We start from the raw sequence: 115,343 nt of genomic DNA on the forward strand, positions 1-115,343 counted from the left end.
ATAAGAGCAAATAAAATTCGGTGTCAACCGGCCAAGATAATTGACGCGGAACCGGCCAAGTTAATTGACGCTAGATACTTTTTATCATAATCAAATTTTCTTAATATCTTTCCTTCAATTATTGGGCTAAGAGCACTTTGAAATGGTACATGAGATACTTTTCCTGGAACGGAAGTAGTTGCAGAAGTTTTACCATATAAAGGGGAGTCAATTTCTTCACCAAGTTCTTTGAAAAGTCGAATTAAAACTGCCTCTGGTGATTCTGGTTCGGATAAGAATTTTAAAAGCTCTATACGCAAGGTTTTTGGTACGCCTTTTTGATTGGAATTAATATCCAAAAAGTACTGAACTTCTTGCTTAAGCTCTAGACCTGCGAAAATACATACGGGTAGAAGAATATCTGATTCGCACAAACTTGCTCCGTATAAACGATGCTGCCCGTCTATTACAAATAAGTTTGCTTTTGTATTATCAAGTGTAATTTTTTTACTAGCAGCATCATATTCAATATGACAGCCTGCTTGAGCACTTAATATTATCGAGCCAGGGATGATATTTCCATCATCTAAATATTGAGCAATATCTGAAGCTCTTTTTTGACTTAATAATCGTTGATAACCATCTTTAGGGTTAGAGTCTACTCGCGACACTTCTGATATTTCGAAGATATCTTTTGCTTTCATAACTGTAACATAGCATTGAGTTTCTTCTGTGCCTATATTCCAACCGAACAAATCCATTTTATAACCCTTTATGAACATCTAGTTTCTGATAACTGATTGTTTAGCAAAATACAAAGCAAGTTTTTACTTTAAAATAACTTCTTTGTGGTAACGTACATTTACACTTACTTTAAAGTAAAAGTGCTTCTAAAAACAAATTTTTTATTACACACATACTCCGAGTAATGTAGAAGGTGTTTTTTCGTAAACCATCTAACCACATTTATTTTTTCTTCAACAACTGACTAATCGGCATTCGGTCAGTAAACTTGGTCGCTATAAACGGGTCTTCGTCTTGGGCGCTTTCAGGTTTATATAGTGAATAGCGCTCGACTTCACTTGCTGTAATTTTTGCAACTGGCAAAGTAAATAGGTTTGGTATATCAGGGAAGAGCACATCAAATGCTTTGACCAAGTGTTTAGTCGTGAGGGTTTTTGTGTTGTCTATTAATGCGTAAAGTACGGCATCATCTAAAAAGTATTTTAATGTTCTAAAACAACCTTTTGATAAGGAGAACAAAGCAAACACTGTTGCTTGCTCACTTAAATTTGGCTTTTCGGTGAATGGCATACGGTTGGCTAGGCCAATTATTAACTGCACAAAATGCTTTGGGTTTTCTGATAATTTAAAATATGGCAGCTGCCGCCTTACTAATAAACGCGATGACCATTGAGGTTCGTCTGCTATTTTTTCTGCCCACGGCATACCTACCAATACAATTGATACACCCGCTTCGTCGTTAATATACTTTAATCGGTTAGCAATCTCGCGGCGCTTTTTACCTTGGTTGTGCTCAATTAGCTCTTGGAACTCATCAATAATTATAAGCTCAGTACCACACGTTTTTAAATTTTCAATTAATGATGTCGTTAACCGAGTACCGTTTATTCGTAGCTTACGCTCTGTGCTGCCTACTTGCCCTAAGTCTTTAAGAAGCTCGGCTAAAGTAGATTCTAATGTCGGATTGCTCGGTATGCGGCTGACTAATACAGGGTGATTCATCACTCCATTAATAAATTGCGGTAAGTGACGTTCTTTATACTGTTTTATTAGTGCTGTTTTACCTGTGCCTGTATCGCCATTTAACAGCATGCAAGGCTTTTCACCTGTTAGCCCTTTACCAAGTCTTAATCTGTCAAAGTCGTTAAATACCGTGCTTATTATTGGGTATTCAATAAATACATCGCGAAATTCATTAAGCTTTTCTTTTTGTTTGTCGGTCAGCATAATTAAAATCCATCTAGGTCTGAGATAAAGTCATCCCAGCTATCAGCTGGTTGCTCTTTAGGTGTAACCTTTTTAACCTCTACGTGTTTGCTCTGCGTGATTGATTTTTGTGAGTCACTATTTACATTTTGATGCTTAGCTAATGCTTTACCCCCTTTTACTTTTGAGTGTTTTGGCGCATTTTTTAAACCTTCAAACTCGCTTTGAATTTTGTTATGAATAAACATACGCGCTTTTGCTAAGCCTACATTATCGATAGAGCCCGAAATAAAATCGCGATGAATGCGTATATTTATTTTATGCTGATTCAAACTTAAATTTTGGGTATAACCGTTTGGATCTATGCATGGCACTTTTATGTAATGCTCTAGCTTATCGAGGTAAACGTATATATAAGAAATATCATCGGGGTTTAATTTAATTAAAACTTCTTGAGATACCTTGTGGCTAAATTGCTTTCTATAATTGGCCAGTTCAGTACTGTCGTAGCTTAAGTTTTCTAGCCGTATCCCACCTTTACGAAGCACCCTATGATTTGAAATACTGAGCACAACATCCAGTTGTTGAAGATCATCATTACTCAGCACTGTTGGTGGTAACGTATTAAAGCCTTGATCCCATTGTTGGCTTGGTATGTACTTAAATCGGCTGTCGGCATCTTGATGGTAAACGTCTACTACCCATTTATGAAATAACTGCATAAAGGTCGTAAAGCGCATGATTGCATCTTTTTTGGGATTGTATTCATGCTTTTGTAAAATGTTAGAAAAGGTTTTACCGGGAACAGGGTCTAATAATTCAGTGTTAATTGTGCCGAACATGCGTTCTACAAATGGTTTTAACCAAGGCTTTGCGACAGGGTTATATTGAGTATTAATGCCTATCTCTTCACAAGCAAGTTCAAGGCTGTTACTCCAAAATTCAGCGCCATTATCAACAACGAGAGTTTCAATTTTGCCAGCACACTTCCACTCATTTAGCGTATCTGGGTATAGTTTTGCCACTTCACTTTTAGGTTTCATCGCATTTAGCATTGCTCGCCTTACTGCATCATAGCTGGGTTCGCTGAAACTAAAGTAATAGCCAACAATACAATGGCTATACACATCTACTAACATAGTGAGTGTTGGCCGACCAAGTGGGATATGCAGCTCATCATCTAATAGAATAAGATCAAGCGGTGTATGGTCAATTTCAACTTTTTCGAGTACTCGGGTAGGCCGTGTATGCCCTTCTACTTTATTAAAAGCAATATCAGCAAGGCGCTTACCATAACGAGCAATCATTACTTCGTATTGTGGTAAGTTATCTATTCTGTTTTTAAACGCTTTGTATGTTAAAGGCTTTAAAACACTGCCCACAACACTGTCGTTTTCAATAATAACTAAATCTGCATAATACTTATAAGCAGAAGCCACTGATGGTTTTTCTTTTACTAAGTAACGCTCAAGCGCTTTTTCAAAAAACTTATCGGTGGCTGTATCGCGCTCCCTGTTACCCTTTTTTTGATGGCTTGGAATTAGCGCCATGATATTTTTATCTGCATTGGTATAAGCGCTATACCATCGTGCAGCGGTTCTCCAGCTAGGCTTCTTTTCTCCCTCAACTTCGGGCATTACTTTTAATAAAGGCTCAAGGTTTTTTTGTGTCCAACCGCCTTGAATATTAGCCTCAAGCCATTGAATATATTTAAGCTTAGCAAATGTTGTAGTTTTAATTTTTTCAGGAAGGGCTTGTAAATCTTTGGCGTAATTTTGAGGTAGTTTGGTTTCTGCTTTTGGTAATGGCTGGTTAAATTCATCATCAAACAAACCGTCATTAAACATTGTTAGACCAAATTGCTGTTTCTATTGATATTTCATTTGTAGTTAAGTCGGCAAATAACTGCCCTAGTGATAATAAGCGTAGCACCGTAGCAAGTAGCTCACCGGCAGTTACTTTTAAAAAGTTAACTAACTGGCCCACTTTAATAGAGCCGTATTGCTTAACAAGTTCTAGCACCGATGCTTGCAGCTCTGTTAAAGACTGAAAACCAGAGTAGCGATGCAAAAGCTTTAAGTTATTGAGTGTTGGGTATACACGGATTTGCTTATCAGTAACCAGTATTAAATCGCGTCCATCTTGCTTAGCGATGGCTTGCTTTTCAATAAAACGTGCACGAAAGTCTTCATCGGCAATTTTGCTTTGTGGTTTTACTTCGATAAATTTTTGCGTGCCGTCTGTGTGGATAAGTAAAAAGTCAGGCGTGTAACGACAAATACGGTTATCAAACTGATATTCGTAACCGAGTGGTTGTGCTTCAAATGCGGCTATTGATGGTGAAAATTCAAAATGGAAACAAGCATCAAACTCTAAAGAGGATTCAACTAAACAGGTAGATTTATTTTTTTGACTAGCAAATTTATGGAGGTTTTTAACACGGGAGTGTTTGAGTTTTCTTCTGTACATGTGAGTCAACCATCTAACCATTTGGTTAAATACTAGACTATGCCACCTTATACTTCCAATTTATGCCATCTTTTAGTACAAATATGTCAACTTATACTTCAAACAACACCCAAATGAGGAATTTGGGTGGCAGTCTTACCAGCCACATCTCGGCACACACGTCACAAACTGTGGCTGCTCCCTTCCGGGCCTGACCAGGTTCGCCTGCTAGTGTTGCGAGAGGACCAATAAGACTACCATTGAGGGCCTTGGTTGGCGCGGGAAGGATTATCTCTACTTTTGCTACGTTATTCAAGGGATAATCGAAAAAGAAAGTGCGATTGCATACTTCATATACAATCGCGGCCTTTTAAACTGTTTTATGTTTACTATTTGCTCTCTAACTGCGCTTTAATATTTCGCAGTGCCGCTTTTACTTTTTTCATGTTCTCTGGGCCCATACGTAAAAGCTGTTTTTGTGCAGCGGGTAATTGCTCCCACTCTGCAAATGCATATTGGTAGGTTACTGAATCGCGCAGTAATGGTAAGTTACCTTCTGGCTCTGGTGTATCGAGTAATAAGTCGATTGCATCTTCAAGCGTTTGAGTAAACTCATTATCGCCGTAACCAATTTCTGTATAGGCATTATTAATAAGCGGTTTATATTCTTCAAATAAACGCACGGCTTGGGCGGCGCTCATACTAGTAAATATTTTTACATACGGGGTGTAACGTTCATAACTATTAGGATCGATAGTTAAAATATCACCTTCTGTGACACTAAATTTTTCTTCTGGCTTTATTACTGGTGTATGTTTTGTAGCAACTTTGCCCTTTGCTAAATTATCAACAAACACGACACCACGGCGAATAACATCATCGGTAATCATTAGCTCCATTACCGAATCACTTAAGTATTCATCCATTTTTGCCACAACGACTGCATCACTTTCATCAAGTGGTGGTAATTGCACGGCTGCTGGCTCGGCATCACGCTGCGCTGGCATTTCATAATCTTGCGGTTTATCTGGCAATACTGATGGAACATCTAAAACAGGATCATTCTCTGGCTTTAACTCCATCATAGGCTGCTCTACTGGTGCTGGCTCAACCTCAGTAAGCACTTCTGCCTCGTTGCTTGGCTTAAGCAATACAAATGCAGCGGCGCATACGAGTACCACTAAAATAATAATGGCAAAAAGTAGATTGTTATTAGGTGGACGTTTTTGAACATCTGACGCTGATGGTTTATCTGACATACGAACTCCATTAAAATTAAAATGCAATATCACTTAGAGTATTCTAAATGAGTTTAATTCATAGCTTACAGTAAATAATATTAAAAGCAGCTAAGGTATCCTTTGATTCTTCTAGCTTAAAGACTTAAAGTAAATAAATAAAGTAAAGACGTAGAACAGTTTAGTCCCTTATATGAAAATCAAGCAAGTTGATCCTAACAAACCCAAAGTTGCCCTTCTATTAACAGGGGGTGGCGCACGCGCTGCTTATCAAGTAGGCGTACTTAAAGCATTAGCTCATAGCATGCCTAGAACAGCGCCTCTGCCATTTAGAGTAATAAATGGTACATCTGCTGGGGCTATAAACTCTGCGGCGCTAGCTTGCTATGCCTCCTGCGCGCACTTAGCAGTTAGAAAGCTCGAGTCTGTATGGAAGAACTTTTCTACTTCTATGGTGTATAAAAGTGATTTTTTAAGTGTATTTGGTCATATTACTCGTAATATTTTAACCAGTTTTCAGTCAGAACATATAAATCATCCGCCTGCGAGTTTATTAAACAATCGGCCACTGCGTAAATTATTAAACGAAATATTAGATTTACATCGCATTGAACGCAACTTACATCACAATTACTTAGAAGCGCTTTCGATTACCGCCTCTAGTTATACTACTGGTGATTCGGTGGCGTTTTATCAATCTAATACACGCCTACCATGGCAACGCGCTAAACGTGAGGGCCGCGCTACGCGTATTAATGTTGAGCATTTAATGGCTTCGAGCGCCATTCCTATGGTGTTTCCTAGTGTAAATATTTATAACCATTACTTTGGTGATGGCTCTATACATCAGTTATCGCCTCTAAGCCCATCAATACATTTAGGCGCTGAAAAAATATTCATTATTGGTGTTGAGCAGCCTAAAGAGTTACATCCTGTGGGTTACTCAGCTCATTACCCTGGGCTGTCTTCGGTTGCAGGGCATTTACTCGACAGCGTGTTTACCGACACTATGCAATCTGACTTAGAACGGCTAGAGCGAATTAACCGCACCTTAGGCTTGCTGCCAGCTCGCGATAAACACCAAGAACTTAAGCGCATAGAAACCTGCGTGATCAACCCATCACAAAACTTTAATGCTATTGCCGCGCAGTACTACGACGATATGCCATGGGCAATTAAAGTGTTGCTTAGGATCATAGGGGTTAAAAAACATTCGCAATCGAGTTTAACCAGCTATTTATTATTTGAAAAACGTTATACCCAACATTTAATACAAATTGGTTATGAGGATGGCATGAAAAAGCTGCCTGAAATACGTAAGTTTTTAGAGCTAGATTAGGGCGCTGATGCATGCTCGCCCTGCATCATCTAAGTAACTTACTCAATACCATCAAATAAGTAATGCTCTACTCGCTCTACGCGCCTTGGTTTACCTTGCAGTATTAAAATATCGTTGGCTAGTAATATAGTGTGATCTGATGGGTTCTCTATTTCATTATTTTGTCGGCGCAGTGCTTTTATAGACACTTTTCGTTTTGCTAAATTAAGCGCCGCAATACTTTTATTAACCGCAAAAGCTTTATCGGGTAGCGCTATTACATGCAAGTATTCAAGGCGTTCATGCGCGTCTTCGTCTACATCCAGGTACTCACCGGTAAAAAAGCGTTGCAATAATTGATAACGGTTATGCCTTTCGGTGCTAACACGGCGAATAATACGGCTCATTGGTACCCCCGACATAGACAAAACATGCGAAACCAACATTAAGCTAGCTTCAAGGGTTTCTGGCACAACTTCGGTAACCCCCAGTTCTTTTAAACGCTCCAGCTGACTGTCGTCTTTGGTTCTTATTAGTATTTTTACCTCTGGGGCAACTTGCTTGATTGCATCTATTACTATTTGCGTTTGCTCAAACTCAGTAAAGGTAATAATGACTAAACGTGCTCGCTCTACTCCCGCACATTTTAAAATATCTTTTTGTTTAACATGGCCAAATAATATAGGCTCACCAGCCGCTTTACCTTCTTGAACTAAAATCGGATTACTTTCTATTGCTATATAATCAATGGCTTCTGGTTTTAAAAAACGTGCAACCGTTTGCCCCACCCGTGAAAAGCCACAAATAATGACATGATCACTATACAGTGTGCTGCTTTTAGGTTCACTTTCCCACGCTTGGCTTGCACGATCTAGCACGCCAATACGCTTTAAAATAAAAGGTGTTTTATCAATTAAAAAGGGCGTAAGCGCCATAGAAAGCACCCCTAAAGCAATTAAAAACGATACTTGCTGATTAGTTAGTAACTGATGCTGAGCGCCTAGCGCTATAAGTACAAAACCAAACTCCCCCATTTGCCATAGCATAAATGCACATGCTAGCGCGTCTTGTTTTCGCTCGCCCATTAGCTGAGCACTTATTGCCATTACCGCTATTTTTAATACTAATAACCCTACTAATGCGCCAATAATAAGTAAGCTATTATTAAGCACATACATTACATTGAGCTGCATGCCGACAGTGACAAAAAACAACCCCATTAAAATATCTCTAAATGGCCTAATATCTGCCTCAAGCTGATGCCGATAATGGCTTTCTCCTAGCATCATGCCTGCTAAAAAAGCGCCCAGTGCCATAGATAAACCAAATGAGTAGGTGAGTAAGGCAGCAAATAAAGCTACCAGCAAAGTGGTAAGCATAAATAGCTCGTCGGTACGTACTAACGCAATTTCATTAAATACTTTAGGCAAAATCCATTTACCTATAGCCCAAAGTAGTAAACAAACAAACGCCCCTTTCGTGAGTGCTACTGCTAACGCCCAGCTAATACTTTGCGATCCGGTAGCGGCTAATAAAGGTAAAATAATCAGTAAAGGCACAACCGCAATGTCTTGCAATAAAAGCACTCCAATGGCGAGCTGCCCACGGCGTTTATTTAACTCTCCGTTTTCTTTTAATAGCTTAACAACCACAGCAGTTGAGGACAGCATCATAATAACGCCAATTGTAAAACTGGTGAGCAAACTAAAGTTTAAGCAATATAAAATCACAATAAGCACTGTACTGGTTACTACAACTTGCAATGATCCTAAGCCAAATACTATATTGCGCATTGCCATTAGGCGCGAAATAGAAAACTCGAGCCCCAAACTAAATAATAAAAATACTATACCTAGTTCAGCTACTAAATCCATTTCGTGAGTTTGCGTCATCCAGCCAACACTGTGACTACCCGCTAAAACCCCTGTTGCTAAATAAGCCAATATAGGAGGTAGCCCTACGCGCTTAAAAATCCATACAAATAAGACAGCAGCGACTAATAAAGTAAAAATTTGAGTATTAATATTTTGCAAATATTACCTCGTTACTTATAAAAACAGCCATGCTTAACTATAGCAATCACCAATTTATCGGCCAGTTTTTAAATGTGGCATAAAATTCGCTTAGTATTATAAGATCATATACTCGGGGGAAATAAATCAATGGAAAATGTGCATATATTGACACAACGTATTGCTGGACGCGGAGAGTTTTTGCCGTTTTCGGCTGAGCATTATCGTAAAAATGAACCGGCAGCAACGCAAGAGCTAGCTGCAAAATTACAAACCAGTTTAATACTCGAAGATATATTAGCTATTTATGCAAAATTTGCAAAACAACTGCTAAATTTTTCAGGTATACAGTTCAAGTCTGCGCTAGGTACAGTGCAAACACCTGATTGCGATATTGATACGCTTTCTTATACCTTTGATTTAAATGTAGAGAACAGTAATTTAGGGCAACTAATATACTTTAGTAAATATCCTCTGAGTGTTGCCATAGAACAAAAACTACAATATTTTCATAGTGCGCTGCTCTACCCTTTACGTAATGCGATAATGTATAACAGGGTATTAAAACTTGCCACAAAAGATGCATTAACGGGACTAAGCAATAGAAGTCAATTTAATGACACCTTACTGCAAAAGCTTGAAAACTGCCGCCGTTACCAGCGCCCATTTAGTTTAATGTTGCTTGATTTAGACAGTTTTAAACAAGTAAACGATAACTTTGGTCATAAAGTGGGTGACGATGTACTTAAAGAGTTTGCCTTAGTACTTAATGGCTCTATTCGAGGCACTGACTCTGTATTTAGATTTGGTGGCGATGAATTTGCAATACTAATTGAAGATCCTGAGTTTACTACTAATAAAGTAATAGCTGAGCGCATTATGCAACGCGTTAAAAACTCAAAGATAATGGCGCAGTACTTAGTTACTACCAGTATTGGCTTTACTTTAGCGAGTAGCCAAGACACCGAAAACGATGTTTTTTCGCGAGCTGATAAAGGTTTATATAAAGCCAAAGCAGCGGGACGAAATTGCGCCAAAGCATATTAAGTACAGCAATTAATATTGTTGTAAATAAAAAAGCCTAGCTTCCCCCGCTAGGCTTTTTTATTGCTGCCTAAGTAGTTTTAATAAGTCTACCTACTTAGGGAGCCACTTTGCCGATAAAAACTTATACATAACCAACGCAATGCAAAAACCAAAAAAGAAACCACTGAGTAAATTAAGTAATGCAGCAATGCTAGCAAGTGGCGTAAATAACACTAACAACAGCGGTACACTCACTCCTAAAATAAAAAACAACCCACCTTTACCTAACCAATAAGCCAGTAAAATACTAGCGCACACTATTCCACCCGCTATAGCGCAGCCTAATGTCACTATATCAAGCGTTAAAAAATAATTAGCAAGCACAGCAATAACCGCTGTAATTAGCATACCTTGTGGTGCTTTATTTACTAACGATAAGCCTACATGCGGCTCCTTACTCATTATTTACACTCCCAATAAATACCGTTTTCATCACTATGGTTAGCACTTATAAAATAGCCTACCACTTGTACTAGGTCATCATTATAAAAAATTAACGGCACATTAGCACGCAGCCAAGGAGCCACTTTTGCATCTTTAAACCAATGCTTGAGCGTATTACTTCCTGGTTTTTTTAAAGGTTTGATGCGCGCACTATTACAATTAAAACGCACGCTTACTTGCTCATCTGCAGTTGGCGCTCTGACTCCTACGCCACTGTGTTTTTTTAGTAAGCGACCATCGGCAAGCTTTAGCTCACTGCGAGTAATTAGTGTGTTGTTTAATATTTGCGTACTTGGTACAACAAAATATAAATGCCCTTGATGGCGGCGTATTTGTCCATCACTAAGCTCAATAAGCATTTGTGCATCGCTTTTAGCTGCAATAGCCTGATTAATTATTTGCTCCAGCTGCTTTTGCGATGGTAATACATGAGTAAATAGCTCTAGCCATGCACGTACTACATTGGCTGTTCTAATCGGAGTAAATTTGGCAATAGCACTTATATTTAACGCCTGCTGAGAATTAACGCATTGCGTTAAATCAATGTGAGTATATTCGTTGAGTAAAGCGTGTTGCTGCTGCAGTAAACTAATACTGCGAGCGGTACATTGTTCAAAACCATTAAAGCGCGCTGCTAATATTGGCACAACTTGCTGGCGCATAAAGTTACGCTCAAAGCGCTCATCAGTATTAGAATCATCGGTAACATGGTTAAGTGCATATTGCGCCGCAAAGGCTTCTATATCACTGCGTTTTACCGCTAACAGCGGCCTGAAACATAATCGGCCGCTGGTTAAAGTGCGCTCGCGCTGCATTGCACCTAAACCTTTTAAACCCGAGCCACGTTTTAAGCGCAGTAAAAAGGTTTCTATTTGGTCGTTTAAATGTTGCCCAAGTAAAATAATGCTGCCATGTGGACTTAGCTCATCTAATGCTTGGTAACGAGCATCGCGCGCTTGCGCCTCTAGGCTCGTGCGTGACTGCTGCTCTATATTTACTTTAGCCGTTTGAAATGGCACATTTAGCTCATTGCACAGGGTTTGACAAAAAACCTGCCAGTCGTCGGCATACTGGCTCAAACCATGGTGTATATAAATAGCAGAAACTTGCAGTGCAGGATCCTGCACTCGTAAAGCATGCATTAAATGCAGTAACACCACAGAATCAACGCCACCAGAAAGTGCCACATTAAACACCCTATGACCTTGCTCAATATATTGACCCAATGATTGTTTTACTTGTTGATAAATAAGCGATGTGTGCATTAATTTAACCTGAGCTCCAGATAATTTAGCCAATAATTTTAAAATACTAGGGTCTGTTGACCTTTGCGGATTAAAATTTATTCAAACTAGGGGCGATTTAATCACGGCGCGAGGTTTGTAACCTAGTGGGCTAAGTAAAAACCGAGCAACAAAGAGTCAATCGCCCCTAGGTAGAACCCTTCGGGCAGCGCATGTTTGGCATTGATCCTACGTTATCGCCTATTTATGGGGAATAACCACACCACATAGGCTCTGCCTTGCCTAAATACCAAACACACTGCTGTAAATTTAACCTTGAAAGATAAACAGACCCTAAGTTTTAGGTACTTGATTTTAGCCATTTTAAAACAAAAAAACCGCATAAGCGGCTTTTTTAAATATTTATTGCTAATTATTAAAAGAATTTAAGAGCAATAACCAAACGACATTAAGCGTTTGTAGCGCTGATCAAGCATCTCTTCAAGCGAAAGTGCTTGTAGGTCGGCTAAGTCACGCTTTAATCGCACTTTTAAATTACGTGCCATAGCATCATAATTACGGTGCGCTCCACCTAATGGCTCATCTACTAAGTTGTTAATTAGGTCTAACTCTTTAACTCGCTTAGCAGTTACACCCATAGCTTCAGCTGCAAGTGGGGCTTTATCGGCGCTTTTCCATAAAATAGACGCACACCCTTCAGGAGAAATTACTGAGTAAGTACTGTATTGCAACATGTTAACACGATCGCCAACACCAATTGCTAACGCACCACCCGATCCACCTTCACCAATAACCGTACAAATAGTTGGCACTTTTAAAGAGGCCATTACTTTAAGGTTACGGGCGATAGCTTCTGACTGGCCACGCTCTTCAGCACCCACACCAGGATAAGCTCCAGGGGTGTCGATAAAGGTCATAATTGGCATTTTAAAACGCTCAGCCATTTCCATTAAGCGCAATGCTTTACGGTATCCTTCAGGCTTTGGCATACCAAAGTTACGTTTAATTTTTTCAGCGGTACCACGGCCTTTTTGTTGGCCAATAACCATTACTGGTTCGCCATCTAAACGCGCTATACCACCTAAAATTGCCGGATCATTAGCAAAAGTACGATCACCTGCAAACTCGTCAAACTCCGTAAAAATACGCTCGATATAATCTCGAGTATAAGGACGCAACGGATGACGTGCCAGCTGTGATACTTGCCAAGCGCCAAGTTCAGAGAATATTTTCTCTTTTAATCGGTCGCTTTTCTCTTTTAGCTTGCTGACTTCCTCTTCTAATTCAAGGTCTAATTCGCCAGCGCGGCTTACATTTTGTAATTCTTCAATTTTCACTTCTAATTCTGCAATCGGAAGCTCAAAATCAAGATAATTGAGGCTCATGCTCTAAACTACCTAATTAGTTAAATTCTAGTTCTACATCTTGCGCTGCCATTAGCGATAACTTATGAATTAAGTCGTCACTTGGCGTAACACACCATTCGATCCCTAGGGTTAATTGCGCCAATGCATCTGGGCGTTGGTAATAAACCTTGATCGGACACGTTCCCATTTTATATGGTTCGAGTACTTTTTGTAATTTATCGAAGAAACCTGCCTCGACTTGCACCATGTTCAGCGTCATTTTAATCGCTTTAATACGTTTTTCACGCGCTTGAGCAATGGTGTTTATTTCTCTGGCGGTCATTGTAATACCACCAGAGAAGTTATCAAAGCTGACCTGTCCAGATATCACCAAAATATTATTAACTTGGAGCATATCTTGGTATTTTTCAAACTCATCTGAATATAAGCGTACATCAATGCGGGCGCTCTTGTCATCTAAAGTTATTAATGCCCACCTATTTCCTTTTTTATTAATTAGCACTCTGGCCGAAATTACAAGCCCTGCAGCTGTAGATACTACATCGCGATTAGTAGGCTGTAAATCGACCAATTTACCACTGGTATAATATTTTAGCTCGCGGCGATATTGATTTATTGGATGACCGGTTAAATAAAGACCAAGAGTTTCTTTTTCGCCATCGAGCCATTCGTTATCGGTGAGTCCTGTGGCTTTAATAAAGGCTTGCTCTACTTCATCGGGTTCAGTGGCTAATAAGCCAAATAAATCACTTTGCCCTAATAACTCTGCTTTATTGTGCTGATCGGCGGCGCGCATGGCACTTTTTAAGCTTGCCAATAACGTGGCGCGCCCTGATTGAGTTTTTTCAGGGCCTAGCTGATCAAGTGCCCCTGAATAAATAAGTTTTTCGGTTACACGTTTATTTAAGCGTTTTAAATCAACACGGGCACAAAAATCAAATAAATCTTTAAATGGTCCGCCCTTAGCGCGTGCTTCTAAAATAGCCTCTACAGGTGCTTCACCTACTCCTTTAATAGCACCAATACCGTAAACAATTTCGCCTTGCAGGTTTACAGTAAATTTGAACTCGCCAGCATTCACATCAGGCGGGAGCAAGGTGAGTTTCATGTTTTCACATTCATCCACCAAAATAACTATTTTGTCGGTATTATCCATATCGGCCGACATTACCGCAGCCATAAACTCTGCTGGATGATGGGTTTTCATCCACAGTGTTTGATACGACACTAATGCATACGCAGCGGAGTGCGATTTATTAAAACCATAACCTGCGAACTTTTCTACCAGATCGAAGATCTTAATTGCTAGTTCGCCGTCAATGCCGTTATTTCGCGCACCATCTTCAAATGTTGAACGCTGTTTTGCCATTTCTTCGGGCTTTTTCTTACCCATAGCACGGCGCAGCATATCGGCGCCGCCTAGTGTATAGCCAGCTAATACTTGGGCTATTTGCATTACTTGTTCTTGATACAAAATAATGCCGTAGGTTGGCTCTAAAATAGGTTTTAAGCTTTCGTGCTGATACTGCGCATCGGGGTATGAGATTTCTTCGCGGCCTAATTTTCGGTCGATAAAGTTATCTACCATGCCCGATTGCAGCGGACCGGGTCGAAACAAGGCTACTAAAGCAATCATATCTTCAAAGCTGTCGGGCTTTAAGCGCCTTACTAAGTCTTTCATGCCCCTTGATTCTAGCTGAAACACCGCAGTCGTTTCGGCGCGCAGTAGTAACTCAATACTCTTTTTATCATCCAACGGAATAGTATTAATATCTACCGGCTCTTTACCGGTGCGCGCTAAGCGCTCGTTGGTCATGTCGAGCGCCCACTGCAATATAGTCAGCGTTCGTAAGCCTAAAAAGTCAAACTTAACTAAACCGGCAGTTTCTACATCGTTTTTATCAAACTGAGTAACCGGAAACTTACCTTCGTCATCGCAATAAAGAGCAGCAAAGTCGGTAATTGTGGTGGGCGATATTACTACCCCACCCGCATGTTTACCGGCGTTACGTGTACACCCTTCGAGAATGCGACACATATCGATTAAATCTTTTACTTCATTGTCGCCATCGTAGGCTTCTTGCAAGCGTGGCTCTATATCAAATGCCTTGGCAAGTGTCATCCCAGGATCGCCTGGGATCATTTTTGAAATACGATCAACAAAACCGTACGGGTGACCTAATACTCGGCCAACATCGCGTATTACCGCTTTTGCCGCCATGGTTCCAAAGGTAATAATTTGCGATACCGCGTTACGCCCATACAAGGCCGATACATGATCAATCACCTCATCGCGCCTATCCATACAAAAATCGACGTCGAAATCGGGCATTGAAATACGTTCTGGGTTCAAAAACCGCTCAAACAGCAAGTCAAATTCCAATGGATCAAGGTCGGTAATTTTAAGCGCGTAGGCTACCAGTGATCCTGCACCTGACCCACGCCCAGGGCCAACTGGAATATTGTTATCTTTGCTCCACTGAATAAATTCCATTACGATTAAGAAATAACCTGGGAATCCCATTTCGTTAATTACACCAAGCTCTATATCTAGGCGCTCATCGTATTCAACGCGTTTTTCTTTACGCTCTTGCTCATTAGGAAATAAAAACTGTAATCGCTCTTCAAGACCGTCTTGTGACACCTTAACTAAAAAGTCTTCAATTTTAAGTGAGCCGGTCGGATAATCTGGTAAAAAGTAAGTACCAAGTTGCACCGTTACATTACAGCGTTTGGCTATTTCTACGGTGTTTTGTAATGCCTCTGGAATGTCGCTAAATAACTCAGCCATTTGCTCTGGCGTTTTTAAGTATTGCTCTTCTGAAAATCGTTTAGGGCGGCGTTTATCATCCAGTGTATAACCATCAAAAATAGCCACGCGAATTTCGTGTGCTTCAAAGTTTTCTGGTTTTAAAAACACCACTTCGTTAGTGGCCACAACGGGTAATTGCTCTTTAGCAGCAAGCTCTACCGCCATGTGTAAATAATCTTCTTCAAGCGGTCGATTAGTTCGAACCAGCTCAAGGTAGTAGTTATCACTAAAATGCTGTTTATAAAAACTAACAACCGATTCAATAACACTCGGATTATTTTTTAATAACGCTTTACCTAAATCACCGTCTTTTGCACCAGAGAGTATTATTAACCCGGCTTTAAGTTCTATTAGCCAATCACGATCAATCACCGGGCGATGAAATACATGCCCGCGCTGATATGCTTTAGATATTAATAAAGTGAGGTTTTTATAACCTTGATTGTCTTTTGCTAAAATAGTAATGCGGCTTGGCTCGTTTTCAAACTCAGGGCTGCGTAGCCAAAAGTCAGCACCCACTATAGGTTTTATACCTGTGCTGTGGGCTGTTTCGTAAAAGCGCACTAAGCCACATAAGTTCATTTGGTCGGTAATAGCAATTGCCGGCATTTGTAGTTCTTGTGCTTTGGCTACAATTGGCTTGGTTTTGGCAAGGCCATCAACCATCGAAAAATCAGAGTGAACTCTTAAGTGAACAAAATCTGGAGCTGCCATGTTTACGCCTCACCCTTGGCTTGCGCTAATACACGTTGCACTGGTTTAAAGCTTTTACGATGCTCCTTTATTGCGCCATATTGCTCAAGTGCTGTAAAATGCGCTTTGGTTGGATAGCCTTTATGCCCTGCAAAACCATATTCTGGGTGGCGTTTATCTAGCTCTACCATTTCGTTGTCGCGCGCTACTTTAGCTAAAATAGAAGCGGCTGAAATTTCGGCTACTAAGCTGTCGCCTTTTACTATTGCTTGCGCTGGCATGGTTAACTTAGGTAGGCGGTTGCCATCTATAAATACAAATTCAGGTTGCGTGCTTAGCCCCTCTACTGCGCGAGTCATGGCAAGCATAGTGGCGTGCAGAATATTTAGCTCATCAATCTCTGTTGGGCTGCAACGACCATACGCGTAACACAATGCTTTTTCTTGAATTTCAATGGCAAGCGCTTGGCGTTTTTTATCCGTTAATTTTTTTGAATCTGCTAAACCTGCAATAGGCTTTGAGGGATCTAAAATAACGGCAGCAGTAACTACGTCGCCAACAAGGGGGCCACGCCCTACTTCGTCAACACCGGCAATAAGGGCTACATTGGGTCGTTCAATTTGCATTTATTAACTCCGCTACAGCATTGGCTGCTTGTTCGCTGGCATTTAACCTAATTTTTTTGTGGATCGCTAAAAAGCGTGCTTTTAATGCTTGGTTATCGGTATTTAGCATAGGCGTAAGTGCTTGCGTTAAATTAGCTACATTGCACTCACTTTGCAAAAACTCGGGTACGAGTTCTTCATCGGCCAATAAATTCGGCAATGAAAAATACTTTATATTAAAGGTAAATAAGGTTTTAAAAATCCAATAGCTCAGTGGTTTAATTTTATAACCCACTACCATGGGCTTTTTATACAGCATGCCCTCAAGCGTGGCAGTACCCGACGCTAATAAAATAGCATCGGCTGCTTGCATAGCTTGTTTTGATTGTCCATCCAGCAAACTAATTTTAAGCGTTGGCGCAGTAGCATTTAAAATTTCAGTAAACTGCGCTTTGCGTTTGGCGTTAACCAATGGCACCACAATTTTAAGTGCTGGGTTTTGCGCTTGTAACTGCACGGCTGTTTTAATATAGGTTTCGCTTAATAAGCCTACTTCTGAGCCGCGACTACCAGGTAGCAGGGCAAGTACTTTATCATCTGGGCTTAAACCTAGCTCTTTGCGGGCTTTGCTATCGTCGTGCTCAAGCGCTATATCGTCTGCTAATGTGTGCCCTACAAATGTACAAGGTACTTGGTGCTTATCGTAAAATTCTTTTTCAAACGGTAATAATGCAAGCACTAAGTTAGTAGCAGCACTTATGGTATGAATGCGCTTTTCTCGCCATGCCCAAACCGAGGGGCTTACGTATTGTACTGTTTTAATTCCGGCGTCTTTAAGGGGTTTTTCTACGCGCAAGTTAAAATCGGGCGCATCTATGCCAATAAATACATCAGGTGGGTTATCAATAAAATGTTGCACCAGTTGTTTACGTATTTTAAGTAAGCGTGGTAGGCGCCCTAATACTTCAACCAACCCCATTACCGACAATTCATCCATGTCGTAAAGCGTGTTACAGCCTTGCGCCTGCATTTTAGGGCCCGCTATACCTTCAAAAATCGCATCGGGAAAATGCTTTTTAAGTGCTTTAATTAAGCCTTCACCTAAAATATCGCCCGACAGTTCACCTGCCACAATACCAATTCGTAGTTGTTTTTGATCTTTATTCATTTGATTTTTTCACACGTAAACTAGGGCCTGTTTGCCTTTATGGGTTAACAGGCTCTGGGCGTTAATTGAACCTAGTTTACCGCGTTTTCGTATTGGATTAAATGCTTAAAACTAAGTGCTTAAATTTGCTAAAAATAGCCCAGGTACTGTATGCTTTTGATACTGATTAAGCACTAACCGCTTATATTGAGTTTTACTAATATAAATATTGACTTCAAATGGTCAAAAGTAAATACTAACGAAACTTTCAGTAATTACTGAAACCTTATAAAACCAACGCACCCGTCAAATTATTGCTTTGTGCTGTAACTACATCACATATTTAGGAGCTAAACATGATAGATGAAACCTTTGTGGATCTATCGCGATTGCAGTTCGCTGTTACCGCCCTCTTTCACTTCTTATTTGTACCTTTAACTATAGGTATGACTTGGATCTTAGTTATTATGGAATCGGTTTATGTTATGACCGGTCGTGAAATTTATCGCGATATGACTAAGTTTTGGGGGAAATTGTTTGGTATTAACTTTGCAATTGGTGTGGCTACGGGTCTTACCATGGAGTTTGAGTTTGGTACCAACTGGTCTTATTACTCCCATTACGTAGGTGATGTTTTTGGTGCTCCCCTTGCTATTGAAGGGTTAATGGCATTCTTTTTAGAATCGACCTTTGTGGGTATGTTCTTTTTAGGTTGGGACCGGCTCTCTAAACGCCAACACTTAGGTGCTACCTTTTTAATGGCAATTGGTACTAACATGTCGGCGTTATGGATTTTAATTGCCAACGGCTGGATGCAAAACCCAGTAGGTGCCGAGTTTAATTACCAAACCATGCGCATGGAAATGACCAGCTTTGCAGAGCTGGTATTTAACCCTGTAGCACAGGTTAAATTTATTCATACCGTATCTGCAGGTTATGTTGCTGCATCTATGTTTGTGCTCGGTATTAGTGGTTATTATATTTTAAAAGGACGCGACTTAGCCTTTGCTAAACGCTCGTTTTCAGTCGCCTCTGGCTTTGGTTTAGCCTCTATTTTTTGTGTTATTTTGCTCGGCGATGAATCGGGTTATGAAGTAGGCGAAGTGCAAAAAGTAAAACTGGCCACCATTGAAGCAGAATGGCATACCGAAGAAGCCCCAGCAGCGTTTACACTTATAGGTTTCCCAGATTCAGAAAAGCAGGTAACTCACGGCGCTGTAAAAATCCCGTATGCATTAGGGCTTATTGCAACTCGCTCGCTCGATGAGCAAGTGACCGGTATTAACGATCTAGAAAAACAACACGAAGTGCGAATTCGTAACGGTATGATTGCGTACGAATACCTAGTAAAACTGCGCGCTGGTGATGACACGCCTGAAAACGTCGCTAAATTTAACACCCTAAAAGACGATTTAGGCTACGGCCTATTACTAAAGCGTTATACATCTGATGTAGTAGATGCCACAGAAGAGCAAATTCAAAAAACAGTTAAAGACTCTTTTCCTAAAGTGGGCCCAATGTTTTGGTCTTTTCGTATTATGGTTGGCTGTGGCGTATTAATGCTGGGTGTGTTTATTCTTGCTTTTTACTATAACGCGCAGCGAGTTATTGAGCAAAAACGTTGGCTATTATGGGCTACTGTTTTAAGTATTCCACTGCCGTGGATAGCCATTGAATTTGGTTGGATTGTGGCTGAATATGGTCGCCAGCCTTGGGCTATTTCTGAAATATTACCAACCTTTTTAGCAACTTCTACGCTAACGGTAAACGATATTTTAATTAGCTTAACTGGGTTTATTGTATTTTATACCGGCTTAGCCATTGTTGAAGGTTGGTTAATGCTACGCTTTATTAAGCAAGGCCCAAGCTCACTACATACCGGTAAGTATCACTTTGAACTACCTAATAACACCACTGAAGGTAGAGGAGAGCAATCATGATTTTTGATTATGAAACATTAAAAATGCTGTGGTGGTTGATCATAGGCATACTGCTAATTGGCTTTGCAATTACCGACGGCATGGATATGGGCGTTGCTATGCTGCTGCGCCTAGTGGGTAAAACTGATTCAGAGCGCCGCACCGTTATTAATACTATTGGCCCGCATTGGGATGGCAACCAAGTATGGTTTATTACCGCCGGTGGTGCACTATTTGCCGCGTGGCCTATGGTATATGCAGCGGCTTTTTCAGGCTTTTATTTTGCTATGATGCTGGTATTGTTTGCATTATTTTTTAGACCACTTGGGTTTGATTACCGCAGTAAAGTAGATTCAAAACGCTGGCGTAATAACTGGGACTGGGGCCTATTTGCTGGCAGTGCCATTCCTGCATTAGTATTTGGTGTGGCCTTTGGTAACCTCTTTTTAGGTGTGCCTTTTAGCATTGATAATTTTTTACGAGTAAGTTACCAAGGTTCGTTTTTTGCACTACTTAACCCATTTGCACTGTTAGTAGGTGTAATTAGTATTACTATGTTAATAGCTCATGCAGGTATGTGGCTACAACTGCGTACTGCTAGCTTAGTTGCAGAGCGCTCAGGGCAATATGGTCGTTATGCACTTATTCTATTTATTGTGCTATTTGCAGCAGCTGGTTTTTGGGTTGCTAATTTAACGGGTTATCAAATTGTATCTATGCCGGATACACAAAGCCATGCCGACCCACTGGCAAAAGTAGTTACAACTGCGCAAGGGGCTTGGCTAACTAATTACAGTGAGCGCCCTTGGACTATGACCTTCCCTATTTTAGCGTTTGCAATGGCACTCAGTGCATTGTTGTTCTCTAAATTAAATAAGCCCGCATTAGGGCTTGCTTCAACTAGCTTAATGTTAATAGGCATTATTATGACGGCAGGCGTATCACTGTTCCCCTTTATTATGCCATCGAGTAATAACCCAAATATTAGTTTAACTATTTGGGATGCGGTGTCGAGCCATATGACGCTTAACGTTATGTTTGTTGCCGTAGTTATTTTTGTGCCAATTATTTTATCTTACACCACCTGGTGTTACGTAAAAATGTGGCGCCGCGTTACGGTAGAAGAAATAGAAAACAACCCTCACGGTAGCTACTAAGGAGACTAAACTATGTGGTATTTCGCTTGGATTTTAGGTGTACTTTTAGCCTGTACCTTAGGTGTAATAAATGTAATGTGGTATGAGTTTCAGCAAAATAAAGACAGTATTGCTGATGACGAGCAAGTAATGCATGATTTATTAAAAGAGACTAACACAACTAAAAATGACGACTAACACCCGCCCTGATCGCGCGCAACAGCAGTCTTTGCGCGCTTTTTTAAAGCGTCAAAGTAAACCCGCTGCAATGCTATTAAAGCTAAGCATTGCACTGGGTACTGTTAACGCATTACTCATGATTGCAGGTGCTTATTTACTTGCTCAAGCTATTCATAATGTAATTTTTGAACAGTATAGTTTGGCTGAAATCACCTACTTATTATGGCCTTTGGCCGGTATTATTTTACTGCGCGCGGTATTTTTAACACTAAGTGAACGCTTTAGCGCTTATGCTGCACTTAAAATAAAGTCGGCAATGCGCCAAACCCTACTTAATAAGCTCAGCCTGCTTGGGCCAAGCTATGTAGAGCAACATGGCCAAGGTGCTACCCTCAATACATTGCACAATGGTGTAGAAGCGCTACACGATTATTATGCTAAGTACCTACCTGGCGTTGCCTACAGTGCGCTTATTCCGCTGGCTATATTAATCGTTATTTTTCCGACAGATTACAAAGCTGGGCTAATATTTTTATTAACTGCGCCGCTTATTCCTTTTTTTATGATTTTAGTTGGCTCAAAAGCCGAAGCGCTTAATCAACAACGTTGGCAACAACTGGCGGTATTAGGGAATTACTTTTTTGATCGCGTACAAGGGCTTACCCAACTTAAACTATTTAACGCCACTCGCTTAGAGCTAAAACAAATTGCTAAAATATCTGATGACTTTAGACACGCAACACTTAGCGTATTAAAAATTGCTTTTTTATCATCATTTGCATTGGAATTTTTGGCAACCATTAGTGTGGCATTAGTAGCGGTTATTATTGGTTTTAGATTGTTTTTTGGCACACTTGATTTTGCCACTGGTTTTGTGGTTTTACTGTTAGCGCCTGAATTTTATTTGCCGCTGCGTCAATTAGGCAGCCACTATCATGCGCGCTTGCAAGGTATAAGTGCCGCAGCCGACATGCTAATAATTTTAAATGCCCCATTGCCTGAGCAACAAAGCGAACACACCACAGACAAAATTAGCGCTACTATTAGCTCAATTACAGTTAATAACCTTAGCTTTACCTACCCAAATAGTGACGAAGGAATAAAAAATATAAACTTATCTCTACCCAACAAAGGGTTAATTGCCGTTGTTGGTGCCAGTGGCTCGGGTAAAAGTACTCTGTTTGATTGTTTATTGGGGTTTCACCCCGAGGTCATTAAGCATATAAGTATTAATCAGCAAATTTTAAGTACTGCACATATTGGGCAATTACAAAGCCACATTGCGTGGATACCGCAATCAGCCACGTTATTTTACGACACTATTGCTGCCAATATTAAATTAGCAAAGCCTAATGCAACGCAACAAGAGCTTGAGCATGCAGCAAAGCAAGCAGGCGCTTTGGGCTTTATAAAGGCACTGCCTGATGGTTTTAATACTTTAATTGGCGAGCAAGGTGAGGGACTTTCTGGTGGTCAAAAGCAACGCATTGCCCTTGCGCGTGCTTTTATAAAACAAGCACCTATATTGGTACTTGACGAACCTACTGCGCACCTTGATAGCGAAACCGAACAAGTTATTCAACATGCTATAGCTGATTATGCAAAAAATAATTTAGTGCTAGTTATTGCCCATCGGCTCAATACAGTCAAAAATGCTGAGCAACTTATTGTAATGCACAATGGCAAAATAGCTCAGCAAGGTTGCTTTAATAGCTTAGCGGCTGAAGATGGTGAGTTTGCCACTTTACTGCAAACAGCACAGCAAGGAGCAGTTCATGCATAATTTTATTCGCTTACTAAAACTGTGCCGTCCTCACTACAAAGCTATGTTGTTGGGTACCTTTTTAGCCACAATTACAGTACTTGCTAATGTGGGGTTACTGGCTATATCGGGCTGGTTTTTAGCCTCAATGGCGGCAGCCGGTATTGCCGGTACACAAATGAATTACTTTACTCCAGCAGGTACTATTCGCTTTTTAGCAATTGTACGCACCGCATCACGGTATGGGGAACGCTTAGTAACTCACAATGCTACGTTTTTAATGCTAAGTGAAATTCGCGTTAGTGTGTTCTCTACCCTCAGTAAACTCAATAATGTTGACTTAGCAATGAGCCGCAGCGCCGATTTAGTTAATCGGCTCCAAAACGATGTAGACGCGCTAGATAAGTTTTACTTAAACGTATTATTACCTATGTTAGTTGCGCTATTAAGCGTGCCGATTATTATGCTGTTTATGTCGGCATACAACGCCGATGTCGCACTTATTTGTTTTACTGGCATTGTTCTGATTGGCGTCGTTTTACCTGCTTTTCTTAGCGCTAAATTAAATAAAAACAGCCACAAAGAAACACAGTTAAGTGCACAGCTGCGCTCTGAGCTTTCCGATACTTTAACCGGCCTTAGAGAACTAAGTATTTACCAAGCTCGGGAGCAGCAAATTGCTAAGTGCGATGATTTAAGCGAGCAGTATAATCAGCAACTGTTTATTCGCCACAAGGCGCTGGCTAATACCGATGGTTTAAGCTTATTAGTTGTACAACTGGCCATGATCGCAAGTATTGTGACCATAGCGCCCCTGGTTTACAGTAATGCCATGGTTAATGTTGAGCTGGCAATGCTAAGCCTATTTGTGCTCGCCAGCTTTGAAAGTGTGTTACTCCTGCCAAATGCGTTTATTGAATTACCAAATGTGTTAAAAGCAGCTGAACGTTTATTTACGCTTGAAGATAAAGCCGCAAATGCTAATACGCAATATGATGCCGCTATAAATAATAATTTGGCTTTGCAAAATCCCTCACTAACACTTAAGAACATTAGTTATTGTTACGATAAACACCCAGCATTAAATGACGTGAGTTTTGAGCTAAAGCCGCAGCAAAAAGTGGCCATTGTTGGTAGAAGTGGTAGCGGTAAAACAACCTTAGTTAACTTACTCACCGGTTTATGGCCACTGCAACAAGGCAATATTACCTTGAGTGAGCAAGGCAACTGCGTTGATTTGCATTTATTAAGTAATGATAACCGAGCAAGGTTAATTAATATTTTGGCTCAACAGCATCATATTTTTGATGGCACTTTAAAAGAAAACCTATGCTATGCAGCGCCTAATGCAACTAAAGCGCAAATGCTAGATGCACTAGCGCATGCACAACTTAGCCCGTGGTTTACTGAGTTAAAATCGGGGTTAAATACTCGCTTAGGTACCGGCGGGCGTAATGTGTCACAAGGTCAGTCGAGGCGGATTGCGATTGCGCAGGCTTTATTGCAAAACCCCGCTATTTTAGTGCTTGATGAGCCAACAGAAGGGCTAGATAATCAATCTAAACAAAGTGTAATGCATGCCATTATGCAAGTTATGAGTAACGCCAGTGTACTTACTATTACCCATGATCCAGCCCTGCTTGAGCATATGGATAATATTATTTGGTTAGAGGATGGGCGCGTAATAGCACAAGGCACCCATCAGCAATTACTTAGCGATCCTGCTTACACGTCACTTACTATCCGTTTTTAATTCGCTTTATCTATTACGGTAACTTGCACATCAATAACGCCGACTTTAGGGTCGGCTATCTTTTTAAACATACTGCTCGATAAATCTATAATACGCCCGCGTATATAAGGACCTCGGTCGTTAATTCTCACTATTACCGACTTATTATTTGCTAGGTTTGTTACTTTCACTTTAGTACCAAAGGCCAGCTTAAGATGCGCTGCCGTTGCTGCTTGCTGATCAAAGCGTTCGCCATTTGCGGTGGTTCTTCCTTGGTATTTATTGGCATAAAATGATGCTTTGCCAAGCTGTGTCAGCTCCCCTGAGCTTGATTTTACAAGTGGTTGACTACTGCAACCTGCAAGGATAATAGCAATAAAAGTAACAGTGAGTTTTTTAAGTATCATTAAATAGCTTATGTAATTGATATAATTAGCAACTAGCCTACAGCTACTTGCCTGAGCTGATCCTGAATTACTCACTAGTAATTATAAATAATAAGCAATAAAAAACCACCATCGATTACTCTTAGGTGGTTTTTTATATAAGCTAAAAGGCGTTTATCGTACGATACCGCGCTCTGAGCTTTTAACAAAATCTATCATTAACTGTACTGCTGGATACTTTTGCGCATCTTCGCTAAGTGACTCAATTGCTTCATCTACACCTAGGCTTTTACGATAAAATACTTTATAAGCACGGCGTACAGCCATTATCTCATCGCTTTGAAAACCACGGCGTTTCATGCCCTCAGTATTAATTGCAACTGGACCTGCAGGTATACCTATAGTGGTAACAAATGGTGGTACATCTTTATTAATAGCTGAATACATGCCTACAAATGCATGTGCGCCTACCTTACAAAACTGATGTATACCTGAGTTGCCCGCAAGAATAACCCAGTCACCAATATGTACATGCCCTGCTACACTGGCGTTATTAGCAAATATAACATTATCGCCAATCACTGCATCGTGAGCAACATGGGTATAGGCCATAAACAGGTTATTACTACCTATAATGGTTACGCCCTGATCTTGAATTGTGCCACGGTGAATTGTAACGCATTCACGAATAATATTATTGTCACCAATAGTGAGCGATGTTGGTTCGTTGTTGTACTTTTTGTCTTGGCATGCTTCACCAACCGACGCAAACTGAAAAATATGATTTCCAGAACCGATAGTTGATGGGCCTTTAACTACAACATGAGACTCAATAATACAGTTATCACCAATGACAACATCATTGCCAATATAACTATATGGTCCCACTGAAACATTGCTGCCTAGTGTCGCGCCTGGTTCGATTATTGCCGTTGGATGAATCACAATTAAAACTCTCTTCTCGCACACATAATTTCGGCGCTACATACTAGCTTGCCATCGACTTTTGCTTCTGCTGCAAACTTCCATAAATTACGACGTTCTTTTAAAAACTCAACATGTAAATGCATAGTATCACCAGGAAGTACTGGTTTTTTAAAACGTGCATTATCTACAGCTGCAAACAAATACAATTCATTTTCGCTACGGTTTTCAACCGTTTTAAAGCCAAGTAACCCAGTTGCTTGAGCCATGGCTTCTAATATTAATACACCCGGAAAAATTGGCTGATTTGGGAAATGCCCGGTAAAAATGGGTTCGTTTATAGTCACATTTTTAATAGCATGCAAAGATTTGCCAGGTGTAAAGTCAATTACTCTATCAACTAATAACATCGGGTAGCGATGCGGTAATAAACTTAAAATTTCTTGAATATCAAGGCTATTTAATTCGTTTGCCAAAATAGCATCCTCATTAGTGTTCAACGTTTATGGCTTATTTAATTGCTCAAGTGCTTTAATACGGCTTTTCATTTCAGAAAGGTTACGCAAGTGAGCGATTGATTTACGCCATTCTTTGTTTGTAGTATGAGGTATACCAGATGAATAGATACCTGGCTCGGTGATTGATTTTGTCACCATACTCATACCCGTAATTATAACACCATCACAGACGCTCATGTGACCATTAATTGCTGTCATGCCGCCAATTTGGCAGTTTTTACCTATGGTGACGCTACCAGCAAGTACAGTACAACCAGCAATAGCTGTGCCTGAGTTAACTTCAACGTTATGTGCTATTTGGCATTGGTTATCAATAATTACATTACTATGGATAATAGTATCGTCAAGTGCACCACGATCAATTGTAGTACTTGCGCCAATTTCAACTTTATCACCAATAATAACAGAGCCAAGCTGAGGAATTTTAATCCATTGCCCACGCTCATTAGCATAACCAAAACCATCACTACCTATAACGCTATTGGCTTGCAACAAACAATCTGAGCCAATTTCAACATTATGATAAATAGTTACATTCGACCAAAGCTTAGTGCCTGAGCCTATTTTAACACCTTCACCAATAAAACTGTTCGGACCAATTTGTACGTTATCGTTAATTATCGCATTGCTTTCAATTACCGTATTAGCGCCAATAGCGGCACTTTTACTTACTGTCGCATTTGGGTGAACAACCGCGCTTGGATGAATGCCTGTTGCGGCAGAGCGTGGCGTCGTATCCATTAATTGCGCAAGCTTGGCGTAACTTACATACGGATTTGCAACTATTAGTTTATTGCCGTTAAAGTAAGGAGCATCTGCTTCACTAACAATGACAGCACTGGCTTGAGTCACTTCAAGTTGCGAGCGATATTTCTTATTCGCTAAAAATGCAATATGCCCTGAGCGGGCATGTGCAAGTGTTGCTATTTTTGTTATTTCTAAAGCGCCATCACCTTGCAGCTCGGCGCTTAGAAGTTCCGCTATTTGCGAAAGCGTATAATTTTGCATAACTTAATTATTTCTTACTCACTGCAGCAACTACTTTATTAGAAAGATCAGTTACTTTTTTAGGGTTAAAGTAAATAGTTGTATCTTTAACTTTAACTTCATCAAAGTCGCCATCTTTAGCAATGTCTTCAATTGTTTTGATAATTAAACCCTGCACTTTTGCAAGCTCTTGGTTTTGGCGTGCTTTAATTTCTTGCTCAAGAGGACGACCTACTTCAGCAAGGTTTTTTTGCATACCCTGAATTTTGTCACGCAGTTTATCTTTTTGCGCTTGGCTCATAGTGGTACTTTCACGCTTGAACTTTTCAGCTTCAAAGCGAATATCGCCTTGTAGCTTTTCTAACTCTTGACGGCGCTCTGCAAACTCAGTTTGTAGAGATTGCTCAATTTTAGCCATTTGTGGTATTTGCTTGTAGATTTCTTGCATGTCTACAATACCTACTTTATGTGCAAATGCACTTACCGAGGTGCCCATCATAAGTGTTGCTAAAACAGCTACTGCCGTTGATTTAAATAATTTATTCACAAAAAACTCCTTTAAAAGCTGTTACTAATATTAAAACTGATGGTCTTCGTATCGTCATCTTCTTCTTTTTGCAATGGATACGCAAAACTAATCAGCATTGGACCCATTGGAGAGATCCACTGTAATGATAAACCGGTTGAAACCCTAAAACGCATTGGATCAGAGTAATCATCTAATTTAGCTCGCTCATCGGCTGCTAAATTTTGGTAACGGTCTACGTTAAACTCGGTATCCCATACGTTAGCAGCATCAACAAAGAAACTGGTACGTACTGAGCTGGTATTTTCTTCATCTAAAAACGGTGTAGGTACAATTAATTCCATACCTGCTACCGCTTTAGCATTACCACCAATTCGACCTTGTGGTACTAGCACATCAAATTCAGATGAGCCGCCTATATTACCTGTGGTTGAGCCGTCTGGTAAAGGTGTACCCGGAATTGATTGCGGTATACGTGCAATTGCGCGTGGTAAAATTGTATTTCGGTCAAAACCACGTAGTTCCATTTCAGTAATACGGAAGTATTCTTGGAATGGCAGTACTTGGTCGTAGCCGTTAGTTGAACCATAACCATTACCGTAACCTAACGCCGCACGGGTTGAGAACACCCAGCGATGGTCGTTCGATATTGGCCAGTAAAAACGCGAATCATAGTTTAACTTAAAGTATTTTAAGTCAGAATTCGGCGTTGTTGCTGTTAAGTTTAGCGTTTGACGTGAGCCCGCTGTTGGGAATAAACCACGGTTTACCGTAACGCGAGACCAGCCAGCACTTAACTCATATTTAGTAAAGTCAAAACCAGCATCTGGGTTGTCTTGGTCTAAGAAGGTTTCACGCAGTACACGCGTTTGCTCGTACTCTGCAATATCTGAAAGCTCTTCTTGAATCCAACGAACACCAAAGTTAATGCGGTTAACCGCATCAATTGGGAAGCCTATATTAGTCCCCAATCCATAGCTTTTCGACTTATAGTCGATCAAACTAAACTTACTTGCATCGTAGTTACTGTAAAAAATACTGCTACCTTGCGATACGCCATCTGGCGTGAAGTATGGGTCGGTATAAGACACGCTCACACGCTCAGAACCACGCGAGGTATTAATATTAAAGCCTATTTGATTACCAGTACCTAAAAAGTTAGATTCTGTTACACCAATATTAAACTGTAAACCTAGGTATGAGCCATACGCTAAGCCGGCATTAAAGCTACCAGCCGACTGCTCTTTTACAGTAAAATCAACATCTACTTGGTCATCAACACCTGGGACTGGCACAACGTTAAAATCAACTTTTTCCATATAAGGTAAACGCTGAATTTGTAACTTTGAACGCTCTAAGCTTTGGTTAGATAACCATGCGCCTTCAAGCTGTGTCATTTCGCGGCGTAGCACTTCATCTGCAGTACTTTGGTTACCACCAACAATAATCCGGCGCACATAAACACGCTTACCAGGGTTAACCGATAAGGTTAGTTGTACTTCTTGATTTTCGTCATCAATTTGCGGAATTGTGCGTACTTCAGCATTGGCATAACCAAAACGCGCTAAGTAGCTTTTTATAAATTCTTCTGAAGAGGTAACCACTGAGCCGTTATATAACTCACCCGCTCGTAGTGGAATAACACTTTTAATTAAGTCTTCGCGACCAAGTAAGTCACCAATAAAGTCAAAACCTTTAACTTTATATTTAACCCCTTCTGTTAAGTTAGCTGTAACGTATACAGACTCACGCTCTGGGCTAACCGACACTTGGGTAGAGTCTATGTTAAAACGTAGGTAACCACGGTCTAAATAAAAGCTACGAATTTTTTCTAAATCGCCTTCAATGGTTTGTTTTTGGTAGCGGTCGCTGCCCATAAACTGCCACCAAGGTAAGTCTTGTTGCGACTCAGCCAGTTGTAATAGCTCTTCATTAGAAAAAAGTTCATTACCTACCAAGTTAATTTGACGAATTGATGCAGCATCACCTTCATCAAATTTTAATTTAAGTTTAACCCGGTTACGCGGCAGTTTAGTGATACTAATATCAACTTTAGCGTTGTATTTACCAATACTATGGAAAAATTCAGTTAAGCCTTTTTCTATATTATCAATAACGGTTTTATCTAGTGGCTCGCCTTGGCGAATATTTTGCTGATCAAGTGACTGATTAAGCTGCTCATCTTTAATATCTTTATTGCCATCAAACTCAATAAAGCTAATTGTTGGGCGTTCAGTTACTTTAAAAACAACGTTATTACCGTCGCGTAGCGCTTTTATATTGTCAAAGTGACCTGAGCGGTAGAGAGACTTGATTGTTTTTGAAATCGTGTACTCATCAACATTATCGCCCACGTTAATAGGAATATGCGTTAATGCAGCACCCAGTGCTACACGCTGTAAACCTTCAACTTTGAGATCTTCAACAATAAAGGAGTTTTGGCCTAGGGCTGCAAAGCTTGCACCCAATAAACTTGAAACTACCAAATGTTTTTTTATAGCCATTTTATTATATTTATCCTTTACAACTGTATTACCGCTTAGCATCGAAAAGTAAATTTACGAGCTGTACAATCGTGGTTCTAATTAGTCATTGTCACGTTAAAACGACAAACGCGATACATCATTGAACAAAGCGAAACATGTTAAAAAAATGAGTAGTAACGCACCCACTTTAAAACCAAACTCTTGTGTCTTTTCAGAGACTGGCTTTTTACGAAAAAGTTCAATTATGTAATACATTAAGTGTCCGCCATCAAGCACTGGCAAGGGCAATAAATTAAATACACCCAAGTTAACACTGATCAGTGCTAAAAAGCTTAAAAACGCAACGAAACCGTAGCTTACGCTAGTCCCCGCGCCTACGGCAATGCCTACTGGGCCACTTAAATTTTTAACCGAAATCTGGCCTGTAATTAAATTACCTATCATATCAAAGCTAAGGGTAATTAATCGCCACGTTTCTTTACTACCTCGCACAATACTATCGAGCGGGCCATAATGTCTAGTTTCTATATAACCTTGCGGCCATTTTTCTACTGTTGGTGCAACCCCTAAAAAGCCTTGCTCTATGCCCTGAGCGTTAACCCTAGCTTGAGGTATTACCGATATTATTTTTATAGTGTCTTGTCTTTTTACACTAAATTGTAATGATTTGTTAGCCGATTGGGTAATAAGATTAACTAATTGCTGCCAATTGCTTATTGTTTCGCCATTTACAGCCACAATAGTATCATTTATTTTTAACCCTGCCAGCTCTGCAGCAGAGCTTTTAGTAACCGCAGCAATACTAAGTGTTGCTTGTGGCCTAAATGGTACTATGCCTAGAGAGCTCAATGGTGGCACGTCTTGCTGATCAAGTTTCCAGCCGTCTAAATTGAGCATTTTTGTTTGCTGCTGATAGTTTTCGTTACGTACAGTTACTGCAACGCTTTTATCACCTAAACTCGACATAAGCGCAAAGGTTGCGTCTTGCCAGGTGGTAATTTCATCATCACCAATTCTAATAATTTGTTGGCTCGGCATTAATCCCGCTTGCGCTGCACGACTGCCTTCAACCACACTGCCAACAACAGGTTTTACTGATTGCACACCCACCATATACATAACGGCAAGTGCAAATATAGCAAATATAAAGTTAGCAACGGGCCCCGCAGCAACAATCGCTATACGCGCTTGTACCGACTTAGCATTAAACGATAAATGACGCTGATTTGCAGGTACTTCATCAACCCGCTCATCGAGCATTTTTACATAACCACCCAAAGGTATGGCTGCTATAACGTACTCGGTATCGTATTTATCACGCCATTTTAGCAATGGTTTACCAAAGCCGATAGAAAAGCGCAGCACTTTAACGCCGGCTTTACGCGCCACCCAAAAGTGGCCGTATTCATGTACTGTAACTAAAATGCCCAGCGCTAAAATAAATGAGCCGAGATTCCAAAAAAAATCGAACATATTAATGCGTCACTTTTGTTATAAACTGCGATGCGCTTAAACGCGCTAATCTATCGCACTCTAAAATTTCATCTAAGCTTTGCACATTGGTGTACGTGGCCGCTTCGAGAGTCTGTGCATTTATTGTGTATATATCGGTAAAACCAATTTCACCATTTAAAAATGCACTTACCGCGATCTCGTTTGCGGCATTCACTGTCGTTGTTGCGCCTTGCCCTGCGCTACACGCATCAATCGCTAGTTGTAAATTAGGGTAACGAGAAAAGTCAGGTTTAGTGAACGAAAAGTCACTAATATCTGAAAAGTTTAACGGCTTAACCCCTGCATTTATGCGCTCAGGGTAAGCTAATGCATGGGCAATTGGGGTACGCATATCAGGGTTACCCATTTGCGCTAAAATTGAGCCGTCGTGATATTGCACCATAGAATGAATTATACTCTGTGGATGAATAACCACATCAATATCACTCGGGTCGCAGTTAAACAGCCATTTAGCTTCAATAAACTCAAGCCCTTTGTTCATCATGGTGGCTGAATCTACCGATATTTTTTGTCCCATAGACCAATTAGGGTGCGCCACGGCTTCTGCTATGGTTACATCTTTAAGGGTATTTATATCACGGGTTAAAAATGGGCCGCCTGATCCGGTAAGTAATATTTTACTTACGCCATGAGATTGCAGGTGTTGATCGCCTTGCGCATTTTGTAGAGAGTACGGTAAACATTGAAAAATAGCGTTATGTTCACTGTCTATTGGTAGCAATGTCGCTTTGTGTTGTTTTACTTTATCAATAAACAACTGACCCGACATTACCAAAGATTCTTTATTGGCGAGCAGTACTTTTTTTCCGGCTTCTACTGCGCTTAACGTCGGCAACAACCCTGCAGCGCCGACAATTGCCGACATGACAGCATCAACCTCTGGATGCCCACACAGCTCGCTCATAGCCTGCTCACCATGCATTATCTGCGTTTTACATGGCGTATTACTTAAATATAACGACAATTGCTTAGCAGCGCTTTGTGTTGCCATAACGCCATAGCGTGGCTGATGCGCAATGCATAGCTCAGCCATTTTTTTAGCATTTTTCCCAGCAGCTAATGCAAAAACACTAAACTGCTGAGTATTTCTTGCCACAACATCTAAGGTATTAAGGCCAATAGAGCCTGTAGCCCCTAGAATTACCAGTTGCTGCTTTTTACTCATAAACTCAAAGTCCACGCATAACACATTACAAACATAGGTGCGGCTGCGGTTAGGCTATCAATACGATCTAAAATCCCGCCATGTCCTGGCAAGCAATTACCGCTGTCTTTAAGTCCTGCTTCGCGTTTAAACATGCTTTCAAGCAAATCACCCACCGCTGAAAACAAGGCAATAAACACAGTCATAATGGCGTAAATTGGCCATACAATTAAATCTACGTCGGTAAAATGACAAAATGTAAGCACAAATATAACTGCAGCGACAACGCCGCCGGCTAAACCTTCAATAGTTTTATTTGGGCTTACTTTTGGCATGAGCTTACGCTTACCAAAGCTTTTACCTGTAAAGTAGGCACCAATATCGGCGCTCCATACGATTCCTAAAACCACTAAAATAAGCATAGAGCCAAAATGACTAGATTCGTTATATTGCGCACTGCGCAGCGTATTTAGGGCTAACCATAAAGGCACTAACGTTAGTAATCCGGCAATACCGCGCATTACTATGCCTTCGTTCCATGCTTTAGCCATTTCTGGGTAGCGCCATACTAAATAACTAGCAACAATCCACCATGCAAACGACAGCGTAAATAAGTAATTTGCATCACCTACCAATTTGCCATCTTGCCAAAGTGATTCGATTGGCCAGTGCAGGTTTAGTAACGCTAGCAAAGCGGCAACTAAAAGTACAAAAGCGCTGCGCTTAAGTTTATTGCACAGCCCCATAAAAGCAGACCATTCCCATGCGCCCATTAATACAATTGCACCCGCAAAATAACTAAATAATGTCAGTGGGGTGTAAAAAACCAAAGCAAGCGCTAATGGTGCTAGCACGAGTGAGGTTAGAATGCGTTGTTTTAACAAAATTATGACCCTTATTCTATTTAGGTTTGAGCGAGTAATTGTTTTATTTGTTCGCCCGTACAACCAAATCGTCGCTCTCTGGCAACGTAACACGCTATGGCCTCAGCAAATGCTGCTTCATTAAAATCAGGCCACAGTGTGTCGGTAAAGTAAAGTTCAGCGTAAGCTGCTTGCCAGAGTAAAAAGTTACTAATTCTGACATCGCCACCAGTACGAATTAGTAAATCAGGCTCGGCCTGATCTGCCATACTCATGTACTGTGCTATACGCTCTTCTGTAATATCGGCTGGGTCTAATTGCCCCTGTGCAACTTGCTCTGCAAGTTGTTTAGCAGCATTAGCCATATCCCAACGTCCACCGTAATTTGCAGCAACATTTAAATGCAGCCCGGTATTATTTGCTGTAAGCTTTTGAGCAGTATCTACTTTACTGCGTAAGCTTTCAGAAAACCGCGATAAGTCTCCAATAATGGTCAGTTTTACATTGTTTTTATGCAGCTTTTTAACTTCTTTACTAAGTACAAATAAAAAAAGCTCCATTAACGTTTTTACTTCGTCTTCAGGTCGACGCCAGTTCTCACTACTAAAAGCAAATAAGGTTAACGATTGTATCCCTAATTTAGTACAAAACTGTACAGATTGACGAACTGCGTCCACACCTTTTTTATGCCCAAACACACGCGGTCTATTTCTGGCTTGCGCCCAACGCCCGTTACCATCCATGATGATAGCTACATGTTTAGGTAAACATTGCTGTGAAATTGTGTCAGCATCTAGAACCATAAATATTGAGTATTCCATAAAAAAACGCCGCCTAGTATACCCCAGCCGGCGTTTCAAAACTAATAAATTTAACCTGTACTCGGGATAATAAATCTATTTCAAGTGGCTATTTTTAACGCTAACTGCGTTGAATTTACTTGCAATAGGTTCAATCTATTACCCCAAGTGCAGCGTATTAGTTTCTTAGATTTCCATCAACTCAGCTTCTTTAGCTGCTAATTGAGTATCCATTTCTTTAATGAATTTATCGGTCATCTTTTGAATTGCTTCTTCAGCTTGACGCGCTTCATCTTCAGAAATATCTTTATCTTTCAATAAGTTTTTAAAATCGCCATTCGCGTCACGACGAATGTTACGTACTGCAACACGACCGCCTTCAACTTCACCACGAACAATTTTAATTAAGTTTTTACGACGTTCTTCAGTCAATGCTGGCAATGGTACACGAATAACTGAACCTGCTGACATAGGGTTTAAACCTAAGTCAGATGCCATTATTGCTTTTTCTACCGCTTGCGCAAGTGACTTATCAAATACACCAATAGCCAGTGTACGTGAATCTTCAATTGTTACGTTAGCAACTTGGTTTAACGGTGTTGGCGAGCCATAATACGACACCATAATACCATCTAGCAATGCAGGATGAGCACGACCAGTACGAATCTTAGATAACTGGCTGCCCAGTGCTGCTACACTCTTTTGCATGCGCTCTTGCGCATCTTTTTGAATATCGTTAATCACAGTTTAATCCTAATCTATTTAATTACTTCATCTGAGGCTTGTGAAGAAATAAGGGTTCCCTCTTCTTCACCCATAATAACACGTTTTAATGCGCCTGATTTATTCATATTAAATACGCTCAATGGCATATTATGATCGCGTGCTAATGTAAATGCCGCTAAATCCATTACTTTCAATTCTTTCTCAATTATCTCATTGTAACTTAAATGACGATAAAGTGTCGCATCTGGATTTTTAACTGGGTCATCACTGTAAACGCCATCTACTTTAGTCGCTTTAATTACCGTATCGGCTTCAATTTCGATACCACGTAAACAGGCTGCTGAGTCGGTAGTGAAAAATGGGTTACCCGTACCGGCTGCAAAAATAACTACGCGGCCCGTTTTTAATAAACTAATTGCTTCAGCCCAATTGTACGCATCACACATACCATGAAGTGGAATAGCCGACATTAAACGACAGTTTACAAATGCACGATGCAGCGCATCACGCATTGCCAAACCATTCATTACGGTTGCAAGCATACCCATGTGATCGCCAACAACACGATTCATGCCTGCTTCTGCTAACGAGCCACCGCGTAAAAAATTTCCACCGCCAATAACTAAACCCACTTCTACGTCGAGCTCTACGAGCTCTTTAATTTCTTGAGCCATGCGGTCTAACACTTTAGGGTCGATGCCAAAGCCTTCATCTCCCATTAAAGCTTCACCGCTTAATTTGAGAAGAACGCGTCTAAAAATAGGTTTACGATTGATAGTCATAGTATTGGGGCCAACTTTTATAAAAAATGGATAAAAAATAACCGCGCTTATGTTAAACATAAAAGCGCGGTTATTTTAAAGAATTTCTAGCTGTGAAGCAAAAGCAAATAACACATTAATTGCATGTCTTTTTTACTCCCTACACAAATAGTTAATCTTATTTAGCTTTAGCAGCAGCGATTTGTGCAGCAACTTCAGCAGCAAAATCTTCTTCTTTTCTTTCGATACCTTCACCAACTTCTACACGTACGAAGCTAGTAACTGTTGCGTTTTTCTCTTTAAGAATTTCGCCAACAGTTTTCTTAGGTTCCATGATGAAAGCTTGACCAGTAAGAGAAACCTCACCAGTGAATTTTTTCATGCGGCCAACAACCATCTTCTCAGCGATTTCAGCAGATTTACCTTCATTCATCGCGATTTCGATTTGTACTTGTTGTTCTTTAGCTACAACATCAGCAGGAACGTCTGAAGGAGTTAAGTACTCAGGGCTTGATGCAGCAACGTGCATTGCAACGTGCTTAAGTGTTTCTTCATCAGCAACACCAGCAACAACAACACCAATACGATCACCATGACGGTACTCAACTAGGTTTTCACCCGTGATGTACTGTAGACGACGTACGTTAATGTTTTCGCCAATTTTAGTTACTAGCTCAACGCGTGCTTCTTCAAACTTAGCTTGTAAGTCTTCGATAGTCACAGTGTCTGCAATTGCAGCTTCTGCTACTTTATCAGCAAACGCTAAAAAGCTTACGTCTTTAGCTACGAAGTCTGTTTGACAGTTAACTTCAACTAGCACTGCAACATTACCATTTTTCTTGATAATGATAGCGCCTTCAGCAGCGATATTGCCTGCTTTTTTAGCTGCTTTAGCCGCGCCACTTTTACGCATGTTTTCAATCGCTAACTCGATGTCGCCATCAGTTTCAGTTAACGCTTTTTTACAATCCATCATGCCAGCGCCAGTACGCTCGCGTAATTCTTTAACTAGGGCAGTAGTTACAGCCATTAGTAATTCCTCAAATCTGAATCAGGTTTAGATAAGCGGGTTACCCGCTCTACAAGAATAGCAAGTCTTCACCTTTAAAAGATGAAGACTTGAAGACAGCTAATTACTCAGCTTCTACGAAATCGTCTTTTTCAGCTTGAGCAACAAGTGTGTTCTCACGGCCTTCAGTGATCGCAGTTGCAACAGCGTTAGTGTAAAGACTTACCGCACGGATAGCATCATCGTTACCAGGTACGATGAAATCAACGCCATCTGGGTTCGAGTTAGTATCAACAATTGCAACAACCGGAATACCTAGGTTGTTAGCTTCACGGATAGCAATGTGCTCGTGGTCAGCATCAATAACGAAAAGCGCGTCTGGAAGACCGCCCATGTTCTTGATTCCGCCAAGGCTCTTCTCAAGCTTTTCCATTTCGCGGTTAAGCATTAACGTTTCTTTCTTAGTTAACTTCTCGAAAGTACCGTCTTGGCTTTGTATTTCAAGGTCTTTAAGACGCTTGATTGATTGACGAACTGTTTTCCAGTTAGTCAACATGCCACCTAACCAACGGTGGTTTACATAGTACTGGTCGCTTGCGATTGCAGATTCTTTCACTGCTTCGCTTGCTGCACGCTTAGTACCAACGAAAAGAACTTTACCTTTGTTTGCAGCAGCACCAGATAAAAACTTAAGTGCAGTGTTGAACATTGGTACAGTTTGCTCAAGGTTGATGATATGTACACGGTTACGTGTGCCGAAGATGAAAGGCTTCATCTTAGGGTTCCAGTAACGTGCTTGGTGACCAAAGTGAACACCAGCTTGAAGCATATCGCGCATTGAAACGTTTGCCATTTTATAGATCCTCTATAGTTGTTTAGGGTTAGGCCTCCACATATCCCATAGCACCAACACCGAAGTATTTAAACTTCTAATGCACCCAAGTGTATGTGACGATACGTGTGTGTGTTAAAATAAAATTGTGTTTGCCTTAAATACAAAAAATCATTAAATAATTTATTTGTAAAAAGACGGCGCGCTTTATACCATATTAAAATTAAATACTCAACATCGCGTGCAAAAATTGTGCGACGATAAATGTTAAAAACTCAACTTTGGAGCTTCAATGAGCGCTATTATTAAGACCCCTGAAGAAATAGAGAAAATGCGCGTAGCTGGGCGCTTAGCGGCAGATGTACTTGAAATGATCGGCCCATATGTAGTGCCGGGCGTGACCACCGATGAGCTAAATACAATTTGTCATGATTATATTGTTAATGTGCAACAAGCAATCCCTGCTCCATTAAATTATCATGGTTTTCCAAAATCAGTTTGTACCTCTGTAAACCATGTTATTTGCCATGGTATTCCAAACGAAAAGCCATTAAAAGATGGCGACAGTATTAATATTGACGTTACCATAATTAAAGATGGCTACCACGGCGACACTTCTAAAATGTTCCATGTTGGTACCCCTAACATTCAAGGTAAACGCCTTGCAGAAGTAACACAAGAAAGCCTCTACCTTGCCATTAAAATGGTAAAACCAGGTGTGCGTTTAGGCGATATTGGCGAAGCAATTCAAAAATATGCTGAAAGCTTCAACTACTCAATTGTTCGTGAATACTGTGGCCATGGTATTGGCGCAGGGTTTCACGAAGAGCCACAAGTAATGCACTATGGCAAAGCAGGTACTGGCGAAGTATTAAAAGCCGGCATGTGTTTAACTATTGAGCCTATGGTCAATGCGGGCAAACGCCAATGTAAACTACTTAAAGATGATTGGACTGTGGTTACACGTGACCGTAGCTTGTCAGCCCAGTGGGAACATACTTTGTTAGTAACTGAAAATGGTGTTGAAATTTTAACGCTACGATCAGATGATACAATCGACAGGATCATTGAGCATTAAAATACCCGTTCAACTTGATAGCTATTTATTTATCAAAATGAACTCGTATAAATAAGGAATCAGCCCCGGTGGCATTACCCAACAAAGTAAAAAAGTTGCTTAGCGACGCAGAGCAACTTAGTGATTATCGCGATTGTTCTAGCTATTTTTATAAATGGCTTTTTAATGAGTTTTCTAAACAACCGGTTGGTAATTTAATTAATGCCAGGGCTGAATTCATAGATCGTTTGCTGATCAAACTGTTTCATGTTTATGATTTAGCGCACGAACCCGACCTAGCACTTATAGCCGTAGGTGGTTATGGACGAGGTGAGTTACACCCCTATTCCGACATCGACTTTTTGCTACTAGTAACACAACAACCAAACGCTGAAATCAGCGAAAAAATAGGTCAGTTTGTTACCATGCTTTGGGATCTCAATTTAGAGATTGGGCACAGTGTTCGCACTATAGCGCAAGCCATAGAGCAAAAACGTGAAGACGTTACCTTTGCCACCAGCTTATTAGAAAGCCGGCTTATTTTTGGTAATCATATAGAATTTGAAAAGCTAAAAAACCACATAATTGACACGCCAGTGTGGCGCTCAAATGAGTTTTTTTTAGCCAAAGTACAAGAGCAACATTTACGCCACCGAAAATGCCACGGCACAGCGTATAATCTCGAACCTAACATAAAAGAAAACCCCGGTGGCCTGCGCGATCTGCAAACCATTATTTGGGTTGCTAAAAAACACTTTAGAGCAGAAACCCTACAAGAGCTTATTAGCCATGGCTACCTTACTCACGAAGAGTTTCAAGAGCTTTCAGAGTGCCTAGAAAACTTATGGAATATTCGTTTTGCGCTGCATTTGGCTGCTGGGCGTTCAGAAAACCGCTTACTGTTTGATCACCAACCGCAAGCCGCCGAAATTCTGGGGTTTGGTAGCGATGGTAAATCGTCAGTTGAGCGCATGATGAAGCGTTTGTTTAGAATAATGAGCCGCGTACGCGAGCTAAACCTGATGCTGCTGGCGTACTTTGAACAAAGTATTTCGCCAAAACACCATCAACCTATTATTCAAGAGCTTGATCGCAATTTTGAGCGTATTGGCAATCAAATTAAAGTAAAAAGCCCATCGGTATTTTTTAGGCGCGATCAGCTTTTTATGTTATTTGAGCATATTGCCGAAAACCCAGAAATAACGCACATTTATCCCAGCACTATTCGCACTATTCGCCAAGTGCGCCGCCGTTTACTGGGCGACTTACAAGATTACGCTGCCTGTCGCGAAGCTTTTTTACGTCTTATAAAGCACCCCAATGGTATGGGCCGTGCGTTTACCTTAATGCATAAACACGGCATGCTGGCTGCTTATTTACCGCAGTGGCGAAACATATTTGGGCAAATGCAATTTGACTTATTTCATGCCTACACAGTAGATGAGCACACCCACAGATTAATAAATAATATTTATCAGTACTTTGATAAAACCGGTGTCAGCGAATTTCCTATTTGTAGTGAAATAGTCACTCGTATGGATAAACCTGAGCTACTTTATTTAGCGGGTATATTTCATGACATAGCCAAAGGCCGTGGTGGCGACCACTCAGAGCTGGGCGCTGTTGACGCACTAGCCTTTGCAAAGTTACATGCCTTTTCTGTCGCCGATGGTAAACTAATCGCATGGCTGGTTAGTAATCATTTACTTATGTCGGTTACCGCACAACGTAAAGATATAAACGACCCTGGAGTTATTAAAGACTTTGCCACACGAGTAAAAACAGAGCGCCAACTTGATTATTTATATTGCTTAACCGTTGCCGATATACGTGCCACCAACGACAATTTATGGAACGATTGGAAAAACACCCTGCTGCGTGAGCTTTACTTACATACGCAACACGCACTGCGTTTAGGGCTTGAAAATCCAATGGATCAACGCGACCAAATTCGCGACAAAAAGCATCAAGCTAAACAGCGATTACTCAACTTAGGCTACATGGAAGACCAAATTGATTTAATTTGGAGCCGCTTTAAAGCCAATTACTTTACCGCTTTTAGCGAACAGCAAATTTCATGGCACAGCCAGCATTTAGTTAATAGCGAAGATTTAAGTCAACCGAGTGTAATCGTATCAAATAAAGCGATGCACGGTGGCACCCAAGTATTTGTATACAGCCCTTACTCTGGGCCTTTATTTGCCCGCTTAGTGAGTGTTATTGGTTCTAAAAAAGCGCAAATACAGCACGCGCAAGTACTTACCACCAAAGATGGCTACGTACTATTTAACTTTGTTATTTTAGAAGTAAATGGCGAGCCAATTGCCAGTGGCAGAGCACAATCAATTAAACGCGCCCTAGAGCAAGCCTTGTTTGAGCCGCGTAAAAAAATTCGCTTTAAAAAGAATCGCTCGCAACGCTTTAAAGACTTTAATATAAAACCTAAAATTGTGCTGCGCCCGCATCCGCGTAAAGATCGCAGCCTAATTGAAATCCAAGCAATTGATATACCTGGTTTATTGACTAAAATAGCCGAAGTTTTTCAAGCACACTTATTACACATACACGCTGCGCGTATTACCACAGTGGGGCAGCGCGCAGAAGATTTCTTCGTGGTCTCTAATAACGAGTACCAAGCACTTACAGACGAAGAACAAGCCAAAATTCATCAAGCATTGCGTAAAAAACTCAACGCAGAAACCGAATAAGAGGACACTATGTCAGATTTAAAAACGATGATCGAAAACGCCTGGGATAACCGCGATAGCATTAGCCCAAGCACAGTATCTGTTGAAGTAAAACAAGCCATTATTGACGCGCTTGACCTGCTAGACAGTGGCGCAGCACGCGTTGCTGAAAAAATATCGGGTGAATGGGTAGTACATCAATGGCTTAAAAAAGCGGTTTTACTGTCGTTCCGTATTCGCGAAAACCAAGCAATGGACGATGGCGTAAATCAGTTTTACGACAAAGTACCACTTAAATTTAGCGACTACACGCCGGAGCAATTTAAACAAGGCGGCATGCGCGTAGTGCCTAATGCTGTTGCGCGTAAAGGCAGCTTTGTAGGTAAAAACGTGGTACTTATGCCATCGTATGTAAACATTGGCGCATACGTTGACGACGGCACCATGGTTGATACATGGGCTACTGTAGGCTCGTGTGCACAAATTGGTAAGAACGTACACTTATCGGGTGGCGTAGGCATAGGCGGCGTTTTAGAGCCATTACAAGCCAACCCAACCATCATCGAAGACAACTGTTTTATTGGCGCACGCTCTGAAATAGTAGAAGGTGTAATTGTTGAAGAAGGCGCGGTAATTTCAATGGGCGTTTACATCAGCCAAAGTACCCGTATTTATGACCGTGAAACCGGTGAAATTCACTACGGCCGCGTACCAGCAGGCGCAGTAGTAGTCCCTGGCGCACTACCATCAAAAGACGGTAGCCACAGCCTGTACGCTGCAATTATAGTGAAAAAAGTAGATCAGCAAACACGCGAAAAAGTAGGCATCAACGCCCTGCTTCGCTCAATTGATGATGAATAGTTAAGTAGGTTGGGTAGAGCGCAGCGAAACCCAACGACACTTTAAAGTTAAGTGTTTTAGCTGAACTTTAATTGTATATTTAAAAGCGCTAAGCCCTTGTGGGTTTAGCGCTTTTTATTTAGCCGGCATTGTGTATTACAATCACCCATTACAACTCAAGCCATGTAAGTCTATTTGTTTTACCTGCTGATTTTTCGTTTTAAAATCATAATAACGAATAATTAGCTGATTGTTTTTCTCATAAAATGACATGTCCCGTAACCAATCGATAGTGGCTATTGGCATGTATGTATAAAAACCATATTCACCCACACACTGATAACCAAAGTAATGATACGCACTGCCAAATGCACCTACATCGCTGGTATACGCTACTATATTTTCCTGCTGCTGATAAAATTGCGCTTGACTGCCAACAATGACATACCAAATACATGTAAGCCCAAGTGCTACAATTTGCAACCCTGCCATTATAAACAATAGCAAGCTAACTAATTTTGCTTGAACAGTATGTTTGCTTGTTTTACTGATGCTTTTTATCAACACATAAGTAGCAATACTTACCAATATCAGCTTTATCCAAACTAGGTAAGTAGACAACTCATAGGTAAATTTTTGGCTGTGCCACTGTATGCCAAATACAGGCGGAATAAACATCGAGTCTATAAAGGTCACTGTAATAATTAGCGCTGCAAGGTGATAACGAGATAGGGTCATTAAGGCTGTTTTTTTAATTGTTTTAACCATGCTATTAAATATGTAATAAAAAAGCAAAAAGGTACTTTGAATAAATAATGCTTAGACCAGTTTACTTTACTTGAAGTAGCTAAAAGTAATTAAATTAGCCAAGCACACCCAGAATATAATAAGGTAGTTAAGCATACATTAAAGTTAGCAATAAATATTAAGGACTAATATGACAACAAAAGCTTTACGCTCAACTATTTTACTCCCCGTATTTTTGCCTGCCGTATTCATCATTCTCCTTTTAGTGATAGGTACGAGCAGTAACCCTGAACTTGCTGGTAAAGCATTCAGTATCGCCCTTACTTGGATAACAGAAACCTTTGGCTGGTTTTATATGTTATCTGTCGCTATATTTTTAGTATTTATAGTCTCTGTTGCCGCCTCTAGTTGGGGAAACATAAAACTAGGGCCCGATCACTCAGAGCCGCAATATAGCTTTGCAGAGTGGTTTGCTATGTTATTTTCTGCAGGCTACGGTGTTGCACTGCTCTACTTTGGTGTTGCTGAGCCTGTATTGCATTATGCATCTCCACCTTCGGGTGCGGCAGAAACAGTTAACGCTGCTAAACAAGCAATGCAAATTGCATTTTTCCATTGGGGATTTCATATATGGGCAATATACGGAATTGTAGGTTTAGTACTTGCCTACTTTGCTTTTCGTCATGGTTTGCCCCTATCAATTCGCTCAGCGTTATATCCTTTAATTGGCGATAGAATTTATGGCCCAATTGGTCACGCGGTCGATATATTTGCTATTTTAGGTACTCTATTTGGTATAGCCACGACCTTGGGGTTATCGGTAACGCAAATAAATGCGGGCCTACATTATTTATGGCCAAGCATTCCTATAAATACCACAGTGCAAATATCAGCCATTGCCATTATAACCGCAGCAGCAACCATCTCTGTGGTAGCAGGTATGGATAAAGGCGTTAAGCGTTTATCTATTTTGAATATGACCTTGGCAATATCTTTAATGATGTTTGTATTTTTTATTGGTCCTAGCATTCATATTTTAGAATCTTTTTTACAAAATACTGGCAGTTACTTAAGCGGTATTGTTGAGCGTACCTTTAACTTGCAAGCTTATAGTCGCAGCGACTGGATAGGTAACTGGACCTTATTTATATTTGGCTGGACAATTGCCTGGGCACCTTTTGTGGGTATGTTTATCGCAAAAATTAGCCGCGGTCGCACCATCAGGCAATTTGTTGTTGGGGTAATGTTAGTGCCCACCATATTCACATTTTTATGGTTTTCGATATTTGGTGATACGGCTCTCAATTTAATCATGAATGAAGGCTTAGACACTTTAATTACTGATGTGCAAGCGAACCATGCCGTAGCGCTATTTCAATTATTTGAAGTATTACCTTGGTCATTCTTTATTTCGCTATTAACGGTATTTTTAATTATCACCTTCTTTGTTACCTCGTCTGACTCTGGCTCACTCGTTATTGATTCATTAGCTTCAGGTGGTAATGCAAACACTCCTGCATGGCAGCGGGTATTTTGGGCGGTTCTTGAAGGTGCGGTTGCTGCAGCTTTATTACTGGCAGGCGGGCTCAGCGCACTGCAAACTATGACAATAGCCAGTGCATTACCCTTTGCTATTATTATGCTAATTGCCACTGTTGGCCTATGGCGTGCGCTTGTAATTGAAGGGCATCGCGATACCAGTTTACAAGCACATACTTTAAACGGCAGAAACTTAAATTTATCGCATTGGAAACGCCGTTTAGCAGCCATGATCGACTACCCAAACAAAAGCAAAGTACATAACTTTATTGACCAAGTAGTGACTAAAGCGATGAAAGAAGTGCAAGCCGAATTAAAATCTCGACAATGGCATGCTGAAGTAGTATTTGATGCCGACTTATGTCGCGCGCACTTAACTGTTTTACGCCATGAACATATGGACTTTGTATACGACATAAGGTTAACAGAGCATGCAATGCCTAGTTTTGTTCACTCTGAGCTAAAACCTGAAACAGATAACACTGAAACGTATTGTCGTGCAGAGGTATACTTGCGCCGTGGTGGTTTGTCGTATGATATTTTTGGCTATAGCGAAGATGATATTGTGAAAGATATTCTCGACCAATTTGAAAACTATTTGCACTTTTTAGATAACAGCCCAGGCGAGCTTCCTTGGGATATGACTGAGCATGACGAAATGCTAAACACCGACAAATAATTTGCGCTAACCCAATTTAGCCCTTATCTGCATCACATAGTTAAGGGCTAAATAATCCAAAGCGATCGTAGCCAGGCTGGCTTTATCACTAACCAGGTTTATCGTTTGCTCTATGCCTTAAAAACAACCCTAATTTGCTCACTACCCACATCCACCTGCTAGCCTAAGCTCCCTGTGTTTGGTCTTTTATTTTCCCTAAAAAGCAAAAAGGCACTTAAAAATAAGTGCCTTTGTTGGTTTGCTCAATTAGTTTGGTATTACAGCGCGTTAAATACGTCATCTGTTTTAGCGGCGCAAATAAAATCGTTTTTGTGTAGTCCCTTAATTGAATGGCTCCACCAAGTAACTGTTACTTTGCCCCACTCGGTTAATAAACCTGGGTGATGGCCTTCGTCTTCAGCCATGTCGCCTACTTTGTTAGTAAACGCAATAGCTTGTTTAAAGTTTTTAAATTTGTAAACACGCTCAAGCTGCATAATGCCATCGCGTACTTCAGGTACCCAATCAGGGATTTTGGTAATTAATTGCGCTAGCTCTTCGTCTGATACTTTTGGCGCATCGGCATGACAGGCTTCGCATTTTTGTGCACTTAATGAAGACATTTTAAATCCTTATCTTTAGCGTTACTTTTTATATTAAAGTTAACTAGCTAATTTTTCTTTTGGTGAAAATTTTGGGTCGTGCAAGCCAAGTTCTTTTGCTTGTTCAACCAAAGCCATTATATCCATTTGCGATATATCAAACAGATCATGAATCGAATTTATGGTGTAGTACTGCGGTTGCATAATATCAATTCGGTACGGGGTACGCAGCACATCTAATACACTCATTGGCGTAATTTCTGGCGTGCTTGAGTATACGTACTGGGTTTCTCCTGGGCTTGATAAAATACCACCGCCGTATATACGCAAACCATTATCGGTTTGCATTAAACCAAATTCAACGGTAAACCAGTACATGCGCGCTAGGTATACACGATCTTTTTTCTCTGCCGCGTAGCCAAGTTTTCCGTATTTATGCGTAAACTCTGCAAAATCAGGGTTAGTAAGCATAGCGCAGTGACCAAATATTTCATGAAACACATCGGGTTCTTGTAGGTAATCAAACTCATCCCGGCTACGAATAAAAGTCGCCACCGGAAATTGCTTATTGGCCAGTAACCGAAAAAACTCATCAAAGTCGATAAGTGCCGGCACTGGCGCTACTTGCCAACCGGTAGTGGCTAGCAGTACTTCGTTTAGCTCACTAAGTTGCGGAATACGATCGTGTGGCAGGTTTATTTTTTTTAAACCTTCCATATATTCGTTACAGGCTTTGCCTTCAATGCACGCAAGTTGGCGCGCTACGAGCTCAGACCAAATTTTATTTTCTTCATCGCTCCAATGTATAACGCCATTTTCATCTGGTGTTTTGGAGGTGTATTTACTTGCTTTAGCCATTAGTACCTTCTTTGGGATTAACCCGAAACCGGTGTCAGGGTGATACCCAAGTAACTTGGATACCGATTGCAGCCATACTATGCAAAAGTGAACAAAAGTTTAATAGCTTGGGCTACATCTGTATTAGCCACGATCAGCCATCTTGTACACTTAAAATTACACGCAAGTAAATAATTTAAAACAACCTAGCAATTACAAGCTTTAAAGATGCAAAATATCGTACACAATTAAATACACTCTAATTTATTTGAGTAAATGCCTGATGAAGATCAGTAATAATATCGTTAACATCTTCAAGTCCAACCGAAAGCCTAATTAATCCATCGCTAATACCTGCAGCGAGTCTTTCCTCTGGTGTGTAAGGTGAATGGGTCATAGAGGCTGGATGTTGAATAAGTGTTTCAGCGTCGCCTAAACTTACGGCAATTGTACAAAGCCGCATACTATCAATGAATTGTGCCCCCTGCTGCAAACTACCTTTTAGCTCAAAAGCAATAACACCGCCTGCCGCTTTCATTTGTTTGCCAATAAATTTATATCCAGGGTGCGATTTAAGCCCAGGATAGTAAACTTTACTTACTTGTGGGTGCGCTTCTAAGTATTCGGCAATTGTTTGTGCGCTGATACAGTGGCGCTCAATTCTTATGGCGAGGGTTTTTAAACCTCTATTAATAAGCCAAGCATCGTGCGGGCTTATAGTGGCGCCAATGTCTTTAAGCACCGTCATTTTTATTAGCGTTATATGCTCCATAGATCCACATACAATGCCCGCTACCACATCGCCATGGCCGTTTAAATATTTGGTAGCACTGTGTACTATAATATCGATACCGTACTGCTTAGGTGATTGTAGTAATGGCGTTAAAAAGGTGTTGTCGACCACGCTAATTAAGTTGTGCTGCTTTGCAACGGCGCCAATTAATGCTAAATCGATAACCGCCATAGTGGGGTTAATGGGCGTTTCTACAAATATCATTTTTGAATTGGGTTTAATTGCAGCGCGTAGTTCATCCTCGTTGGTCATATCAACAAAGGTGACTTCTATTCCCCAGCGCGGCAACATGTGCGAGAAAAACGCAAAGGTACACCCATATAAAGCACTCGATGCAATTAAATGATCCCCTTGCGATAAAAAGCTAAGTACTGAGGCCGATACCGCCCCCATACCAGTTGCCGTTGCTGCAGCCGCTTCACAGCCCTCTAATTGCGCTACTTTTTGTTCAAGCTCGGTAGTAGTTGGGTTGCCTAGGCGGGTATAAATATAGCCCGGCTCATCGCCAGCAAAACGTGCTGCACCTTGCGCTGCATTTTCAAAATGAAAAGTTGAGGTTTGATACAAAGGAGAAGTGAGTGCGCCGTGAGGGTCGTTTGCTTTTTGCGGGCCGTGAATACATTGGGTGTTTATATGATGCTTGCTCATTGAATACTCTCTTATTTTGATTGTTATTGGGTATTAGCCTTCAATCAAAACGTATGGGCATTCAAAGCACAAGCATCCCGGATGCTCAGATGGCTACTTGTGCAATATTTATACTTTTAGCTGTACATAAATATTGCCAAGTATTTCTTAATACTGCTTATTCCGTTGTCTCGGGCTTTTTACGGCTAATAATTTTACTAGCAATATTTTGTACCGTACTTTTTAATAAATTGCGTTTATTTTCAAGCCGAGGTAATGGGCGGCTTAGTTCCATTGCTTTGTAGCCAATGCGCGCGGTAAATATACCGGCACTTAAGCCCTGTGCTGCTCGCCCTGAAAGCTTACCTAATAACTCGGCGCTTAGCGCGGTTGCAGCTAAATCAGAAATAAGCTCGGCACTGCCCACAAACATTACTTGCTTTATTAGCATGCGATACAGTTTTATGCGACTTGCGTAACCAAAACCAATCCCGTAAATTTTTCCTATTTGCTCTATTAACTTAGTACCACGCCACAGCACAGCCATCATATCCACCAGCGCCAGCGGGCTAAGCGCAACTAGTAACGCCGATTCAGTTGCAAAGCGATTAATTAGCTTTTTAGCTTGGGTATCTTGCGTTATTAATAAACTATTGGCGTACAGCGTCATTATTTCTTTATCGCTGTGATGCGTTGCCACTTGATTTTTAAAAGTTTCAAAGTTATCAAGTTGCTGATGTTTATTTAGTTTTTCAAGCCAAGGTAATGCGCCGCCTACTTGCTCGCTATTTAACAGCCTGTCGGCTTCATGGCGATGTAACTGGTTACGTTTTAAACTGCGCAGCATTCGGTATTCGCGCCATAATAAGCGCCCGATTAGCAACACCCCACTCACTACAGCGGTTAAATATATACTGCCTAAAATAATCGACTGTTGAAAAGCCAGTACCAATGAAAAAGCGAACTCTAACAACACCAGCACTATAAAACTAACAACAAAAATGCCTTTGAGCGTTTGCCATTTTGACTTTTTATATACTGGCGCTAGGTCAATTTCTGGCTCTAGCGCTTCGTCATTATCTTCTTGGTAATCACTTTGTCCATGTTCAATTATTTTTGCAGGCGCCAATTCAGGTTCGTTTTGCTCCATACTCTGGGTATTTATACGACGTCCTGCTTGAAACTCTTGGTTTGATTCACTCATGCTAACTTGTCTCCTAACAGGTACTGCATCACATGATCTAATCGAATATGTTTTAACTGCTTATCTGGGCTTGGCATTGGCGAAAACGATAAAAACTCAAACCCTTGCGCTGGCCATTCACTTTTATTAAGCATTCTATTAGGCGGCTGTGGCGGTAAGTAGGTTAGCCAATCAGGCTCGTTAAGTGGCTTGCCATAAATGCAGTCTAGCGTTTGGCCTTTGTCGGTTACTTGGCGCGGCTGTGTTGCGGTAATTGACGACATAGCCATGGTTTCTATTTGCACACCATCAAACTTTAAATGATTACTTTGCTCGTGCACTAATGAGTCAAGTAATAGTGCTAAATCTTTATGATGCTTAGCGGTTATATGATCTGATTTATTAGCGGCAAATAATATTTTATCTATATTAGGTTTAAATAAGCGTTTAAAAAAGCCCGATTCACCATAACTAAAGTGCGCCAATAACTGATTAATAACACTACTTTGCTCTTGCAAGGTTGCATGCCCTTCGTTTAAGGCACTAAGCACATCCACTAACACTATTTGGCGATCAAAATGGCGAAAGTGTTCGTTATAAAAAGGCTTTACAACTTCTTTAACGTAGGCGTTAAAGCGTTTAATTAAATGCGCTAAGTTAGAGCCTGCAACTAGGTTATTACTATTTATCTCACCCGATACTGGAAAAAACAATAGCAATGGCGCGCCTTGTAAATCGCCTGGCATTAACATGCGCCCAGGTTGCAGCATAGCTAATTTAGTGTCTTTTTTAAGCCCTACCAACATGCTTTGATAAAGCTGTGCAATATGCGCAAGTGCGCTTTCATCTACCGGCGCATTTAGGTCGAGTTGCTCAACGGCTGTTAAAAACTCACTTGAGGTATGCACCCGCAAATGCTGCGTTAATAGCGGATATTGCAGCTCGCACCACTGTGCATAACTTTGCTCCAGCATAGGTAAATCAAGCAACCACTCGCCGGGGTAGTCAATAATATCTAAATAAAGTGTTGATTGCGGTGAAAAATGGCCACGCAGCCCAGCGTTACTTTGATACTTAATAGCTAAACGCAGCGTATTTATGCGCTCGGTTGAAGGCGGCCATGTTGGCTCGCCGTCACTGGGGAGTAACGCATTTAATGCTCGAGTATAATTAAATGTGGGCACTTTAAGCGCCTCTTGCGGCACTACTTTAGTGGCAATGTGACGGCGCTCGCGCATTACATCAAAAAAAGGCAGGTTTTTATCACTGGCTTGGCTTGTTAAGTGTTTAACTAATGCGGTAATAAACGCTGTTTTGCCGCTGCCACTCAAACCTGTTACAGCCAGTTTTACATGCTGATCTAAGCTGCGATGCAATGCTTTTTGTGCTTTGCCTTTAATACTGGTAAAGGTCTTTTTTGCAAATGAAGTACGACTCATAATGGTTTAGCACTTAGCACTTCACTTACTGTTTAATGTGTAGTTGCCGTGCTATTAAATCCTTTAAAGTTTGTTAATTTCACGGCTCACCGTAAATTCAGTAGAAGTAACATAGCGTTCTATATTTTGTAGGCGCGTATCTACGCGTGTTAAACGCTCTTTTAAGTCTTGCAATGCGCGGCGCGGTGGCTCGCCTTTTTGCCATACTTTAAATTTCACTTCTAGCGGATCGCCATAGTTAGTTGAATTTGTTTTATAGGCGCTAGTGGGTTCTTTTTTATCTAAAATAAACCAGGCTGCAATATACGCTACCACAAATAAAGGGCCGCCAGTTAGTAATACCGCACTAACAAATATAATACGAACTAACCATAATTCCATATTAAAATAATCGCTTAGCCCAGCGCATACGCCGGCTATTTTTCCGCGCTGCGGATCTCTTAATAATTCACGTTTGGTACTCATACTTTACGCCTCCACTGTGGCGACTCTTGATCAAGTAATGCTTCGAGTGTTTCAACTCGGTCTGCCATTTTTTCGGCTTTTTGAGCAAGCTCTAATAACTGGCGATGCTCGTGTTCACTTAACCCTTGGCTTACTTGTTTTTTGCTACGGTAGTGCAATATTAACCACAATGGCGCTACAAAAATCATAAATAAAATAAATGGTGCTACGAGTATTTCTGGATCAAACATAACCCTCTCCTGACTATCCGTATTAGTGTTTTAAGTAGGGGCACATGGGCCCCTTATATTATTATTGGTATGCGTTAGCTATACGTTACTTATCTGCTAGCTTCTTTTTAAGCTCAGCTAACTCATCGTCTACTTTTTCGTTTTTTTGCAGTTCGGCAATTTCATCTGCTAAGGTTTTTTTGCCTAAATCGTACGACTCTATTTGAGATTCTAGTCCATCTATTTTAGTTTCGTAACGCTCAAAACGATTAAGTGCATCTTCTACCTTTGAGCTATCAAGTGCTTTTTTAACTTCAAGGCGCGACTCAGCCGAACGCTGACGTAATATAATCGCTTTTTGACGAGCTTTAGCATCTGCTAGCTTTTCTTGTAGCGTGGTTACTTCTTGTTGTAACTTTTCGATGTGTGAGCCTACATGCTCAAGTTCACCCTCGACTGAGGCTACAGCTTCAGCTGACTTTTGCTTTTCGAGTAAAGCGGCACGTGCTAAATCGTCACGATCTTTGCTTAGCGCTAGTTCAGCTTTGTCTTGCCAATCATTCATTTGCGCTTTAAGTGTATCAACGCGACGTACTAATTCTTTTCGCTCAGCGAGTGTTTTAGCTGACGTAGAGCGAACCTCTACCAAGGTGTCTTCCATTTCTTGAATAATCAGACGAACCATTTTTTCTGGGTCTTCTGCTTTATCTAAAATGGCATTGATATTAGAATTAACAATGTCTGCAAAACGTGAAAAAATTCCCATAACATTTACCTCTATAATTTAAACTTAGTTTGTCTGCTATAACTGTATCAATATGCTTGCCAACTTTATAAAAGTTAAAATACATAACTTATTCATAGAGTTAAACTCAAATTACAAATTACTTTAGTTATCCCCCATTATGAAATACACTAACTGTTAGTAAAAATGACTAAGAGTTAGGAAATATGAGCCAATATCGCCAACAAGATAACTTACTCGGCCAATCTGATAGCTTTTTATCGGTACTTGATCAGGTATCGCAGTTAGCTAACCTAGATAAACCAGTGCTTATTATTGGTGAGCGTGGCACAGGTAAAGAGTTAATTGCAGCGCGTTTACACTTTTTATCTAAACGTTGGGATCAAAACTATGTAAAGCTCAACTGTGCGGCGCTTAACGAAAACCTGCTCGAAAGTGAATTATTTGGCCATGAAAGTGGTGCTTTTACTGGCGCTAGTAAACGTCACGAAGGCCGCTTTGAACGTGCAAACAGCGGTACTTTATTTTTAGATGAGCTAGCAAACACCTCCGAAATGGTACAAGAAAAACTGCTACGCGTAATAGAGTACGGTGAATTTGAGCGTGTAGGCGGTAAACAAACAATAAAAGTAGATACGCGTTTAGTGTGCGCTACTAACGAAGATTTACCTTATTTAGCACAGCAAGGTGAGTTTAGAAGCGATTTGCTCGACCGCCTGGCTTTTGATGTAATAACCCTTCCCCCACTGCGTGAACGCCAAGGCGATATAATGCTACTTGCAGAGCAGTTTGCAATGAATATGGCGCGCGATTTAGAGTGGCAATTGTTTAGCGGTTTTACCCGTAGTGCCACAGAAACACTGCTTAGTTATGATTGGCCTGGTAATATTCGAGAGCTAAAAAATGTGGTTGAGCGCAGTTTGTATCGCCATGGGAGTGAACAGATCCCCGTTCATCAGATTATTTTAGACCCATTTGAAAGCCGTTTTAGGCCAAAACCACGAGTAAAGCCTACTGCTTTTGTTAATAATAACATTAATACTCCTGAGCCAGCGGTTGCCGCAGCGCCGGTTGCTCAAGCACTACCAAGTGCAGCGCCTATTAATACTGAGTTTCCATGTAACTTAAAAAAACTCTCTAACGACTTTGAAATTTTAATGATTAACAAAGCTTTAGAGCATAGCCAATTTAATCAAAAGAAAACTGCAGAAGTACTGGGTTTGACGTATCATCAATTACGTGGCTATCTGAAAAAATATAACTTGCTATACCCAAGCGACACCAAGGGGTGAATTTCAGTTTACTTAGTTATAGTTCAATAATAGTTAGAGGTTACGCAGGTGCATAAATTATTACTTGCTTTGCTATCAACCAGCCTTATAGGGTGTATAGATAGTAAAGAAGAAATCTTAAAAGAAAAAAACCAAGGCTTAGTTTATTGCGCTGAAGCAAACCCTGTGTCGTTTAATCCGCAGGTAACAACGACAGGCTCAACTATAGATATTATTGCCAATCAATTATACGACCGCCTAATTAGCATTGACCCTGTTACTGCTGAATTTCAAAGTGAATTAGCCACCGATTGGAAAACGAGTAAAGACGGTAAATCGATTACTTTTACCTTACGTAAAGACGTAAAATTTCATACCACAGCTTATTTTACGCCTAGCCGTGACTTTAACGCTGACGATGTTATTTTTACTTTTAGCCGCTTATTTGATGTTTATAATCCGTATCACTTTGTTGGCGATGCTAATTATCCTTACTTTCAGAGTGTAGGAATTGATCAGCTTATTCGTAAAATTGTACGTGTGTCTGACTATCAAGTGCGGTTTGAATTGTTTAATGCCGAAAGTAGCTTTTTAGCCAATATGGCCACCGATTTTGCGGTTGTATTATCACAAGAATATGCCATGCAACTAAAAGCCAGCGAACAAACCAATTTGTTTGATCACTACCCAGTAGGCACAGGCCCGTATATTTATAAAGAGTATAGGCGCGACCATTTAGTGCGCTTTTATAAAAACCCAGTTTATTGGAAACACGACGTGGTACTGGATCAATTGGTTTACGACATTACCCCTAACGGCACCACGCGTATAGCTAAAATGCTCACCAAAGAATGTGATGTCACTGCTCATCCAAGTAGCGCGCAATTGAGTATTTTAGCCCAGCGCGACGACATTAATGTAGAAAAAGAAACTAACTTAAATATTGGCTACTGGGCATTTAATACTGAGCGCCCCCCTTTTGACGATATACGAGTACGACAAGCACTCGCTCATGCAATTGACGTAGATAAAATAATGCAGGCTGTGTATTACGGCAATGGTATTCGCGCTCAATCAATTTTACCACCCACCTCGTGGGCGTTTGAACCACAAGCTAACATTCCAAATTTTGACCCTGCTTTAGCCAAAAAATTACTTATTGAAGCTGGCTTACCTAATGGCTTTAACATGAACATTTGGGCCATGCCAGTCAGTCGTATTTATAATCCTAATGCCCGTAAAATGGCCGAGCTAATGCAAAGTGATTTACGTAAAATAGGGGTTAAAGTGAGTATTATAGAATACGAATGGAATACCTTTATTCAGCGTGTTGGCGAGCACCGACACGACAGCGTACTGCTTGGCTGGGCTGCCGATACGCCCGACCCTGATAACTTTTTTAGCCCTTTGCTAAGTTGCACGGCCACCTTTAGTGGTAAAAATGCCGCAAATTGGTGTAACCCACAATTTGACTCTTTACTTAACCAAGCGCTTAGTACAACCGATATAGCACTGCGTAAACAATATTATGACGCTGCACAAAGCATGATTATTAATGAGCTACCTTTAATACCAATAGCCCACGGCATGCGTTTTCAGGCAAGCAGTGCTGATGTAGAGGGCATAACGCTCGGCCCATTTGGTGCTATTTCGCTTGCTAATGCGAGGAAAAAATAATGCGCTTAGATTATATTTTACGCCGCATTGGTTTATTTGTTTTTATGGTATTAATGCTTAGCGTTTTTACTTTTTTACTGAGCTTTTTATTTCCTGGCGATGCATTAAGTAATTTAAGCGGTATTCCCAGTAATAACTTTGCGCAACACACCCAGTTAGAAGATAAGTATTTATATAATAGTAATTATTTTATGCAATATATCGCTTTTTTAGGGCGCATATTGCAAGGTGATTGGGGACTGTCGTTTGCCTCTGGAGATAGCGTGTTTTCGCAAATACTCGACTTAATTCCTGCCACACTCGAGCTTAGTATATACGCGCTGTTTGTTTCGGTTGTTATTGGTGTTCCTACAGGCATATTAGCCTCTGCTTATTATAAACAATGGCCCGATAAGCTTATTTCCTCTACCACTATGATAGGTTATTCCATGCCTATTTTTTGGTTAGCATTATTACTCATTATGCTATTTTCATTGCAACTGGGTTGGTTTCCAATGTCAGGAAGAATGAGTTTACTCTATGAAATACCACCCACTACTGGCTTTATTTTAATTGATATTAGCTTGGCAAGCTTTCCGTACCAGGGCATGGCTTTTATTGACGCCTTACACCACCTTACCTTGCCTACCATAGTACTGGCTATGTACCCCACTACGGTATTAATACGCTTTACTCGCGAATCTATGCTTAAAGTAATGGATCAAAACTTTATTAAAACAGCGCGCGCAAAAGGCCTTAATCGCAGGCAACTTATAATGCACCATGCGCTGCGTAATGCATTGTTACCGGTAATTAAGCAAATTGGTTTACAATTTAGCACGCTTATTACGCTGGCAATGATCACTGAAATTATTTTTTCGTGGCCTGGGATTGGCCGCTGGTTAATTGATAGTATTTATCAGCGTGATTACCCCGCTATACAAGGTGGCTTAATGGCGGTTTCTTTATTTATTATTTTTGCCACCATAATCGCAGAGCTAATTTATACTCTATTCGACCCACTCTCACGGAACCAAGCTCATGGCAAAGTTTAACTTATTTTCTGAAGAGTCGAATAAATCGCCCCTAGCACGGCTATGGCGAAAATTTAAAACCAACCACCCTGCACTCGTTGGTTTATGGGTGTTTATTGCTTTTGCTTTACTGGCCGCCAGTGCACCTTTTTTAGCCCCTTATGGGGTTAATCAGCAACATAGTGATGCCTTACTTATTCCGCCCTCGTGGCGCGAAATGGGTGACGTACGTTTTCTTTTAGGCACCGACGATTTAGGCCGCGATGTGCTCTCTAGATTAATGAACGGCGCAACGTATACATTTGGCTTATCAATTATTGCAGCGTTTTTAACCACTGTCATTGGCTTACTCGTAGGCACTTTTGCTGGTATTAGTCGCGGGCTTCGCTCCAGTTTTTTAAATCACTTACTGGATATAACGCTTTCTATTCCGTCGTTGTTGCTGGCAATTATTATTATAGCGATATTAGGCCCAGGTTTAATGAATACCGTATGGGCAATTATTTTGGCACTGCTGCCGCAATTTATTCACTCTATTCGCAACTTAATTGTAGATGAGCTGAGTAAAGATTACATCACCGCTTATCGGCTCGATGGCGCCTCTAATTGGCATATATTGTCGCGAGGGATTTACCCTAATATATATGAATATATAGTGGTTATTTTTACCATGGCGCTCTCTACTGCTATTTTAGATATAGCCGCTTTAGGTTTTTTAAAATTAGGCGCGCAACCACCTACAACCGAATGGGGTGCAATTTTAGCCGAAAACCTAGGGCTTATATATTTAGCTCCCTGGACTGTAGCCCTACCAGGCGTACTGTTGTTTTTAGCGGTACTGTCAACAAACTTAGTAGGCGATGGACTTCGCCAAGTTTTACAAGCGCGTAAGGCTGATTAAATGCAATTACTTGATGTTCGAAACTTAACCATTGAATTACACACCTCTGAAACCGTTATTAGAGCCGTAGACAGAGTGAGCTTTAGCTTAAAAGAAGGCGAAGTACATGCTTTAGTGGGTGAATCTGGTTCTGGGAAGAGCTTAATCGCCAAAGCAATTGTAGGAGTGCTTAATGAACGCTGGGTAATAACAGCTGATAGAGTGCATTGGCGCGGGGTAGACTTAATGCGTTTAACCCCAGAACAACGCCGTAAAGTAGTGAGCCAAGACATAGCCATGATTTATCAAGATCCGAGTCGCTGCCTTGACCCTACCGCTAAAATATTTGATCAAATAGCCGAAACCTTACCTGAGGTAGCAAGTAAAGGGTTTTTCTTAAAGCGTAATCGCGAGCGCAAAGACAGAGTAAAAGCACTTATTCATAAAGTCGGTATTAAAAACCACGAAGAAATACTTAGCAGCTACCCCCACGAGCTTTCAGAAGGGGTGTGCCAAAAAGTGATGATTGCTATGGCAATTGCGCGTACGCCAAAATTATTAATTGCAGATGAGCCCACCACCGCACTTGAAAGCACCACCCGTGCACAAGTATTTAGATTGTTAAAAAGCTTAAATCAGTTAAAAAACATGTCTATTTTAATGATTTCTCATGAGCTAGAAGAAATTGTTAACTGGTCGCATACTATTCATGTTTTATATTGTGGACAAATGGTTGAAGCAGGCCCAACGCATCGTATTTTTAGCCAACCACGCCACCCTTATACGCAAGCACTACTAAAAAGCCTACCCGATTACGAACATGGTTTGGCGCATAAAGAGCCTTTTTACGCGCTTAAAGGCACCATTCCTACGCTGCAACATTTACCAATTGGTTGTCGGTTAGGGCCGCGTTGCCCGCAAGCACAAAGAGAATGTGTTATTGCGCCAAAGCTAACTAAACACCAAGGGCATAGTTATGCGTGTCATTTTCCGCTGATCAAGGAGATGAAATAGTGCAACCCTTACTAAAAGTACAAGCATTATCAAAAAGCTTTAATTTACGGGCTGGATTATTTAGCCGTAAAAAATTTGCAGTACTTAAAAATATTTCGTTTAGTGTTGGCAAAGGCGAAACCATAGCCATAATTGGTGAAACGGGTGCCGGAAAAAGTACCCTAGCAAAATTACTTGCCGGAGCCGATAGCGCTGATAGCGGGCAAATTTTACTCGAAAACAACATAATCGAAAATAACGGCATTCGCGATCCACAATGTCGCCATATCAGAATGATTTTTCAAGACTCAGCAACCTCGCTAAACCCGGCACTGACTATTGCCGACATGCTCGATGATTGCCTGCAATTTAATACCGATTTTGACAAACAACAACGCGCCGAAAAAATAGACAGCACTATGTTAAAAGTGGGGTTATTAGTAGATCATCAACAATATTATCCGCACATGTTCAGCATAGGGCAATTACAGCGTGTAGCGCTTGCTCGCGCACTTATATTAGATCCTAAGGTTGTTGTACTTGATGAAGCACTTTCATCTCTAGACCCCTCTGTACGCGCACAAATAGTTAATTTATTACTAAAGCTACAACTAGAAACCGGATTAACCTATATATTAATAACCCATCACCTTAGTTTAGTCCGCCATATTAGCGACCAACTGGTAGTACTAGAACGAGGCGAAATTGTTGAATACGGCCCCACCGAAGCAATATTCCAAAATCCCCAATCGAAAATAACGCAAAAATTATTGAGTTGTTGATGAGAAAATCCAAGAAAAACTAACTTCAATACGTAAAAGTGTACGCGTTTAGGTTTGATTTAGAACATAATTAAACCTGAACGTCTGAAAAACTAAAATGTTAAAAAATTAAAAAAAATTAAAATAAATTAAAATGACACCCACTCTAATAATTAATCCCTTTGGTGTTTATCTAAACAAACATTGCTAGGCTTAAAAGCATCCTTAATTTTTAAAACACCTCTGCTTATTCAAATAACGTTGTATTTAATTGCTTTTTATTCATTTTTAGGCATGCGAAATACTGTGCTTTCACAGTGAGATGGAATTACGGAGAGTTTTTGAAGTAACGCTTTAAGCCAGTAGCTTTTCGCAATTACTAACGTTGGCGCGCCGCTTTCTGTTTAGGTGTTCGCAGTATCCTTCGTGCGACGCTGGGCGACCTACTGCACCATGAAATACGCGACTAAATTGTGTGGTGAGTTTTAGCCAGTTTTCGGGGGTAATGTTTACTCTTTGTAACAGGGGTAAAGTGCTGCTTTCGATATAGCCTTTCTTGCCTTCGCGTATACAACGCCCGGTTAATTCTACTAGTTCAAGGTAAGATTTAAGCTCAAATGGTAATCCTTTTGCCATTTGCTTTTTTGGTTTACCTGAAAAGCGTAGGAGTTGCTTCGGTTGCTTACCCGCAGTGGCACTTTCAATGCGTATTTTTACACTGGTATGGTCTGATGTTTCAGGTGTTGTTGCTGCCTTTGCTCTTATTGGGTTTAAGTCAACATATGCCATACAGGCGATTAATGCGGCTTCATCTAAGAGGGCTTGTGATTTAAAACGTCCCTCCCAAAACCGTCCGGTACAGTTATCTTCTTTATTAGCTCTGCGCGCAATGTCTTCATTTAATAAGCGCATAAACCAACTGATATTAGCTAAGCGTTCTCGGTACTCAATGATTGTTTCATTTAGAAAGAGCCATTCAATTTTACTTAGCTCTTCACCTTGCAGGTATTTGTTAGTGAGAACAGTGCCTTTACAAAGCCTGTGCCACCGCTGAATAATGGCTTTATCGGTTAGTCGCTTGGCTTTTTTATCATCAACATAGAGTACTAAGTGGGTGTGATTACTCATTACTGCATACGCGCACACATCGATACAAAATACGTTAGCGAGGGCAAGTAATTTGCTTTCAACCCACCCTCTGCGATGTTCATACGATTGATTAGTAAAGTTGTCTACGCCGCATAAAAATGCACGGCGTACACAGCGCGAAATACAGTGGTAGTATTTTGTATCGACCAAACTAACCTGACGCTTTCTTGCGATAGGCATGTTGCACCCTGCTTGATTATTGAACTAATCAGAGCATAGTTAATTACACTGATATTACAAATATTAGGGTGGGTGTCTGCATTAAAAATATTTCAACTGTAAACCTAAATACCAAGTTTGGTTAATCACTTACTGATATCTGGCACCTTCTTTTAGTAATAACTGCTCTTACTCATAACTACTTTTCCTAATAGCTGCTTTTTACAAATAAAAAAGGCGCTTTAAAAAAGCGCCTTTTAATTATTTAATTACGAATTTTACTCTGCGGCTTGCGCTACATTTGGTAAGTTAATTTTCGCTTGAGCTTTTAATGACTCAATAAACACCATGTAGTTTTTGTTTGCTTGTGCCATGGTAATGTTTTGCTGAATTTGTGGGTCAATATTATCTGCAACTTCAGCGTTCGTTACCGATTTAAGCGCAACAATCGCAGCATCACCATTATTTAAATTAACTAGCTCAACGATTGCTGAATCAGTTGGGTGAGCCATTTTAAATGTTTGCGTCACAATAGCTGGCGAAACAGTATAGCTCTGACGCGTTAACTGCGCTTCTTGGCGAACTGTTAGGTTTTGCTCAGCGGCAACGTCATTTAAGCTCTTGCCTGCTTGTACTTCTGCAAAGAGTGTACGGGCTTTTTCTTTAGCAAGCGCTGATGTTTTCTCGTTAACTAAGCTGGCTTTAATTTGCTCGCTTACATCGCTTAGTGCTTTAGTGGCAGCTGGCTCATGTTCATTAACACGCACCACAATAACATGCTCATTACCTAACTCAATCAGCTCTGAGTTTACTTTATCTTCAAGTAAATCAACTGATGTTAATGCTGTAATAACTGCAGGGCTGTTTAACGGCTCTGGTAGCTCATTTAGCGCTACAAGTGGAGTAGACTTAATCTCTACACCCGCGGCTTCTGCTGCATCAACTAAGCGGTCTGAAATTTCAAACGCAAGCGCGGCCATTTCTGTTTGCTTTTCGTAAAATGCATCTACTTTTTCAGCTTTTTCTAGTTCTGCACGTAAATCTGCTTTTACATCATCGTAGGCTTTTACTTGCTGCGCCTGTAGGTCGGTTAGTTTAATAATGTGGTAACCAAATTCTGATGCTATAACGTCTGAGTAGTCACCTTTATTTTCGAGCGCAAATGCTGCGTCTTCAAAAACAGGATCCATTACATCACGTTCTATCCACTCTAAATCGCCACCCATTTCGCCACTTACAATATCATCAGACGATGATTCTGCTAGCTCGGCAAAATCAGCACCTTGATTTAATTGCGCTAATAAAGACTCTGCTTTTGCTTTAGCTGCATCATCGTCTTCACTGTTATCAATTAAAATATGCGAAACACGACGCTTTTCAGGCTCAACGTATTGCGCTTTACTTTGTTCGTAATAGGCTTTTACGTCATCTTCAGTTACTGAAGCAACTGTAATGTCTTGCGCTTTTAGCTCTATGTAATTAACCGATAAACGCTCTGGAGATAAAAACTGGCCGCTATTTAATTCATAGTAATCTGCTATTTCTTGCTCACTCACTACAACACTGTCTTGCATTGCTTCTTTATTAACTACTAGGTAGTCAATGCTGCGCGTTTGTTGTTGTAGAGCAATGGCACTCTCAAGTTCATTTTTTAGCGCAAAATCACTTCCCGCAACAGCAGATACAAGCTGGCTGCGTGTCATGTCTTTACGTAAATACTCGCGAAATGAATCTGGTTGAAAGTTCATTTGACGAATAACTTGCAAGTAACGGTCGTTGTTAAAGCTTTCACCAATTTTAAAATAAGGTAATTCTAAAATGGTTTGTCTTACACTTTCATCGCTTACACGAAGGCCTAACTCTGCCGCTAGTTGAGTTTGCAGTTCTTGTTGTACTAAACGGTCAATTACACCTTGGCGTATTTGCGCCATGTAATTTGGATCGGCTGCAATTTGGGTAAAGTATTCACCAAACTGTTGCTCTAATCGGCCTCGTTCATTTTGAAACGCACGATTAAATTCGGTTTGACTAATTTTAATACCATTTACTTCAGCAACAGGTTGTTCTGTGGTTTGACCTAGGTAACTACCAATTCCTGCTAAAGCAAAAGATAAAATCACGGCGCCTAAAATTACTTTGGCTATAGGTCCTTGCGAACCTTCTCTGATTTTCTCAAGCATTTGTTTATCTCTTTTCTGAGCAAGGTTTTTACCTTGTCATATGTAAAAAAAGCGTATCTTACCAGATACGCTTTTTCACTTGAAGTAACTGGCGGTAAAGTTACTTAATTCATCTTCTGTGGTCATTAAGTATTTTTACACTCGCCACAACTAATGTGTTTAAAACAGTGATTAGTTTACTGCGTCTTTTAGTGCTTTACCTGCTTTAAATGCAGGGATAGTTGCAGCAGCAATTTGAATTGTTTCGCCAGTTTGTGGATTACGGCCTGAACGTGCAGCACGGTCACGAACTGAAAAAGTACCAAAACCAACAAGTGCAACTGAGTCGCCTTCTTTAAGTGCGCCAGTAACTGATTCGATAAATGAATCTAGTGCACGACCTGCAGCCGCTTTAGAAATGTCAGCATCAGCTGCGATTTGATCGATTAATTGAGATTTATTCACAATATCATCCTCTTTAATTGTTGTTATCAAGAGCGATTGTTTTTTACTAACATCACTGTTTTGAAAATTTAGAGCAAACTATTATGCTCATACGATTATATTTTTCTTAAGCCTAGTAACCATAAGGGCTAGGCTTGAAAACCAGTGCTTAACTTATCATACCGTTTAGATTTGAAAAGCCCCTAAAAGCACTTTTTTAGCGTTTTTTATCGGTTTTTCGGCGTTTCGACTGAAAAACTATCAACTGGGTGCACTAAAGCAAGTTTTAATACTTCATCAATCCATGTAACTGGGTGAATATCGAGGCCAGCCAATACGTTGTCTGGGATCTCTTTTAGGTCACGTTCGTTAATTTTTGGAATAATAACCGTTTTAATACCGCCGCGATGCGCTGCTAATAATTTCTCTTTTAAGCCACCAATTGGTAGTACTTCACCACGCAATGTAATTTCGCCTGTCATGGCAACATCGGCACGTACCGGATTACCCGTTAAGCTCGACACTAAACCAGTTACCATAGCAGCACCTGCACTTGGACCATCTTTAGGCGTTGCGCCTTCAGGTACGTGTACATGAATATCGCGCTTTTCATAAAAATCACTGTTAATACGAAACTCTTCCGCTCGGTTTCGTACTACTGTCATGGCTGCTTGTATCGACTCTTGCATTACATCACCTAATGAGCCGGTATAGCTAAGCTTACCTTTACCTGGTACTGCGGCGCATTCAATAGTTAGCAAGTCGCCGCCCACTTCAGTCCATGCAAGGCCTGTAACTTGGCCAATACGGTCGCCGTCTTCTGCTTTACCGTAATCAAAGCGCTGCACCCCTAAAAAGTCCTCTAGGTTGTGCTCATCGATAGTGACTGTTGTGGTGTCTTTTTCGATTAAAATATTTTTAACCGCTTTACGACATAGTTTAGATATTTCGCGCTCTAAATTACGTACACCCGCTTCACGCGTGTAATAACGAATAATACCGGTAATGGCACTATCGGCTATCTCAATTTCATGCTCTTTTAAGCCATTACGCTTAACTTGCTTGGTAATTAAGTGCTGTTTAGCAATATTTAGTTTTTCATCTTCGGTGTAACCCGACAAACGAATAACTTCCATTCGATCTAGTAACGGCCCTGGAATGTTAAAGCTGTTTGATGTAGCAACAAACATCACATCCGACAAATCGTAGTCAACTTCTAGGTAGTGATCGGCAAAATGACTATTTTGCTCAGGATCTAACACCTCAAGTAATGCAGATGCGGGATCACCACGCATGTCTGATGACATTTTGTCGATTTCATCAAGTAAAAACAATGGGTTTTTAACGCCCACTTTTGTCATATTTTGAATCATTTTACCTGGCATTGAGCCAATGTAAGTACGACGATGGCCACGAATTTCAGCTTCATCACGTACACCGCCAAGCGCCATACGAATATACTTACGGCCGGTAGAGCGTGCAATAGATTGACCTAAAGAGGTTTTACCCACACCAGGCGGCCCTACTAGACACAAAATAGGCCCTTTAAGCTTGTTAGTACGTTGTTGCACCGCTAGGTACTCTAAAATACGTTCTTTAACTTTTTCTAAGCCGTAATGGTCGCTATCAAGTATTTTTTGCGCGCCAGCTAAATCTTTTTTAACTTTTGAGCGTTTTTTCCACGGTACACTAATTAGTGTATCTATGTATGAGCGCACTACACTGGCTTCTGCCGACATTGGCGACATCATTTTTAGCTTACTTAACTCAGCCGTCGCTTTTTCTTTTGCTTCGGTTGGCATGCCCGACTCTTCAATACGCTTTTTCAGCGCTTCAAACTCGTCTGGCACATCATCAAGTTCACCGAGCTCTTTTTGAATAGCTTTCATTTGCTCATTGAGGTAATACTCGCGCTGTGATTTTTCCATCTGCTTTTTAACGCGGCTACGTATTTTTTTCTCAACTTGCAGTAAATCTATTTCGCCTTCCATTAGCGCCATTAAGTATTCTAAGCGTTCGGTAACACTTGAGGTTTCTAATACTTTTTGTTTTTCAGGCACTTTTAATGGCATATGAGCTGCCATGGTATCGGCAAGGCGCGCCGGATCGTCAATCCCCGAAACCGAAGTAAGTACTTCTGGTGGGATTTTTTTATTGAGTTTTACATAGCCTTCAAATTGGCTAATTGCGCTGCGAATAAACACATCTTGCTCATGCTCATCTATTGATTCTGATTCAATAAACTGCGCATTAGCTACAAAAAATTCTTCGCTATCAATAAATTCTTCAATTTTTGCGCGCTGCGTACCTTCTACTAAAACTTTTACTGTACCGTCTGGTAACTTTAATAACTGAAGTACAGTGGCAATAGTACCAACACGATAAATATCATCTTGCTCAGGCTCATCTACAGTTGCATCTTTTTGGGCAACCAAGAAAATTTGTTTGTCTTTATCCATTGCCGCTTCAAGGCATTTTATTGATTTTTCACGGCCTACAAAAAGCGGGATCACCATGTGCGGGTATACCACTACATCGCGCAGTGCTAATACTGGGATTTCGACTCGATCGGTTCTCTCAAGCGTCATTATATTTCTCTTTGCACTTCATTTATTTTAAAGATTACTCAAGTATATGGGGATAACCTAATTAAAGTTCAACGATTTTCCCGTACTCAATTAAATTAATTATAAAAAAAGGAGCCTTAGGCTCCTTTTTAAATCAAATAGCTTAAAAACTACTCAGATGCTGCTTTATCTTGATTATTATTTTCATAAATCAAAATTGGGTCTGATTCACCTTTAATTACGGTTTCATCTATAACCACTTTGCTTACATTATCCATAGAAGGTAGCTCATACATAGTATCAAGTAATACACCTTCAACGATTGAACGCAAACCACGAGCACCTGTTTTACGCTCCATTGCTTTGTGGGCAATTGCAGCTAAGGCATCATCGCGAAACTCAAGCTCAACATCTTCCATACCAAACAATACTGAAAACTGTTTAGTAATGGCGTTTTTAGGCTCACTTAAAATTTGTATTAGTGCAGCTTCATCAAGTTCAGTTAATGTAGCAACTACCGGTAAACGGCCGATAAACTCAGGGATCAAGCCGTACTTAACTAAATCCTCTGGCTCTACGTCTTTAAATGTATCACTTAAAGAGCGGCTCGCTGCAGACTCTTTAACATCAACACCAAAACCAATACCGGTATTTTTATGGCTACGTTGCTCAATCACTTTATCAAGACCTGAGAATGCGCCACCACAAATAAACAAGATTTTAGACGTATCTACTTGTAAAAACTCTTGCTGTGGGTGCTTACGGCCACCTTGTGGTGGAACCGAAGCTATGGTGCCTTCTATCAGTTTAAGTAGTGCTTGTTGCACGCCTTCGCCTGATACATCACGCGTAATTGACGGGTTGTCTGATTTACGAGAAATTTTATCAATTTCATCTATGTAAACAATACCACGTTGTGCTTTTTCTACATCGTAATCGCATTTTTGTAACAGCTTTTGAATGATGTTTTCAACATCTTCACCCACATAACCCGCTTCGGTTAATGTGGTTGCATCGGCCATAGTAAACGGCACATCTAATAAGCGTGCTAACGTTTCTGCTAGTAATGTTTTACCACTACCTGTAGGACCAATTAATAAGATATTACTTTTACTTAGTTCAATATCTTGCTTAGTCGACTGATTACGTAGGCGTTTGTAATGGTTGTATACCGCTACAGACAATACTTTTTTAGCATGGTCTTGGCCAATAACATAGTCGTCTAAGTGTTTACGAATTTCTTTTGGTACAGGTAGTTTGTCAGAGGCATCGTGCTTAGGCGCAATGTCTTTTATTTCTTCTCTGATAATATCGTTACACAACTCTACACATTCATCACAAACATATACTGAAGGGCCTGCAATTAATTTGCGTACTTCATGTTGGCTTTTGCCGCAAAAAGAACAGTATAACAATTTACTACTTTTGTCGCCGTCTGTAGGAGTGTCAGACATTCAGCTACCTCATTTTATACGTTGGCCACCAAATTGGTCGATGGCTATTTCAATACGTTTTAACTATACCAAAATTTAATTTTTTCGCATAGTAACTCAAAGTGGCAAACAGCCTAGCTGTTTGCCAAACGCTTACTTGCTAGCGCGATTTTTAAATACTGAGTCTACAATACCGTAATCTACAGCTTGATCAGCACTCATAAAGTTATCACGATCAGTGTCTTTAGAAATCACGTCTAATGGTTGGCCTGTATGCTCAGCCATTAAGCGGTTTAGCTTGTCTTTAATAGACAGGATTTCTTTGGCATGTATTTCAAAGTCAGATGCTTGACCTTGGAAACCACCTAATGGTTGGTGGATCATTACGCGCGAGTTCGGTAGGCAAAAACGTTTGCCCTTTGCCCCAGCGGTAAGTAAAAAAGCACCCATGCTAGCAGCTTGACCTACACAAATTGTACTTACATCTGGTTTAATGAAGTTCATTGTGTCGTAAATTGCCATACCCGCAGTAACCGAACCACCTGGTGAGTTTATATATAAAAAGATATCTTTATCTGGGTTTTCTGATTCTAAGAACAACATTTGCGCTAAAATCAGGTTTGCCATGTTGTCTTCAACAGGACCCGTTAAAAAGATAATACGCTCTTTTAATAATCTCGAATAAATGTCATACGAGCGCTCGCCTTTAGGTGTTTGTTCAACAACCATAGGGACCAATGCGTTTAGGGGATCTGTAATACCAATATTCATACTTATTTAATTCCTTATGCGCTTATACTTGTCCTTATTAAAGAAAAGCATAGTTATCATTTTTCGCAAATTAAGAACCACAAACTAAAATGGCCCGAGCACACTGCATAAACAGAGTAACACGAGCCATTTAATCGTTAGCGAGCACTTAAGTCAATGACTTATTAAGCACCTTGCTGTGGATTCATGATGTCGTCAAATGCTGTTTCAACGTCAGTCACAGTTGCTTTAGCTAAGATAGCCTCAACAGCTTGCTCTTCCATTGCTACATTACGCATTTGCTGCATAAGTTGATCATTCGCTTTGTAGTATTCTACTACTTCAGTTGGATCTTCGTATGCAGAAGCTACCGTTGCGATTAATGCTTCAACTTTAGCGTCGTCAACTTTAATCTCGTTAGCTTTAATCACTTCACCTAATAAAAGGCCAGTTTTAACACGTGTTACTGCTTGCTCATGGAACAATTCAGCAGGAAGCTCAGGCATGTTTTGCGCATCGCCACCAAAACGTTGAGCAGCTTGCTGACGTAATGCGTCAACTTCTTGATCAACTAGTGCTTTAGGCACTTCAATTTCGTTGTTCGCTAAAAGACCTTTAATAGCTTGATCTTTAACGTTAGCTTTAACCGCTTGGTCTAGCTCACGTGTCATGTTCTTTTTAACTTCAACTTTAAGCGCGTCAACACCACCTTCGGTAACACCGAATTTAGTTGCAAATTCTTCGCTTAATTCAGGTAACTCTTGCGCTTCAACTTTTTTCACTGTGATAGTGAATTGAGCCGCTTTACCTTTTAAGTTTTCAGCATGGTAATCATCAGGGAAAGTTACGTCAGCAATTGCTTCTTCGCCTGCTTTTTTACCTACGATATTATCTTCAAAACCTGGGATCATACGACCTTGGCCAAGTTCTAATGGGAAGTCTTCAGCTTTGCCGCCTTCAAATACTTCACCGTCGATAGTACCTACAAAATCAACCGTTACACGGTCGTTTTCGCCAGCAGCTGTATCAACTTCAGCCCAATCTGCGTGTTGCTTACGAAGTGTTTCTAGCATGTTAGCTAAATCTTCGTCAGTTACTGTTACGGCTGGTTTTTCAACTGTAATTTTGTCTAAACCTTGAACTTCAACTTCAGGGTAAACTTCAAACGTAGCCGAAAACTCTAAATCTTTACCAGCTTCAAGTGCTTTTGGAGCAAATGTTGGTGCGCCAGCTGGGTTAATTTTTTCTGAAACAATTGCTTCATAGAAATTACGTTGCATTACTTCGCCAGCAACTTCTTGACGAACTGCTGGTCCAAAACGCTTGTTAATTACTGATGCTGGAACTTTACCAGCACGGAAGCCATCAATACGCTGCGTTTTTGACAGTTGTTGTAAGCGTTTTTTTACTTCATTCTCAACGTTCTCTGCAGGAACGGTGATGGTCAGACGGCGCTCAAGGCCTTGGGTCGTCTCAACAGAAACTTGCATGATTTACCTCAATCTTCAATTTTGGCGACTGTTCGCCTTCTTTACACACAAAGTCATCTTTAGGAGTCTTGATAAAATTTAAACCTTTGTGGCTTAAAAACATTCGTCGCTACCACCAGATACCATTGCTGCTCTGCCCTGCGGGCACTATATTAAAATAATAGACGCGGCATTATAACGTAATATTGATGATAGTCGAGTGTAGGAAACAATTTTTTGAAGCACAATTGTGTTATTAGTAATCAAGCGAATAAAAAACAGGCTAATTTAGCAGCTAATCAAAAGTATAAAATTATAGTTTATAAGTTCTAAAATAGTTTATTAGTGAGTTTTTATTATTTATTTTCGAATATTAACAATCTCTGCTTTAACAAAGTGCTCGATAATACTGATTTTGAAGTGAGTAGTGCGTGTAATATCAAAACCATTTTCATTTATTATTGTTAATAAAGAAAATGGTCGGCGATGCAGGATTTGAACCTGCGACCCCTTGGACCCAAACCAAGTGCGCTACCAAACTGCGCTAATCGCCGATATATTTTTTATACTTAACTTTTGAATACTTAAACTTTGTATTTAAGACCATTTATAAGAAAATGGTCGGCGATGCAGGATTTGAACCTGCGACCCCTTGGACCCAAACCAAGTGCGCTACCAAACTGCGCTAATCGCCGATACTCTTTGTAAATTGGGGTGACTGATGGGGCTCGAACCCACGACAACCGGAATCACAATCCGGGGCTCTACCAACTGAGCTACAATCACCACGGTATTTACTTGTTTTCAAATGGTGCACCCAGAAGGATTCGAACCTTCGACCCACGCCTTAGAAGGGCGTTGCTCTATCCAGCTGAGCTATGGGCGCATCGAAAACTTCATAGTTTACCAATAAGCTAATTACGTAAGTACAATGGCTTTGTGAAAATGTACTATTGCATTAATACCCAAATAATATCCACTTAGCTTAATTACTTAAGAAAGTGGTCGGCGATGCAGGATTTGAACCTGCGACCCCTTGGACCCAAACCAAGTGCGCTACCAAACTGCGCTAATCGCCGATGCTTATAATTGTTAGCGAGTGACCTCGTTGACAACGGGGTGCATAATAGTGATTTGGCTGGGTTAGGTCAAACGTTTTTTTAAGAAAACAATTCAATTGCTCACTTTTAGTTCATAATAGCCAGAATAACCTAATAGCCGGCTGAAATTTAGACTATTTTGTATAATCAAATACGCTATTAGCTAAAAGCAACTTGGCGCTTTAGTGCTTTTCTGCGAAAATAGTAAACATATTAAAAATGGATTTAATAAAGTAAGTATTTCTTTATTACATTACCCCTATTTTTTGTATATCCATTTTAAGTATCTGTATCAAGTTAATTAACCCTAATTAAAGGTCACCCATGACGGCAAACATCATTGATGGTAAAGCAATAGCAAAACAAGTACGTAGCGCAGTTGCACAACGCGTTTCAGAGCGAGTAGCACAAAACCTTCGTGCGCCCGGTCTTGCAGTAGTGCTTGTAGGACTCGACCCTGCGAGTCAGGTTTATGTTGGCTCAAAACGTAAAGCCTGTGAAGAAGTTGGTTTTATCTCTAAATCCTTTGATTTACCAGCAAATACCACTGAGCAAACACTATTAGAGTTAATTGATGAATTAAACAACGATCAAGAAATTGACGGTATTTTAGTACAACTCCCTTTACCTGAAGGTCTTGATGTAGAAAAGATTCTTGAACGTATTACTCCGCATAAAGATGTAGATGGTTTTCATCCTTACAATATAGGCCGACTAGCCCAACGTATGCCAGCCCTTCGTCCTTGTACACCAAAAGGTATTATTACCTTACTTGACTCAACGGGTGTGCGTTATAAAGGATTGCATGCTGTGGTTGTAGGTGCATCTAATATTGTAGGGCGTCCTATGGCACTAGAGCTATTGTTAGCTGGTTGCACTACCACTGTTTGTCATAAGTTTACACAAGACTTAGAAACCCATGTTCGTCGGGCCGATTTATTAGTGGTTGCAGTTGGTAAACCTGAATTTATTCCTGGTGACTGGGTTAAAGAAGGTGCGATTGTTATTGATGTAGGTATTAACCGTTTGGACAACGGTAAATTAGTGGGTGACGTTGAGTACGCCGTTGCAGAACAAAAAGCTGACTTTATTACTCCTGTACCAGGCGGTGTAGGCCCGATGACAGTTGCCAGCTTAATTGAAAATACATTAGAAGCGTGTGAGAAATATCACAGCTAATAAACAAAAATAAAGCAATGAAGAGCCCGCTTAATTGCGGGCTTTTTGTATCATCATTCTACGTTTTATTAAGTCCAAGCCTTGTGGCAAAACCGAAAACACAATCATTAATAACATAATCGCGTACTGCCAATTTGCATACTGCTCGTTAATTAATATTCCTGCACATAAAATACCGGCAATTGGGTTGGCTATAGTGCCAAATGTAAATTCAACTACTGACATTCGTCCTAATAACCAAACATATAGGATGTAAGCCAAAGCAGTGTTAGGTACCACCAGCCAAAATAACGCCAGCCATTGGGTGCTAGTTATTGATGCAGTTAAAAATTGATACTGCTGTGGAGCAAAATAAAAAGCTTGAACCATAGCGGCAATTGCTAACAAGCTACCGCCAATGATTAACTGCCAGGTAAGTACCGTCCACCAGTGAACTTTAGCGGTTACTTTTTTTACCAGCGTACTGCCTATAACAATAGTTAATAGCGCCCCTATCAGTGCCACTACTCCCAATACATTAAGTGCTACATGCTGTGGATCAAATAAGCACCATGCTAAAACCACTAAAGCAAGGCCACAAAAACCTTGTACTAGCGCTGGCTGTTGGCGTTTAACAAGCCAGGCATACAATAATGCCACTACCGGTACTGACACCATACCCACGCCTGCAATAGCTGCAGGTAGGTTAATTGCCATTACAAAAATAAAACTAAAAAATAGCGCAATATTAATCGTGCCGATTAAAAAGATACCAGGCCATTGCTTTGCTGTTGGCCAAGAAGGTTTAAATAACAACAATAATAAACCGGCAGGCAGTGCACGTATGGCTCCTAATAAAATTGGCGGCCACTCTGGGGTTGCGTATTTAGTTACCGCATAAGTTGTTCCCCATAAAAAAGCAGGGATCATGGCAAGTAAAATATTCATTAATTTTCCATTTTTAAATTGATGAATGTGAGTTTAAAACCTCAACTATAATTGAGGTCAACAATATCAATTTTATTAAAAGCATAATCAATTTATTGCAATTGATATAACCAAAAAAGGGTTACCCTATGGCAACCCTTTTTTTGTGATCCGCGCGTTATGGCTAAATCCGCAAAGGTTAATAACCCCTATGCTTTACGCCACGTTGTTTTTCCCGCTGAATCTTCAAGTATTACACCCAATGCATTTAAAGCATCGCGAGCTTCATCTGCTGCAGCCCAATTTTTACTGGCACGTGCGTCATTACGTTTTACAATCAGTGCCTCAATTTCAGCCACTTCATCGTCGTTTTGACCGCCTTGTAAAAATGCCTCAGGTGCTTGTTGAGCAATACCAAGTATTTCACCTAACCTGCGTAGAATGAAGGCTAAATGTCCTGCTTTTTCGCTATCACTTTCTTTTACTCGGTTTAGCTCTTTAGCAACTTCAAATACAACCGGTAATGCTTCTGGCGAATTAAAGTCATCATTCATAGCTTTTCTAAACTTAGCCACATACTCATTACCCTCAAGCTCACATTCAACTGGCTCAACACCACGTAATGCCGTGTAAATACGCTCAAGTGATGAACGTGCTTGGTCTAAGTTTTCTTGCGAGTAATTAAGCTGGCTGCGGTAATGGCCTGATATTAAAAAGTATCGAACCGACTCAGCGTCGTATTGTTTTAATACCTCACGAACGGTAAAAAAGTTATCTAACGATTTAGACATTTTTTCTTTATTTACTTGCACCATACCCGTGTGGATCCAAGTATTTACATACTTGCCATTATTTGCACAGCACGATTGTGCAATTTCGTTTTCGTGATGCGGAAACTGTAAGTCAGAACCCCCACCATGAATATCAAAATGCTCACCCAAATGCTTTGAGCTCATAGCAGAACATTCAATATGCCAACCTGGACGCCCTTCGCCCCATGGAGATGACCATGATGGCTCACCCGCTTTGGCTTTTTTCCACAATACAAAATCAAGCGGATCGTCTTTATCTTGAGCAACCTCAACACGCGATCCTGATTGCAGCATGGTTAAATCTTGCTGCGATAATGCGCCGTACTGCTCAAAGGTAGAAACATCAAACAATACATCACCATCGGCAGCAACATAAGCATGGCCTTTGGTAATTAAGCGCTCAACCATTTCAATAATTTCATCCATGTGCGCAGTTACTGTTGGTTCAACATCGGGGCGTAACATGTTTAAACTATCAAAATCTTCATGCATGGCTTTCGTCATGCGCACAGTTAAGTCGTTTATTGACTCGCCATTTTCGTTAGCGCGTTTAATTATTTTGTCATCAACATCGGTAATATTACGCACATATTTTAAATCGTAACCAATATGGCGAAGGTAGCGAACAATCACATCGAAGCCAACAAAGGTACGCGCATGCCCAATATGACAGTAATCATAAATGGTGATACCACACACATACATGTCGATTTTGCCTTCGACCATTGGTTTAAATTGCTCTTTTTGTCGCGTTAGTGTGTTGTATATATTAACCATTTACTTTGAGTCCTTGACTATTAACTTGAACAGCTATGTTACCACTTGAAAAGCCCCTGCTCTAGCGCTTTATAACAAAGCAAACATCTACTTTGTTAATCTTAGCTAACTGAGATAAAATAGCGCGACTATTTAAACCAGATACAGGAAACCTCATGGTTGTTCTACACACTAATTTTGGTGACATCACCATTAAAATGTTTGATCAAGAAGCTCCAAACACAGTTAAAAACTTTTTAGAGTATGCAAATGCTGGCTTTTTCAACGGCACTATCTTTCATCGTGTAATCGATGGTTTTATGGTTCAAGGCGGTGGTTTTATCCCTGGTATGGATCAAAAAGAAGTAAATGATCCAATTAAAAATGAAGCTAACAATGGCCTATCAAATAAAGTAGGTACTTTAGCAATGGCACGTACGCCTGATCCACACTCAGCTACAGCGCAATTTTTCATTAACGTTAACGACAACGATTTTTTAAACCACAGCAGCGAAACGTCGCAAGGCTGGGGTTACTGTGTATTTGCTGAAGTTGTTGAAGGCATGGACATAGTTAATAAAATTAAAGGCGTAGCAACTGGTAGCAACGGCTTTCACCAAGACGTACCACTTGAAGATGTAATTATCGAAAGCGTTACTGTTAACTAATAGCGTTTACTCACATTATGTGAGTATATAAGCGGGTATTAATATAAATTAAGTTTAAATATTTACTTAATTTATATAAGCCCGCTTTTATTTTATCTAAAAAGACTCATCTATGACTCGCAAAACTTATTTTATTGCCGACTTACACCTAAGTGAAAACCGCCCTGATATTAGCGCGGCATTTTTTAGCTTTTTAAATACGCACATACTTAATCAAGATGTAGATGCACTGTACATTTTAGGTGATTTTTTTGAAGTATGGGTTGGCGACGATTACATTACAACGCTGAGCGCTAATGTAGCAAAGCATTTAAAAGCAGTCAGTGATGGCGGTACACCGGTTTATTTTATTCATGGTAATCGCGACTTTATTATGCGCGACAAGTATGCCGCAATGGCAGGCATGACCTTACTTGATGAGCAAACCGTAATAGATTTATACGGTACACCAACGGTTATTTTACATGGCGATGAAATGTGTACTCAAGATATAGAGTACCAAAAGTTTCGTCGTAAAAGCCGTGGATGGTGGTGGCCAAAACTAATGTTGGCTATGCCACTATGGTATCGTAAAAAAATAGCCCGTAATGCACGTGAAAAAAGTAAACTTAGCCAAGCCAATAAACCCCTTGAAATACTCGATGTGATTGATGACGCCGTACTCGCTACTTTTGCTAAGCACCAGGTCACTAATATGATCCACGGTCATACTCATCGCCCTAATGTGCATACTTACACAGTAAACCAAGAAACTTTAACGCGTACGGTTTTAGGTGACTGGTACACCCAAGGCTCATATTTAGTGGTTACACCACAGGCTCAAAAGTTAATTAGCACTCCTTTTAAGGCGTAAAATGAGTGCTACAAAAGGTTAGTTTTTTAATGCAGGAATACCGCTATGAAATTTAAAGTCGGTATCGGGCGTTGCAATGAGCTCACGTTCTTTTTCTGCAAAAAACTGCACTCGCTCGGTAATATCAAAGTCGGCAATTTCTTGCGCCAGCGTTAAATAATCTTGATAATGTCGCGCTTCTGAGCGCAATAGCGATATATAAAAGTCACCTAAACGTTTATCTACATGCGGAGCAAGCTTAGCAAAACGCTCACACGATCGCGCCTCAATGTAAGCACCCACTATAAGCTTATCGACCAGAGCATCTGGCTCAAAGGTTTTTACATTACGCAGCATACCTTTAGCATAACGACATGGGGTAATACTTCTATATTCAACACCGTACTCGTCCATAATTTCTAATACTTGATAAAAATGATGCAACTCTTCTTTTATTAGCATCACCATTTTATCGATTAACTCTTGCCCATACGGCGAGTTAGATTTAGGAATAATAGCCTTGGTAAGCTTATTTTTAGCCACTAAGTCACGCCAATTGCCTTCACGTTTATAAATTAATGTTTCAAACGGTTTTAGCCACTCAAGCAGAGCGTCGCTACTTTCTTTATCCACCGCATACTTACGAATTAAAAACATCGCTGATTGCGCTGCTTTTAATTCACATATCAAATGGTCGATTAATATAATCGATAAATTTTCTTTTTTTATCGCTTCATCAACCCACTGCTGTGGGGTTTCGCATTTTAAAAAACTTAAAATTGGCGCTAATAATTGTTGCGTAGACACTTTTTGCATATCTCAGTATAACTTTAAACTTAATAACGATTTTACCATGAAACCTTTTTAAAAGATCACCACGGCCTACTTTTACATGGGTATCATTTACAACTTCAAAATGTTAATACAATGTTGCCTTGACTTTGTATTGCAAGTGAACCATAACTGTATAGTGACTGTATAAAAATAAAACAGTAAAAAACTAATAAGTTACTTTTATGGAGTAAACACTATGATACTAAACCACCTATGGGGGCTTTACGCTCACCCACTTGAAGAATGGCAAACAATTGATAATCGCCATGAAAGCCTAACTTATAGCCTCTCGCATATTGTGTTGATAGCGCTGTTTCCCTCGGTTATGGGGTACTATTCATCGGTATATTTAGGATGGAGTATAGGTACAGGAAACCCAGTATTTTTAACCCATGACAGTGCACTACTTATTGCAATTGCAATGTATGTGGCGCTAATTGCGGGTATATTTGCTTTGGCTTATTTAGCCCACTGGATGGGAGTAACCTTTGGTGCTCAGCCCACTTTCACTCAAGCCCTCGAACTAGCAGCTTATACTGCAACCCCGGTGTTTATGTCGGCACTAGCTGCTTTTTTACCACATTTATGGTTTGTGGTGTGCGTAGGCATGGTTGCTTTGGCTTACTCGGTGTACTTACTTTATACCGGTGTGCCAATATTAATGCATATACCAGAAGAACGAGGCTTTATTTACGCAAGCTCTGTAGTAACTTGTGGCTTAATTTTACTGGTTATTATTTTAGCGGTTACCGCTATGCTATGGACTAATGGAATAGTGAGCCCCATGTTTACATAAGCATTACACCGCGTTGGAGTAAAAGTATTTGTGCTTTTTTGCACAAAAAAAAGGAGCTAATTAGCTCCTTTTTTATTTAAATATTTTTAACGATTAGTCTGATTAGTTTTCATCTTGATTATGAATTTCTAACCCTGAAGACATCGCATTTTCGCGAGTACTTTTTGCAGAGTCATTACGCATTTTATCAATACGATTTAAGTAGTCTTGATCAATATCACCAGTTATATATTGGCCATCGAATACTGATGTTTCAAATTTAGTGATTTCAGGGTTTTCTTTGCCAACCGCTGCAATCAAATCTTTTAATGACTGAAAAATCAAACCGTCAGAACCAATACTTGCATTAATATCTTCCACTTCACGGCCATGAGCAATCAGCTCGGCTGCAGATGGCATATCAATACCGTACACATTAGGAAAACGTATTTCAGGAGCAGCTGATGCAAAATAAACATTTTTAGCACCCGACTCTCTAGCCATTTCAACGATTTGCGCTGAGGTAGTACCACGCACAATTGAGTCATCAACCAGTAATACGTTTTTACCTTTAAACTCACGATCTATGGCATTTAACTTTTGACGCACCGATTTTTTACGTAACTCTTGGCCTGGCATAATAAATGTGCGGCCAATGTAACGGTTTTTAACAAAACCTTGGCGGTAAGGTAAATCAAGAACACGGGCTATTTCGAGCGCAATATCACACGATGTTTCAGGAATAGGAATAACCACATCAATGTCTTTATCAGCCCACTCACGTGCTATTTTTTCACCCAATTTAGTTCCCATATTTACCCGTGCTGCATAAACAGACATACGGTCAATGGTTGAATCGGGGCGAGCAAAATAAACAAACTCAAAAATACATGGTGAATAAGATACTTTATCTGCACAGCTTAACGAGTGAAATTCACCGTTTTCGGTTACATAAATAGCTTCACCTGGTGCTACATCACGAATAAATTCAAAACCATCTTGTTTTAGTGCAACACTTTCTGAAGCAAACATGTATTCGGTGCCTTTTGCGCTTTCGCGTTTACCAAATACCAATGGACGAATACCATTAGGGTCACGAAACGCCACCACACCGTGGCCAATAATCATCGCGATAGCAGCATAGCCGCCATTCACTTTGTTATTTACTTCGGTAATAGCGGTAAAAATATCTTCTGCGCCAAGCTGTAGCTTGTTTGATTTACTTAACTCATGCGCAAGAATATTAAGCAATATTTCTGAGTCAGAGGTGGTGTTTACATGGCGTCGTGCTTCTGAAAACAATTGCTCTTTTAACTCTTCTGCATTCGTTAGGTTGCCATTATGTGCTAATGCAATACCAAAAGGAGAGTTTACATAAAATGGCTGCGCTTCTGATGAGCTTGACGAGCCTGCTGTTGGGTAACGAACATGGCCTATGCCAATTGTTCCCTGCAATCGTTTCATATGGCGAGTGTGAAATACATCTCTCACTAAACCATTTGCTTTGCGTAAGCTAAACGTATTGTTGTCAATGGTAATAATACCCGCGGCGTCTTGGCCGCGATGCTGCAAAACAGTTAAGCCATCATAAATCGCCTGATTAACTGGCGATGTTCCGACTATTCCAACGATACCACACATGTAATTTATCCTCGCCGATTAACGGTTTACTGAATTTAAAAAGCTTGAGTTGTTTTCAAGGTATGAAAAAAACCATTCAACAACAAAGCCAAATTCCGGAATCAAAATAGAGTTGCCCCACCAATGCGTATTAGGCGCACCTGTAAAAGCATCAAGAAAGAAGAGTAACGCGCTCACGACCAACACGCCTCGAAGAGCACCAAACACTATGCCAAAAACACGGTCGGTGCCTGATAAACCAGTACGCTGTACTAATTCACCTAAAATGTAGTTTAGTAAACCGCCCAACAATAGCGTCACAAAGAATAATATGGCTATGGCCGCTGCATTTCTTAAAAGGGGTTCAGAAATGGTAGTTAGGAAGGAAGCTAAATATTGATAGAACAAGCTAGAGATGATAAAAGCGCCAGCCCATACAGCTAATGACATAGCTTCTTTAACAAAGCCGCGTATTAAACCGATGACGGTAGATAGTGCAATAATGCCAAGAATGGCGTAATCAACCCAGATCATAAGAACCAATTAGTCGCTAATTTGGGGCGCATTCTATACCTAAACATCGTTAATATGCAAGTTTAAGCGGGAGATAACTGGTTGCCCAAAACAGTAAATTTTAACCTTAATTAAAATAGTTTTGACCAACATATGAGAAGTGTAATACGACTAATAAAAACACCTAACCTTGCACACAAGGCTAGGTGCAATACGTTACTTGGTTACTTCAAATTGCGTTATTTTACCATTGAGCTTAGTTAGCTCTTTAAGTGCTGGTAATTGCTTTTGTAACTCATTTTTATTAAGCGATGGGCCAACAAATACTTTAGTTAATGTACCGTTTGGCGTTTTTACTGGCTTAGTAAAGGTTTTGAACCCTTTAGCTTGCAGCTTTGCTTGCAGCGCTTTTACGTTTGCGGCATGAGAAAAACTACCTAATTGAATGACATAAGCCATGCTGGTTAGGTTCTCATTGTTTTGGCGTGGCTTGATTGATTGTACCGGCGCAGCTGCTTGTGGTTGAGCTTTAGGTGCTATTACCGCCTCTACCACTTTAGCTTCTGATGTATTGTCACTTTGAGCAATGTTAGCTTGTTGTTCAAAAGCGATATCATCTGCTTGAATGTCTTCTATCTCATCTTGTTGCAACGAGTCTGCCCCGGCTACGTTTTCATCAATTTCTTGCTGCAGATCGATTGTTTTGAACTCAGAGCGTTCTGGAATCGCTTTAAAGCCTTCTTTATAGTGCACTTTTTCACCATCAAGTATGTTAGGTATAAACACAATTGCTGCTATTACCACGATACTTGTTCCGACTAAGCGATTTATAAAACTTGAGTTCACCGATATTCTCTCTATTTTTTAAAGTAATCAATAGCGCCAGCAACGGTAAAAAATGAACCAAAAACAATCAAAACTGTGTCGTTTTGTTGTGTTGGCAAAATTACATCGAGTGCTGCTGCTACGCTATTATAACTATGCTTAATATCATTATGCGGTATGCTTTGTAGCGCATTTTGTAAGTTGCTAGCGCTATCACCACGAGGGCCATTTAAACTCGCTAACGACCATTGTTCAACTAAATGGCTTACTTCTTTAAGCACACCTGCTTTATCTTTATCGGCAAGCATAGCGACTAATGCATGAATTTTAAAGCCTTTATCTTTGTAGCTTAGTAATTTACTTGCTAAATATCGAGCCGATTCAGGATTATGCGCTACATCGGTATATACCAAGGGTTGGTCGCTTAACTGCTCAAAACGCCCTTCCACAACCAGGTTTGCTAAACAGGCTTTGATCACCGACTCACTCGGGAGTAAATTTAACACACTTAGCGTGGTTAACGCTGTTGCTGCATTTTGACTAGGAATTGCTGGTTTAGCTAATTCAAGGTTGTACTGTTGATATTGCCAGCTAAAGGTATCTGCGTGTTCTTTAAATATAAAATCACTCCCTGATAAAACCATCTTGGCATTTATTTCATCGCCATAATCAGTCATGGTATGGGGAATATTTAAATCGCCAATAATAGCCGGCGTATTTTCACGAAAAATACCCGCTTTGTCATAAGCAACGAGTTCGCGCGTATCACCTAAGTATTCTTTGTGATCTAAATCGATAGTGGTAATAACACTCGCAAAAGGCGTAACAATATTAGTGGCGTCATAACGCCCGCCTAAACCTACCTCTAAGAGTACGTAGTCAACCTCACAGCGCTTAAAAATTGCCAGCGCAGCCAAGGTGCCATATTCAAAATAAGTGAGTGCGGTATCTTTGCGCCCTTGTTCTAGTAAATGAAAGGCATCAACATGATACTGGTCGCTAAGCTCTTGCCCATTTACCCGTACACGTTCGTTATAGTGCGTTAAATGTGGTGAAGCATACGTACCTACGCTCAGGCCTTGCGCTAAAAGTAACGACTCTAGGCAGCGTGCTGTGGTGCCTTTACCATTGGTACCGGCAATCAAAATAATTTTACTTGAGGTGTTTAATAGCCCAATGTTATTAGCAACACTGGCAACGCGTTCTAGCCCCATTGCAATATTTGCAGGGTGAACACTTTCTAAATAAAAAAGCCAATCATCAAGGCTTGATGATTGGCTAGGAATTGTTTTTGTCATAGCGTTAGATCAATAAAGCTTAAATTTACGCTACTCTATGCTCTTGCTCAGTAGAAGGCAAGTTCATAAACTTAGCCAAAATGCGTGCCAATGTATCGCGCATTTCACGACGGTCAATAATCATGTCTATTGCACCGTGTTCAAGCAAGAATTCACTGCGCTGAAAACCTTCAGGGAGTGTTTCACGCACTGTCTGCTCAATAACACGCGGCCCTGCAAAACCAATTAATGCTTTTGGCTCGCCTACGTTAATGTCGCCCAACATAGCAAGCGATGCAGAAACACCGCCCATTGTTGGATCAGTCATAACTGAAATAAATGGTAAGCCTTTTTCTGTCATTTTAGCAAGCGCGGCACTGGTTTTAGCCATTTGCATTAATGAAATAAGTGCTTCTTGCATACGTGCGCCGCCAGAAGCCGAAAAACAAATAAGTGGCATATTATGCTCTAAGCATTGATCAACAGCGTCAACAAAACGAGCACCTACTACCGATGCCATTGAACCGCCCATAAATGAGAATTCAAATGCTACAGCAGCCACAGGAATACCTTTTAAATGTCCCTTCATTGCCACAAGCGCGTCTTTTTCACCACTTGATTTTTGCGCCGCTGTAATACGGTCAGAGTATTTTTTTGAGTCTCTAAATTTAAGCACATCTTTAGGTTCGTGCTGTGTACCAAGTTCTACACGGTCACCTTCATCTAAAAAATACTCAAGGCGCTTACGCCCACTAATACGCATATGATGATCGCACTTAGGACATACATTCAATGCTTTTTCTAATTCGGCTTTATACAAAATAGAATCACACGATGTACACTTAGCCCAAACACCTTCTGGAATTTCTTTACGACCTGATGCTTTTGTCGTTTTAGGTAAGATTTTTTCTAGCCAACTCATTTGCAACTCTCTTAATGCTGTTCTGTGTCGCGAGCTTGCATGCTTATCATGCAAACAAATTTTCTCAATTAAAACATGAATTACACTAACACGGTATCAAAAACTGGTCTTAGTAGTTGCCAGCGCTTAGATTAAACAGTTAAAAACCACCTAATTAAATACTAATATCTGGTAAAAACAAAGGTCCTAATGGCGTTTTAGGTATGTTAAATTGTTCAGGATAATCAACATCTACCAGGTATAAACCGGCAGCTTTAGCGGTTGCACTTGCCTTTGCTCGCTCTTTTAAATCTAGCAATTCTTTTAGCCAAACAGGTTGTTGTTTATGTAAGCCTATATCCATTAAACAACCCGTTATATTACGTACCATATGATGTAAAAAAGCATTGGCTTTAATATCTATAATAACGTAAGTGCCTTGGCGCTGTACCGATAAATGCTGAATTGTTCTAATAGCAGTATTTGCTTGGCAGTGAATAGCGCGGAACGACGTAAAGTCGTATTTACCTATTAAATACTGACACGCTTCTTGCATTTTAGTTTCATCAAGCGTGTGATGAAAGTGCGTAACACCTTCGTTTAATACCGCACCACGAAGTGGGTTATTATAAATAACATAACGATAACGGCGTGCTGTAGCACTAAAACGAGCATGAAAATCATCAGCCACTGGCTGAGCAAAACGAATAGCAATATCTTTTGGCAACAATGTATTCATGCCTAAAGTAAATGCCACCATATCGCGTGGTGCATCTGTATCAAAGTGCACAACTTGCCCAGTACCATGCACACCGGCATCGGTACGCCCTGCGCATACAATTGCAACCGGATGATTACAAATACGCGATAACGCTGTTTCTACTTCTTGTTGTACGCTGTTTACGTGTGATTGTCGTTGCCAACCACTATAGCGTGCGCCGTTGTATTCAACTCCAAGTGCTACTCGCATAATTACTGCTTTACCTACTGTGCTAATGAACGGGGCATTTTATGCTATCTAGCGATGCAATAAAAGCAGCTGCGCTATAATCAAACCTATCCCGATTAAAAAAGCCCGTAATTAGTAAAATTACGGGCTTTAAATTTATGCTCTTTATTTTATTTAAGTTTAGCTTTTAAGCTAAGCGCTTCTTGTTGAACTTCTTCAGGGCCTTTATTAATAACGTCTTCGATAACCTTAAGCGCTGAGTCAAAATCATCTATTTCAATATAAGCGCGGGCTAAGTCTAATTTAGCAGAATAACCGCCACTTTCAGCATCAACATCTGTTGGGTTATCGCCGGCCAGTAATGAGTCAAAATCACCTAGCCCTACGTCCATATTCACATCATCGTAAGGTTCGTGCTCTGTATCTGCGTCGTCACTTTGCTCTAATAACGCATCAATATCTACAAACTCATCTTTGCTAGTTTGCTCAATAGTATTGCTGTTAACAGTTGGCTGTGGCACTAAAGCTGATTCATCAGTATCTATTTCATCACTGAGTAAGTTATTAAAATCAACGTCAAACTCACTACTGTCTGCAATATCCAGCTCATCGGCATCGGCTAATTCATTTAGTAATGCATCAAAGTCGGTCTGAGTTAAATCGGCCATAAACTCGTCATCAAGCTCATCATCCGATGCAACTTCACCGTTATGCGGTAACTCTGTTGGCATTAATGCCGCTTCACGGTCTACATTTGTTTGCTCATCAATTAACTTCTCATCTAACTCTTCATTTAATTGCTCAATTTGAATATCGTCTACTTCGTTAAGCAAATCATCACTAACGTCATCATTTAATTGCTGCTCAGACGAATTACTTGTATCAACCTCTGGTGGTGAGGTTATTGCTAATAATTCATCTTCATTTTGTTGTTCACTATCGAGCTCTGTAAAATCATTTTCAATTAATAGTTCATCGTCAAAGTCATCATTTAAACTATCTAAATTACCACCGGCTAGTAGCGAGTTTGCAAGATCTTGTTCAGCTTGACTCGAGGCCATACCTTTAGCATCACCATCTAGGTTATCGCCTTGCAGCTCTTGCGGAGTAAACGCTTGCTGTTCATCTGCTGTTAGTATTGCATCGTCATTCAGATCTAGCTCAGGGTATTCGTCTACATCAAGCTCTTCGCTTGGCGCTGCTACATCAGGCACTGACTCATCTGCTAATAATTCAGATTCATCATTTTCAATACCTAGAGGGTCGTCACCTAATTCGGCTTCTGTTACATCATTAAAATCATCAACCGACCACTGAGGGGGTTCTACATACTCTTCATCATCGGATGCTTGTTGTAGCTCATTTAAAAGCTCATCAACACTTTTTAAATTATCGTCATTATATTCTTCAAGCGCATCTTCAGGATCGAGTAACGTCTGCGATGTATCTGAGTAATCCTCTATAATTGAGTCGCCAAAATCGTCTTGCTCTTCTACTGCAAGCTCTGGTTCTGACTCAAGTGCTGACTCTGTATTTTCACTTAATGAAGAGTCAACAGATTCAGCGTCGTCACTATTTAACTCTTGCTGCGCTTTTTCTAAATCCTCTACTGATTCAGCAAGGGCTGTATCTATTTGTGCATCATGTTCATCAAGATCGTCGTCTAAGTTATCGATTAAGCTGTCGATATCGTCAATTTCATCTAAGTCAAAGTCGTCGGTTTCTTCTACTAACTCAGCTGTATTATTTTGCTCTTCAAGCGCTGCTTCAGGCTGCTCTTCCTCGCTTTGTTCACTAACTTCGTCGATTAAGCTGTCGATGTCGTCAATATCATCTAAGTCAAAGTCGTCGGTTTCTTCTACTAACTCAGCTGTATTATTTTGCTCCTCAAGCGCTATTTCTGGCTGTTTTTCATCGCCCTGCTCACTTTGTTCACTAACTTCATCGATTAAGCTGTCGATATCGTCAATATCATCTAAGTCGAAGTCATCGGCTTCTTCTACTAACTCAGCTGTATTATTTTGCTCTTCAAGCGGTGTTTCAGGCTGCTCTTCCTCGCCTTGTTCACTAACCTCGTCGATTAAGCTATCGATGTCATCTAAATCAAAGTCGTCATTCTCTTCTACGAGCTCTGTAGCGCTGCTTTGCTCTTCCAGCAGATCATCGCCCTGAACGTTTGCTTCATCGATTAAGCTATCGATATCATCTAAATCAAAGTCGTCGTTTTCTTCACCTAGCTCTGTAGCGCTGCTTTGTTCTTCAAGCAGATCATCGCCCTGAACGTTTGCTTCGTCAATTAAGCTGTCGATATCATCTAAATCAAAGTCGTCGTTTTCTTCAACTAGCTCTGTAGCGCTGTTTTGCTCTTCAAGCAGATCATCGCCCTGTTCGCTTGCTTCATCGATTAAGCTGTCGATATCATCTAAATCAAAGTCGTCGTTTTCTTCAACTAGCTCTGTAGCGCTGCTTTGCTTTTCAGGCAGATCATCGTCCTGCTCACTTACTTCATCGATTAAGCTGTCGATATCATCTAAGTCAAAGTCGTCGTTTTCCTCTACCAACTCTTCTGTATTGCTTGGTATTGATGATTGCTCTGATTCTAATAAATCATCAATATCAAAATCGTCATCTTCACTTGCTAACTCTTCACTAAAGGCAGATATTTCATCGTGAGAATCCCCACTCTCTGGTGCTACTTTGTCGCTATCACTCGATTCAATTTCTGGTAAGCTATCGTCTTCATCAAATAAGCTATCTAAATCATCAGCACTTAAAATATCATCACTGTTTTGTGATGTGTTTAAGTCTAAATCAATAGTGTCCTCTAAGCTGTCATCTACAGGCTCATCAAAGCCTTGCTGCATAAAAATATCGAGCTCATCATCGTCTTGGCCGTCTTCATCATCAAAAATGATGTCATCGCTCAGTAAGCTTTCTAACTCATCTTGATCTAATAAATTGCTATCGTCTAATGAGTCGTCAAACGCTACATCGTCATCTAACAGCGCGTCATCCGAAATACCGTCATCTAATTGAACACTTAAATCATCCAACGGATCAGGAATAATAGGATCGTCGTGGCTAGCTGCACTTACAACATCATCGCTGTCATCACTGCTATAAACGGGAGTTTGCGGTAAAAACTCTTCATCTTCTTGGTTATTTTGTTCTGTGTTATTTGCGCGTTTACGTAACAACATTACAACGGCAAAAATAATTAATAATGCAGGTATAGTCATTAACAAAATTAAAACCAGCGGATTAGATAGCAAGGCTCCTAAGTCAAATTCGGCATCTTGTTTGGCGTCTTTGATTTTTTGTTGCGCTATTATTTCATTTTGTTTAACTATTAATTCTTTAAGTTGCAGCTGTATTTCGCTGTCTTGCCCTAGTTGCTCGCGTAAGTTTTTTAGCTCTTGTGAAATACCTGTGAGTTGTTTTTTAAGCTTGTTATTCTCTACTAATATTTCTTCAACATTGTTTACCGAACTTTTAAATTGCTGTTGCAGCTCAACTAATCTATTACTTTGATCCGTTTTTATGTCATTTAATTCTTTTTGTAATTCTTTTTTAGCTTCGTCTACGTCAACTTTACGCGCTTGCGTTACTTTGGTTTGAGCTGTATTAATTTCGCTTTGCGTTAGCGTGCCGTTTTTCTTTTTTTCCCATAACTTGTCGTCTTGTTCAGAGCGCTGTCTTGCTAGCTCAGAGCTAACACTTTTAATTTCAGCTAAGGTGGGTATGTTTAAATAGGCACCACTTTGCATGTGGTTAAGGTTTTGTTCTAAAAATGAATTTGGATTTTTGTTATACAAGGCCTGCATAACTTGATAAATGCTTACAGAGTTATCAGGACGAACTTTAACAGCAATACGCCAGAGTGTATCGGTCGGTTTTATTGGCCCTATTGCTCGTCCTTGCACACCATAGTCAACGCCTTTAGGCCCCTTTAGTTGGGTACTGTCTTGAGAGTAAACAGAAGTGACTATCAATGCAGACGCCAATATAATAAGTGAAGCTAAACCGCGCATGCTGATCCTTTAATGTTTAAATGTTAACGTAGCGCCACAAAGTGGGCGCATAAACATTGATTATTCTTGCCGTTATCAACCAAATGGCTGACTCACATTTTTTATTACAATCTATTTTTATTGCAAGCTCTATTCCAGTTACAAACTATAAACCAGTTAGCCACTAATATCCATCGCAACACTTTGAAAATAAATACCTTAAATTTATAATTAAAAGTATTTAAATCTGTTACATCAACATCTTTATACGCTTTTAAATTATATGCGGCAATTAATTGACAGCCATATAAACAAAAAGCGGCAAACAAATAATGTTTACCGCTTTTTTTTGCTTTAAAGCTATAAGTAATTACATGTAGTTAGCAATAAGCTCTTCTGCAATTTGTATGCTATTTGTTGCTGCACCTTTGCGGGTATTATCGCTTACAACCCACATATTTAAACCATGTGGATGTGAAATATCGGCGCGTAAACGACCAATATAAACTGTGTCATTACCGCTGGCATCAGATACCGCTGTTGGGTAATCGCCCGCATCATCAATAAGCTCAACACCTGGCGCGTCGTTTAATAACTGTTTTACGTGTTCAAGGTCATATGGCATACGTGTTTCTATATTGATTGACTCTGAATGACCAAAAAACACCGGTACTCTTACACACGTTGGGTTTACTGCAATGGTAGTATCGCCTAATATTTTATGCGTTTCGTTAACCATTTTCATTTCTTCACGGGTGTAGCCGTTATCTTCAAATGCATCTATTTGTGGGATCACGTTAAACGCAATTTGCTTAGGAAATATATCGCTGTCAACTGGGCGGGCATTCATTAAGTTAGCGGTTTGCTTTGCTAACTCATCAACCGCTTTTTTACCTGCGCCCGACACTGCTTGATATGTTGATACATTAATACGGTCAATTCCGTAAGCATCGTATATTGGTTTTAGTGCCAACATCATCTGAATAGTTGAACAGTTAGGGTTGGCAATTATGTTACGGTTTCTAAAATCGGCTAAGCTTGCTGCGTTAACTTCTGGTACGATTAGAGGGACTTCAAAATCATTTCTAAAAAATGATGTATTGTCGATTACTACACAACCAGCATCTGCAGCAATTGGCGCGTACTGCTCTGACACACTACCACCAGCAGAGAAGAAGCCTATGTGCGCTTGGCTAAAGTCAAAGCCTTCAACATCTAGTACTTCAATGGTCTCACCACAAAACTTAATGTCTTCGCCTGCGCTGCGGCTGCTAGCAAGTAAAAAAAGTTGATCCACTGGAAATTTACGATCTGCTAATGTTTCAATGATTTGACGACCAACTAAACCTGTAGCACCAAGTACCACAACGTTATATTTTTGCGACATATTTATTCCTCTTTAAGCGATATTAAAACAACATCGCTAGTTAAATTAGTTTGCAACAGTAAACCCAAGCTGGGCTAAAGCGGCTAGCTGCGAGCTATCACCTTGTATTGTTAAAGTGCTAAATTCTCGTCTTACAGGGTAGTTTTTACGTAAACTATCAAAACCGTTATTCGCTAAATCACGCAGTAAAATACCGTCATCACGGCGTACGTCGTAAATTAAATGCACCAAACGCGCAATATCAGCTTCATTAAAACTTTGTCCTAATGTAGCTTGCGTAATTGCAGGCACGGGTAAAAATTCGTCGAGCGACTTTGTTGCTTCTATCCCTTTTAGTTCACAAAACTTTTGATACAATATTTGTGTACCACGGGCTTTCCCTTCAAGGGTGTGCCCTGCAATGTGAACGCTTGCATAGCGCACATGCTCTAGTAGCTCAGTTAAAATAGTGGGTTCGTTTTCCCATACATCAAGCACTAAATCTAAATCGGCACCCGCTTGCATCACTTCTAATAATGCTTGATTGTCAATCACATCACCACGGCTTGCATTAATTAACGTAAGCCCGGGTTTGAGCGCTTTTAATCTGGCTTTATCCATCATATGCAGCGTTTTATGCTCGCCACTTTTTATAAGCGGAACATGAAAAGTTACAATATCTGACTGCGCAAGTAATTGATCAAGTGCTACGTGCTCGTTTAATAAGCCTTGCGCATGTTTTATTGGATCACATAAAAGTACAGTTAAATTCAGCGCTTGTAATTTTTGCGCCAAACAACTGCCAATACTGCCTACGCCAACTATACCTATTGTTTGATTATTAAGTGGGCGGGCGTTTTCTTGGCTTAATGCATATAAACTGCTTATTACATACTCGGCTACCGCAATTGCGTTGCAGCCTGGCGCGCTACTAAAGGCAATATTTTTATCATTTAATAATTGCGTATCAATATGATCAACACCAATTGTTGCGGTGCCAACAAAGCTTAGTTTGTTAGCGTGTGCTAAAAGCTCATTATTAACCTGAGTGACTGAGCGAGTAAGCAGCACATCTACGTCTATTAGTTGATCGGCTGTTAATTGTCGCCCATCAAAACGCTCAACTTCACCAATGTCTGCAAAGTACTGCTCAACTAAAGGCATATTCTGATCGGCAAGAATTTTCATACAGAGTCCGTTTGGCAATTAAGGGTCGCTATTGTAACGAACAACCTAGGCTTTGCACAAACTAAAAAGCCGAGCAATGCTCGGCTTTGGGTATTTAGTAAGAAACTAATTAACCTTTATATTTACTCATAACTAAAGTGGCATTTGTACCACCAAAGCCAAAGCTGTTCGACATTACAGTATTTAACTCAACATCACGACGTTCAGTAACAATATCAAGGCCTGCAGCTTGCTCGTCTAATTCATCAATATTAATTGATGGTGCAACAAAGCCATGCTCTAGCATTAATAAAGAGAAAATAGCCTCGTGAACACCCGCCGCACCTAGGGCATGGCCTGTCATTGCTTTAGTTGCGCTGATCATTGGTGAATTACCACCAAATACGTCTTGAATAGCGCCAAGCTCTTTAACATCGCCCACTGGAGTAGATGTGCCATGCGTATTTAAATAATCAATACTTTCTACGTCTTGCATAGCTTGGCGCATACAGCGTGCAGCACCTTCGCCTGAAGGAGCAACCATGTCGTAACCATCAGACGTTGCACCATAGCCAACAATTTCTGCGTAAATATGTGCGCCACGAGCAAGAGCATGTTCAAGCTCTTCAACCACAACAATACCGCCACCACCAGATATAACAAAACCATCGCGGTTTGCATCGTACGTACGCGATGCTTTTTCTGGTGTTTCGTTGTACTTAGTAGAAAGTGCGCCCATAGCGTCAAATTCCATTGCTAAAGTCCAGTGCAGCTCCTCACCACCACCAGCAAAAACAACATCTTGCTTGCCAAGTTGAATTTGTTCTACTGCATTACCAATACAGTGCGCTGATGTAGCACATGCAGAACTAATAGAGTAGTTAACACCTTTAATTTTAAACGGTGTTGCTAAACATGCAGACGTGGTGCTTGCCATAGTACGTGGCACCATATAAGGACCTACACGCTTTACGCCTTTTTCGCGTAAAATATCAGCCGCTTCTACTTGCCATTTAGATGAACCACCACCAGAACCAACTATAATACCCGTACGCTCGTTCGACACTTGCTCGTCAGATAAACCTGAGTCTGCAATCGCTTGCGTCATTGAAATATAAGAATAGGCAGCAGCATCACCCATAAAACGCATTGCTTTGCGGTCAACATGTTCTTTAACGTCAATATCAATTTTGCCCGACACGTTGCTACGTAGCTTGTAATCGGCAAATTCTTGGTTAAACGCAATGCCACTACGGCCTGTTTTTAACGATTCTAATACTTCTTCTTTGTTGTTACCAATACTTGATACAACACCGATACCTGTAATTACGGCTCTTCTCATGGGTAATTCCCTTAGCTTAATACTTAATTGCGTTCTATTTTACGCGAATTTAATCACCTAAGTGGTCAGCTTTCTAGCGTACACTTGTACTCTGAACTGCTAGCTTATAAATAACGCCAGACTATTTCAAAGAAAACACGTAAAATAATTAAAAAATTTCATCTCTAAAATTAAATGGGTCATGATAAAAAACGCCAACATTCACTTTAACTACCAAGGCACACCTGTTGCCAATGACTTCGATGATATTTATTATTCTGACGATAATGGCTTAGCTGAATCTTATTATGTGTTTTATCAGCAAAACAATATAGATACACGGTTACAAAGTCATGACCAAGCACATTTTGTTATAGCCGAAACCGGTTTTGGCACTGGCCTTAACTTTTTAAATACATGCCAGCACTTTACTGACCACCTTGCACGCCAACAAGTTCAAAAGCAACTAAACTATGGTGTAAAGCGACTACACTTTATTGCCTTTGAAAAACACCCATTAAGTGTAAGCGACTTAAGCAAAATATTAACAGCATGGCCTGAACTTAATTTATTAAGTGAGCAACTTATCAGCCAGTATCCCATTAATTTAGCAGGCTGCCATCGACTTGAATTTAATAATGGGACAATCGTGCTCGATTTATATTTTGGTGATGCACTGGAATCGATTAAAACAATGAGCTATCCGCGCTCAGGTATAGTAGATGCTTGGTTTTTAGATGGTTTTGCACCGAGTAAAAACCCTGACATGTGGCAGCAAAGCCTGTTTAATGCCATGGTTAACATTTCAAAAGTAGGAGCCACCCTTGCTACCTTTACCGCTGCCGGCTTTGTTCGTCGTGGGTTAAGTGATGCAGGCTTTACCATGCAAAAAGTTAAAGGATTTGCGCACAAACGTAGCATGCTAATTGGCACATTAAAACACACTAACGATACGCAATCGGCGCCAAGTTATTTTAATCACGATGTAAGCCCGCTTAGTAATGTGGCGGTAATTGGTGGTGGTATTGCCAGCAGCTGTATTTTATACAGCCTAGCTAAGCGAGGTATTAGCAGCCAATTATTTTGCCAAGATGCTGCACCCGCTATGGGGGCATCGCACAACGTGCAAGGGGCGGTATACCCTCATTTACAAGCAAAAAACTCCCCACACAGCGAGTTATTTGCGCATAGCTTTTTATATGCCAAACGGCTTTATAAACAGTTACTCAATGATGGCTTTAGTTTTGATCATAGCTGGTGCGGCGTATTGCAGCATGCAGTAAAACAGCCACTCGTTGATCGCCATGAAAATTTAGCCCAGCAGCAATTATGGCCACAAACATTAATGCGTAACGTAACCGCAGAGCAAGGAGATACTATAGCCGGAGTTACTACTGGTTATTCTGGCGTATATTTTGAACAAGGTGGCTGGGTAAACCCACCACAACTAGTTAATGCTATGTTGAGCGCCGCCCATTGTTTGGCGCCTTATAAAAGTACTTTTAACTGCCATATAGAACAGTTAAAAAAAACCAGCAACGGCTGGCTACTTTTTAGTAACGGCAAACAGTTTGGCCCCTTTAGCGATGTAATTATATGTGCAGGTGAGCACAGCGATGCATTTGCACAAACTAAAGCACTACCAATCGTTGGTGTACGCGGGCAAGTATCGCATGTGCAGGCAAGTGAGCAGTCAACTAAACTAAAAACAGTGCTGTGCCATAAAGGCTATTTTACACCCGCTTATTTAGATCATCATTGCATGGGGGCAACGTTTGAAAAAAACACCAAAAGCCGACAAGTAACTGAGCAAGACAACCTTAGTAATCGCGAGCAATTACTCAACTTTTACGGCCACTGTAATTTTGCAACTAGCTTAGGCAATATAACCGCAGCAAAAGCCGCAGTGCGTTGTAGTTTTATTGATCACTTACCTATGGCAGGAGAGTGGGTAGAGCAAAGCGATTACCTAACTGCCTTTGCTAATTTACGTTTAGGTAAACGCTATCAGTACCAAGCCCTAAGTAAAAAACAACAAGGGCTACATATTTTCACCGGCTTTGGTGCACGTGCTTTATGCAGTGCGCCACTTTGCAGTGAACACTTAATTAGCAGTTTAAACAACGAGCCGCGCCCGCTCAGCGAGCGCGTAAGCCAAGCTATTCACCCTGCTCGTTTTATAGTGCGTGATTTAATTCGTAATAAAATTTAATCAGTTAGCTATACTTGAAAGGTATACCAACGAGTCACGATCTACTGTAAGCTGAAATAGCAAACAAATTTAGGAGTTAATGATGAGTAAAACCTTAATTATTGGCGCAAGCGGGCAAATTGGTAAAATGACTACCGAGTTATTACTCCAGCATGAGCATAATGTAATCGCTTTAGTGCGCAATAAAAATAAACTAAGTGATTTAAATAGCGTACATTTAACTATTATCGAACAAGATTTAGAAAGCGATTTTAGTGACGTAGTAAAAGACTGTGAGCAAGTTATATTTGTTGCTGGCTCAGGCGGCGGTACAGGTGCTGATAAAACCTTATTAATTGATCTGTGGGCTGCTACTAAGGCAATTAACTTTTCAAAAGAGCACGGTGTTAAACACTTTATTATGGTGAGCTCGTTAGGTGCTGACGATCCTGATGCAATTCAAAGTGATCTAAAACCTTACCTAGTAGCTAAACACATGGCAGACAGATACCTAATAAATAGCGGCCTTAGTTATACCATTGTACGACCGGGTGCATTAACCAACGAAGCTGCATCAATGCTTATTAGCACAACACGACCAAGCGATCGTTCAAATGCAAAAATAAGCCGAGAAAACGTTGCTCATGTTTTATTTAACATTGCGCAAAACCAATGTAATAGCAGTTGTATTTTTGAGCTTTTTGATGGCGACAGCCCTATTAAAGCTGCGGTAAAATAATCTGCTTATAGCAATATTTCACTTATGCCTTGCCAAGCCAATTGGCAAGCCATAAGTGTTAATATAACCTTAAAAATAGCTTTAAAACGTGCTGTAGGCATACGTTTAAGTAAATAAATACCTAACCAGGTGCCTAGCGCACCACTGGCAATCATACCTATCACCAATGGCAACCATTGCCAAAAGTTAAACCCAATAACAGTATAAACAAACGCCTTTAACACATGCTGTAGGGTCATAATGCTAGAAAACGTTGCAGTGAACTTTAATTTGTCATAATTATTAATATGCAAATAACTCGCTACTAGCGGTCCACTTGCGCCAACAAACATAGAAATAAATGCCGTTATTAAACCCGCAACTAAACGCCCCAGCTTTGAGTCGTTTTTAAATTTAGGCGTTTTACCCCACAATAAATAAACCACAAATACCGCAACCGCCAACTTCATACCATCTAACTGAATATCATTAACTACAGTGCTAGAAATGCCAGCGCCAACCAACCCACCAAGCGTAAAGTAAATAAACATACTTTTATCTATATGTTTAATGCTCAACACTAGTCTATTTGCATTCGATCCTAATTGTACTAAGCCATGCACTGGCACCACGACCGTCATTGGCATAATTGATGCCATAACAACTAATAACATCAGCCCGCCACCGGCACCAAACGCGGCAGATACAAACGATGTAAAACCTGCAAGTACAATAAGTAACAGCGCTATACAAGGAGTAACAAACTCTGTAGCCAATAAATCCATATTTATGCTCTAGGGTGAATAACACCTTATATTGAGGCTTATTTTAGTGATTTTGTATAACCATTAGGTATAACACGCATAGTTTAAATTGCGCTCACAAAATATAAGCATTGTGTAAAGCCACAGCACATTAAAGCTCAGCATTAAGTTTAAAATATGCTTACAACAATTAATTATAGATTCAATTTTAAAGTTAATAACCCGCTATAAATTAGCCCAAACACGTAACGAATAAAAATGAACTGTCCCTTTATCTATTCAACTTTTAACAATTACACCCAACTTTGTTTGTTGTAAAAAAAATACAACCACATTAAAACTAATGAATAAGAATTACTTTATGGCTGTGTTTGCTGCAAAATAGTATACAAACTTAAAATATGCATCTTGATCGGTAACCGGTATATGCTAAGCTCCTGCCCTCAAAATTAAACTTTGCCTGTTTTTTATTAATGATTTGCTAAGTTGCAAGGCACTGCTTTTGCTTATGGCGCTCTAAAGTTTTGAACTGCTAATCTGTTGATTACCTCTTCACGGTCAAACTTTGGTTCATGTGCAAACAAAAATATACCGTATTAAAAAGGTTAAATGCGCTTATGAATATTGAAATTTCTATTATAGAAACCTTGTTAGTTTCTTTGTTAATACTTTTTGCAGGCTATTATCTCAATAGCAAAATTGCTTTTCTTAAAGACAACAACATTCCTGAACCCGTTGTGGGTGGTATTGCCTTTTCTATTATTGCAGCCATTCTGCACGTTTACCTTGATATTAACTTTCAATTCGATATGACTTTTAAAACCCCATTAATGACCATGTTTTTTACCACTGTTGGTTTAGGTGCGAGTTTTAGCTTATTAATTAAAGGTGGCCCTAAAGTCGCGCTGTTTTTGGGCGTCGCAACAATTTATTTATTGGTACAAAATGCCTTAGGCATATCTATTGCGGTAGCAACCGGTATGGAGCCTTTAATGGGGTTAATTGGCGGCTCTGTAACACTCTCTGGTGGCCATGGTAGTGGTGCTACGTACGCTGATTTATTTATTAATGAATATGGTATGCAAAGCAGCGTATTTGAACTGGCAATGGCAGCCGCTACGCTTGGGCTTATTCTTGGTGGCTTAGTTGGCGGCCCTGTCAGCAGGCGCCTCATTAATAAATACAACTTAAAAGCAGACACTTCATACCATGAAGAGCGCGATGACACAGTTACCTTCGATCCAGATGATCACGACCTAGTAACACCGCGTAAAATGATGGAAACCTTGTTTGTTATATTATTATGTATGTACTTAGGCCGCATGGGCTACGACGCATTAAAAGCAATTGACGTTATTTTACCAGCATTTTTAATCCCATTATTATTTGGTGTTTTTATTACTAACCTTACTGAATTTTCTAAAATTTATAAGGTAAGCCGCGCCTGTATAGACTTATGGGGCACTATGGCGCTATCAATGTTTTTAGCCATGGCTTTAATGTCGTTAAAAATATGGGAACTGCTGAGTTTAGCCGGCCCAATGATATTTATGATATTGGTACAAGCCGTTATGCTAATGCTGTTTGCCTACTTTATTACTTTTAGAGTAATGGGTAAAAACTACAACGCCGCAATAATAGCGGGCGGTCATTGTGGTTTTGGTTTAGGCGCAACCCCTACCGCAGTAGCAAATATGGAATCTTTAGTATCTCGTTACGGCCCCTCACCACAGGCATTTTTAGTAGTACCTTTAGTCGGCGCATTCTTCATTGATATTACCAACGCACTCATTATACAGCTGTATTTAAGCTTTCCTTTTGTTAGCGGTTAATAGCCGCACTTAAGCTATTGTATTAAACATTAAGCCAGCCTTAGCGCTGGCTTAATGTTTACTTCGTATCTACTTACTGCTTTATCTCATCGCTAAGCAGCAACCTTACAAACGTATCAAATCTCAACTTACTTTCAATAATCTAAAGCAATACAAGTTTAGTATTATTTACTAAGGTAGATCCCCCCATAAAAGCCCTTCACAGCCTGCTACAGCGCTTTATAAGAAGTTATCTATCGTTGTGGTTAAACCTTGTTAAAATCTCTTACAAGCTATTGGTTTTTTGAGCATTAGGTATTAAGTTGCCAATAACCCGTTTTTTAGCGCCAATTCGCTTCACCAGCCCAGCTTCTTTTAAAACCTTAATCCGCCTTTAGATGGCGCTCAACGACGTTTCGCTAGCGACAACTAACTGTGCGTTTGTAATATGAGGATCGTTGCTAATAAGGTTGATTATTAATTTATCTACATCAGACAGTTTTAAACTCTCAGTTACTCCCCTCATTTAAACCTTCATTTTTTAAAAGCTTAGCTTCGGTTACTGCATCAAAAATCAACACTCAATGAAGTGCGCTACCGGCTTGGTGGGTACTTTGGCGAATAGCTTAATGGGTCTGTGATCTTAATTAACCTTTAGCCATAAAAAAACCCGCAAGCTTGATTTCTCAAGCATTGCGGGTTTTTTAGGGTTTTTAGACAAACGAATCTAAAAACCGATATTGGTGGAGCTGGGGGGATTTGAACCCCCGTCCGAAAAGCCTCGACCGTCGGTACTACATGCTTAGTATTGTCATTTAATTAACCTTTAAGTCCCGGACAAACACGGTAAATAAAGGCGAGGCCGCTTAGTTTTAACGCTTCAACCCCGGCCAGGGTTTCCATCGCGATCAGGTGTTAGGGTGACACTCCAAAATCTAGTCCACAAGAATACATAGAAGGAGCGCTAGCTGGCCTAAGCCGCTAGAGAGTAGTTATCGTCGTTTGCGATTACTTTAGGTTGCGGCTGTTTAACGAGGCAAACCGCACCTCGACATGCACCTTGGGCTTCTTGAATTCCGTCGAATCCTAATCAGCCCCTGAATTAGTAACTCATTCAGAGCGTACGGCTAGTATAACCGAGTAACATGCTGATACTCAAGGGCCTTCGACGCTTTATTTTATTTACTAAGCACTATTGTGCATTAAACAGGCAAAGCTATGCAAACAACCCGAGTAAGCAATAACATTTACTTAACACTCTCTCTGCTTTGTGCTCAAATACGAGATTAAAATTTATTTAATAACAAATTTTGATCTTTATATAAAAAATAAAATAATAACAGGCATATTACGTAGGGAATTTATAAATGTCGGTTTTCTCATTTAATCAACAAACAGGGTACTTGTCTTTATTAAAGCATCCTATAGACAGTGGTTTTATAGCAACAACAACACAGTTAATAACATTGATAGAGCAATCTCAGTATTGTGACTTTGAGATTATAGCTGTCAATATTAGTAAGCTATTTGCGCAAAGTAAAAATTATCAAAGCGAATCGTTAATTGTTGCACACGCAATTAATGCCGCTATTACTATTAATATTGATGACAAAAATATGGTAGCCGAAGCAACGATTAAAACGGCAAAAGGTGGTGTATTGCTATCAATGCAAGACGCACAAAAAGCACTTTTTGATGCTGGTATTAGTAAGGGCATAAGCCCACAAGCCTTAGATAACTTTTTAGGACAGCAATTTGAGCACCCAGCAGGAAGCGAATATTCTGCAATTATTGCGCATGGCCGTAACCCTAAAAAAGGCCTTGACGCCAAATTTGTACGTTTGTGTTCAACCGCACAAGATCGCGTACTTAGCCCGCAAGCTAAGGAAGGCGGTAAAGTTGATATGAAAAATTTAGGGGCAATTATTACGGTAAAACCAGGCACGCCACTTATGCAGCGAGTTGCGGCTACTTTAGGTGAAGATGGTTATACTGTATTTGGCGATATTATTTTAGCAAAGCCCGGAAAAGAGCATCAATTGCAGCCCTTTGAGGGAACCAAAATAGATCCTAATAACCCAAATATATTAATAGCTGATTGCAAAGGCGTACCTGTTGCCCTCCCCCGTGGAATGCGTGTGGATGACGTGTTATGTTTTGATAACGTAGATGTAAGCACCGGCCATATTAACTTTACCGGTAGCGTAATTATTAGTGGTGATATTAAAGATGGTATGCATGTTAAAGCGAATGGCGACATTACTGTTTTAGGCTTTGTAGAATCAGGAACAATACACAGTAAAGGTGCAGTAACCATTATGCTAGGTGCCATTGGCCGAAAGCGCGAAGTTGATGAAGCATTTAGTTGCCACATAATTGCTCAGCGGACTATTTGCGTTGGATATGCGCAGTATTGCCACATAGAAACAGCGCAAGATCTCTTTATTGAACGCCAGGCTTTACATTGTGATTTACGCGCTAAGCGATTAATTAGAGTAGGAAAAGCGAACAATCCGCGCGGTAAAATAATTGGCGGTAATATATTAGATGCACTGCGTCTTGAAACTGGTGAGCTGGGTGCGCCCGCAGGAACTAAAACCAAGGTGTTTTTAGCACAACATTGGTTTGAACTGAGAGAAAAGCAAACTGAAATTTTTGACTTTGAAAAGCTGCTTGCTGATAAATCTGCTGTGCTAAAAAATGCGCGAATTAAGGCCAACAAAATCCCAGCGCCGGCACAACGTCAACTATATTTAGATAAAATAAAACTTAACGAGCAGCATATACAAACACGTACTGCCCAGTTACAACGTCAAAAACAGCTTATTAAGCATAAAATAATGCAACTATTGGCCACCAGCCACTTAAAAGTTAACGATTTAATGCATCCGGGTGTGGAGCTTAAAATAGCAAAAGACACTAAGCAGTTTTCGCGTATTTATCCGCCCCATTTAGTCAAACTAAGCGAAGGTAAAATTACTCAGACGTTTTAGCATCATCGCTGTCAATATCATCTACTTGTAACTCAGTATCGGTGTTTTCTAATGGCGCTAGTGGCCAACCGCCTAGTTGTTGCCAGCGATTCACTATTAAACAATAAAGCTCAGCGGTACGCTCTGTATCGTAAAGTGCTGAGTGTGCTTGGCTATTATCAAATTCAATACCCGCTGCTCTACATGCTTTGGCAAGTACAGTTTGCCCTAAAGCAAGCCCTGCTAACGATGTAGTATCAAAACTTACAAATGGATGGAACGGCGTGCGCTTTATATTATTGCGCTCTATTGCTGCATTTAAAAAACCATGATCGAATGCTGCATTATGCGCAACCACAACTGAACGTTGGCAGCCGGCTGCTTTTTGCGCTTTGCGCACAACTTTGCAAATTTCTTTAATTGCATGCTCTTCAGGCACGGCACCGCGCAGTGCTGAAAATGGATCAATACCATTGAACTCAATGGCCGCTTGTTCAATGTTAGCGTCTGCAAACGGTTCTACATGAAAGTGCACCGTGTGATCTATGCTAAGCAATCCTTCGTCATCCATTTTTAAAACAGATACTGCAATTTCTAATAAAGCGTCGGTATCTTTATTAAACCCGCCAGTTTCAACATCAATTACCACTGGAAAAAAGCCGCGAAAGCGTTTTGCGAAAAGTGTTTGCTCAGTATTTGCCATAGTCTTCTTGGTTTGTAGGTGTAAGCCATCTATTATGTCAAAATTGAGGGCCTTTCGGCTAGGGGATTTATTGATTAATTACAGCTAAAACTATAGGCATGCAATTTGCTTTACAGTTAGAGCTTACTCAGTATTGTTTACTATTAAGTGCTATTACACGGTATTTTGCCAAATTATTGGCAATACTGATTTACTGGAGAATTCCCGATGAAGTTTAAGTTGTTATTTATTAGCCTTGGTATTACCAGCGCACTTTGCAGCTATAGCAGCTATGGTGCTATGCGCCAATACATTGCCGATCAAGACAACTCTAATTGGCAAGTAGTTAAAACCACTCGTTTACAATGCCAGTTAAATCATGAAGTTCCATATTATGGCGAAGCCATATTTAATGTTAATGCAAGTAAAAACAAAGATCTTACTTTTAATTTAGATATGGTTGTTCGCCCTGATAATTACGCTATTGCGGGCTTAAAAGCAGTGCCACCAGCATGGCGTGCCGGTACGCCAGTTCGCGATATAGCTGACATGAAGTTACTTAAAAAGTTTGACGGCGAACTGGGTAATAAAACCGCATGGGAAATGCTCACCGAACTTGAAAAAGGTAATCAGCCTACTTTTTATTATCAAGACTGGCAAAATAGTGCCGATAAAATTGCCGTAGGCATGTCGGGGGTTAATTTTAAACAAGCCTATTGGGCCTTTTTACAATGCCGCGATGAATTACTGCCATATAGCTTTGAAGATATTTCGTTTACGGTAATGAACTATCAGTCTAACAGCAGTAAATTAACTAAATCTTCGCAGCAACGTTTAGATAAAATTGCTGAATACTTAAAAAATGATCCAAGTATTGAGTCAATTAATATAGCGTCTTATACCGATAGCTATGGCGGTCGATGGAATAACCTAGACCTTTCTAAAACACGCGCTAAAGCAATTAAAGATTATATGATTAGTTTAGGTGTTGATGAAACTAAAGTGCATACCGATGGGTTAGGTGAAAAACGTTTTGTAGACACTAACGATACTATTTTAGGGCGCAACAAAAACCGTAGATTAGTAATTCAAATAGCGAAAATATGATGCTTTAACATCATATTTTTTGCTTATTTCGATTAACTATTTGCTCGCCAAACTGAAACACACCTAAGCTTAGTAAAATAATAACCGCACCACTAATAAGCTCCTTGCTAAGCGGTTCATTATTAAGCCATGCGCCAAGCCCTAATGCAAAACTTGGGGTAATAAGCGTGGTAAGTGCAACAGTACTGGCATTTAAGTTTTGTAATACATGAAAATACGCCAGCGCTCCTAACAATGAGCCAAATACTCCTAAATAACCAATAGCCCATATTGATTTAGCACTCCAATTTTGTATATTTAATTCACCGTCTAGCAGCAACCAAGCAATAAAAAATAAAGGTGTTACAAACACCAGAGCACCAAATGTAGTTGCCATAGGATGAATAGCAATTTTAACCCGCTTGATCATCACTCCACTTAAACTAAAAAAACACACCGCTATAAACACATATAACAAACCAAGCCCCTGAGTTTGCGAGTGCTTAATTTGGTTATAGCTGACAAAATATAATCCGATTAGGGCACATGTCAGTGCGATTAGCTTAATTGCACTAAACTTAGGCTCGTTAAGGAGTTGCTGGGCAAGTAAGCCCGATAAAATAGGCGCTAAGCCAAACATTAATGAAATAATGCCTGAGGGCACTGTTTTAGCCGCCATATAACTAAGTAACATGCCACCAAAAATACCTATGCTAGAGTAAAAATAAAGTAAGCAGGCATTTTTATTCCACGGCACCCTAATACGCGTAATAGCTATAATTACAGCACCTAAAGTAAGCCCTACCAACATACGTAATAAAACCGCTAATGTTGGCGATACTGTATCGCTGCTCCACACTATACCTAATGGTGTGGTTGACCATATAAGAACCATTATAAAGTACGATACTTTAATTGGCACATGCCGCTCCTTAGCCATTAACAATAAAACTCAAAAAACTTCAAATAAACTATACGCTTAAAGCACTTTTTTAATAGTTAATATTAATAAAAGATGCATTTAAATTACAGTTGTAAATAGATAATTACACTTTATTTTATTTCTTTTATAACAAAACTATTTAAGTTTTGGTTAACTAGTTATATCTTGCGTACCTCTCAAGATTGATCAGGATCATTAAGTGCTTAAAAATAAAACAATAGGTAGCATGTTAATTGTTGCAGGTACTACCATAGGTGCAGGTATGCTGGCCTTACCAATTGCATCAGCCGGACTAGGGTTTAGTATTGCGCTGACATTAATTGTCGGTTGTTGGTTATTAATGACCTACACTGCACTGCTAATGCTTGAGCTCCATCAATATGCTCCTCGCGATGCGACGCTAAATACCTTAGCTAAACTTTGGCTTGGCAAACGTGGGCAATATGTAGCTAACTTTTCGGTGATATTTTTATTTTACGCTTTGTGTGCAGCTTATATTGCTGGTGGTGGCGCACAACTTCAAGATCGCATAAACACGGGGTTTAACGTGAGTATTGCACCGCAACTGGCCTCTGTTTTACTGGCGGTTTTAATTGCTGGTGTCGTAACTCTGGGTACCAGTAAGGTCGATAAATTTAATAGAGTGCTGTTTTCAATAAAAATTGTGGTACTTGCCAGCCTGTTTTATATGTTAACGCCTTATGTACATGGCCAACATTTACTTGAAATGCCAGTAGAGCAAGGCTTAATACTCTCGGCTATTCCGGTGGTATTTACCTCATTTGGTTTTCATGGCTCTATTCCTTCAATTGTTAAATACGTAGGATTAGAAATAAAAACACTGCGTAAAGTAATGATAGCGGGTGCAACGCTACCGTTAGGTATTTATATTTTTTGGCAAATATTAAGCCAGGGTATTATGAATCAAAATGATTTGCTCAATAGCCAAGGTTTAAGTGGCTTTGTACAAAGCATGGCGAGCATAGCGCACAACCCAAACGTTGCCACTGCCGTTAAGTTATTTGCTGATCTTGCATTAGCCACTTCATTTTTGGGTGTAAGTTTAGGCTTGTTTGACTTTTTTGCCGACACTTTCAAAAAAGCAGATACAAAAGCGGATCGAATTAAAACGGCATTAATTACCTTTATACCTCCTCTTGGTTTTGCCATATTTTATCCGCAAGGGTTTATTATGGCGCTTGGCTACGCAGCGATTGCCTTAGTGATTTTGGCCGTTTTTTTACCTGTAGCTATGGTTTATAAGCAACGTAAAAGTACACAGAACACAGGTTATAAAGTACGCAGCGGTAATATTGGCTTAGCCATTGCAGCATTATGCGGTTTAACTATTATTAGTGCCCAAGGCCTACAAATGGCCGGATTAATACCCGCAATAGGCTAATTCTAATAACTCCCGAGCTCAATGCTCGGGGCTCAATAAACCGTAGTTACACCCAAGTATTGAGCCAATTTAAACAGCTTAGGGCAATCACTTTTATCCATTAATTTAAAATTTAATCGTTTTGTTACGGGTATGTTCATTTTAGTTACTTATAATGGTGTTAAATATTATTTTATATCGATGGAAAAATTACACATGAATAAATTAGCAGGTTTAGCATTATTAGGTACTTTACTTACATTAACCGCGTGTGAAGATGCCAAAGAGATCAAAGAAGACGCCAAAGACACCGGTGCTCAAGTACAGCAAGAGCTAGATAAAGCGTGGACTAAAGTAAAAGAAACTACTCACGAAATTAAACATGACGAGTCGCTTAATCAGTTATTACAGCAAAGTAAAGCAATGGGTTTAGATATGTACGATGACGGCAAAGAAGTTGCTGTTGATGCGTGGATAAAAAGTAAAGAAACGGCAGGCGAGCTAACCGAAAAAACCAAACAAAAAGCACGTGAAATTGCCGAAGAAATTGAGCAAGCACGTAAAGATCTTAACAAAGATTAATTTTGCCCTACTAATATTAAAAAAGGTAAGCCGCGGCTTACCTTTTTTGTTTAAATGCGTTAGCTAAATTAGTTTACAGCTCGAAGTCTTTTTTGAACTTTAAACCAAATTCACTGCGGTCATTACTGCGCATAACGCCAACAAAACCAGTTTGTTGTAGGCGTCCTACATCGTACACTTCGTTTAATACGTTTTCACCATATAGCGTTACTTCCATATCGCCGTACGGGTTAGTGTAAGAAATATTAAAGCCAACTAACTCACGAGAATCAATTGTTTCGCTATAGTTAAATACTGACTGACCTTGCATTTCACTGCGGTACGAGTAGTTTGCATTAAAAGCCAGAGTGCCACCGTTATTTAAATCCATAAAATATGAAGGCGCAATCATCACAGTCCAGCGTGGTGTTAATGCAGGCGAATCGCCTTTACCAATTCCTTGTACGCCTGCTGCTACTTCACTAATTTCTGAATCTAAGTAACCCACTGCACTGCGAATAGTAAAGTCGTCAGTAATAGCTACTGTTGTTTCAAGCTCAATACCTTGCGCTTTTGATTGACCAGCATTTTCAACGATAGTTACAAAACCACCGCCCGAAGTAGGGTCTGAAAATGGCAGCGCTAAATCTGTGTAGTCAGTTACAAATACAGCCAACATCATAGATACATTTTCGTGTACTTGGCCTTTTAAGCCAATTTCGTAGTTAATTGCTTTTGTTTCATCAAATGATGAAAACTGATCAGGCCCGCCAAATGGACGCGGTGGAAAGCCACCTGTTTGGTAACCTTTTTGAACTTGACCATACACATTCATATTATTACTAAGCTGGTACGAAGCATTTATATCCCACGTCACAGCATCAAAGTCTGCAGATACATATTTACGTTCGGCAAAAGATGGAAAAATTGCATTCGCTTCTTTTTTATCTTTTGAATAGCGCAGGCCACCACCAACGCTTAAGTCGTCGGTTAAATCGTAGCCGGCATTAAAGTAAGCAGCATAAGAGTTGGTTTCTTGATTTATTTCGAAGAAGCCAAAACTGTCAGGCGTATTGTATGGGCTAAATACAAAGTCTTCTGAACGGGTAAAGCCATCTTCATTAAAGAAGTATAAGCCAGATACAAAGTCCATGTTGTCAAACGTTGCGTTTAACTGAACTTCAAATGAGTATTGATCAGCACCACCTTGCTCTGGAAACTCAGATAAATTAAGCGCTGATGCATCATCATCTAAACCACCTTCATACTCAGAGGTACGGTAGCTTGAGATAAACTTACTTGTATAAGTGTCGTTAATTGCCCAATCAGCAGCAAATGAAGTTCCCCAACCTGAGTAAGAAGTTGATTCAATACCCGCAACGGTTGTGCCTAAATCATCTGGATTTGCCGGAATTAAATCTGGTGTTAATAATGGGAAATCGCCATTGTTCTGATCATTTGGATCAAGTGGTGCGGTAAGCTCAATTGTATAAGGCGATTGGCCCGATTCGTTATCAACGCCATCTAAAGAAAAAGTAAATGCAAGGTCGCTAGTTGCTTGGTATTTAAATGCAACACGGCCACTAAACTCTTGCTCTTCACCAATTTCCTTTTCTGGGTTAGCTAAATTAACTGCTGTACCCACCCCATCACGCTGCTTGTATGACGCACTTGCCGACATACTTAAGTCATCAGTTAATGCGTTATTAAAGTAAATATCGCCTGCTATACGACCGCGGCTACCCACTTTTGCAGTCGTTGTTAAAATGCCTTCATCACCTGGTTGCTTGGTTATTACATTAACCGCGCCACCTAAAGTATTACGGCCATATAAAGTACCTTGAGGGCCACGCAATACTTCTACACGCTCAACATTCGGTAGCGATAAATTTGACCCCATTTGACGGCCTAAATACACACCATCTAAGTAAACCCCAACACCAGGATCGGTAGTAATAACATGATCTTGAAGGCCTATACCGCGAATAAACACAGATGCATGTGCCGAGTTACCCACGCCATAACGAGTAATATTTAAATTAGGTACATACTTACCAATATCTTCTAAATTACTCATATTGGCTTTATCAATGAGGTTTGCACCTATTGATGTAATTGCGGTTGGAGACTCAAATAAGCTTTCTGTACGTTTACGAGCGGTTACTTCTATTTTTTCAAACGCGTCTTGCTTTGCTGTTGTTTTGGTTTCTTCTGCATTTACTGAGGTAGTGAGTGCAGCAATAATTGCTAAGCTTAACGGTGAGAGGTTGCGTAATTTCAAAAATAATCTCCAAAGGGTATAGGTTTTGTTATGCGTTATATTTTTATAAAATATAAATTGTAGGCATAAAAAAAGATGCGTTGTAGCATCTTTCCTCTGGATGTAAATTATATGATATAAACAAGATGATATGTATCATTTTCTAATATTTTATTAATAAAAACCCTGCCGCGCCACAACTCCTCGCTAAAAGTTATTCAGTAAAACGCCATTCACCTTAAATTATTAAAATGAAGAGGTAAATAAACCCACAGAGCCTATTGCGTATACTACAATTAAACAAGCGATTTAAGTTAAATAACAAACGATTTGTACATTATTCCACCATTGATATTAACTGAACTTAGGAATATAGTATTAATACTTAAGTATATGGAATAAATTTATGGCAATTGAAAATGTAACGAATAAACAGATAAAGTGTTTAAATACTTCCGGGTATACTTCTTTATTTTGTGTGGCGACACAATACAATATACTGCTGGTAAATTATCAAGCACTTAACGTTATCACTAACTATGAACTAATTAATCAGTTTATGTTAAAAAATGAGCACCAAGGGCTTGTTATTTTTGACGTGCCTAAAGACAGTGATGTTATTCCATTAAAAGAATGGCCTAACTTAAAGGGCTTATTTTATGCTAATACAGACGAAGCTCTTTTTCACCAAGGGTTAGAAGCGATTAATAAGGGAGAACTTTGGTTTCCTCGCGCAGTTACTGATTGTTGGATGAGGCAAATGCTGGCTAGCGAGCAACAAACAACACTGCAGTCGAATAACCTTACCTGTAAAGAAATTAAAGTTTTAAACTTACTGTTTTCAGGAATGCACTCCAGTGCTATTGCCGATAGCCTGTTTATCAGCGAAGCAACTGTGCGAGTTCATTTACATAAAGTGTATCAAAAAATTGCCGTTAAAAATAAGCAGCAAGCACTTGCATGGTGTCAAAAAAACTTAAACAAAGTTAATAGTTAAGTGGGCTAATTTGAAACCTTATAGTATCTGTATACTCACCAGCGGCTTGCTCTTTAAAGTCAGCTAACTGTATTTTAAGTGGCAATAAAAACACAGTTTGCCCAGCGTATGAAAACGTTTTATTTGTATCTTGACTCAATCCTAACCAATTACCCGCCAAATCTAAATTATAATCTATCGCATATTGTTGCTGATACATACTGTGCACTAACTTACCTTTATTATCAGAGCTAACACGCAGCCGAACATCTGAATTAGTCACTACTTGCAGGCTAGGTAACATAGCGTATTCTTGCAGAGGTATTAACTCTCCTAAGTTAATGGTATTTGCAAAAGTATTATAACCAAGCACCGACAGGCTGGTTCTTGGGGCAATATCTGTTTCAATGTCAAGTTGACGCTCATCGAGCAGCTGATTATTTTGATCATAAAGTTTTATTTGCAATCTATCTGTGTATAACCCTGCCTTTACCGGTGTACCCGATGGGATCAAAAGTTCAACTTCAGCCGCTGACTCTACTAGTTGTAAACGACTAATTGATGAGCTGACTAATTGCTGAGTATCGCTGCGAAATTGATAAGCAATACTTTGAAAAGCGCCTTTTAGCTGCGCTTGGTTTTCACTGGTTAGTATAATATGTAGCTGGCACTGTTCGTCATTTATTACATTAATGCGCAGCTGCTTTTTTGCATCTACTTTTTGTAATGCATGGTACTGATCAAAGTCATCAAATAAGTGGTCAATATTATTTAACCTTGCATCACACTGTGCGTAGCTAATATAAGGTAAAAGTAATAAAGCTAAGCCGCTAATAAAGGTAACCGTTTGTTTAGTGTACATAAATCTTTCCTTTTCTTTGTAGTTGCTCACCTTCTTTTACATCTAAAATAAATTGCGATTTTTCGCTATTATTTAATGTCACTTCATAGCTACAAGGGGTAAGCCCAGTTAATGCAAAACGACCCGATTTATTTGTAAAAAACTTATGTTCTTTTTCAGTATTATCTGAACATACAGCAACACCCACTTGTAATGCTAACGGCTGTTGTTGTTGATCTAGTAAAGTGGCAATAACCGATATATTTGCAGCAGTACCAATCATTACACTATACCCACTGCGATAAGAGGGGAAAAACACCACTAAACCCGCCCCAATATCATACCCAGGCTCCAAATCTTCTACATCTACTGAAATAGCCGAATTATCGTATGAGCTAATATCATGTAATAAAATAGTATCAAAATCTGCATTGTTTGCTCTGTATTGATCTTTGTATTGGCCCAAGGTTATTTTTTTATCTTTTAGGCTCGAGTGGGGTTTAATTAAAGCAAAGCTGTCGTATATAGGCTTACCTATTGCCCAATCATCTTCTGCAAATGCTACGCTGGATGCAAAACTAACCCGACTTTGATGATAAGCTGAACTTGCATTTAATTGCTCATAAAAGCTAGCATGGTCTAAACTAGCTAAGAACCGGTTGCCATTATATTGTGTGTTTAAGTCAAATAATGCTTCATTTTGGTCATTATGTTCAATTCCCGTTCTTAAACTAAAGGCACCTACATAACGTTGATTAGCATCTTGGGTATACTCTAAACGTGTTTTGTTTCTACGTGATTGGTGAGATAACTTTAAACGTCGATCATTACTAAACTTATAGGTTAAAGAGAGCCTAATTCCCCACTCTGCATTATCAGCTATTTCATCCCATTGAGCGCCTAAGCTATAACGCCAATTGCCATTACTTACATCGCCTGTAAAGTTAACACCAGCAGATTTATCAAACTGAGCTTCATTATGCGCTCTTGATAGGTTGGCAAAAAAAGAGGTGCGCAAAGTAGGGCTATTAAAAAAACTATAGTTTGCCTGAATAAAGTGTTCTCGTAGTCGAGCACTACCTTGTAGATCAGGTCGATAGCCGACTGCACGAAAGTCTTTAGTAGAGTATTCGTAACCAAAACTAATATCTTGTGGTAATTCACTTCTGTCTGTAAAGCTACTATATACCAATCGGTAAGCGTGTCCTGTTTCGTCGCCAAAACTCACTGCATTTTCAAATGCAAATTGGCCAATGTTGGCTGCATAAATACTTTTAAAGCCTGCTTGTTGTATAAATTCATCTGCTTGCGCTGTAAAGCCAATAGTCCAACTAGGCGATACCCCATAATCAAGATAGGTACTTATCAATGGGCTGTCATTATCGTAATTTAGCTGATCGGTTAATGTCGATGGCACTCCAATATGAATCGCATATTCTAGCTGTCCCTCTGCAAATAAATCTAAGCCCGTGGTTACATCAAAATTAACGTATCGTACTACCCCTGCAATATCAGTGATCCGCAAACTTATATTATTACTTCCCTCATTCAACGGTATATCATCTAATGAATATATGCCTGCAGTTAAATTTAATCGCTGTACAATCCTATCGTCAACCAATACTTCTACAGAAGATGGGCTTTCTAAAGTAAAGCTTCTAGAGGCACTGGGTCTTATTGGCCTATCGGATACTAGCGAGAAGTCATGAGCAAGCGAAATTCCCAAAATACGTGATGTAGATTGAAAGTAACTTCCTGAGCTGTAGTTATCGCCTATTGATACACGCATACCTTTTAACGGTAAGTCATGCACTAAGCGTGTGCCTATACGTTTAACATTTGATGATGTTGCCTCAACGTCTGATAAATACTCAAGTTCATTTTCTACTACCCAGCCCCCCCAATTCATCACCATTTCAGCACGAAAGGCTAGCTGTTTGTCTGTCGTATCTGTATTGTTATTTTGTTGATATAAGTAGCTAGAATACAGGTTAACAAAGCCACTTAAATTAGCCACTTCTGAAGCTTTTAGTCGCCTAGAGTCTGATTTTAAACTTAATGTTTGCGGGCGGGTTAAATTAAGAGGAGCATTTATTTTTAAACTAAAATCGCTTAGGTCAAAGTTAACCACTAAGCCAAACTTTTCTAATGCTTGCTTGCTAAGTAAACCATCAACAACCTTAGCTTTTAATATGGCAAGGCCTTCAGGGTATAACACTTCCTTTAATACTGTTTCAACTTCGTTCCACTTAAGTAATAAATTATCACCTGGCTCCACAGCAAGTGTTACTCTGCCAATATCTGTTTTATTAAGCTCAGCCTCAACACTTAGCTCAATGGTTCGGTTAGATGGATTTATTTTTGCTAGGCTTACTTGAGTGAATACAATTAATAATAAACAAATAAATATACGCATATTTATTACCTCATCAATTCTAAGCGTAAGCTTTTAAAACTATCCTCTTTTATCGATTTTGGTTTAGGTATTTTTATATAGTGGCTACTATTAGGTGCAAAAAACACGTCATACCCTTGTGCCTTTAATTGCTGCTTTAAAATGCGTTCTATTAATACTCCAGAACTTTCATCAGTTAACTTGATCTCATAATCACTTAATCGACTCGCACCTGGGCCTTTATTTATTATATTTACCATAATGTCTGTTCCCTCAATATGAGACTCTCCAACGGCTAAATCTGCTGTTAACTGTGGTTGATCTACATGCACAATTAAGTTCACATTAAGCAGCATGGTCAATTGCGATGCTTTGTCTGCTAAATGAGCGTTTAATGGTTGCTCAATCAAGCTAACTTGGTAACTTTTATCTGTGGTTGGCAGTACTTTATCTAGCCATCTAAATTGAATACGCTGACTTTGCCCTGCTTGTAGCAATAATGACGGCGGAAACACCCACAATGGCGAATCTTCTAACGGCACTAATTGTGGTTCATCTTGTGTAAATTGAATTTCGTATACCTGTATATCAAAGGCAATATCACGTGGTAACTGGTTATGTATTAAACTAGATGCACCATTTGACACGCCATTTGGTGAAAAAGTAACTACCATGGGCGTTACTTCTAAAGCGTAGGCGGGCAAAGCTAACATTACAAATAATAATAAGTAATAATTCAGCAGCCTACACATTAAAACAGCACCTCTAACTCACTTTGCTCTGCATTAAATTGCGCTGGTATTTTTATTGTTACTTCTCGACTTGAGTTAGGTAAAAGCAGCTTTCCACTTAACGCTTTACTTAAGCTTTCTCCTTCAAGCACAAATTTTTCATTATTACCCTTAATTACCCACTGTGCTTTTGACAAACTTATGTATTTATTGCCGATATTATCTATTAATACTTTCCAGTTATTGTTTTCTGCTTGTCGCTTATTTTTAATGACTAATTTAGCTTTTGCGTTTTGTGGAACTACATTAAACAGCGTTCTGAAACTTAGATTCATTCCCACTCCTGATTGAGTTGTATTGCCTAGGTCTACAGATACTTGATCTACAAAAATACGATAAGCTTTTGAACTTTTTAATATTGGCTCCCCAATATATCTAACAATGACAGACTGGCTTTTTCCCGCTGGAATAATCGTTGTCATGGGGATGATTAAAAAATCATCTTCATTAATACTAAGTAACTCTTCTCCCTGTTCAGTGAGTTGTAAATCATAACTAGATATATCAATAGTTAAAGGAGTATCTGCTGTATTAACTATCCGCATTATCTGCTGTGAATGGGTTCCAATGGATTTTAGCTCTGCAATCATTGGCTGTACCTGAAATGAAAGTACCGAGGTAGAAGTAATAAATAAAGTTAATAAAATTAATAGACGCATAAGATCCCCTCTTTAAAAGTAAAGAAGGCAGTTTAAACTGCCTTCTAGGATGACTAATTACCAACTGTAATAACAAATGCTAGAGTGTCTGCATAAGTACCAGAAAACAAGGCTGTCTCTTTAAGTGATAAAGTAATATTACCCGATACACCATTAGCTAATGCAGCTACTTTGGCAGTCTCCGTCTTTAGGATTGTCTGGCTATTGGGCTTATCATTTTGACCATCATCTGCCTTTAAAGTAAAATTAAACGGAGCAGCATCTAGAGTAGCCCAATACCCTACACCTTTGTCTTCCTGATCTGCGTTTTGTAAATGCCCTTCAGAGGTAATGAGTGAAACCGTTGCTCCATCAGGATCATTACACTGTATCTCAACACCAATATTTACATCCGGAGTACCTACTTCTAATTCAGCAAAAGAAGCTGAACTTGAACCGATAGTAGATACATTACATATTGAATCAACATTACCGGTTAAATTTATACTTTGTGCTAGTGCTGCACCTGATGTAAGTGCTGCGATTGCTGATAATACGATTAACTTTTTCATTGTTATATTCCTTTTCCATGTGATATATGTTTATGTTTAATAATTAATGGTTTACCGCACGCCACCAGAGACTGCAGATGGCGTCATTTCTATGCGAATAACATCCTGGTAATTTCCTGCATAAATTAAAGGGTCTACTAGCTCTAACTGTAGTTTTGCTACACTGTTAAATAAAATTTTATCAACATTAAATGTTTGTGATACTGTTAGGGTCTGTGACGAAACAGACATACTTTGATTAGCATCTGCAATTGACAAGTTAACGTTATAAGCATTTAAGTGAGTACCCTGCTGGTGGCGCAAACCACCGTTTTCTGACAGCATAGATACCCGCATAGGTGAGTTACAATTAATTGCTAACTCTGTATTAGCGAAGCCATCTGAAGAAATAATTAAGTTTTTATTTTCTGCCGTAAACTCACATTTAGGTGAAATGTACCCTACTAAAGTAAGTGTTACTTCATCGTTGCTATATGCATTACATGCAAAGCAACATAATAAATAACCTAGATATTTTTTCATTATTGCCATTTCCTTTGAGCAACTTCGGTAAGACGATTTAATCTTAAGATAAAATAACGGTTTAGTGAGTTTTCATTTGCTTACTTATCAAACAACCCTGCAATTAAATGTAATAGTATTAGTACTTAATTTTTATAAATATGCGTACTAAACAATTCACAAGCCTCAACGACCCTTAAATTAAAAACCGTTTTAATGGTGTGTAAAATATGTGTTTATAATTTATAAACAACGTAAAACTAGGTAAACAAAAAATAAACTGTCTTTATTTGATCCTAATAACTTTTATAAACTCTATTAGCTAAACATAATTAAATACCTCGTTCACTTTTCATTCATTTCATGTGTTTTTTTAGCCTGTTTAATTAATAAAAAACAACTTTCCCACTTAAAAAATTCTTTTTAATTAGAGCCTGTTTACCATCTAAGGTTTAATTTTTAGCAATTTGCTTGGCTTTTAGGTTAGACAGAGCCTATGTAATGTCGTTATTCCCCACAAACTAGGTGATATCGACGTATAAATGCCAAACACACGCTGATCGAGTAGTTTTGCCAAGGGTGATGAACTATTTTTATCTACATGGGTATAGGTGAGCGGCGGAAGCTTTGCTCGTTTTTACTTATTTTTACTTGGTTTTAAGCTAGTAGAATAAGGGAAAAACAGTTACCGAGCATACTAGGTTACAAATTTCGCACCGCGATTAAAGCCCCCTAGAGTGAAAAAGGTTCAACCATGAACGGTCAATATACCCTAACTACTTTCAATAAATTGCAGGAACCACAACGTAAATTCATTAAAATCAATTCCGTTTGTAACTGTTTCCCTTTCTAAAATCCGCGGCAAATATTGTCTTGCTTTACTCATCACTATTAAAGCTAAACTCGCCCAATAAGCGAATTAATAAGCAGTACAAACCAATTACTAATTCTCTTTATTTTACTAATTAGTTATTGCCTACCTCAAATGGTCGATGTTCACAGTGACGCGATAAGGGTTAATGTAGATATGGAAAACTCTATTTTTACCCATGGTAATAATTGCAATTAATCTGACTAATTTAACCAATACACACGTGTTATTGCAGCAACTCAGCATTATTACCTAGCTAAAATTTAACCGTAAGAGTGCCTTTGCACTTCAAAATAAAAAAGGAATAATCATGCGCGAAGCAGTTATAGTTTCTACCGCCAGAACGCCTATGGGCAAAGCCTTTCGTGGTGCCTTTAACGATACCGAAGCGCCTGCATTATCAGGTCATGCAGTTGAGCAAGCCGTTAAACGCGCGGGTATTGATGGTGCTGAGGTTGATGATGTGATCATTGGTTGTGCAGCCCAGCAAGGTACTCAAGGCTATAACTTGGGCCGTTTAACAGCGACCGCTGCAGGCCTACCTAATAGCGTGCCGGGTATGACTCTTGACCGTCAGTGTTCATCTGGATTAATGAGTATAGGTTTTGCGGCGCAAAATATTATGCTTGGTTCAATGGATATTGTGGTTGCCGGTGGCGTTGAATCTATTTCTATGGTGCAAAACAAACACAAAAATACTTATCGTAATATTTCAAAAAAAGTACTGTCGCATTCAGAGCATGCCTATATGCAGATGATCGAAACGGCTGAAGTGGTTGCTAAGCGCTACAACATTTCACGTTTAGCGCAAGATGAGTACAGCTTACAGTCGCAACTGCGTATTGCTGCGGCGCAAAAAAACAACCTGTTTGATGA

General features: G+C 40.0%; 94 protein-coding genes, 5 tRNA genes, 2 other RNA genes and 1 pseudogene (1 of these 102 running past the window's edge). 30 read left to right on the plus strand and 72 right to left on the minus strand.

All coding sequences use genetic code 11. The features are described from left to right. Positions 1-23: 23 nt before the first annotated feature. The 6 genes from AAEZ22_RS04180 to AAEZ22_RS04205 all read right to left on the minus strand — a co-directional run bounded on the left by AAEZ22_RS04180 (position 24) and on the right by AAEZ22_RS04205 (position 5,636). Positions 24-740 carry a DGQHR domain-containing protein gene (locus tag AAEZ22_RS04180; RefSeq protein WP_352296254.1) on the minus strand — a complete coding sequence of 239 codons (717 nt, stop codon included), beginning with the start codon at positions 738-740 and terminating at the stop codon, positions 24-26. A gap of 205 nt (positions 741-945) precedes the next feature. Beyond that, positions 946-1,950, minus strand: a complete 1,005-nt coding sequence (locus tag AAEZ22_RS04185; protein WP_179807552.1) for a TniB family NTP-binding protein — start codon at positions 1,948-1,950, stop codon at positions 946-948. Positions 1,951-1,952: 2 nt separating this feature from the next. Then, on the minus strand, positions 1,953-3,776 hold the full coding sequence (locus AAEZ22_RS04190) for a TnsB C-terminal domain-containing protein (RefSeq protein ID WP_087530672.1): 1,824 nt from the start codon (positions 3,774-3,776) through the stop codon (positions 1,953-1,955). Then, entirely contained in the window at positions 3,769-4,398 is a 630-nt protein-coding gene (locus tag AAEZ22_RS04195) for a TnsA endonuclease N-terminal domain-containing protein (protein ID WP_087530673.1), read from the minus strand. The genes AAEZ22_RS04190 and AAEZ22_RS04195 overlap by 8 nt, the downstream gene beginning before the upstream one ends. A 133-nt stretch (positions 4,399-4,531) precedes the next feature. Continuing rightward, an RNA gene (ffs, locus tag AAEZ22_RS04200) (signal recognition particle sRNA small type) lies at positions 4,532-4,628 on the minus strand. Positions 4,629-4,766: 138 nt separating this feature from the next. Then, positions 4,767-5,636 carry a DUF3014 domain-containing protein gene (locus AAEZ22_RS04205; RefSeq protein WP_086999367.1) on the minus strand — a complete coding sequence of 290 codons (870 nt, stop codon included), beginning with the start codon at positions 5,634-5,636 and terminating at the stop codon, positions 4,767-4,769. Between the two features lie 172 nt (positions 5,637-5,808). Between AAEZ22_RS04205 and AAEZ22_RS04210 the strand changes: the two genes are divergently transcribed. After that, a complete protein-coding gene (locus AAEZ22_RS04210; RefSeq protein ID WP_011328667.1) occupies positions 5,809-6,954 on the plus strand; it encodes a patatin-like phospholipase family protein in 1,146 nt (381 codons plus the stop codon). Between the two features lie 38 nt (positions 6,955-6,992). Here AAEZ22_RS04210 and AAEZ22_RS04215 read toward each other — a convergent pair whose 3' ends face one another. Beyond that, positions 6,993-8,966, minus strand: a complete 1,974-nt coding sequence (locus AAEZ22_RS04215) for a monovalent cation:proton antiporter family protein (RefSeq protein WP_182684240.1) — start codon at positions 8,964-8,966, stop codon at positions 6,993-6,995. A 129-nt stretch (positions 8,967-9,095) separates the two neighbouring features. Here AAEZ22_RS04215 and AAEZ22_RS04220 point away from each other — a divergent pair, with 129 nt between their 5' ends. Then, a complete protein-coding gene (locus tag AAEZ22_RS04220) occupies positions 9,096-9,992 on the plus strand; it encodes a GGDEF domain-containing protein (protein WP_352296257.1) in 897 nt (298 codons plus the stop codon). A gap of 90 nt (positions 9,993-10,082) precedes the next feature. Here the strand turns inward: AAEZ22_RS04220 and AAEZ22_RS04225 are convergent, their stop codons facing one another. The 6 genes from AAEZ22_RS04225 to lpxB form a co-directional block, all read right to left on the minus strand. After that, positions 10,083-10,433 (minus strand): hypothetical protein, encoded by a 351-nt coding sequence (locus AAEZ22_RS04225; protein WP_086995281.1) that lies wholly within the window; start codon positions 10,431-10,433, stop codon positions 10,083-10,085. Then, the gene (tilS, locus tag AAEZ22_RS04230) at positions 10,433-11,740 is read right to left on the minus strand and encodes a tRNA lysidine(34) synthetase TilS (RefSeq protein ID WP_352296260.1); all 1,308 of its coding nucleotides are present in this window, start codon (positions 11,738-11,740) and stop codon (positions 10,433-10,435) included. The genes AAEZ22_RS04225 and tilS overlap by 1 nt, the downstream gene beginning before the upstream one ends. A gap of 404 nt (positions 11,741-12,144) precedes the next feature. Next, positions 12,145-13,104 (minus strand): acetyl-CoA carboxylase carboxyl transferase subunit alpha, encoded by a 960-nt coding sequence (gene accA / locus AAEZ22_RS04235; protein WP_011328672.1) that lies wholly within the window; start codon positions 13,102-13,104, stop codon positions 12,145-12,147. 16 nt (positions 13,105-13,120) lie between these two features. Further along, complete coding sequence (gene dnaE, locus AAEZ22_RS04240; protein WP_352296263.1) at positions 13,121-16,612, minus strand: DNA polymerase III subunit alpha; 3,492 nt, start codon at positions 16,610-16,612, stop codon at positions 13,121-13,123. Between the two features lie 2 nt (positions 16,613-16,614). Then, positions 16,615-17,217: a ribonuclease HII gene (gene rnhB, locus AAEZ22_RS04245; RefSeq protein WP_192531572.1), complete on the minus strand. Its 603-nt coding sequence runs from the start codon at positions 17,215-17,217 to the stop codon at positions 16,615-16,617. Then, positions 17,207-18,364, minus strand: a complete 1,158-nt coding sequence (gene lpxB / locus AAEZ22_RS04250; RefSeq protein WP_011328675.1) for a lipid-A-disaccharide synthase — start codon at positions 18,362-18,364, stop codon at positions 17,207-17,209. The genes rnhB and lpxB overlap by 11 nt, the downstream gene beginning before the upstream one ends. Before the next feature lie 335 nt (positions 18,365-18,699). Here lpxB and AAEZ22_RS04255 point away from each other — a divergent pair, with 335 nt between their 5' ends. From AAEZ22_RS04255 to cydC, 5 genes are read left to right on the plus strand one after another with little or no spacing between them, the layout of a single operon-like run. Then, positions 18,700-20,283: a cytochrome ubiquinol oxidase subunit I gene (locus AAEZ22_RS04255; RefSeq protein ID WP_352296266.1), complete on the plus strand. Its 1,584-nt coding sequence runs from the start codon at positions 18,700-18,702 to the stop codon at positions 20,281-20,283. Then, positions 20,280-21,419, plus strand: a complete 1,140-nt coding sequence (gene cydB, locus AAEZ22_RS04260; protein ID WP_011328677.1) for a cytochrome d ubiquinol oxidase subunit II — start codon at positions 20,280-20,282, stop codon at positions 21,417-21,419. Before AAEZ22_RS04255 ends, cydB begins: the two co-directional genes overlap by 4 nt. Before the next feature lie 12 nt (positions 21,420-21,431). Beyond that, a complete protein-coding gene (gene cydX, locus AAEZ22_RS04265) occupies positions 21,432-21,596 on the plus strand; it encodes a cytochrome bd-I oxidase subunit CydX (RefSeq protein ID WP_011328678.1) in 165 nt (54 codons plus the stop codon). After that, a complete protein-coding gene (gene cydD / locus AAEZ22_RS04270; protein WP_041454495.1) occupies positions 21,586-23,361 on the plus strand; it encodes a thiol reductant ABC exporter subunit CydD in 1,776 nt (591 codons plus the stop codon). Before cydX ends, cydD begins: the two co-directional genes overlap by 11 nt. Further along, a complete protein-coding gene (gene cydC / locus AAEZ22_RS04275; RefSeq protein ID WP_352296270.1) occupies positions 23,354-25,093 on the plus strand; it encodes a thiol reductant ABC exporter subunit CydC in 1,740 nt (579 codons plus the stop codon). The genes cydD and cydC overlap by 8 nt, the downstream gene beginning before the upstream one ends. Here the strand turns inward: cydC and AAEZ22_RS04280 are convergent. From AAEZ22_RS04280 to rpsB, 14 genes are all read right to left on the minus strand, one after another. After that, positions 25,090-25,479 (minus strand): septal ring lytic transglycosylase RlpA family protein, encoded by a 390-nt coding sequence (locus tag AAEZ22_RS04280; protein ID WP_192531574.1) that lies wholly within the window; start codon positions 25,477-25,479, stop codon positions 25,090-25,092. The two genes, cydC and AAEZ22_RS04280, sit on opposite strands and share 4 nt — an antisense overlap. A gap of 153 nt (positions 25,480-25,632) precedes the next feature. Further along, a complete protein-coding gene (gene lpxA, locus AAEZ22_RS04285; RefSeq protein ID WP_011328682.1) occupies positions 25,633-26,403 on the minus strand; it encodes an acyl-ACP--UDP-N-acetylglucosamine O-acyltransferase in 771 nt (256 codons plus the stop codon). A gap of 2 nt (positions 26,404-26,405) precedes the next feature. Continuing rightward, positions 26,406-26,858 (minus strand): 3-hydroxyacyl-ACP dehydratase FabZ, encoded by a 453-nt coding sequence (fabZ, locus tag AAEZ22_RS04290; protein ID WP_011328683.1) that lies wholly within the window; start codon positions 26,856-26,858, stop codon positions 26,406-26,408. Between the two features lie 27 nt (positions 26,859-26,885). After that, a complete protein-coding gene (lpxD, locus tag AAEZ22_RS04295) occupies positions 26,886-27,908 on the minus strand; it encodes a UDP-3-O-(3-hydroxymyristoyl)glucosamine N-acyltransferase (RefSeq protein ID WP_011328684.1) in 1,023 nt (340 codons plus the stop codon). 7 nt (positions 27,909-27,915) lie between these two features. Continuing rightward, positions 27,916-28,434, minus strand: coding sequence for an OmpH/Skp family outer membrane protein (locus AAEZ22_RS04300; RefSeq protein ID WP_041454497.1), 519 nt, complete (start codon positions 28,432-28,434; stop codon positions 27,916-27,918). An 11-nt stretch (positions 28,435-28,445) separates the two neighbouring features. Then, entirely contained in the window at positions 28,446-30,917 is a 2,472-nt protein-coding gene (gene bamA / locus AAEZ22_RS04305; RefSeq protein WP_011328686.1) for an outer membrane protein assembly factor BamA, read from the minus strand. Between the two features lie 96 nt (positions 30,918-31,013). Then, the gene (gene rseP / locus AAEZ22_RS04310; RefSeq protein ID WP_352296274.1) at positions 31,014-32,372 is read right to left on the minus strand and encodes a sigma E protease regulator RseP; all 1,359 of its coding nucleotides are present in this window, start codon (positions 32,370-32,372) and stop codon (positions 31,014-31,016) included. A gap of 1 nt (position 32,373) precedes the next feature. Continuing rightward, complete coding sequence (ispC, locus tag AAEZ22_RS04315) at positions 32,374-33,579, minus strand: 1-deoxy-D-xylulose-5-phosphate reductoisomerase (RefSeq protein ID WP_338411800.1); 1,206 nt, start codon at positions 33,577-33,579, stop codon at positions 32,374-32,376. Continuing rightward, positions 33,576-34,442, minus strand: coding sequence for a phosphatidate cytidylyltransferase (locus AAEZ22_RS04320; protein WP_352296277.1), 867 nt, complete (start codon positions 34,440-34,442; stop codon positions 33,576-33,578). The genes ispC and AAEZ22_RS04320 overlap by 4 nt, the downstream gene beginning before the upstream one ends. Before the next feature lie 20 nt (positions 34,443-34,462). Next, entirely contained in the window at positions 34,463-35,242 is a 780-nt protein-coding gene (uppS, locus tag AAEZ22_RS04325) for an undecaprenyl pyrophosphate synthase (RefSeq protein WP_011328690.1), read from the minus strand. A gap of 165 nt (positions 35,243-35,407) precedes the next feature. After that, positions 35,408-35,929, minus strand: coding sequence for a ribosome recycling factor (frr, locus tag AAEZ22_RS04330; RefSeq protein WP_011328691.1), 522 nt, complete (start codon positions 35,927-35,929; stop codon positions 35,408-35,410). A gap of 50 nt (positions 35,930-35,979) precedes the next feature. Continuing rightward, positions 35,980-36,729, minus strand: a complete 750-nt coding sequence (gene pyrH / locus AAEZ22_RS04335; RefSeq protein WP_011328692.1) for a UMP kinase — start codon at positions 36,727-36,729, stop codon at positions 35,980-35,982. 157 nt (positions 36,730-36,886) lie between these two features. Continuing rightward, positions 36,887-37,738 (minus strand): translation elongation factor Ts, encoded by an 852-nt coding sequence (tsf, locus tag AAEZ22_RS04340; protein WP_011328693.1) that lies wholly within the window; start codon positions 37,736-37,738, stop codon positions 36,887-36,889. A gap of 103 nt (positions 37,739-37,841) precedes the next feature. Next, positions 37,842-38,570: a 30S ribosomal protein S2 gene (rpsB, locus tag AAEZ22_RS04345; RefSeq protein WP_011328694.1), complete on the minus strand. Its 729-nt coding sequence runs from the start codon at positions 38,568-38,570 to the stop codon at positions 37,842-37,844. A gap of 271 nt (positions 38,571-38,841) precedes the next feature. Between rpsB and map the strand changes: the two genes are divergently transcribed. From map to dapD, 3 genes are all read left to right on the plus strand, one after another. Continuing rightward, entirely contained in the window at positions 38,842-39,627 is a 786-nt protein-coding gene (gene map / locus AAEZ22_RS04350) for a type I methionyl aminopeptidase (protein ID WP_058373790.1), read from the plus strand. 68 nt (positions 39,628-39,695) lie between these two features. Next, positions 39,696-42,314 carry a [protein-PII] uridylyltransferase gene (gene glnD / locus AAEZ22_RS04355; protein WP_352296280.1) on the plus strand — a complete coding sequence of 873 codons (2,619 nt, stop codon included), beginning with the start codon at positions 39,696-39,698 and terminating at the stop codon, positions 42,312-42,314. Positions 42,315-42,323: 9 nt separating this feature from the next. Next, the gene (dapD, locus tag AAEZ22_RS04360; RefSeq protein ID WP_011328697.1) at positions 42,324-43,154 is read left to right on the plus strand and encodes a 2,3,4,5-tetrahydropyridine-2,6-dicarboxylate N-succinyltransferase; all 831 of its coding nucleotides are present in this window, start codon (positions 42,324-42,326) and stop codon (positions 43,152-43,154) included. Positions 43,155-43,295: 141 nt separating this feature from the next. Here dapD and AAEZ22_RS04365 read toward each other — a convergent pair whose 3' ends face one another. Then, positions 43,296-43,871, minus strand: coding sequence for a hypothetical protein (locus AAEZ22_RS04365; protein ID WP_147207655.1), 576 nt, complete (start codon positions 43,869-43,871; stop codon positions 43,296-43,298). A 199-nt stretch (positions 43,872-44,070) separates the two neighbouring features. Between AAEZ22_RS04365 and AAEZ22_RS04370 the strand changes: the two genes are divergently transcribed. After that, positions 44,071-46,098 carry a BCCT family transporter gene (locus AAEZ22_RS04370; protein WP_089368559.1) on the plus strand — a complete coding sequence of 676 codons (2,028 nt, stop codon included), beginning with the start codon at positions 44,071-44,073 and terminating at the stop codon, positions 46,096-46,098. A 257-nt stretch (positions 46,099-46,355) separates the two neighbouring features. Here AAEZ22_RS04370 and AAEZ22_RS04375 read toward each other — a convergent pair whose 3' ends face one another. The 8 genes from AAEZ22_RS04375 to pspA all read right to left on the minus strand — a co-directional run bounded on the left by AAEZ22_RS04375 (position 46,356) and on the right by pspA (position 52,998). Further along, positions 46,356-46,700, minus strand: a complete 345-nt coding sequence (locus AAEZ22_RS04375) for a 4a-hydroxytetrahydrobiopterin dehydratase (RefSeq protein ID WP_011328700.1) — start codon at positions 46,698-46,700, stop codon at positions 46,356-46,358. Positions 46,701-46,739: 39 nt separating this feature from the next. Then, complete coding sequence (gene phhA, locus AAEZ22_RS04380; protein WP_011328701.1) at positions 46,740-47,537, minus strand: phenylalanine 4-monooxygenase; 798 nt, start codon at positions 47,535-47,537, stop codon at positions 46,740-46,742. A 238-nt stretch (positions 47,538-47,775) separates the two neighbouring features. Next, positions 47,776-48,957, minus strand: a complete 1,182-nt coding sequence (gene megL, locus AAEZ22_RS04385; RefSeq protein ID WP_182677460.1) for a methionine gamma-lyase — start codon at positions 48,955-48,957, stop codon at positions 47,776-47,778. 157 nt (positions 48,958-49,114) lie between these two features. Beyond that, positions 49,115-50,140, minus strand: a complete 1,026-nt coding sequence (locus AAEZ22_RS04390; RefSeq protein ID WP_011328703.1) for a YcjF family protein — start codon at positions 50,138-50,140, stop codon at positions 49,115-49,117. Beyond that, complete coding sequence (locus tag AAEZ22_RS04395) at positions 50,137-51,558, minus strand: YcjX family GTP-binding protein (RefSeq protein ID WP_086997937.1); 1,422 nt, start codon at positions 51,556-51,558, stop codon at positions 50,137-50,139. The genes AAEZ22_RS04390 and AAEZ22_RS04395 overlap by 4 nt, the downstream gene beginning before the upstream one ends. A gap of 63 nt (positions 51,559-51,621) precedes the next feature. After that, positions 51,622-52,023 (minus strand): envelope stress response membrane protein PspC, encoded by a 402-nt coding sequence (gene pspC / locus AAEZ22_RS04400; protein ID WP_011328705.1) that lies wholly within the window; start codon positions 52,021-52,023, stop codon positions 51,622-51,624. Beyond that, entirely contained in the window at positions 52,020-52,253 is a 234-nt protein-coding gene (gene pspB, locus AAEZ22_RS04405; protein WP_011328706.1) for an envelope stress response membrane protein PspB, read from the minus strand. The genes pspC and pspB overlap by 4 nt, the downstream gene beginning before the upstream one ends. Before the next feature lie 85 nt (positions 52,254-52,338). Continuing rightward, positions 52,339-52,998, minus strand: coding sequence for a phage shock protein PspA (pspA, locus tag AAEZ22_RS04410; protein ID WP_041454499.1), 660 nt, complete (start codon positions 52,996-52,998; stop codon positions 52,339-52,341). A 185-nt stretch (positions 52,999-53,183) separates the two neighbouring features. Here pspA and pspF point away from each other — a divergent pair, with 185 nt between their 5' ends. The 6 genes from pspF to AAEZ22_RS04440 are packed head-to-tail and all read left to right on the plus strand — an operon-like array spanning position 53,184 to position 59,593. After that, on the plus strand, positions 53,184-54,269 hold the full coding sequence (gene pspF / locus AAEZ22_RS04415) for a phage shock protein operon transcriptional activator (protein ID WP_309216310.1): 1,086 nt from the start codon (positions 53,184-53,186) through the stop codon (positions 54,267-54,269). Positions 54,270-54,317: 48 nt separating this feature from the next. After that, positions 54,318-55,925 carry an ABC transporter substrate-binding protein gene (locus tag AAEZ22_RS04420; RefSeq protein WP_011328709.1) on the plus strand — a complete coding sequence of 536 codons (1,608 nt, stop codon included), beginning with the start codon at positions 54,318-54,320 and terminating at the stop codon, positions 55,923-55,925. Beyond that, positions 55,925-56,959 carry an ABC transporter permease gene (locus AAEZ22_RS04425; RefSeq protein WP_089368562.1) on the plus strand — a complete coding sequence of 345 codons (1,035 nt, stop codon included), beginning with the start codon at positions 55,925-55,927 and terminating at the stop codon, positions 56,957-56,959. Before AAEZ22_RS04420 ends, AAEZ22_RS04425 begins: the two co-directional genes overlap by 1 nt. Then, positions 56,946-57,839: an ABC transporter permease subunit gene (locus tag AAEZ22_RS04430; protein WP_011328711.1), complete on the plus strand. Its 894-nt coding sequence runs from the start codon at positions 56,946-56,948 to the stop codon at positions 57,837-57,839. Before AAEZ22_RS04425 ends, AAEZ22_RS04430 begins: the two co-directional genes overlap by 14 nt. Beyond that, a complete protein-coding gene (locus tag AAEZ22_RS04435; protein WP_011328712.1) occupies positions 57,840-58,832 on the plus strand; it encodes a peptide ABC transporter ATP-binding protein in 993 nt (330 codons plus the stop codon). Next, the gene (locus AAEZ22_RS04440) at positions 58,832-59,593 is read left to right on the plus strand and encodes an ATP-binding cassette domain-containing protein (protein WP_011328713.1); all 762 of its coding nucleotides are present in this window, start codon (positions 58,832-58,834) and stop codon (positions 59,591-59,593) included. The genes AAEZ22_RS04435 and AAEZ22_RS04440 overlap by 1 nt, the downstream gene beginning before the upstream one ends. A gap of 333 nt (positions 59,594-59,926) precedes the next feature. On the opposite strand, the gene AAEZ22_RS04445 is transcribed toward AAEZ22_RS04440, so the two are convergent. From AAEZ22_RS04445 to AAEZ22_RS04500, 12 genes and pseudogenes are all read right to left on the minus strand, one after another. Further along, entirely contained in the window at positions 59,927-60,901 is a 975-nt protein-coding gene (locus AAEZ22_RS04445; RefSeq protein ID WP_352296285.1) for a transposase, read from the minus strand. Positions 60,902-61,158: 257 nt separating this feature from the next. Continuing rightward, positions 61,159-63,060, minus strand: coding sequence for a SurA N-terminal domain-containing protein (locus AAEZ22_RS04450; RefSeq protein ID WP_089368565.1), 1,902 nt, complete (start codon positions 63,058-63,060; stop codon positions 61,159-61,161). Positions 63,061-63,231: 171 nt separating this feature from the next. Then, positions 63,232-63,540, minus strand: a pseudogene (locus tag AAEZ22_RS04455) (HU family DNA-binding protein); the annotation flags it as partial. 170 nt (positions 63,541-63,710) lie between these two features. Next, positions 63,711-66,071 carry an endopeptidase La gene (lon, locus tag AAEZ22_RS04460; protein WP_011328718.1) on the minus strand — a complete coding sequence of 787 codons (2,361 nt, stop codon included), beginning with the start codon at positions 66,069-66,071 and terminating at the stop codon, positions 63,711-63,713. A gap of 149 nt (positions 66,072-66,220) precedes the next feature. After that, positions 66,221-67,504, minus strand: a complete 1,284-nt coding sequence (gene clpX / locus AAEZ22_RS04465) for an ATP-dependent protease ATP-binding subunit ClpX (protein WP_011328719.1) — start codon at positions 67,502-67,504, stop codon at positions 66,221-66,223. 132 nt (positions 67,505-67,636) lie between these two features. Continuing rightward, positions 67,637-68,254, minus strand: a complete 618-nt coding sequence (gene clpP / locus AAEZ22_RS04470; RefSeq protein ID WP_011328720.1) for an ATP-dependent Clp endopeptidase proteolytic subunit ClpP — start codon at positions 68,252-68,254, stop codon at positions 67,637-67,639. A 164-nt stretch (positions 68,255-68,418) separates the two neighbouring features. Then, complete coding sequence (gene tig, locus AAEZ22_RS04475) at positions 68,419-69,723, minus strand: trigger factor (RefSeq protein WP_011328721.1); 1,305 nt, start codon at positions 69,721-69,723, stop codon at positions 68,419-68,421. Positions 69,724-70,179: 456 nt separating this feature from the next. Continuing rightward, positions 70,180-70,256: transfer RNA gene (locus tag AAEZ22_RS04480), tRNA-Pro, on the minus strand. Positions 70,257-70,320: 64 nt separating this feature from the next. Next, positions 70,321-70,397, minus strand: a tRNA-Pro gene (locus AAEZ22_RS04485). 15 nt (positions 70,398-70,412) lie between these two features. Further along, positions 70,413-70,488, minus strand: a tRNA-His gene (locus tag AAEZ22_RS04490). 23 nt (positions 70,489-70,511) lie between these two features. Further along, a tRNA-Arg gene (locus tag AAEZ22_RS04495) sits at positions 70,512-70,588 on the minus strand. 116 nt (positions 70,589-70,704) lie between these two features. Continuing rightward, positions 70,705-70,781 (minus strand) — tRNA-Pro (locus AAEZ22_RS04500). Positions 70,782-71,126: 345 nt separating this feature from the next. Between AAEZ22_RS04500 and folD the strand changes: the two genes are divergently transcribed. Further along, the gene (gene folD, locus AAEZ22_RS04505) at positions 71,127-71,981 is read left to right on the plus strand and encodes a bifunctional methylenetetrahydrofolate dehydrogenase/methenyltetrahydrofolate cyclohydrolase FolD (protein WP_193039040.1); all 855 of its coding nucleotides are present in this window, start codon (positions 71,127-71,129) and stop codon (positions 71,979-71,981) included. 30 nt (positions 71,982-72,011) lie between these two features. Here the strand turns inward: folD and AAEZ22_RS04510 are convergent, their stop codons facing one another. Both AAEZ22_RS04510 and cysS read right to left on the minus strand, forming a co-directional pair. Continuing rightward, complete coding sequence (locus AAEZ22_RS04510; protein WP_179808013.1) at positions 72,012-72,908, minus strand: DMT family transporter; 897 nt, start codon at positions 72,906-72,908, stop codon at positions 72,012-72,014. Positions 72,909-73,096: 188 nt separating this feature from the next. Beyond that, positions 73,097-74,476, minus strand: a complete 1,380-nt coding sequence (cysS, locus tag AAEZ22_RS04515; RefSeq protein ID WP_352296288.1) for a cysteine--tRNA ligase — start codon at positions 74,474-74,476, stop codon at positions 73,097-73,099. 155 nt (positions 74,477-74,631) lie between these two features. Between cysS and AAEZ22_RS04520 the strand changes: the two genes are divergently transcribed. Both AAEZ22_RS04520 and AAEZ22_RS04525 read left to right on the plus strand, forming a co-directional pair. Then, positions 74,632-75,123, plus strand: coding sequence for a peptidylprolyl isomerase (locus AAEZ22_RS04520; protein ID WP_011328724.1), 492 nt, complete (start codon positions 74,632-74,634; stop codon positions 75,121-75,123). A gap of 112 nt (positions 75,124-75,235) precedes the next feature. After that, entirely contained in the window at positions 75,236-75,976 is a 741-nt protein-coding gene (locus AAEZ22_RS04525) for a UDP-2,3-diacylglucosamine diphosphatase (protein WP_011328725.1), read from the plus strand. Positions 75,977-75,994: 18 nt separating this feature from the next. On the opposite strand, the gene miaE is transcribed toward AAEZ22_RS04525, so the two are convergent. Beyond that, positions 75,995-76,762, minus strand: a complete 768-nt coding sequence (gene miaE / locus AAEZ22_RS04530; RefSeq protein ID WP_352296364.1) for a tRNA isopentenyl-2-thiomethyl-A-37 hydroxylase MiaE — start codon at positions 76,760-76,762, stop codon at positions 75,995-75,997. Between the two features lie 223 nt (positions 76,763-76,985). On the opposite strand from miaE, the gene AAEZ22_RS04535 reads away from it, so the two are divergent. Then, a complete protein-coding gene (locus tag AAEZ22_RS04535; protein ID WP_011328727.1) occupies positions 76,986-77,585 on the plus strand; it encodes a Yip1 family protein in 600 nt (199 codons plus the stop codon). Between the two features lie 102 nt (positions 77,586-77,687). Here the strand turns inward: AAEZ22_RS04535 and purF are convergent, their stop codons facing one another. The 10 genes from purF to fabB form a co-directional block, all read right to left on the minus strand. Then, complete coding sequence (purF, locus tag AAEZ22_RS04540) at positions 77,688-79,205, minus strand: amidophosphoribosyltransferase (protein WP_192532709.1); 1,518 nt, start codon at positions 79,203-79,205, stop codon at positions 77,688-77,690. An 18-nt stretch (positions 79,206-79,223) separates the two neighbouring features. Further along, on the minus strand, positions 79,224-79,718 hold the full coding sequence (locus AAEZ22_RS04545; RefSeq protein ID WP_041454502.1) for a CvpA family protein: 495 nt from the start codon (positions 79,716-79,718) through the stop codon (positions 79,224-79,226). A gap of 195 nt (positions 79,719-79,913) precedes the next feature. Next, complete coding sequence (locus AAEZ22_RS04550; RefSeq protein WP_352296291.1) at positions 79,914-80,543, minus strand: SPOR domain-containing protein; 630 nt, start codon at positions 80,541-80,543, stop codon at positions 79,914-79,916. Between the two features lie 11 nt (positions 80,544-80,554). Further along, positions 80,555-81,820, minus strand: a complete 1,266-nt coding sequence (gene folC / locus AAEZ22_RS04555; protein WP_352296294.1) for a bifunctional tetrahydrofolate synthase/dihydrofolate synthase — start codon at positions 81,818-81,820, stop codon at positions 80,555-80,557. A gap of 25 nt (positions 81,821-81,845) precedes the next feature. Beyond that, the gene (gene accD / locus AAEZ22_RS04560; RefSeq protein ID WP_011328732.1) at positions 81,846-82,721 is read right to left on the minus strand and encodes an acetyl-CoA carboxylase, carboxyltransferase subunit beta; all 876 of its coding nucleotides are present in this window, start codon (positions 82,719-82,721) and stop codon (positions 81,846-81,848) included. A 154-nt stretch (positions 82,722-82,875) separates the two neighbouring features. Then, positions 82,876-83,670, minus strand: coding sequence for a tRNA pseudouridine(38-40) synthase TruA (gene truA / locus AAEZ22_RS04565; protein WP_086998470.1), 795 nt, complete (start codon positions 83,668-83,670; stop codon positions 82,876-82,878). A 149-nt stretch (positions 83,671-83,819) separates the two neighbouring features. Further along, the gene (locus tag AAEZ22_RS04570; RefSeq protein WP_352296297.1) at positions 83,820-87,680 is read right to left on the minus strand and encodes a FimV/HubP family polar landmark protein; all 3,861 of its coding nucleotides are present in this window, start codon (positions 87,678-87,680) and stop codon (positions 83,820-83,822) included. Between the two features lie 349 nt (positions 87,681-88,029). After that, positions 88,030-89,046, minus strand: a complete 1,017-nt coding sequence (locus AAEZ22_RS04575) for an aspartate-semialdehyde dehydrogenase (protein ID WP_011328736.1) — start codon at positions 89,044-89,046, stop codon at positions 88,030-88,032. A gap of 45 nt (positions 89,047-89,091) precedes the next feature. Continuing rightward, positions 89,092-90,213, minus strand: a complete 1,122-nt coding sequence (locus AAEZ22_RS04580; RefSeq protein ID WP_086998476.1) for a 4-phosphoerythronate dehydrogenase — start codon at positions 90,211-90,213, stop codon at positions 89,092-89,094. A 109-nt stretch (positions 90,214-90,322) separates the two neighbouring features. Further along, positions 90,323-91,534: a beta-ketoacyl-ACP synthase I gene (gene fabB / locus AAEZ22_RS04585; protein ID WP_011328738.1), complete on the minus strand. Its 1,212-nt coding sequence runs from the start codon at positions 91,532-91,534 to the stop codon at positions 90,323-90,325. Positions 91,535-91,715: 181 nt separating this feature from the next. Here fabB and mnmC point away from each other — a divergent pair, with 181 nt between their 5' ends. Both mnmC and AAEZ22_RS04595 read left to right on the plus strand, forming a co-directional pair. Beyond that, entirely contained in the window at positions 91,716-93,725 is a 2,010-nt protein-coding gene (gene mnmC, locus AAEZ22_RS04590; protein ID WP_352296300.1) for a bifunctional tRNA (5-methylaminomethyl-2-thiouridine)(34)-methyltransferase MnmC2/FAD-dependent 5-carboxymethylaminomethyl-2-thiouridine(34) oxidoreductase MnmC1, read from the plus strand. Positions 93,726-93,807: 82 nt separating this feature from the next. After that, positions 93,808-94,443 (plus strand): SDR family oxidoreductase, encoded by a 636-nt coding sequence (locus AAEZ22_RS04595; RefSeq protein ID WP_011328740.1) that lies wholly within the window; start codon positions 93,808-93,810, stop codon positions 94,441-94,443. A 5-nt stretch (positions 94,444-94,448) separates the two neighbouring features. On the opposite strand, the gene AAEZ22_RS04600 is transcribed toward AAEZ22_RS04595, so the two are convergent. Further along, on the minus strand, positions 94,449-95,207 hold the full coding sequence (locus tag AAEZ22_RS04600; RefSeq protein WP_086998482.1) for a sulfite exporter TauE/SafE family protein: 759 nt from the start codon (positions 95,205-95,207) through the stop codon (positions 94,449-94,451). A gap of 596 nt (positions 95,208-95,803) precedes the next feature. Here AAEZ22_RS04600 and gltS point away from each other — a divergent pair. After that, positions 95,804-97,018 (plus strand): sodium/glutamate symporter, encoded by a 1,215-nt coding sequence (gltS, locus tag AAEZ22_RS04605; RefSeq protein WP_352296303.1) that lies wholly within the window; start codon positions 95,804-95,806, stop codon positions 97,016-97,018. A gap of 720 nt (positions 97,019-97,738) precedes the next feature. Here gltS and ssrA read toward each other — a convergent pair. Next, positions 97,739-98,095, minus strand: a transfer-messenger RNA (tmRNA) gene (ssrA, locus tag AAEZ22_RS04610). A 269-nt stretch (positions 98,096-98,364) separates the two neighbouring features. On the opposite strand from ssrA, the gene AAEZ22_RS04615 reads away from it, so the two are divergent. Continuing rightward, positions 98,365-99,990: a flagellar assembly protein A gene (locus AAEZ22_RS04615; protein WP_011328770.1), complete on the plus strand. Its 1,626-nt coding sequence runs from the start codon at positions 98,365-98,367 to the stop codon at positions 99,988-99,990. On the opposite strand, the gene rnt is transcribed toward AAEZ22_RS04615, so the two are convergent. After that, positions 99,974-100,672, minus strand: a complete 699-nt coding sequence (gene rnt, locus AAEZ22_RS04620) for a ribonuclease T (RefSeq protein ID WP_011328771.1) — start codon at positions 100,670-100,672, stop codon at positions 99,974-99,976. The genes AAEZ22_RS04615 and rnt overlap by 17 nt on opposite strands. Before the next feature lie 207 nt (positions 100,673-100,879). On the opposite strand from rnt, the gene AAEZ22_RS04625 reads away from it, so the two are divergent. Continuing rightward, entirely contained in the window at positions 100,880-101,758 is an 879-nt protein-coding gene (locus AAEZ22_RS04625; RefSeq protein ID WP_086998494.1) for a flagellar protein MotY, read from the plus strand. A 10-nt stretch (positions 101,759-101,768) separates the two neighbouring features. Here AAEZ22_RS04625 and AAEZ22_RS04630 read toward each other — a convergent pair whose 3' ends face one another. Then, the gene (locus tag AAEZ22_RS04630; RefSeq protein ID WP_352296307.1) at positions 101,769-102,659 is read right to left on the minus strand and encodes a DMT family transporter; all 891 of its coding nucleotides are present in this window, start codon (positions 102,657-102,659) and stop codon (positions 101,769-101,771) included. Between the two features lie 220 nt (positions 102,660-102,879). Between AAEZ22_RS04630 and AAEZ22_RS04635 the strand changes: the two genes are divergently transcribed. Together AAEZ22_RS04635 and AAEZ22_RS04640 are read left to right on the plus strand one after the other, a co-directional pair. Further along, a complete protein-coding gene (locus tag AAEZ22_RS04635; RefSeq protein ID WP_352296310.1) occupies positions 102,880-104,082 on the plus strand; it encodes an aromatic amino acid transport family protein in 1,203 nt (400 codons plus the stop codon). A 195-nt stretch (positions 104,083-104,277) separates the two neighbouring features. Continuing rightward, positions 104,278-104,643: a hypothetical protein gene (locus AAEZ22_RS04640; protein WP_041454510.1), complete on the plus strand. Its 366-nt coding sequence runs from the start codon at positions 104,278-104,280 to the stop codon at positions 104,641-104,643. Positions 104,644-104,716: 73 nt separating this feature from the next. Here AAEZ22_RS04640 and AAEZ22_RS04645 read toward each other — a convergent pair whose 3' ends face one another. Next, on the minus strand, positions 104,717-106,903 hold the full coding sequence (locus AAEZ22_RS04645) for a TonB-dependent receptor (protein ID WP_352296313.1): 2,187 nt from the start codon (positions 106,901-106,903) through the stop codon (positions 104,717-104,719). Positions 106,904-107,288: 385 nt separating this feature from the next. On the opposite strand from AAEZ22_RS04645, the gene AAEZ22_RS04650 reads away from it, so the two are divergent. Then, positions 107,289-107,879 (plus strand): LuxR C-terminal-related transcriptional regulator, encoded by a 591-nt coding sequence (locus AAEZ22_RS04650; protein WP_182684175.1) that lies wholly within the window; start codon positions 107,289-107,291, stop codon positions 107,877-107,879. Here the strand turns inward: AAEZ22_RS04650 and AAEZ22_RS04655 are convergent. Genes AAEZ22_RS04655 through AAEZ22_RS04680 form a run of 6 tightly spaced genes read right to left on the minus strand, consistent with a single transcriptional unit; the run spans position 107,869 to position 113,617 of the window. Next, entirely contained in the window at positions 107,869-108,720 is an 852-nt protein-coding gene (locus AAEZ22_RS04655; protein WP_089368580.1) for a hypothetical protein, read from the minus strand. The genes AAEZ22_RS04650 and AAEZ22_RS04655 overlap by 11 nt on opposite strands. After that, entirely contained in the window at positions 108,710-111,115 is a 2,406-nt protein-coding gene (locus AAEZ22_RS04660) for a fimbria/pilus outer membrane usher protein (protein ID WP_352296317.1), read from the minus strand. Before AAEZ22_RS04660 ends, AAEZ22_RS04655 begins: the two co-directional genes overlap by 11 nt. 5 nt (positions 111,116-111,120) lie before the next feature. Next, positions 111,121-111,846 (minus strand): fimbrial biogenesis chaperone, encoded by a 726-nt coding sequence (locus AAEZ22_RS04665; RefSeq protein WP_041454511.1) that lies wholly within the window; start codon positions 111,844-111,846, stop codon positions 111,121-111,123. Continuing rightward, positions 111,846-112,544 (minus strand): fimbrial biogenesis chaperone, encoded by a 699-nt coding sequence (locus tag AAEZ22_RS04670; protein ID WP_352296320.1) that lies wholly within the window; start codon positions 112,542-112,544, stop codon positions 111,846-111,848. The genes AAEZ22_RS04665 and AAEZ22_RS04670 overlap by 1 nt, the downstream gene beginning before the upstream one ends. 53 nt (positions 112,545-112,597) lie before the next feature. After that, entirely contained in the window at positions 112,598-113,095 is a 498-nt protein-coding gene (locus AAEZ22_RS04675) for a hypothetical protein (RefSeq protein ID WP_352296323.1), read from the minus strand. A gap of 51 nt (positions 113,096-113,146) precedes the next feature. Continuing rightward, positions 113,147-113,617, minus strand: coding sequence for a hypothetical protein (locus AAEZ22_RS04680; protein WP_352296326.1), 471 nt, complete (start codon positions 113,615-113,617; stop codon positions 113,147-113,149). A gap of 1,160 nt (positions 113,618-114,777) precedes the next feature. Here AAEZ22_RS04680 and AAEZ22_RS04685 point away from each other — a divergent pair. Beyond that, a protein-coding gene (locus tag AAEZ22_RS04685; RefSeq protein ID WP_182677268.1) for an acetyl-CoA C-acyltransferase crosses the window boundary here: on the plus strand, positions 114,778-115,343 show its start. 640 nt of this gene lie beyond the right edge of the window; 566 of the gene's 1,206 nt are visible here — the first part of the coding sequence; its start codon is at positions 114,778-114,780; its stop codon lies off the right edge, out of view.

This window comes from Pseudoalteromonas sp. 20-MNA-CIBAN-0454 (assembly GCF_040308685.1).
Classification (GTDB): domain Bacteria; phylum Pseudomonadota; class Gammaproteobacteria; order Enterobacterales; family Alteromonadaceae; genus Pseudoalteromonas; species Pseudoalteromonas nigrifaciens.

Excerpts from the sequence above, each read along its gene's own strand:
- clpX (WP_011328719.1), bottom strand. The coding sequence starts at position 67,504 with ATGTCTGACACTCCTACAGACGGCGACAAAAGTAGTAAATTGTTATAC.
- AAEZ22_RS04675 (WP_352296323.1), bottom strand. The coding sequence starts at position 113,095 with ATGAAAAAGTTAATCGTATTATCAGCAATCGCAGCACTTACATCAGGT.
- mnmC (WP_352296300.1), top strand. The coding sequence starts at position 91,716 with ATGATAAAAAACGCCAACATTCACTTTAACTACCAAGGCACACCTGTT.
- pspA (WP_041454499.1), bottom strand. The coding sequence starts at position 52,998 with ATGGGAATTTTTTCACGTTTTGCAGACATTGTTAATTCTAATATCAAT.
- AAEZ22_RS04280 (WP_192531574.1), bottom strand. The coding sequence starts at position 25,479 with ATGATACTTAAAAAACTCACTGTTACTTTTATTGCTATTATCCTTGCA.
- AAEZ22_RS04570 (WP_352296297.1), bottom strand. The coding sequence starts at position 87,680 with ATGCGCGGTTTAGCTTCACTTATTATATTGGCGTCTGCATTGATAGTC.
- AAEZ22_RS04365 (WP_147207655.1), bottom strand. The coding sequence starts at position 43,871 with ATGACCCTATCTCGTTATCACCTTGCAGCGCTAATTATTACAGTGACC.
- pspF (WP_309216310.1), top strand. The coding sequence starts at position 53,184 with ATGAGCCAATATCGCCAACAAGATAACTTACTCGGCCAATCTGATAGC.
- AAEZ22_RS04375 (WP_011328700.1), bottom strand. The coding sequence starts at position 46,700 with ATGTCTTCATTAAGTGCACAAAAATGCGAAGCCTGTCATGCCGATGCG.
- AAEZ22_RS04255 (WP_352296266.1), top strand. The coding sequence starts at position 18,700 with ATGATAGATGAAACCTTTGTGGATCTATCGCGATTGCAGTTCGCTGTT.
- pspC (WP_011328705.1), bottom strand. The coding sequence starts at position 52,023 with ATGAGTACCAAACGTGAATTATTAAGAGATCCGCAGCGCGGAAAAATA.
- fabB (WP_011328738.1), bottom strand. The coding sequence starts at position 91,534 with ATGAGAAGAGCCGTAATTACAGGTATCGGTGTTGTATCAAGTATTGGT.
- AAEZ22_RS04525 (WP_011328725.1), top strand. The coding sequence starts at position 75,236 with ATGACTCGCAAAACTTATTTTATTGCCGACTTACACCTAAGTGAAAAC.
- uppS (WP_011328690.1), bottom strand. The coding sequence starts at position 35,242 with ATGGAATACTCAATATTTATGGTTCTAGATGCTGACACAATTTCACAG.
- lpxB (WP_011328675.1), bottom strand. The coding sequence starts at position 18,364 with ATGAATAAAGATCAAAAACAACTACGAATTGGTATTGTGGCAGGTGAA.
- rnhB (WP_192531572.1), bottom strand. The coding sequence starts at position 17,217 with ATGCAAATTGAACGACCCAATGTAGCCCTTATTGCCGGTGTTGACGAA.
- clpP (WP_011328720.1), bottom strand. The coding sequence starts at position 68,254 with ATGAATATTGGTATTACAGATCCCCTAAACGCATTGGTCCCTATGGTT.
- purF (WP_192532709.1), bottom strand. The coding sequence starts at position 79,205 with ATGTGTGGTATCGTTGGAATAGTCGGAACATCGCCAGTTAATCAGGCG.
- AAEZ22_RS04535 (WP_011328727.1), top strand. The coding sequence starts at position 76,986 with ATGATACTAAACCACCTATGGGGGCTTTACGCTCACCCACTTGAAGAA.
- rseP (WP_352296274.1), bottom strand. The coding sequence starts at position 32,372 with ATGTTCGATTTTTTTTGGAATCTCGGCTCATTTATTTTAGCGCTGGGC.
- lpxD (WP_011328684.1), bottom strand. The coding sequence starts at position 27,908 with ATGCAAAATTATACGCTTTCGCAAATAGCGGAACTTCTAAGCGCCGAG.
- rnt (WP_011328771.1), bottom strand. The coding sequence starts at position 100,672 with ATGGCAAATACTGAGCAAACACTTTTCGCAAAACGCTTTCGCGGCTTT.
- AAEZ22_RS04185 (WP_179807552.1), bottom strand. The coding sequence starts at position 1,950 with ATGCTGACCGACAAACAAAAAGAAAAGCTTAATGAATTTCGCGATGTA.
- AAEZ22_RS04445 (WP_352296285.1), bottom strand. The coding sequence starts at position 60,901 with ATGCCTATCGCAAGAAAGCGTCAGGTTAGTTTGGTCGATACAAAATAC.
- AAEZ22_RS04190 (WP_087530672.1), bottom strand. The coding sequence starts at position 3,776 with ATGTTTAATGACGGTTTGTTTGATGATGAATTTAACCAGCCATTACCA.
- pspB (WP_011328706.1), bottom strand. The coding sequence starts at position 52,253 with ATGTTTGATCCAGAAATACTCGTAGCACCATTTATTTTATTTATGATT.
- truA (WP_086998470.1), bottom strand. The coding sequence starts at position 83,670 with ATGCGAGTAGCACTTGGAGTTGAATACAACGGCGCACGCTATAGTGGT.
- bamA (WP_011328686.1), bottom strand. The coding sequence starts at position 30,917 with ATGGCTATAAAAAAACATTTGGTAGTTTCAAGTTTATTGGGTGCAAGC.
- dnaE (WP_352296263.1), bottom strand. The coding sequence starts at position 16,612 with ATGGCAGCTCCAGATTTTGTTCACTTAAGAGTTCACTCTGATTTTTCG.
- AAEZ22_RS04670 (WP_352296320.1), bottom strand. The coding sequence starts at position 112,544 with ATGCGTCTATTAATTTTATTAACTTTATTTATTACTTCTACCTCGGTA.
- folC (WP_352296294.1), bottom strand. The coding sequence starts at position 81,820 with ATGACAAAAACAATTCCTAGCCAATCATCAAGCCTTGATGATTGGCTT.
- AAEZ22_RS04390 (WP_011328703.1), bottom strand. The coding sequence starts at position 50,140 with ATGAGTGAATCAAACCAAGAGTTTCAAGCAGGACGTCGTATAAATACC.
- AAEZ22_RS04640 (WP_041454510.1), top strand. The coding sequence starts at position 104,278 with ATGAATAAATTAGCAGGTTTAGCATTATTAGGTACTTTACTTACATTA.
- megL (WP_182677460.1), bottom strand. The coding sequence starts at position 48,957 with ATGAGCAAGCATCATATAAACACCCAATGTATTCACGGCCCGCAAAAA.
- AAEZ22_RS04580 (WP_086998476.1), bottom strand. The coding sequence starts at position 90,213 with ATGAAAATTCTTGCCGATCAGAATATGCCTTTAGTTGAGCAGTACTTT.
- accA (WP_011328672.1), bottom strand. The coding sequence starts at position 13,104 with ATGAGCCTCAATTATCTTGATTTTGAGCTTCCGATTGCAGAATTAGAA.
- lon (WP_011328718.1), bottom strand. The coding sequence starts at position 66,071 with ATGACGCTTGAGAGAACCGATCGAGTCGAAATCCCAGTATTAGCACTG.
- AAEZ22_RS04520 (WP_011328724.1), top strand. The coding sequence starts at position 74,632 with ATGGTTGTTCTACACACTAATTTTGGTGACATCACCATTAAAATGTTT.
- AAEZ22_RS04595 (WP_011328740.1), top strand. The coding sequence starts at position 93,808 with ATGAGTAAAACCTTAATTATTGGCGCAAGCGGGCAAATTGGTAAAATG.
- tsf (WP_011328693.1), bottom strand. The coding sequence starts at position 37,738 with ATGGCTGTAACTACTGCCCTAGTTAAAGAATTACGCGAGCGTACTGGC.
- AAEZ22_RS04210 (WP_011328667.1), top strand. The coding sequence starts at position 5,809 with ATGAAAATCAAGCAAGTTGATCCTAACAAACCCAAAGTTGCCCTTCTA.
- AAEZ22_RS04195 (WP_087530673.1), bottom strand. The coding sequence starts at position 4,398 with ATGTACAGAAGAAAACTCAAACACTCCCGTGTTAAAAACCTCCATAAA.
- AAEZ22_RS04450 (WP_089368565.1), bottom strand. The coding sequence starts at position 63,060 with ATGCTTGAGAAAATCAGAGAAGGTTCGCAAGGACCTATAGCCAAAGTA.
- AAEZ22_RS04650 (WP_182684175.1), top strand. The coding sequence starts at position 107,289 with ATGGCAATTGAAAATGTAACGAATAAACAGATAAAGTGTTTAAATACT.
- folD (WP_193039040.1), top strand. The coding sequence starts at position 71,127 with ATGACGGCAAACATCATTGATGGTAAAGCAATAGCAAAACAAGTACGT.
- gltS (WP_352296303.1), top strand. The coding sequence starts at position 95,804 with ATGAATATTGAAATTTCTATTATAGAAACCTTGTTAGTTTCTTTGTTA.
- cydD (WP_041454495.1), top strand. The coding sequence starts at position 21,586 with ATGACGACTAACACCCGCCCTGATCGCGCGCAACAGCAGTCTTTGCGC.
- tig (WP_011328721.1), bottom strand. The coding sequence starts at position 69,723 with ATGCAAGTTTCTGTTGAGACGACCCAAGGCCTTGAGCGCCGTCTGACC.
- map (WP_058373790.1), top strand. The coding sequence starts at position 38,842 with ATGAGCGCTATTATTAAGACCCCTGAAGAAATAGAGAAAATGCGCGTA.
- frr (WP_011328691.1), bottom strand. The coding sequence starts at position 35,929 with ATGCAAAAGAGTGTAGCAGCACTGGGCAGCCAGTTATCTAAGATTCGT.
- AAEZ22_RS04180 (WP_352296254.1), bottom strand. The coding sequence starts at position 740 with ATGGATTTGTTCGGTTGGAATATAGGCACAGAAGAAACTCAATGCTAT.
- AAEZ22_RS04435 (WP_011328712.1), top strand. The coding sequence starts at position 57,840 with ATGCAATTACTTGATGTTCGAAACTTAACCATTGAATTACACACCTCT.
- ispC (WP_338411800.1), bottom strand. The coding sequence starts at position 33,579 with ATGAGTAAAAAGCAGCAACTGGTAATTCTAGGGGCTACAGGCTCTATT.
- AAEZ22_RS04510 (WP_179808013.1), bottom strand. The coding sequence starts at position 72,908 with ATGAATATTTTACTTGCCATGATCCCTGCTTTTTTATGGGGAACAACT.
- AAEZ22_RS04655 (WP_089368580.1), bottom strand. The coding sequence starts at position 108,720 with ATGTACACTAAACAAACGGTTACCTTTATTAGCGGCTTAGCTTTATTA.
- AAEZ22_RS04575 (WP_011328736.1), bottom strand. The coding sequence starts at position 89,046 with ATGTCGCAAAAATATAACGTTGTGGTACTTGGTGCTACAGGTTTAGTT.
- cydB (WP_011328677.1), top strand. The coding sequence starts at position 20,280 with ATGATTTTTGATTATGAAACATTAAAAATGCTGTGGTGGTTGATCATA.
- AAEZ22_RS04680 (WP_352296326.1), bottom strand. The coding sequence starts at position 113,617 with ATGAAAAAATATCTAGGTTATTTATTATGTTGCTTTGCATGTAATGCA.
- dapD (WP_011328697.1), top strand. The coding sequence starts at position 42,324 with ATGTCAGATTTAAAAACGATGATCGAAAACGCCTGGGATAACCGCGAT.
- AAEZ22_RS04425 (WP_089368562.1), top strand. The coding sequence starts at position 55,925 with ATGCGCTTAGATTATATTTTACGCCGCATTGGTTTATTTGTTTTTATG.
- accD (WP_011328732.1), bottom strand. The coding sequence starts at position 82,721 with ATGAGTTGGCTAGAAAAAATCTTACCTAAAACGACAAAAGCATCAGGT.
- rpsB (WP_011328694.1), bottom strand. The coding sequence starts at position 38,570 with ATGGCAAACGTTTCAATGCGCGATATGCTTCAAGCTGGTGTTCACTTT.
- AAEZ22_RS04615 (WP_011328770.1), top strand. The coding sequence starts at position 98,365 with ATGTCGGTTTTCTCATTTAATCAACAAACAGGGTACTTGTCTTTATTA.
- AAEZ22_RS04225 (WP_086995281.1), bottom strand. The coding sequence starts at position 10,433 with ATGAGTAAGGAGCCGCATGTAGGCTTATCGTTAGTAAATAAAGCACCA.
- tilS (WP_352296260.1), bottom strand. The coding sequence starts at position 11,740 with ATGCACACATCGCTTATTTATCAACAAGTAAAACAATCATTGGGTCAA.
- phhA (WP_011328701.1), bottom strand. The coding sequence starts at position 47,537 with ATGGCTAAAGCAAGTAAATACACCTCCAAAACACCAGATGAAAATGGC.
- AAEZ22_RS04660 (WP_352296317.1), bottom strand. The coding sequence starts at position 111,115 with ATGCGTATATTTATTTGTTTATTATTAATTGTATTCACTCAAGTAAGC.
- cydC (WP_352296270.1), top strand. The coding sequence starts at position 23,354 with ATGCATAATTTTATTCGCTTACTAAAACTGTGCCGTCCTCACTACAAA.
- AAEZ22_RS04665 (WP_041454511.1), bottom strand. The coding sequence starts at position 111,846 with ATGTGTAGGCTGCTGAATTATTACTTATTATTATTTGTAATGTTAGCT.
- AAEZ22_RS04430 (WP_011328711.1), top strand. The coding sequence starts at position 56,946 with ATGGCAAAGTTTAACTTATTTTCTGAAGAGTCGAATAAATCGCCCCTA.
- AAEZ22_RS04600 (WP_086998482.1), bottom strand. The coding sequence starts at position 95,207 with ATGGATTTATTGGCTACAGAGTTTGTTACTCCTTGTATAGCGCTGTTA.
- AAEZ22_RS04220 (WP_352296257.1), top strand. The coding sequence starts at position 9,096 with ATGGAAAATGTGCATATATTGACACAACGTATTGCTGGACGCGGAGAG.
- cysS (WP_352296288.1), bottom strand. The coding sequence starts at position 74,476 with ATGGTTAATATATACAACACACTAACGCGACAAAAAGAGCAATTTAAA.
- cydX (WP_011328678.1), top strand. The coding sequence starts at position 21,432 with ATGTGGTATTTCGCTTGGATTTTAGGTGTACTTTTAGCCTGTACCTTA.
- pyrH (WP_011328692.1), bottom strand. The coding sequence starts at position 36,729 with ATGACTATCAATCGTAAACCTATTTTTAGACGCGTTCTTCTCAAATTA.
- AAEZ22_RS04545 (WP_041454502.1), bottom strand. The coding sequence starts at position 79,718 with ATGATCTGGGTTGATTACGCCATTCTTGGCATTATTGCACTATCTACC.
- AAEZ22_RS04205 (WP_086999367.1), bottom strand. The coding sequence starts at position 5,636 with ATGTCAGATAAACCATCAGCGTCAGATGTTCAAAAACGTCCACCTAAT.
- AAEZ22_RS04625 (WP_086998494.1), top strand. The coding sequence starts at position 100,880 with ATGAAGTTTAAGTTGTTATTTATTAGCCTTGGTATTACCAGCGCACTT.
- AAEZ22_RS04395 (WP_086997937.1), bottom strand. The coding sequence starts at position 51,558 with ATGAGTCGTACTTCATTTGCAAAAAAGACCTTTACCAGTATTAAAGGC.
- AAEZ22_RS04370 (WP_089368559.1), top strand. The coding sequence starts at position 44,071 with ATGACAACAAAAGCTTTACGCTCAACTATTTTACTCCCCGTATTTTTG.